We start from the raw sequence: 114,406 nt of genomic DNA on the forward strand, positions 1-114,406 counted from the left end.
CGCCCAAGGAGTACATCGGCGACATCATGACGCTGTGCCTGGGTCGGCGGGGCATCTACAAGAACCAGCAGTTCATCAGCGAGACGCGCGAGCTCTTGACCTTCGAGGTGCCGCTGGCCGAGATCATCTATGACTTCTACGACAAGCTCAAGAGCATGACCAGCGGCTACGCGACGATGGATTACGAGATCGACCGCTACCAGGAGGACAAGCTGGTGAAGGTCGACATCCTGATCAACGGCGAGCCCGTCGAGGCGCTCGCGCTCATCGCCCACAAGGAGCGCAGCGAGCAGCGGGGGCGCCAGCTTCTGGTCAAGCTGCGCAAGCAGATTCCAAGGCACCAGTTCGAGATCCCCCTCCAGGCGGCCATCGGCGGCAAGATCATCGCCCGCGAGACCATCAAGGGCTTCCGCAAGGACGTGACCGCCAAGTGCTACGGCGGCGACGTGTCGCGGAAGCGCAAGCTGCTGGAGGCCCAGAAGAAGGGCAAGGAGCGGATGAAGAGCGTGGGCAGCGTGAACATCCCGCAGAAGGCGTTCATGGCGGTGTTGGATACGAGTGAGGAGTAGGCGTCATGCCAGAGCCCATCACGCCTGCCGATTTGTGGGATTTCGCCAAGCAGATCGCTGCTGAAGATGGCTCGGACTGGGAATCCGTCCTCGATCCGATCGGACTCCTCTATGGCGGAGACTTCCCACGATATGACGCGACTCCGACCAACGGCGAGGTCTTCGCCACGACAGGCGGCGATGGAGTCCACTTCGTATTCCTCGATGTACCTGGCAATCCAGTCGTTATGGTTGTGCCGATGGCATTCGAGCGTGCCCACATCATCGTTGGCGGAAACCTGCGCGAGTTCCTGTGCCTTGGATGCATGTGCGGATACTTCGGGCTTGAACAACTTGCGTATGACTGGATTGACACGATCGAGTGGATCAAAGATCCCCGATCGTCGAAGCAGTATCCGGAAGAACTGAGGCTGCTCTTTGCATTGCGACAGCGCTTTGGGCTCGAACCTCTTGCCGATCCATACAAGCGACTCAAGGAACTGCGGGGCCAATATCGGGATTGCATCGTGGTGAGCAGCAAGAACGGTGAGTAGTGCCCACCCTCCTCGAGACCATCCTCTACACCCGCGACCCCATCGCCACCGCACGTTTCTATGCGGAGGTCGTTGGTTTGCGCTTGTTGGAAGAGCCCAGCGAGCGGATGGCGGTGTTGCGCGTGGGGGAAGGGTCGGTGCTGTTGTTGTTCGAGCCGGAGTGGTCGGGGCGGCCGGGGCGGGACGTGCCGAGCCATGGGGCGACCGGGCCGGGGCATGTGGCGTTTCGGGTCGATGACTTCGGCGCGTGGCCCGCGCGGTTGGCGCAGCATGGTGTTGAGATTGAGCGTGAGGTGGCGTGGCCGCCGGGGTTCTTCCGGGCGGGCCGGTCGATCTACTTCCGCGACCCCGCTGGCAACTCGGTTGAGGTGATGGACGCGGACATCTGGCCGGCATGAGCGTCCATGAAACAGGCCCGCATCCAACGGACGCGGGCCTGAAAGCTCCCCGATCGGAACCGTTTCAGAGCTCCACCAGGCCAACTCGGAGACTATTTGGACGCTCTCGGGCGTTTGAAAGGGCCGGGCCGAGCGTACACAAGGGATACCCGTGGCCGAGAGTTGGCACCATGTTGGCAGCTCAGTTGATCAGTTGCCCCACACGGACTAGCGACGCGAGGTTACCGTTAAGCTTTATGCGCGAGGGAGCCCAACCGACAGTAATGCCACCGGACTGCCAGCCAAGCCAAGGTCAAACGCAGCCCATGCGAAGAATCTTTTCCACTCTAAACTGCTGCCACTGCAAGAGTTAGGCCCTGACAACCACATGTCGCTTAGAAGAATAGCCCAGATGGGCTTGGCGCAGGTGAGGGCATTTGGTACAACATGGGAGATCTACGAAAGCGAGCAGCGTGTTCGGCACGATTTGAGAGCGGATGATGTGGGGGACAGCAATGCGTGTGAACGCTGTGAGTCGCTTGGTCGTGGCGGTGTTTTGCCTGGTGGCTGTCATAAACGCAGCCGGTCAAGTCGCCTGCGATAGCGCTGAGGAATTGCCGCTGACAACTCCGCCACCGGCGCCGTTCCCGCTCTCGAAGGTCGAGTACAGCGCGAGCTCAGGAGAGTACTCCTGGTTCAGTGGTTTCGAGTCAGTCGGATGGCAGCACTTGTTGTGGGACATCTGCAACGCCCCCTACAGCCAAGGTGTTGACCTGCCCGACGGAGTTTCGCGTGGATTCCGGCTCGGCATCAGCCTGCTTGCGAGTCCGTCACCTGGAAACTACCTTCCGCCCTCGCCGACGCTCGGTGGCGACTCGCTGCCACTCTTGCCGCCGGGTGCCGGGGATGCCCCCGCGGCATGGCGTGATATTGGCCGTCCCACCTGACAATGAAGCGTGTAATTGATGTCAGTTTCGGTGTCCATGACGCTCAATTGGATGAGTGTCTTCGCGAAATGGCACCGCTGCGACCGCAAAAGCGGTTTGGCCCTGTAAATAGCAGATGGATCATACATTTTATGGTGGATCGTTCCGATCTACAACGCATTGAATCCTTTGCGCGACGATACAGTGAATACTTTCATGACAACCCAGGTGAGCCCTTGTCGTATCGTGAAGAGTGTATTTTCACGAAAGAAGAACTCGATGCAGCAGAGATGCTGCAAGTATGGGTCAATCGCTCGCCATGTTGGGCCCTGGGAATGGTTGAGGGCGGTACGTCTTTTGACTGGACCATTCGGCCCACGGACGACAACCCCGCTCCGTGGTGTTGGCAGAAGAGCCCTTGGCAGATGAAAAATAGAGATGTTCCCAAGCCGCAGGTGGGCATGCACATTTCCATGAGGGCATATGTTGTTCATCGGAGACTACTCGACGTGGTGCCTGGTCTGTCGTACAAGCATGTCAAGTTATGTCCAGTCATCGCTTCAAGCAACCCCAGTGGCTGGTTCCAGTTGATGACGGACCGTGTGATGCCGCCATTTGACGATGCGACCACGGGGATTCAGACTTATGGAATGGAATACGCCCCGCCGGGCTCGCCTCGTACGATCGTCGGCAAAGCGGAGGAAGGAGAGTGGGCGGCCTATCGACGCGCTGATGTGCTCGAGCGATTCGGCTCGCTGCCACCAGTCGCGTTTACATGGGAGCTCGCGGGGTGGTGGGGACGCGGGATCGGAGTAAATCCCAGCCCCAACGATCTTTCCCAACAGAACGTACCTCCCCAACCAGTTCTAATCGTAGACCAGCAAACACGTCGTGATCTGATCGCCGCAAGTGTCAAGCGACTTAAATTTGTTCCTTTGCGATGGGTGGATTGAAGCTTATCAGGTGTTGCCCGCTCGCGTGGTTTCTTGCGACGCTATTGTCTGTCCTGAGCGCGAATCACCTGCACGCGATGGCGATGCCGCACCTCGGCCACAAGGGTCTGTTCGTTGATTGCCAAGATGTTGGGATCGTGACAGGGTACGGCCAGGCGGAGAGCCCTCGGCTGGTACCGTACGGCCACACGATCTACCACAATTGGAATCGCGTGTACGTCCCGGCGTTGGGCGGGTTCATGCAGCGCGATCCTATCGCGACGGCGGCGAGCCTGCTGAGCATGAGTTCGACCGGTCGCGGCTTCGCGGCGGTGTCGCTGGCGTCCAGCACGGAGGACCTGTGCGGCGACGGGATGAACCTGTACGAGTACCTCGGCTCGAATCCGTGGCAGCGGAGCGATCTGGTTGAACTGATGTGACGCCTATTGGGTCGAGCCAGCGGGAAGGGGAGTTCGGCTAGCGCTCTTGTTGCCTGTGAGCGTGATGAAAGTGCCAGCGGCCCAACTCCGCCACGCCTCGTCCTCGCCCTCAAGCCTGAGCGTGTCCAGCCGTGCGAGCGTCTGGTCATCGGCGCGTCCCGCCCGAACCTCAAGCCTCGTCAATGCCTGAACCGTTGGCCGATGCCCCGGGTGCACTTCAAGCGCCCGGCGGTACTGGGCGATGGCCTCGTCGACGCGGCCGGCCTTCTCGAGTGTGAGCGCCAGGTTCATGCGCGGGTCGGGGTGGCCGGGCATGAGGCGGCGGGCCCACTCGAACTCGTTGGCGGCCTCGTACAAGTCGCCGCGTTCGAGCAGGAGCACGCCCAGGTTGTTGTGCGAGGGGCCGTGGTAGAGATCGGCGGCCAGGGCGTCGCGCAGCAGCTTCTCGGCCCGCTGCGGGTCCTTCTCCATGAGGTCGACCGCCTCGGCGGCGAGCTTCTGGGCCCGGTCGGTGTCGCGACGGATGGGCGGCTGGTTGACGTAGGGGCTGGGCGAGGTCGAGCGGCAGCCGAGCGGCAGTGCCGCGGCGATGCACAATGCGAGCAAGAGGGCCGGCGAGGTTCGTGTCATGGCCGCGAGTCCCCCTGCGAGCGTTCGGACGCATCGTACGTCCGGCTCAGCATCAGTCCAGCGTCGTACCGGTTGCCGTCGCCGCGACGCGGGCGGGTGAGCTCAACACGCGCGACCAGCCATTCTGGATGATCGGCTTCGAGCCGCGCAAGGAATCGGCCGAGGTCGCCGGGCGTGATGCTGGTGAGGGCGAGTCGAAGCGTCTGCCGGCGCAGTCCCGCCTCGCCGACGTCCGCATCGCTCTGCTCGTCGAGCGATCGCATGGCGGAGTCGGGCAAGCCGGCGGCGGCGAGAGTGTCGGCGATCTCAGCGAGCGCATCGGCTCGGCTGCCGGTTGTCGCGATGCGTTGGGTGTGGAGGCTTGCCTGGAGGGATCGGATCTCGGCGATCTGCTGCTGAACGGCCACGAGCTCGGCGTTCGCTTGATCGAAGGTGTTCGCGGTGCTGCGCCATCGCGCGAACGAGATGGCCAGGATGGTCACCGAAGCGACGAGGGCCGCAAGGCCGATCAGCATGAGTGCGCGGCCGTTCATTGGCGGCCTCCGGTGTGGATGAGCGAGACTTCCAGCCGCGTGACGTCGCCATCACGCTGCGTTTCGGTCCGCACCTGTGGGAGGGCGGACTCGAACGTGCTCGCCTCGGCGAGACGGCCGGCCAGCGCGATGGCGGCCTCGCGTGACGGCGCGACGGTGCGGAGTGTCACCCGATCCGCGGCGGCCTCGATGGACTCGACTTGGAAGCCCTCGCCCGTGGGCCACGCCTCGAAGAGGGCCGCGAGCGCATCGCGGCTGTCGATCGGCTTGTCGTCGCGGTCCCCGCTCGCGAGCGTGCGCAGCCTGCGCAGTTCCCCCGTGAGGGCGAGCTGGGGCGAGGCGCCTTCGCGCCACTGCGGGAGGGCCTCGCGTGAGAGGTCCAGCGTTGCCGCGTCGGCCGATCGTGCGTGGTCCAGGATCGTGCCCGTCCGCTGGTCCAGCTCGTACGCCGCAACGAGGCTGCTAGCGGCAAGCATGATGGCGAGCGAAGCGACTCGATGGCGCCGATGGCGGCGGATCCTGGCTGGTAGATAGGACCGAGCTAGGAGCTCGATCGGGCCAGTTTCAATGCCGACTCCCGCTGGCAACGCCGCGACGCGCGAGCTCAGGACGCCCTCGGCGAGCCAGTGGTCTGCCAACTCGTGATCCACCGCGACCACGACCAGTTGGTCGCCGAAGACTCGCCAGGCGATGCACAGCTCGTCGATCGGCCGTGGCAGTTGGCCCTCGCCGGCGTAGGCCGCGACGCGAGCGTTCAGGCGGCCGGGCGGCCGGGGGGCGACCGCGACGTAGCACGTGTCCACAGGGACCTCGATCGTGTGCGTGCCCTTCGTCATGACGGTCCGCCTTGCAATGCCAGCTGGCGTGTTCGCCCGGCGAGTTCGAGCAGGACGGTCGATGCCGTTACCTCGCGCACACGGACTGATCCGACGGTGTCGCCTTCGCCCGCAAAGAAGATGCGTTGTTCGCCGGGGTCGTAGAGGGCCACTTGCCAGCCGCCCTCGGCTTCCACAATGGCGACCAGCGTCAGATTGATTGCCGCGGGCGGCGGTGGCGGAGGTGGTGAGGGCGTCGACAATCTCGCGCTGGCTACTCGTGTCGTCTCGGCCTGCTTGGGCTCGGGCCAGAGCACCACATCAAAAACGGAGGCATCCAGTCGTGTGTTGGCGCTGTCCGTGGCTGGCACGACTGGTTCGTCGATGCGTACAGCGATGGGAAAAGAGCCCGCTGGCCGCGTCGCCCAACAGACGGCCGCGCCGCATGCGATGATCGCGCATGCCATGCCTGCGGTCGTGATCGCACGCTCGCGGGTTAGCCGATTCATCGCGTGGCCTCCGGGTGGGGCTCCCACAGGATGGGCGTGCGGCGTTGGAGCATCCAGTCGCCGCTGACGCGTGTCCACACCGTCCACCACGATCGCCGCACGGAGCCGACGCGGATGTCGATGCGAACGCCCCAACTGCTGCTCGAAGCGGCAAGCACGATCCGTGGCGAGCCAGCTCGATCACCATCGGGTGCGGGCGGCGGCCCGCTTCGCTGTCCCATCGCCCGTCGTTCCATGATCTGCTCGTAGCCGCCCCGACCGGCGAGGCGCAGGGCCTGGGCGAGCAGCGGCGCGGGCGTGGTATTGACGTTCAGGCGGACGGTGGGCTGGGCGGATGGGCGCTCTGACGTGCTCACGAGGGCGCCCAGGGCGGGCTCGTGTGACGTCGGCGAGGGGAAGATTCGCCTGTGGCCGTCGCGCGCGGCGAACACGTCCAGACCATCGGGATCGGCCTCCAATGCGTCCACCCGCTGGCGCACGTCCTCGGGAAGCAACAGCCTCAGCGGCGTGCCCGCGCGAACGGCGTCCGCCGGTAGCATGCCGTGCAGGTCCCACGCCGTCACGCGGATCTCGATGGGGCGGCCCTCGATCTCGAAGCGATCGTCGAGCACGCGCACCATGGGCTGCTCGGCTTGCGGGGGCAAGGCCACGAGCGGCGCGTCGCGGCGAAGCCAGTCGACGACGGGCAGGGTCGTTGCCTGCATCAGGTCATCGGCGATGGCGCCCTCGGCCATCGATCGGTCGAGCTGCACGGCCGCGGAGGAACGCGAGGCCGCGAGCGCGACGATGGGCAGCACGCCGGCGACCAGGGCCAGCACGAGCAGGAGCGCGACGCCACGGCGGGTTGGAGCAAAGCGGGTCATGGCACGCGGTACTCCCGCTGGAGCGATTGGTCGCGGTCGCTGATGCGGACGACGAGCCGGCGATCGTTGTCCAGCAACTCGGACTCCAGCGTGTCGACGCCCAGCGAGTCCGCGTCATAGCGATTCATTACCCGCCGGCCGTCGGACCTCGTCTCGATCGTGAGCCAGCCGTCCCCGACGCTCACCCGCCGGCGCGGCATCGACTCATGCTCAATGAGCAGATCGTGGCCGATGCGGTTCAGGGCCCGCTGCGCCTTCGATCGTGACTCGATCTCGGCGGCGACGGCGGGCGCATCGCTGACCATGGGCACGAGCACCGCGACGGCGGCACCCGCGGCCAGCGCCGTCAGCGCGAGGGCGAGCAGCACCTCCAAGAGCGTGAAGCCCCGCCTCATCGCCGCTCCTCCGGCACGCGGACCCAGCGGGCGATCCGCTGGTCTCCTTGGGCGAACTCCAGCCATGCACCGCGTCCGCTCCGCGTCTTGAGCACGATCTGGATCGTCGCGTCATCAAGCATGAGCGTGCCCTGGCCGTGGGCGGTGATCGCGGCGGCATCGAGCTCGTATCGCGCGGGATCCCTCAGCACCTCCTCGATCGCGGCGGCGAGCTCATGAATGTCAGCGTGTGATCCTTCAACTGGTCGCGTGATCGAAGAGACCGCCGAGGCCACGCCTGTCGCGGCCAGAGCGAGCAGCGCGGTCGCGAGCACGACCTCGAGCAGCGTGAGGCCGCGGCGGGTCATGGCGCCAGCTCCATCCTGCGGCCATTGTGCATGAGCACGACGCTCGGTGCATCGCTTGCGCCCAAACGATCGATGCGGATGCCATCGGTCAGAGCTGTCGCCAGCACGTTGATTGGCCATTCCCGTTCGACAACGGCGCTGCCACGGCCGTCGCGGACGATCAGCCGGCCGCCCTCGAGTTGCATGCTGGCCGGGCCATCGCTCACGGCCACGAGCCTCGCCATCGCGCGAGCTTCCAAGTAGGTTTGCTCGGCCCGCGGCAGCGGATCGCCCGCCCCGGCGAGCAGCGCGGCACCGATCGCCATGGCCAGCGCGGCGATGGCGCAGGTCGCCAGCGTCTCGACGAGCGTGAAGCCGCGATGGAAGCACGGCGAGGTCATGCGCCGCCCTCGCGCAAGTCCAGCGAACTCAGATCTGCGTCCTCGCCGTCGCCGCCGACTCTGCCATCCGCGCCCAAGCTGATGATCTCGAACGCGTGGCCCTCCGGCCCGGGCACGATCAGCTGCATCATGTTGCCCCAGGGGTCGCGGGCGGCGTCCATGGGCAGGTGGTAGCTGGCCGAGGGCGGGGCGTCGACGAGGTCCTGCAGGCTCTGCGGCCAGCCGCCCTCGGCGACGTGGTACATCTCGACCTTGGCCTTGGCCCCGGCGATCGCGGTGCGTGCAAGTTCGCGCTTGCCCTGGCCGAAGGCGGCGGTGAGGCCAACGGTGAGTGTTGCGGCGAGGATGCCCAGCAGCACGACGACGGCCAGCACCTCGACGAGAGTCATGCCGTGCTGGGCTGAATAGAAGCGACGCATTAGAGCACCTCCCGAAGTTTCAAGAGGGGAAGCACGGCGGAGAGCACGACGACGCCGATCATGGCCGCAAGCATAATGATGGCGGCGGGCTCGATGAGGCCGGCCAGCCGATCGGTCAGGCGCTTGGCCCTGCGTTCCAGGCGATCGGCCAGGCGTTCGAGCAGGTCGGGAAGCTCGCCCGCGGTCTCGCCGGCCTCGATCAGCCGGCGCATGTCGTCGGCGAACCAGTGCGGGTCGTCGAGGGCTTGCGAGAGGCGCTCGCCCGCCTCGACGCGCGTGGCGGCGCGTTCGAGGTTTGAGCGAAGGCTCAGATTCACCGGCCCGTTGAAGGTCCGTGCCGCCGCGCGGAGGGCCTCGGTCAGTGGCACGCCCAGGCGCGTCATCGATTGCAGTTCGCCGGCGAGCCTGGCTAGCGCCATGCCGCGGAGGGCGTGGGGCACGAGTTGGCGCAATGGACTGGGCCAGCCGCGCTCGCTCGTCGAGATCATGCGCACCGCCCACGCCGCGAGAAGCAGCGCGGAAATGACGCCGGCAACGATCACCGCCCACCAGCGCGCGATCGCTTCGCCGAGCACAATCATGCCCGCGGTCAACGCCGGCGGCCGCACCCCCGCTTGATCCAGGATGCCCACCAGCCTTGGCAGCGGCCCGAGCGAGAGAAACACGACGACCGCCACGCCGGCGACGGCGACGATGGCCGGGTACGCCAGCGCCGAGGCCAGCTTGCCCGCCAGTTCGCCGGTGCGCGTGTGCCGATCGGCCAGGGATCGCAGCGCGTGCGCGAGCTCGCCCCGGGCTTGGCCGGCCCGCACGACCGCGACCTCCGCCGCATCAAACCAGCCCGGCTGGGACTCGAACGCATCGGCCAGCGGCGTGCCCGAGCGCACCGCGTCCTCGACCTGCAGCAGCATCCGCCGCATGCCCGACCGCTTCGAGCGCGAACCGGCGAGCGTGCCCAGACCGTCGGCCAGCGGCACGCCCGAGGCCAGCAGCGTGGCGAGCGCGTCGAGCACCTCGGCCTTGGCGTCGCGGCGTCGTCCGCGGAGCACGCCATGCGAGCTGGACGCGAGCGAGGCCGGTACACGCACCCGCTCGCTGGCAACCGGTCGCACGTCGAGGACCGTCAGTCCCACGCGACGCAGCGAGGCTCGGGCGCTCACGGCGGTGTCGGCGGTCAGCTCGCCCTTGCGCGAGAGCCCGCCGGCAGTCACGGCTCTGTAGCGCCAGAGCGTCATGGCACGGCCTCGACCGCATCGAAGGCCTCGTCACCAACGGACGCCACGCGCGCGACCTCGAGCGGCGTCGTCACCCCAGCCTCAACCAGCCGCCGCCCTTCGGCCTGCAGCGTCCGCATCCCTGCGGCCTTGGCCTCGCCCCGCAGAGCGCTCGCGGTGATGCCCGCCGCGATCCGCTCACGCATCGGTTCGCCCACCACCAGCAGCTCGAACAACCCCACTCGCCCCAGGAGCCCGCTGTTGTAGCACGCCTCGCAGCCCTTCCCATCGCATGCCCCGTGCACGCGCCGGACCAAGCGCTGCGCGAGCGCGGCGGACAGCGACGCCGACACGAGGTACGGCTCGACACCCAAATCGACCAGCCGCGTGACGGCCGTCGCCGCGTCGGAGGTATGCAGCGTCGAGAGCACCAGGTGCCCGGTCAGGCTGGCCTGGATGGCGACCTGCGCCGTCTCAAGGTCGCGGATCTCGCCGACCATGACGACGTCGGGATCCTGCCGCAGGATGTGCCGCAGGCCGCTTGCGAACGTGACGCCCTTCTTGGTATTGATCTGGGCCTGGCTGATCGCCACGTGAGGACCAGATAGATCGTACTCGATGGGGTCCTCGATGGTCATCACGTTCAGGTCGCGGGCCGAGCGGCGGGCGGTCCACCGAAGCGTCGCGTACAGGGTCGTGGTCTTGCCGCTTCCGGTCGGGCCGGTGGAGAGGACGATGCCGCTCGAACGCGAGCACGCCGCCAGCCATCTCCGCTGCACGTCCTCAGGCATGCCGAGGGCCGAGAAGTCGTCCAGGTCCAGCGTGCCCTCGGGCTCGAGCAGACGCACCACGACGCGCTCGCCGAACGCGGTGGGCAGGCTGCTGAGACGCAGGTCGATCGTGCGGGCCGTATCGCCGTTGCCGATGGTGACCGTCGCCCGCCCATCTTGCGGCACGCGGCGCTCGGCCACATCCATCCGGCCCATGACCTTTAGCCGGCTTGCGATCGGGCCACCGAGCGACGCGGGAAGGTCCCTGACGTCGCGCAGCGCGCCGTCGACACGCATCCTTATAAGAACGCGGTCCTCCAGCGGCTGCACGTGCACGTCGCTCGCGCCTCGCGTGGCCGCGGTGAACAGCATCCAATCGACAAGCCGCACGACCGGCGCCTTGCCCGAGGTGGCCAGCAGGTCTCGGTCGGCCTCGGCCAGGGCACGCTCCAGGTCGTCGTCGGGGGCCTCGATGGTCAGGCCCGGGGTCTCTTGTGAGGTGTCCCGCTCGATCTGGGTATACGCCGCGTCGATCCGCTCGGCGAGCACCTGCGCATCGGCGACCTCTTGATCGCCGTGCTCGCCCAGGCGCACGCCCACGTTGTGCAGCACGGTCAGCGGTGTCGCGTCGGCGTGCCGCAGCACCAACTGCTCGCCTACACGCTCGCCCAGCACGAGGTGCTCGCGTGCGAAGTCGCGGTTGATCAGACGCAGGAACGCCTCGCACGGCCGGGCCGCCACGCTCATCGGATCACCCGCGGCTTGACCACCGGGAAGCCATCGTCCACGCCCAAGTCCGCGGCCATGTCCTGGCTGACGTACTTAAGGTACTCGAAGCCGTCGCCGCGAGTGATGGTCGGGCGGATGAACACGTAGAACTTCGTGCGGCCAGCCGAGCGCGAGCGGTTTTTGAAGAGTTCGCCCAGCCATGGGATGTCGCCCAGTAGCGGCACCTGGCTCTCCGCCTCGCCCTCGTTCATGGTCTCGAGCCCGCCCAGCACGATCGCGTGCCCATCGGGGATCGTCGCGATCGACGTGATGCTGTTCTCCTGCCGAGGCGGCGGCACGGCACTGCTGGACGACTCGCCTACGAACTGGCTGAGGCTTACCGCGTACTCGAGCAACAGGTGGTCGCCCTCGGCAATGCGCGGCGTGACGGTGATCTGCGTGCCCGCCGACGCCGAGCCACCGAAGCTGGTGGTCGCCACGGTATCGCTCGCGTTCGTCGAGACGAAGGGCTCTTCGCGCACGGCGTCCAGCGTGGCGGTTGCGGCGTTGTCCACCAGCACGCGCGGCAGGCTGAGCGAGCGACCCTGGTTCACCGTCTCGAGTGCACGCACCACCACGGCGAAGTCGCCGGGGTCAAGCACGACGCCCGTGAAGCCCGCGCCGTCCCCCGCGTCGCGGCCATCGCCATCGCTGGTCGAAAGGCCGAAGAGCGATGCGAGCCGGATCCGGATGTCGCCCGCGATCTCGATCTTCTCGAGCTCCACGCCCAAGTCGAACGTCTCCCCCTCGGTCAGGCTGACCATCGTCACGTCGAGCATGACCTGGGGCTGGCGCACGTCCAGCTCGCGCACGAGCTCCTGCACCTTGTCCAGCACGCCGGGCGGCCCGATCGCCAGGATGCGGCTGGTCGCCTCGTCGGCCACGAGCGAAACGGTCATGCCGTCGATCTGGATCACGCCGTCGCTGGCTGCGCCGCCCCGACCGCGGTCGCGGGCACGCTCCGCGGCGGTGGGGGCCTCGGGTGGCAGGCGCGAATTCGTGGGCCCGCCGTCCGCGGGCTCATCGGGCTGGCCCGCAACGCCCGCCCCAAGCAGCCGGTTGACGAGCGACACGATTTCCTCGACGGGCCGGTGCCGCACCGTGATCGTGCGCGTCGAGAGCCGTGCCGCCGACGTTTCGGCGTCCAGTCGCGCGACCAGCGCCGCGATCGCCTCGTGCTGCGTCACGGTCGCTTCAACCAAGAGCGTCCCGGTGAGCTCGTCGGCCACGACGCGGACCTCTTAACCGATGAGCCGCTTGACGGCTTCGCCCACTTCTCCTGGAGAAAAGACCCGAGGCTCGTACGACCGCGTCACGGTCGTGCGAATGTCCAGGGCCTGCATGAGCGACACGACCCGGCCGACCCGGTCACGAAGATCGGCCACGATCACGCGATCGCTATCGCCCAGCCGGGTCACGGATCCACCCGCGCTCAGCAGCGGCTGAACGGCCGACATCAGTGTCTCTGGGTCGGCCTCCTTGATGTCATACACAATCGCGACATACCCGGCCCGGCCGGCCGTGCGTAGTCGCGGTCCTGAGTCGGTCTGCTCGATAGCCCATTGTTCGATCGGCGTCGCCAGCCGCCCGGCGCCGTTGAGCTGCACGATGGCCAGCCCGTCGCCGGTGGAGATCGTGGTCAGGTTCTTCTGAACGAGCAGCTCGTTCGTCAGGGCCCAGAGCCCCTCGTCGTCCACCCCATCGCCGCTGCGGACCATGAAGCTGCCGGCCAACTGCCGCGGTTCGTAGGCGATCCGCAGGCCGAGCCGCTCGGCCGAAAGATCGACCAGCCGGGCCAGGTCGACCTCGGCGGGCAGGTGGACCCGGTCCTGCGCAAGAGCGGCCAGGGGTGCGCACCAGATCAAAGCCAAACAGAGGGCGGCTCGCATCATGCCCAGCGTAGCCGATAACGCCCAATTTCACAAGGGCATTTTGCCGTCGGCGACAAACTTCACCGCTTCGCCTGTTCCCGGATCCGGGCCTTGGCCTCCGCGACCTGCTGCTCGACCACCGCGCGCAGGGCTTCCCAGGCCTGCTTATCCAATTGCAACTGCGACCCCGCCCTCTGGGCAATGGCTTGCGGCAGGTCGTTGAGGGCCTGGCACACGACGCCCAGCGCCTCGTTCCAGTTCGCCCGCACCTCGTCGACCTGCAGCAGTTCGCCCTGCATTTTCCGCAGCTCGATCACCTTCATGTTGGCGATAGCGGTTTCCTTGATCGCCCGGGCCTTGTTGTACTCTTGCTGGCTCATGCTGGGGGCTCCGGTGGGCTGCCGTGCGTGCCAGGACTTGGCAGGTGAACTTCCCGGCTTCCGGCCGGCGCCCTCTCGCCGTCCGCCGTGGCCGGTGTCGAGGACATGATCATCGAGCCAGGCGCGGCAGGTGGCCTCGTCCCACAGCCGCCCACCATGCGGGGTGTGGCCCGCGGGCGGCATGCCCTCCTGGGCGTACTTGCGCACCGTCGACGCGGCCAGCCCCAGGCGGTCGGCGAGCTGCGAGGTGGTGAGCAGGTCGGGCATGTCACGGGTTCATCCTGGCTAGTTGTCTGATTCACCGGCGATATCAAGATTCCGCGGCCCATCCGCACACGAAATGCGAACCACGGGCAACCTGCGTTTGTCAAAGGTGTTGACTAGTACCCAACCGGGGGGGTAGCCGGCCCGCGCGTCATCGCTTTCCCCTGCGGCGTGCGATTGATCGGCGATGGCCCTTGCCTCGCGCGAGATGTGAGGGCGTCATGTGTGCCAACGCGTGGCATGGGGCCACGCTGAGGACACGACCATGCCGACCAGTACGAAGACTGCGAAGAAGACCACGGCAAGCGCTCCGCAAAGCAGGCGAGCAAGAAGAAGACGCCCGCCAAGAACACGGCGAAAACCCGGGCAAAGAAGCCGGCCGCGAAGAAGCACGCGCCCAACGCCGTCACCGCCGCGACGAAGCAGCCCGCCAAGCCCACGCCACGCAAGGGCAAGCAGCCCAGCGGCCTCGACCTCGCGGCGAGGGTGCTGGCCAACGCCGGCGAGCCGCTGGCGGCCAAGACGATCGCCGAGCGCGTCATCGCCGCGGGCTGGCAGACCAGCGGCAAGACGCCGCACGCGACGCTCTACGCCGCGAGAGATCCAGACCAAGGGAAAGGACGCTCGCTTCCTGAAGGTCGAGCGCGGCCGTTTCACAGCCAAAGCGTGATGCCGGCCCCACCGGCCCGGTAACCGCACCGCACCCACCCGGTCTGCCCCCGGGCCGACGCTTCGGCTGAACCCCGGCTGGAAACACACCGTATATACGGTAGTATTCCCTGTCAAGGAGGCCACTATGGTCAAGAACCTGATCAAGCACGGCAACAGCTACGCCATGATCATCGACAAGCCGATTCTCGACCTGCTGCGTGCCAGCCCGGACACGCCCTTCGAGGTCATCTCCGATGGGCGCTCGCTCGTGCTCACGCCCGTTCGAGATCCCGAGATCGAGCGACGCTTCGAGCAAGCGGTCGATCGCGTCCATAAGCGCTTTGGCAAGGCCATGAAGCGGCTCGCCGAGTAAGTCATGGTCGATCCGGTCTTTCTCCACGTCGACCAGGTCTTGCGGCTGCACCGCAGCCTGATCAAAGCCTACGGCGGTGCGGACGGAACCCGCGACGTTGGCTTGTTGCTCTCGGCACTTGAACAGCCGCGTGCGACGTTCGCGGGCTCGTACCTGCACGCTGACCTTTTCGAGATGGCCGCCGCGTACCTGTTCCACGTCGTGAGCAACCATCCGTTCATCGATGGCAACAAGCGGACCGGCGCTGCGTCGGCCATCGTCTTCCTGGAAGTGAACGGCGTGGAGATCGAGGCCGATGAGGATGGGCTGTACGACATCACGGTGGCTGTCGCCTCGGGTAAGGCCGACAAAGCCGAGGTCGCCGTGTTCTTCCGTGAACGCGCTCACTGAGTTGCTCCCTCTCGCTCGGCCTTCTTGCCCGTGAACCGCTCCCACCGCTTCACGATCACATCGCAGTACAAGGGGGCCAGCTCCATCAGCAAGGCCCGGCGCTGAGTCTGCTCCGCGGCGATAAGCGTCGAGCCGCTGCCACCGAACAGGTCGAGCACTCATCCACGAGAACGTGCACGTCGACGCCCTGCGCGACGACGTTGACACGCTCTTGCTCGACGCCGATCTGCTTGAGGCCGTGCTCGGCACGAAGAACCCCGACGGCAAGGCCAAGGAAGTTACCATCAAGCTCACCGCCCGGCTGTGCAAGCACGCGAGCAACCCAAGTACAAGGAACTCGCCGAGCGCTCGAAGCGATCAAGGAGCGTCAGGAGCAGGGCCTGCTCGTGAGCATCGACTTCCTCAAGGCCCTGCTCGACTCGGCCAAGGACGTCGTCCGCATGGAGCGCGAGACGCTCGAGGAAGAAGAGATCGACCAGGGCCGCACGGCGCTCACCGAGCTCTTCGGAGAGGCCCGCAACGGCGAGACGCCCATCACGGTCAAGCGCGTGGTCGACGACATGGATGAGATCGTGCGGGCGGTGCGATTCGACGGCTGTCAGGACACGCACGCTGACGAACGCCAGATTCGGATCGAACTGCGCAAGACGCTGCTGAAGTACAAGCTGCACCACGACACCGAGCTGTTCGAGCGGGCGTACGGGTACGTTCGCGAGTATTACTGATTCTCGAAACTGCCGCCTCAGGCACCCAATCTTCTCCGCTCCGTTAACCGCCACCCAGAGAGCGCGAAAGTCTCGTCCCCGCCGGCCCTCCTCGCCTCGGGTTCCGCCCGCCACCCACAGTTCTCTCCCAAAAGCCGAGAGACCCCAACCCCCGCCCCGTCGCCCCAGTGGGGCCGCTTCTGGCCCCGAGCCAGTAAACAAACAGGCCCGCATCCAAAGGACGCGGGCCTTGCAAGCTCCCCGAGCGTAACCGTCTCAAAGGCGCAATGCAATGGATAGGGCGGCGTGTCTCTGCGATCGCCAGGAGTCGGCGGAGTGTATCGAGTGTGTTGACCCGCCGAACAACCTCTTCCCGCCGCGTCTTTCGGCCTGTTGAATCCAGAGCAATGGGTTTAAGGTGAGTCGTCTGCAACGGTACCCCGAGTCCCGAATTCGGGGCATTCGCGTATTGAGCGAGTTCTTAGAGTACCTCCGCTCTGCCGTGGTACTGATTATTCGGATTCGATACATGTAGCCATTCGGTTCGTGACGATTATCTGGGGAGTGCGGTATCTACTCTCGGCCGCCTCGCGTTGGGCAAGAGATCACCGGTTGTGCTCCGCGTTCGCCGAGACCTCTTGTCTCGTCGTTGAAAGTCGAAGGGTCTGTTCGAGCTGGATCTCGTCGGCCACTTTGTCTGGTACGTCCTTATGAGTCATGCCGAAGTCCGACAATTTCACGGCGTAACTGGTCTTGACGAACAGCAAGTCGCCCGGGGCGATGCTGGCGGTGCGATCGGATGCGTCCAGGAACGACAAGCGGGCGTCCGTTACGCGCAGTTTTCTGGTGACGCCTCGGATCGTCATATCGCCCACGAGCGTGGCGTTCCAGGTCGAGAAGCCTTTGCCGCGCTTGATCTCCTTGATGCCCTCGACGCTCGCGAGCTTGAACTCGATGGTCGGGTGTGACTCGCCGTCGAGCCATTCCTTGCCCGCCATGTGCGCGTCGCGCAGCGGGATACCGGTGGCCATCGACTCGACCGGCAGCACCCAGTGGGCGGCGACCAGCTTCGCGGGGTTGTCCGCCGGCCCCGCGACTGCGTAGCCCACCACCTTGTTGCTCTTGCCGACGATGTTCTCCAGCGGGGCCTTGGAAGTGAACAGCACCTGGGCCTCCTTGCCGCTGAGCGTGTAGTAGAGCGTGCCCTTCTCGGCCACTTCGGCTGGGGCCTGGGGCTCGTGGGGTTTGTGGGGGGTGGGCTGGATGGCCTCGGTTTCGACAGCTTGCTGTTGGACGGTTTGCGCGAGCACCGCGCACGCAATCGACACCACGGCGCTCGTCGCCACAATTGCACGAATCGGATTCATGGTTGTTTCTCCTTGAGTAGCACGCAATGACGCCCGCGACGCATCGCGATGGCGCCAACGCTGCACAGGCCGAGCCCGACGGTCGCCACGGACGCGACGGACACGAGGTATCTCGGTGTAAACCCACCGGGCAGCAGCCCGAGCGCGAAGCGGCTCTCGATGTCCGGCTGGGCCATCGCGTCCTCCTCGGTGGTCAGGCCGATGTCCTCGAAGAGGTCGAGGTCCTCTTCCGACGTTGCCGTGTCCGAGGCGGCGAGCTTCGCGTCGGGCCATCGCGTGTAGCCCTCGTGCCCCGTCGCCGCCCACACCAGCACCGGCGCGACGGCGAGCCCGAGCCCCGCCGCCAGCAGCAACCGTGGCCATTGCCGATGCCCGGTCACGCTCATCGCGATTCTCCCTCTGCCTGAACATCCAGTTTGAACGCCGTCTCGCCAAGGTCCATGGACTTGAGCCAGAGGAATCCCGTGTGGTCCTTGTGGCCGAGCACGCCGCTCAGGTGCAGCAGCGTCGAGTCGGGCTCGAGGGGGGGCTCATCGAACTTGATGTCGAGCGTGAGCTCCGCCTCGCCGCCCGCCGGTAGATCGACATCGCCGGTCCAATACCCGCTGGCGACTGGCAGGGCCATCTCGCCGTGCGAGAGCTCGTAGTCGACGCGGTTGATCGTCAGCCGCCGCCCGCCCGGGTTGCCCAGGGTGAGCGCGATCGATGCGGCGTCGTCGGTCATACTGGCACGACGAACGGCCACCGTCGGGTTCGAGCTGTTGGCCACGCAGCCAGTCAGCAAGCTGCCAGCCGTGAGCATCACGAGGCCGGCAACGGTTCGAGTCGAGATTCCCATGGTGTCCTCCATGCGCCCCAAACGCGCCGTGGCGCGGAGCTGGAATGCGAATGCACGATGCGATCGGGCCGAACGAGCACGAGCGCCCCGGGCCCGAAGCGATGCTGGAGCTTGCGCTCCCTGTCAATGAAGTCGCGTCCCTCGACGAGCAGCACGTCGCCCAGGCTGAGCGGCACGTGGTCAACCTCGCCCGGCCGGCCATCGCAACCAAGCTGCAGCCAGGTCATACGCGGGCCGAGCAGCGCGTCGAACGCGATGCCCTGCCCGTTCCTGACTTCCACGCGAGGCTGGGGCAGGTACCCCCCCGCGAGCGGGCCCGAGCCGACCAGCGTGCTGTTGTACACCGGCCGCAGATCGGGCCCACGCATCTCGAAGCGACTACGCATCGCCGAAGAGCGACCGACTAGCCCGATTGCTTTGTGGGCAAGCGTTCCGAGCACCGGGTTTGCTGGCGACATCAACCAGCCCAACCGGAGGGCGAGGTTGATCATCTTCCGCTGGTGGGGTCGGCGTTCGGCCTCGTAGGTTTCCAGCACCGATTGCGGCAGCCAGCCCTGCGTCGCGCCCGCGAGCTTGAACGCGAGGTTGGACGCGTCGCGGAGCCCCGTCGCCAGCCCCTGGCTCGCGAAGGGGGGCGTCACATGCGCCGCGTCGCCTGCCAGGAAGACACGGCCCTCGCGCCACCGCTCGGCCATGCCGGCCCGGAATCGCATGACGGCGAAGTCGATCAGCTCGGCGTTGGTTACCGCAGGCCAGACGCTATGGAGGTGCTCCATCACGGCCGATGCGTCCAGTCCCGCGGCCTGCTCGGGGGTGAGCATCATCTCGATGCGTCGGCGATTGCCCGGTAGCGGCACCGACACCGACGCGGCCCCAGACGCACAGCCGATGCGCACGCAGTGGTCATTGCTCGAGTCGGTGATGTTCGCCACGAGCCAGGGTTGGGGCAGGTTCTTCGTCGGCATAGCAATTCCGAGGTGCTGCCGCACAGCGCTGGTCGCGCCGTCGCACGCGACGACCCATCGCGCCGTGAAGGAACCTGTCGCTTCGCCCACCTTGGCAGAAACTTCTACGCCACACTCATGCTGCGAGAGATTCTCGAACGCCGTGCCTGGAACGAGGTCGATGCTCGGATGGTCGATGGCTTTCTGCCACAGGATGGCGCTCGCCATGTCCTGGTCGATGACGGCCGCGTGGGGGTGCCCCAGGTCGCTGTGCCGCTGACGCAGGCTCAGGAACTCACGACCAACGCCATCGGAGTACCGGCAGATCACGCTGCCTGCCTGGCCCGATGCCCAGGCGCCTGCCAGGTCCGGCCCAAGGCCGCAGGCCTGCCAGATACGCAGGCACTCGTCGTCCACTGACACCGCACCCAGCCGTGCGACTGGGGAGTGGCCCCGCTCGAGCAGCGTCACACGGAGGCCGTGCTTCGCCAACAGGTGGGCCAGCGTCAGGCCAACGGGCCCGGCGCCCACGATGAGAACATCACGCATCATGCTTGGCCGCCTTGTTGTCGGGAACGCGAGCCACGTGCTGGGCAACCGCTCCCATCCAGTACTCGTGAACCTTCACGTCTTCGTAGCCCAGCTCCTCAAACATGCCCGCGAGCGTTCGCTGATCGGGGAAGTACTTGTTCGACTCTGGCAGGTAGCGGAACGAGTTGTACTCGCCGCGGTGGAAGATGAGCTTTCCGAGGATGGGGGCCACCCGTTTGAATTGCACCTCGTAGATCGCCCGGAACAGCATGTTGCGCGGCTTGCCCTGGTCCATGTTGCACACGAACCCGCCGGGCTTGACCACGCGTTGCAACTCCTTCAGCCCGGCCTCGAGGCTCGAAAGGTTCCTCAGTCCGAAGCTGATGACCGCCCCGTCGAAGCTGTCGTCGGGAAAGTCGAGCGAAAGCGCGTCTCCCGGCCGGAAGTTGATCTGCCCAAGCAAACCAGCGGCCTTGCGTTGCGCGACCTCGAGCATCCGCGTCGAGGCGTCCACACCCGTCACCATCAAGTCCAGATGAGCGCGGGCCATCAGGATCGCGATGTCGCCGCTGCCCGTGCACACGTCCAGCACATGCGAGCCCGGGCGGATCGGCATTCGCGACACGGCCTTGCGATCGAACTTCCCCTTGGTACCCAGCGAGTGCAGCACGTTGGTCGCGTCGTACTTGTCGGCCAGATTGTCGAAAAACTGGCGGTTGTACCCCGCCCAGTCGTTGGCCTCGAAGTAGCGGTCGAACCCGGTGTCGTGGATCAACTTCAGCTTTGCCTGGTTGTCGTGAATCGCGTGTGTCATGACGATGCTCCCCGGCCAAGCCGGATCAGGAGTTGGTGCGCACTGAAACCCGGGCCGAAACTCATCATGAGCGTCGGCCCGGGCGAGGGGGTCGAGTTCAGCAGGGCGTCGAGGATGAACACCACCGTACTCGAGCTCATGTTGCCGTACTGCCGCATGACGCGGCGAGCCAGATCGACGTTGCCTCCGAACGTGGACAGAGTTTCTTCGATCCGGTCCAGGATCTTCACACCGCCAGGGTGGATCACGAAGTGCCCGATGTCGCTCAGAGCCAGGCCGTTGCGATCCAGCATCGGCGCTGTGGCACCCTGGAGGTTGCGCCCGATGACGTCGGGCAGGGTCGGATCGAGGTTCATCAACAGGCCGGTGTCGGTGAGGTGGTAGCCCAGCAGCCCGGTGGTTTCGAACACCTGGTGCATGTACCAGTCTTCGATGACGACCGGGCCAGGCGCCTCCTCACAGGCCACGATCGTGCAGGCGATGCCGTCGGAGAACAGCGCCGCTCCCACGATGTTGTCCATCGAGTAGTCGTTATGCTGCATCGTGTTCGATGGGAATTCAATGTTCAGTACCGCAGCCTTGCGCCCCGGCCGGCCAGTGAGCATCTCGGCTGCATAGATAAGCGCCGAAGCGCCCGCCGCGCAGCCCATCTCGGTCACCGGCAGCCGCACGAGGTCGGGTCGCATGCCCAGCGCATCGGCGATGTACGCGTCGACCGAGGGGATCATGTACCCCGTGCACGAAGTGGTGATCAGCACGTCGAGGTCTTCGGGCTTCACCCCGGCCTTCGCCAGCGCATCTGCCACGGCCCTGGTTCCCAGCTCGATCGCGTGCTCGCGATAGCGTGCCGAAGACTCCGTGAGCCCGCAGGGCGTAAAGATTTCCTCAAGTGACAGGAACGAGTGCCGCGCCTCGACGCCGGCGTTGCGCAGGATGCGCATGCCCTTGACCTGCGTGGCTCGGTCGCTGCCACTCAGCCACCGCTCGAACGCTTGCTCGACCGCGGGGCCGGAGTGCCGAAGCGGAGGCAGCGCGGTGTGGGTGGCCAGGATGTTGATGTGTCCGTTGCTCATGGACTTCACGCTCCTTGGCCGATCCTGGTTTCGACGGCCGGAGAGAGTGCGGCATTGCTGGAGCGCCCCACTCCCGACATCAACCACACAGCCAGGGCCGCACCCGCGAGCGCGCCGCCGCACGCGACCCAAGCGCTGGCGTGGAAGCCCCCTTCGAACGCACCGACAACCGGAACACGCGCCGCCACGCCCGCGGCCGTGCCGGCCACCTGCTCCACCCGTTCGAGCACAACCATCGCGCCGCCAAGAGAGTGACGCATCGCTTCCACCGCGTCGGCAGGCATGGGGGAGCCAACAAAGCCGTCGGTGATGTTCTGGCGGTACACGCCGTTGAAAACACTGCCCATCGCGGCCACACCCAGCGTGCCGCCGAGTTCCCGTGTTGTGTCATTGATAGAAGAGCCCACGCCCGCCTTGCTCGCGGGCAGCGCGTTCATGATAACTTCGGTTGCCGCCGCGTTCACCAGTCCGAGTCCGACACCAAGCAGTGACATCTGCCACACCAGGGTCTCGTACGGCGTGTGCTGCGTGTCTTGCGAGACCCACGCGAAGCCCACGCCCATCAGCACGAGGCCGGCGGCCGAGATCCAGCCCTGACGCCGGTGCGAACCCAACCGCGCCGCCACAGCCGCGCCACACAGGATGAAACCCGCGAACGGCAGCGTCCGCACACCGGCTTGCAATGCCGAGTATCCCTGCACGAATTGCAGGTACTGGGTCACCATGAACACAAAGCCAAAGAGGCCGAAGAACGCCGCCGAGATCGCCACGCAGGCGCCAGTGAATCGGTGCTGGCGGAAGACCCGCACATCCAGCATGGGCGCTGGCGTGCGGGTCTCCCACCACCCGAAGAAGGTCCAAAGAACCGCCGAGAGGAGCAGCGCTCCGGCGATGTGCCACGATCCCCAGCCGTACACGGGCCCCTCGATCAAGCCGAACACCAGTGTGAAGATCGCCAGAATCGAGAGCACATTGCCGGCGGGGTCGAAGCGGTGTGGCCGGGGATCGGCCGACGGACGCACGAACAAGGCCGAGCCCGCGAGCACCGCGGCGATCACCGGCAGATTGACCAGGAACACCGAGCCCCAGTGGAAGTGCTCGAGCAGCCAGCCGCCAGCAACGGGCCCGAGCGCTACACCCAGCCCGCTGCTGCCCGCCCACACGGCGATCGCCCGCCGGCGCTGCGCTGGGTCCGCGAACGTATCGGTGATGATCGCCAGGGTCGAGGGGAAGATCATCGCCGCGCCGAGGCCCATGGCGGCCCGCCAGGCGATGAGCTGGCCGGCGGTCTGCGAGGTCGCGCCGCCCAACGACATCAACCCGAACACGACCAGGCCCAGCACCATGACTCGCCGACGCCCAAACCGATCGGCCGCACTGCCAGCGGTGAGCAGGATGGCCGCGAACGCGAGGATGTACGCGTCGACGATCCACTGCAGCTGGCTGTTGCTCGAACCGTCGAGGGCACGTGCCAGCGTCGGCAGCGCCACGTTCACGATCGAACCGTCCATCACGATCACCGTCACCGCCAGGGTGACGGTCGCCAGCGTGCCCAGTGCTCGCCACCCGTTCGCGGGCGTTTCGTTGGCAGCCAGGTTCGGTGATCGACCGATCATGCCTATAGCTTCGGATGCAGGTTGGCCAAAGTCGCATCCGAGGCGGCTGCAATGTTTGCGGTGGCCTCCACGGGCCGGCTTGGGGAGGCCACAATCCGCTCTCACGAGGAGGTGTCGCCGGTGGGCATCCAGGTCAAGCTCTTCATCGTCATGGTCCTCATTCTGGTGCTGCCGCTCAGCGTGACCGGCATTACCTGGCATGGCCTCACGCGCATAGACGAGGAACTTCGGCAAGTCGCCGAGGAGTTCGGCGAGGCGCGTCGCCTCCAGCCTGTCGACGTTGATCTCTCCCTCGCCGCCGCCGAGCTCGCCCACGACGACGACCGCCTGCACTCGCGCTCCCTCGAGAGCCTGCGCCGAGCCGAGTCCAACCTCGTCCAGTACCTCGCCGAGCAGTACGACGACGTGTCCTCACAGGAACACCAGGCCGAGGAGGCAAGCCGAGCCGCGAGCGTGCTAGCCGATATCCGCGACCTCATCGGCGACGCATGGGGCACGATGCCCGCCGATGAACGCACCAATCGCATCCTGCAGATCCGCGCCGGCTTGCGGGCTCTTTACGAAGAAGCCGATACCGGCGTGCTGAGCGCCCCGGCGCAGGCGCAGGCCACCCGGCGGCAGACCTTGGCTCTCGTTCTCGGCGCGAGCCTTGTTTCGGCGACCGTGTGCATGGCGCTCTCGATCTGGTCGACGCGTGGCGTCATCGTTCGTCTCCGCGAGCTGCGCAATGCGATGGTCGCACGCGCCGAAGGGTCGCCATCGCCCGAACCACGTGACGTCGGCGGCGTGGTCAGCCAGCTCGAAGAGCTCAGCACACGCATGGCGCTCAAGATCGAGGAAAAGAACCGCGAGCTCCTCCGCCGCGAACGCATGGCCGGCGTTGGTCTGTTGGCCGCCGATGTCGCCCACGAGATCAACAACCCGCTCAACGCCATGCTGGGCCTGGCCGAGCTCTCGCTCCGTGCCACCATCTCGGGCCCGATCGACGATGCCGGCAGGCAGGAACTCCACGAGTCCCTCGGAGTGATACGCCGCGAAGCAATCCGTTGCCGCGCCATCGTCCAACGATTGATGTCGATGGTCCGCAGCCCACGGGCTCCCGAGACACTGGACGTCCAGCGGCTTCTCACCGAGACGGTCGATACCGCGCGTGCTGCACGCCCCGATCGTGCGGCCTGCTACGCGTTCACGTGCCCCGACAAGCCACTCTCGATCACCGCCCGGGGCGACGATGTTCGCCAGATCATGCTCACGCTACTCATCAATGCCGCCGACGCCGTCGGCCCCGACGGGCGAATCGACGTCGACGCCACCCGCGCAGGCGGCGAAGTGTGGCTCCGCGTTCGAGACAACGGCCGCGGGATGCCTGCAGAGGCCATCGAGAACCTGGGCGTCCCGTTCGCCACAACGCGTAGCGACAAGGGCGGCACCGGGTTGGGACTTTCCATCGCCACCACGATTGCCGCCGACATCGGTGCAACGATCCGCGCCGAAAGCCCAGGACCGGACCAGGGGACGCTGTTCATCCTCGCCATTCCGACCGACGAGCCCCTTGATCAGGACGGAGATCGTCAGTGACTGAAGAGCACGCCACGCCTTCTCGCCGCATCTTGGTCGTCGAAGACGAATCGGCCCAGCGTCTGATGTATGAGAAGGCGCTCACCCGCATGGGATTCGGCGTCACCCTCGCGGCGAGCATCTCCCAGGCGCGGCAAGCACTCACGGAGCACTCGTTTGCCGTCGTCCTTCTCGACCTCAACCTGGGCGGTGAGTCTGGCATGGACTACTTCGAGGAACTCCGCGAGGCCCACCCGGCCACCTCGGTCGTCATCGCCACCGGCTACGGCACACTCGACGCGGCCTCGCGCGCGATCCGAATGGACGTGGTCGACTTTCTGTCCAAGCCGGTCGCCTTGGATGACCTTGAGAAGGCCGTCGAGCGTGCCTGGTCCCGCTGCAAAAAGGTGCAGGCACCCGTTTCCAGCATCCAGCCCAGCGCCCTGGACGACGACGCCAAGGCAATCGCCAGTCGCCGCAGCCTCAACATCGAGCAGGCCGAGAGGGATCTCATCTTCGAAGCGCTGCGGCGCTGCCAGGATAACCGCAAGGCGGCGGCGAGCATGTTGGGGATCAGCGAACGCACACTCTACTATCGCCTGAGCCTGTATATGTAAGTGGCGACGGGTGTGACACAAAGCGTCTCTCGTCTGTGGTGTCCCGCTCAGCACCATGATTGGGATCATGCGCAGCTTCTCGGAAACTCTTAGCGCGGAAAGACTTCGACAGATGACGAGGCGGCCCGGTACTGCGCACCCGTGAGCGTAGGGCGGGCATCGCTTCACATGCGGCTATTGTCAGAGGACGGACGTCGGCCGCGCCAGCCTGGCTAGCCGATCGTCAATGTGAACAGCATCGCGGCATTGCAATCACAATTTGTTCGTCAGTGTGATCGGTGCCGTGGTTGTTGCTGGGGTGGCTTCCAGATCCTGAGAGTGGCCTCTCAGTGTCAGGAAACTCGCGGTTGAAAACGCCGCGAAGCTTGTCTCAATAATGGGCGCCATCCGCATTGCCGAGAGTTTCCAGCATGTGATTGCAAAGAGTTGAGAATCTACCGCCGTCCATCGAGGTATACTTGAAGTAGATGAGCGTTCGCCCACTGGCCATTTTGCTCACAGCGATCATCGCCTTTCACGCGCTGGCGGGCGGTGTCGAAGGCATGGCCGTGCTGTGCCTCGGCGGCGGCCACCAGCACCTATCGACCGAGTCCAATCATTGTGAGTCGGCTTGTAGCCACGACGGCACCTGGGCGCTCCCTGTCCCTGTGGACGAGCACGAGCACGACTGCGGCTGCACGGACATCGAGCTAGAGATCGCAGAACTGATTTCGTTGCCGCGCGGCGGCGACGTCGACGCCCCGAGTCCTGCCATCGTACCGATTCCGAGCCGAGGCGTCGCGCTCCAGGATGCCGGCCTCGGCCAGCGCGGGCCGCCCCAGCGGCCGCCCTGGTTCGATCCCGGTGGGGTCCACCGGCTCGCGATCGTGGGCAGTGTTCGCCTGACCATTTGATTCCTGCCTGTTCCTTCGCGCGTGCCGCGGCGGCTTGGACCGTTGTGGCGGGTATCGCTTTGGACTCAGACAGGGATTGCAAACTATGGACAATCTGAAACGCCCGCGTCGAATGCGGGCCATGCTGCCGGGTCTCGGTTCGGCGGTGGCCCTGATAGCTCTTGCGGGCTGCCAGTCGTACGAGCGGGTGCCACTGGAATTGGCCGACCACCGGGCCACGATCGATGCAAGGCTGGTTGTCGCTGAACCCATCTCAGACTTTGTTGAGCGGCTCGCCAAGGCCGGCAACCAGGTGCCGGAAAAGTTTGACCCGAACGATGGGCTCTCCCCTGAAGAGGGCGAGGTGCTCGCGCTGTTCTATAACCCGGACCTCCGTCTCGCTCGCCTCGATGGCGGTGTTGCGATGGCGAACTTTGAAACGGCAGGACTGTGGGAGGATCCTCAGTTCGGCTTCGATGGTGCGGAGATCCTCTCGCCCGCCGGGCCGTTCGAGTATGGGCTCACGCTGAGCCTGACGATCCCGATTTCGGGGCGGCTCGGCGTCGAGAAGGATCGGGCCGGGGCGGTGTACGAGGCTGAGTTGAGGCGAATCGCCGATGCCGAGTGGAGCACGCGGGCCGCGGTTCGCTCGGCCTGGGCGTCGTGGTCTGCGGCCTCCGAGCGGCTCCGCTTGTTGCGCGAGGTGATGGGTCAGGTCAAGCAGATCTCCGCCATCACCGACCGTCTGGAGACAGCGGGAGAACTTTCTCGGGTCGAGGCTCGGCTCCTACGCGCCGAGTTGGTCGAGACCCGAGCGGATGTCGCCGAGGCGGTGTTCGCAGAGGCCCGGGCCCGGGTCGAACTACTCGGTTTGATGGGGCTTTCGCCGGATGCTTCGGTGGAGTTGCTGCCGGCGATTCCGCCCCCATCGATCCCTGAGGCGGGCGATGCAATTGAACGGCTCATCGGGGCCAACACGACACTCGCGGTGCGCCGGGCCGAGTATCAAATCGCCGAAGAGACTCTCCGCCTGGAAGTCCGTAAGCAGTATCCGGACATTTCAATTGGCGCGGGCTATGGGAGCGAGGATAACGACGATCGTCTTCTGCTTGGCGTGTCGATCCCCATACCGAGTCTCAACGCCAACCGGGGGGGCATCGCCGACGCCAGGGCTCGCCGTGAGGTGGCTCGGGCCTCGGCCGAGACAACCTTCGAGCGTCTGACTCGCGAACTCACGATGGCCCGTGCTATGTACGACGCCGCGCGAACGCAGCGAGACGCGTTCGAGCGTGACCTGGTGCCGATGCTCGACGAGCAGGTATCCGAAGTCGAGCAACTGATCGACCTTGGCGAGGTCAACACGCTCCTTTTGCTTGAGACCGTCACGCGGCAGTTCGAGGCCAAGGGTCGGCTGCTCGATGTTCGTCTGGCCGAGACCGACGCGGCCATCGAGATCACTCGACTGCTCGGCCCGGAAGAGCTGGAGTCTTCGGCCCCTATCGAGTCCAAGACCGACGATGACACCAAAACCGCCACCACGCCACACACCGCGGCGCGAGGTGACACGCCCGCCGAGGAGGCATCCCCATGAACACTATGGAACGGGCAATCGCGATCGCCCTCGCGGCAGTTCTTCCGCTGACACTGGCCGCCTGCGATGGCGGTTCGCTATCCTCCGGCGAGACCGAGCATGGCGAGGGAAACGACCACGACCACGCCTCGGAAGCTGAGGCCGTGGCGACCGGGTCCGACCGTGTCGCCATCCCGGCCGCGGTTCGGTCAAACCTCGGCATCAGCTTTATCAAGGTCGAGCGGCGGCGGGTCGAGCAGACCCTCCGAGTGCCGGGCCGATTCGAGTACCTCCCGACGGCGCGCCGCGAGTACCGCACGGCCGTGCCCGGGCGGGTCGAGCTGCTCGTCGAGCAGTTCGAGCGGGTCGAAGCGGGCCAGGCGCTCTACCGCCTCGACTCGCCCGCGTGGCGGGAAATGCAGCAGCAACTCGCCGACGCCGAGGCGCAGATCGAGCGGCTCGAGACCCGGCTTGAGACCTTCGAGCCGCTGCTCGCGGCGCACCAGCAGCACGAGGACAGCCTTGACGATAGCGTCGAGGTCTGGAGCGAGCGGGTCGCGCAGCTGCAATTGGTCCGCGAGGCCGGCGGCGGCCGCATCGATGAACTCGCCCAGGCCCGCGCGTCGCTTGCGAGCACCCGCGCCGACCTTGCCAGCGTGATGGAGAAAAAGGCCCAACTCCAAGCGGACCGGCAGCAGGCCGTTGCCGACCTCAGGTCGGCCAGGTTGCGGCGAGACTACCTGCTGGATGCAGCCTCCTCGGTCGTTTCGCGCCCTCGCGACGAACTTGCCATGCAGGTCGACACGCCCCGCGGCAGCGAGCCGGGATGGGCCGCGATCACGATGATCGAGGTGGACGCATCGGAGGCTGGCGTCGTGGAGATGCTCGGCCTGACCAATGGCTCGTGGGCTGACGAGAAGACGCCTGTCATCACCGTCGTGCAGCCCGACCGGCTCCGTTTCCGGGCGTCCGGGCTGCAGAGCGATCTGGGCGTGCTGCGATCTGGTCTCACTGCCCGGATCGTGCCGCCAACGCCAACTGCCGCCGGACGCGCCGTGCCCCTGAGCGAGACCATGGATGGCACCATCTCGCTCGGGCTGGCCGGCGATCCGAACGACCGCACGCTCGAACTGTTCGTCGTCCCCGACGAAATCAGACCCTGGGCCCGGCCCGGCGTCTCGGCGCAGCTGGAGATCGTGACGGACGCGACGGCTGCGCCCGAACTCGCCATCCCGCTCGCCGCTGTGCAGCGTGACGGGCTCACCCCCGTCATCTTCCGGCGCAATCCCAGCAATCCGAACGAGGCCATCCGCATGGAGGCTGACCTTGGACTCGACGACGGGCGCTGGGTCGCCTTGCTCAGCGGTGTGCGCGACGGCGACGAGGTTGTTCTCGACGGTGCTTTCCAGCTCATGCTCGCAACGAGCGGTTCGATTCAGAAGGGTGGCCACTTCCACGCCGATGGCACGTTCCACGAAGAGGAGCACTGAGCCATGCTGAAGGCCGTCATCCAGTTCTCACTCCGTTACTCCACCCTCGTGCTCATCGCGGCGGTCATGATCGTCGGCTATGCCGGCTATCGCCTGCCAAAGATGAGCGTTGATGTGTTCCCCGAGCTCAACGCGCCGACCGTCACGATCATGGCCGAGTCTGGCGGGCTCGCCGCCGACGAGGTCGAGCAGTACGTTACCTTCCCCATTGAGACCGCCGTCAACGGCATGACGGGTGTCCGCCGAGTCCGAAGCGCGAGTGCCATCGGGCTGGGCATCGTCTGGGTGGATCTTGAGTGGGGCACTGATCTCTACGACGCACGCCAGCTCGTCTCTGAGCGGCTCGTGACCGCTCGGGAAAACCTTCCCGATGATGTCGAGCCGTTCATCACGCCCATCACGTCCATTGCCGGCGAGATCATGCTGATCTCACTGTCGTCGCCCGATGGGTCGGTCAGCCCCATGCAGCTTCGCGCCTACGGCGAGTTCGAGCTGCGCAACAAGATCCTCGCCGTGCCAGGCGTTGCGCAGGCCGTCGCCATCGGCGGCGAACTGCCCGAGTACCAAGTCAACGTCGATCAGGAACGGCTGAGGCTCTACGATCTGACCATCACGGATGTCGTGGAGGCCGCGGGCGGCGCGCATAGCACCGCCAGCGGTGGTTACCTGGTAAACGTCGACAACTTCGAGATCCCGATCCGTCAGCAGAGCCGGGTGACGCGCCCCGAGGATATCGCCAACACCGTCATCAAGTACCACGAGGGCGTGCCCGTGACGATCGGCCAAGTCGCCGAGGTCATCCTCGGGCCGGCGATCAAGCGAGGCACCGCTTCTGAGGGGGGCGAGCCCGCTGTCGTGCTGTCCATCCAGAAGTCACCGGGCACCAACACGCTCGCCCTGACGGACAGTCTTGATGCGCTGTTCGATCAGATCGAGCCGACGCTTCCCGGAGGTGTCGTGCTCAACCGAGATGTTGTCCGCCAGTCGCACTTCATCGACCGAGCGGTCCACAACGTCACCAAGGTGCTTGGTGAGGCAGTCATTATCGTGCTCATCGTGCTCGTCCTGTTCCTGATGAATCTGCGGACGACGCTCATAACGCTCACCGCGATCCCTATCTCACTGGCCGTCGGGCTCCTGATGATGGACGCGATGAACCTCGGGCTCAACGTCATGACGCTCGGCGGTCTCACGGTTGCGATCGGCGTGCTTGTCGATGACGCGATCATCGATGTGGAGAATGTCTTCCGACGCCTGAAACAGAACCGGGCCATGCCCGAGGCCGACAGGCGTCACTTTACGGAGGTCATTTTCGACGCTAGCAACGAGATCCGACCGGCGATGGTCTTCGCGACGGTCATCATCGTCATGGTGTTCGTGCCGCTGCTGTTTCTTCAGGGGCTTGAAGGACGCTTCTTCCAGCCCTTAGCACTCACCTATATGATCTCGATTCTCGCTTCATTGGTCGTCGCCCTGACGGTCGTGCCGGCGATGTGCCGGTTCCTGCTCAAGGGCAAACTCGGCGGTAAGCACGAGGACCGCGATGGATTCCTTGTTCGCCTCTTGAAACGGGCTTACGAGCCCTCGCTCCGGGCGGCAATCCGGTACCGGGCGTGCGTGCTCGGCGCTGCCGGAGTGGTCACCGCGGGCGCACTCCTGCTTGCGAGCACGTTTGGGAGTTCGTTCCTCCCATCGTTCAACGAGGGCACATTCACCGTCTTCCTGCTCGCCCCGCCCGGGACATCGATCGTCGAGAGCGACCGGCTCGCGACAGAGGTTGAGAAGCAACTCGTTCAGGTCGAGGGTGTCCGATCCGTATCACGGCGCACCGGCCGAGCCGAGCGTGACGAGCACGCCGAGCCGGTCAGCAACTCCGAGATCGAGGTCACCGTTGATGCGGGGAGCAACCGCCTCGAGGTGCGCGAGCGGATCGACCGCATCCTCGGGGCCGTCCCGGGGATCACGACGATGGTCGGCCAGCCCATCGAGCACCGCCTCAGTCATGTGCTGTCCGGTACGCCCGCGGCGATCGCCATCAATGTCTTCGGCGAGGACCTCACCGAGCTTCGCGACGTCGCCAAGGCGATCGAGGCAGAACTCCAGGGATTGCCGGGCGCTCGCGATGTGAATGCCAACCGCGAGGTCCTGATCACGTCCCTTCCTATCCGCTACCGGCACGCCGAGCTCGCGGCGGTCGGCCTCAGCCCCGCCGACGCCGCAGAGCAGGTCCGCGAGGCCCTCTACGGCGAGGTCGTGGACACCGTGAACCAGGGGGTGCGTCGGTACGACCTCGTCGTCCGGCTCGCACCCGAAGGGCGTGAATCCATCCTGCAGGTCCGCGACCTGCTGCTCCGTGGTCGAGGCGGAGCAACCGTTCGCCTGAGCGACGTCGCTGACATTGGCCCCGAGCGATCGAGCAACCTCATCACCCGAGAGAACGCCCAGCGGAAGGCGGTGGTGTCTCTCAACGTGGCCGAAGGATCCAACCTGGGCGACCTGGTAACGCAGGTGCAGGAGCGTGTGAATCCCATCGTCCAACGAGCCGGCATGACCGTGTCCTACGGCGGACAGTTCGAGGCGCAACAGTCGGCGTCACGCACGATTCTCGTCGCGGGCGTGGCGGTCGTGCTCATCATGCTCATGCTGCTCCAGATTTCCACCGGCTCGATGCGGGCCGCTGTGCTCGTCATGCTCAACATGCCCTTGGCGCTCATCGGGGGTATCGCCGCGATCTACATCACCGAGGGCGGCGGGCCGATCGCCAACACACTCGCGCTCGCCGGTGTCGGCGGACCGTACATCCCACCGGTCATCTCAATCGCGAGCATGGTTGGGTTTATCACCCTCTTCGGGATCGCCGTACGAAACGGCATCCTGCTCATCAACCATTACAATCATCTCATGGAGGCGGAGGGCGTCTCACTTGGTGAGGCCATCGTGCAGGGATCGTTGGAACGGCTCGCGCCGATCCTGATGACCGCGATCTCGGCGGCGCTCGGGCTTGTCCCGCTGGCGATGGCCGCGGGTGAGCCGGGCAGCGAACTGCTCGCGCCCCTCGCCATCGTCACCCTTGGGGGTCTGCTGACCTCGACGTTCTTGAATCTCATCGTTGTCCCGGCGGGGTACTCGCTCGTCTTCGGGCTCAAGCCCGAGCGTCGTCCCGCGAACCGCCCATCCGTGTTGTCCCGTCTTGCCGGCGTGTTTCGCCGCCCCAGAACCATTGCCAAGAAGGAGTCCTGACCATGAACGACCTCATCAAGTTCCTCTCCGCCGCGGGCGTGGCTATTGCCCTGTCGCTCTCCTTGCCGGGCTGCGGGGAGTCTTCGCAGCCGCCTGCCGAGACCCACTCTGCGTACGACGGTCACGAACACGACGGCGATGATCACGAGGGGCACGACCATGACGGTGGTGAATACGTCGAGCACGAAGATCATGACCACGGCGAGATGCGTTCGCTCGGTAGCGTGACGATCGCCGGTACGACGCTGTCGGTCTTGGCGTCCGGTGACATCGCGTCATCGTCCGAGGTGTACCTCGACCTCGACATCGAGTCCGGACCGGTCCCCACCGCCGTGCGGTTCTGGGTTGGGGATGAGGCCGGGACGGGCGCGCTGAAGTCGAAAGCAGACGCCCACGACGGTCACTTCCACGGCCAGACTGAGGCCCCGGAGAACATCGACGGGGCAAGCCTGTGGATCGAGATCGAAACCGCCAGCGGCGAACGACAGGCCGCCGCAGTACCGCTTCAGTAAGCATTCGTGAGCAACCTCGACCAACATCACGGATCCGATCTCGGAACCCGCCGGCTCGCCTGGGCCGTCGCCATCAACCTCTTGCTGACGGCGGCCCAGGTCGTCGGGGGCGTGCTGTCGGGCAGCCTGTCTCTGGTCGCCGATGCCCTGCACAACTTCAGCGACGCGGCGGGCCTCCTGCTCGCGCTCGTCGCGCGCAAGATCTCGAAGCGTCCCGCCGATGCGCAGCGCACTTTCGGCTACGGTCGCGCCGAAATTGTGGGCGGACTGATCAACCTCACGTCCATCATGGTCATTGCGGGCTACCTGCTCATCGAGGCGATCACTCGTACGTTCGATCGGCCCGAGATCGACGGCTGGATGGTGGTGATTGTCGCGGGAATCGCATTGGTCGTTGATGTCACAACCGCTGTGCTCACCTACTCGATGTCGAAGGACAGTGTGAACATTAAGGCCGCGTTGCTTCACAACGTCGCCGACGCGCTCGCCTCGGTGGCGGTCATTATCACCGGCACCCTGATCATCCTGTTCGATTGGTTCTGGACAGATATCGTCGCGACCATCGGGATCTCGCTCTACATCGCGTGGATGTCGTGGTCGCCGATGAAGCGGTGCATTCGAATCCTTATGCAGAGCGTGCCCGAGGGGCTGTCGATCGAGGAGATAGCACGGACGATCGCGGACGTCCGCGGCGTGCAGGGGATGGGCCACCTGCACGTCTGGCCGATCGACGAGCAGCACGTCTCGCTGGAGGTCCGCGTAGAGATGCGGACCGACGCGTCCCTGCAGGACGTCCAGGCCGTCCGTGAACGCGCCCGGGCGGCCATCGCCGAGCGGTTCGGCATCGAGCACGCGACCATCGAGGTGCGACCCGCCGGAGCCGTGAACGAAAGCCTGCTGCCCGAGCACTGACGCATGGAGCCGGCGGTCCGTTGTCACTGCTTAATCTCCCGCGTGGGTGAAGGCACGCCTGGCGGCCAGAGAGTCATACTGTCATGTTTGATTAGGATCCGGAGCAAAAGTCCCGGGCAGGCTTGGTCGCCTCGACCAGCAGCGTGCCAGTCAGTTCGTCGGTGACGACGTGGGCCTCCTCGCCGATGAATGCAACGGTACGCACTGCGTCCAGCATATCTGATAACGCTCAGCGTCACAAGAACACTTTCGGGGTGAACGCATAGATTCATCGGCGGGCCAGCTCCCGAATCCGTGCCCTCGCCACGCCCACCTGCTCCTCAACCATACTCCGTACCGCATCCCAACCCATCTTGTCGAGCCCCAGCTCCATCACGACTTGTTGGGAGATGGCCTGCGGCAGGTCATCGAGTGCCTGGCAGACGATCCCGAGCGCTTCGTTCCAACTTGACTTGACCTCGTCGACGGGCAGCAGCTCCCCCTGCATCTTCCGCAGCTCGATCACCTTCATGTTGGCGATGGCGGTCTCCTTGATCGCCCGGGCCTTGTTGTACTCCTGCTGGGTCATGCTGGAGGCTCCGGTCGGTTGCCGCGCGTGCCAGGGCTTGGACGGTGAACTCCCGGGCTTGCGGCCGGCGCCCTCGCGGCGGCCGCCGTGGCCGGTGTCGAGGACGTGATCATCGAGCCACGCGCGGCAGGTGGCCTCGTCCCACAGCCGGCCGCCGTCGGGCGTGTGACCCGAGGGCGGCATGCCGTCCTGGGCGTACTTGCGCACCGTCGACGCGGCCAGCCCCAAGCGGTCGGCGAGCTGCGATGTGGTGAGCAGGTCGGGCATGTCACGGGTTCATCCTGGCTAGTTGTCTGATTCACCGGCGATATCAAGATTCCGCGGCCCACTCGCACGCGAATTGCGAACCGCGGGCAACCTGCGTTTGTCAATGGTTTTGACTAGTACCCAACCGGGGGGGTGGGGGTAGGCGGCCCGCGCGTCATCGCTTTCCCCTGCGGCGTGCGATTGATCGGCGATGGGCCTTGCCTCGCGCGAGATGCGAGGGCGTCATGTGTGCCAACGCGTGGCATGGGGCCACGCCGGAGGACACGACCATGCCGACCAGTACGAAGACCGCGAAGAAGACCACGACCAAGTGCCCCGCCAGGAAGGCGAGCACGAAGAAGCCGCCCGCGAAGACCACGGCGAAAACCCAGGCCAGGAAGCCGGCCACGAAGAAGCCCGCGCCCAACGCCGTCACCGCCGCGACGAAGAAGCCCGCCAAGCCCACGCCCCGCAGGGGCAAGCAGCCCAGCGGCCTCGACCTCGCGGCGAAGGTGCTGGCCAACGCCGGCGAGCCGCTGGCGGCCAAGACCATCGCCGAGCGCGTCATCGCCGCGGGCTGGCAGACCAGCGGCAAGACGCCGCACGCGACGCTGTACGCCGCGATGACGCGGGAGATCCAGACCAAGGGCAAGGACGCCCGGTTCGTCAAGGTCGAGCGAGGGCGGTTCAAGGTCAAGGCGTAGCGATAGCACGACGCACCCCCTCACGCCCCGGCCATCACCGGGGCGTTCTCTCGTTCGGCCTTCGCGCCGGTAAACTGCTCCCACCGCTTCACGATTACGTCGCAGTAGAGCGGGTCCAGCTCCATCAGCAGCGCTCGCCGCTGGGTCTGCTCGGCGGCGATGAGCGTCGAGCCCGAGCCGCCGAACAGGTCGAGTACGCGCTCGCCCGGACGCGACGAGTACTGCATCGCGCGGACCGCGAGTTCGACGGGCTTCTCGGTCAGGTGCACCATGCTGGTGGGGTTGACCTTCTTGACCTGCCAGACGTCGGGGACGTTGTTCGGGCCCAGGAAGACGTGCGCCGCCCCCTCCCGCCAGCCGTAGAAGCACCACTCGTGGTCGCCCATGAAGTCCTTGCGGCTGATCACCGGGTGCATCTTGTGCCAGATGATCTGCTGGGCGAACTTCAGCCCCGCGGCCTCGAGCGCGGCGGGGTAGTTGGCGATGTTCGCATAGCCGCCCCAGATGTAGAAGGCGCGGCCCGGCTCGAGCGCATCCGATGCGTTCTGGAACCACGCCATGAGCAGCCGGTCGAACTCCTCCTCGCTCACGAAGTCGTTGGCCAGCGGGCGGTCCTTGGCCCGCAGCTTGGCCGTGGTGCCCTTGGCAGGCCCGGCCTTGCGGTCGCCGTCGAGGTTCCGGCTGCGCTTGGTCTTGCCCTGCTTCTGTGGCGCGAAGTTCGTCTGCCCGGTGACGAAGGCGTTCTTGCTGCGCGGCTGGACGGCCACGTTGTACGGCGGGTCGGAGTTGACCAGCTGCACGGGCTCGCCGGCCAGCAGACGCTGAACGTCGTCGGCGTTCGACGAGTCGCCGCACAGCAGCCGGTGCTCGCCGAGGATCCACAGGTCGCCCGGCTGGGTGATCGCCTCGTCGGGAGGTTCCGGAACGCTGTCGGCTTCGCTCTCGCCCTCCGAGACGCCGGGATCGAGCAGCTTCTGCAGCTCGCGTTCGGCGAAGCCCAGGAGGTTCCAGTCCAAGCCCAGGTCCTGCAGGCCGGCCAGCTCGAGCGGGAGCAGCTCGAGGTCCCACTCGCTCAGCTCGGAAGTGCGGTTGTCGGCGATGCGGTAGGCACGCGCTTGCTCGGGCGTGAGATCCGCCGCGACGTGCACGGGCGCCTCCTCGAGCCCCAGCGACTGCGCCGCCTTCCACCGCGTGTGCCCGCACACGATCACGCCCTCGCCATCCACCACGATCGGCTGGCGGAAGCCGAACCGCGTGATGCTCTCGGCCACCGCCGCGACGGCCTGGTCGTTCACGCGCGGGTTGCGCTCGTACGGCACGATGTCCGCCAGCTTCCGCATCTCGATCGCCAGCCCCGCCTTCGAGTCCATCGCCACCTTCGTCATCGTCCACGCTCCTTGGCGCCTCGCGCCGTGTGTTCGGTCCGTTGCCCGCTTGCCCGCCCGTTGGCCCGTCGTTCGCCCGTGTCGCGTTGCTCGCCCCAGGGCGGGGTATCGCCGCCTTGGGGCGCCCTCGGCCGCACGCGGGCACGACGGGCGGGAGCGGGACTTCTTTCCCTTCTTTCCCCTCTTTCACCCGGGGTCTCGCGCACGCACGCGGGGGAGGGGGAATGGGGGGTGAAAGAGAGAAAGAAGTAGTTCTGTGTGTCTAGAGCCCGCATTTTGACCCCCCTTCTTTCACCCTTCCTTCACCTTCTTTCCCGTCGATCCCAACCGGCAGCCGGTAACTGATCGCGTCGCGGCCCGCCGTCTTGCAGCTCTCGACCGCCAGATCGCCCCGCTCGATGAGCGTCTCGATGACCTGACGGAAGGTCTTGGTGTCCACCTTCATCCGCTTGAGCAGCACGCTGTGGGGGACTGACCGTGCCGGAGCCTCGCGCAGCCTGCGCATCAGCCGCAGCGCCAGCTCGTCGAACTCACCCTCGGCCGCGTAGCCCGCCGCCATGTGCAGCATGCGGCGAGACTGGTGCAGCACGAGGGCCGACGCCCACCGCACCGCGTCCTCGCCGATCTCGGCCTCGAGGTGGTCCTCGCTGATGGCGTACAGCAGCGCCAGCTTGCGGGCGTTCTCGCTCACGCGGCCCCACACCGTCGTCGCCACCGCGTCCGAGGCGCTCTCCGCCTTCGCGTACGCGTCCTCCGCCTCGCATCGAAGATGCACCAGCAGCGCCCGAGCACCATCCGTCTGCGGCACCGTCCTCGGCTGGGGATGCGAGTCGGTCAGGTTCCCCGGCGCGGGCCGGAAGCTCGCCCACCAGGCTGCCGTCTCGATCACCCGCTGCGGCGGATCGGCGATGCCCGGCTCCTGTCCCGCCTGCCTGGGGCCGCTCTCGAGCACGAGCGTGCGCGCAAACAGCCCATTGGTGAGCATCCGCTCGGATAGGGCGCTGTAGTAGTGGTTCGGGATGGCGGTGCCGAAGAGCACCAGGCACGGCTGGTCGATCACGCCGGGGTCGGGCTGCCCGGCCCGGCGCCGCATCGGGTACACCGAGTTGGACGCCGAGTACATCGTCAGCAGCGTGGCCATGATCGACTCATACCGCGCATCGCGGGCCCGCTTCATCGACTGCAGCAGCGCATCGATCTCGTCGGTCTGGAAGAGCATGGCCGGCGCCGCGTGCAGTGCATCCTGGATGCCTTCGCCCGAGGCCAATTGCTCGCCCAGGCGGTTCGCCAGCCCGACCGCCTGGAGCGTCTTGGCGTTGATCTTGCGCGGCCAGTCCTTGCCCGCCGAGGAGTGCGCCAGCCCGAGCAGGTAAATGTTGGTCCGGTTGTCGGCGGGGTCGCGGACCTTGCGGCCAGCCAGAAATGCCAGCAGCGCGAGCGCCCCGCAGAAGGCCAGCGTCGGGTTGGGGTACGGCGCGGTCGCGAGGCAGTGGTCCATCACCTCGCCGACGAAGCCGGGCACGCGCAGCGCTTCGGGCGGCAGTATTCCTGGGTCGGTGGGTGCCGGGTCGGGCACGACATCGCGCGGGGTTGTCAGCCCCGACAAATCGACACCCGCGTGCTCATGCTCGCGCTTCGATTCGAGCAGCCACCCCCTCGGCCTCTCGTGCGCCTTGCTCGCCGCGTCGTCGACCTTGTGCTTCAGCTCGCGCTCGCTCCACGGCGGCTCGCACCGCGGGTTGTAGCGGGTGGCCAACAGGTCCATCGCGACCTCGGGCACCAGCGCGAAGCCGTGGACGAGGGCGGTGGCGGCGGCGTAGGTCTGGTTATGCCCACCGCTTCCGGCGATGGCGGGCGGCATGGCGTCGAGGTACGCGGCCGCGCGACGCTCGGCGTCGTCGTGGGGCGTGCTGATGGCGGGCGCGCTGCGCGCCGGCTCGACGGTGTGGCGCTGCGCACGCACCGCGTCGGCGAGCGCCTGCACGCACGCGGCCAGCATCGCCGCCGGCACCCGCGCCGGCTCGCCCTCGAGCACGTCGTATCGCTCGCCGCTGGGATGCACACTCGGGCCGACCACCGTCTGGCAGCCGGTCGACCGCAGCTCGACGATCATCGCGCCATCGGCGTCCTGGTGCTTCGCGGTCGCCGCGCCCTCGGCGATGTACCACCGGTGCGAGCCCGGCCGGCCCTCGCGACCCGTTACCGCGCCCGTCGCTGGCAGGTACTGGTCCGCCAACTCGATGGCCTCGTCGCAGTCCAGGTCGACGTCCACCAGCCAACCGCTGGGCTCGCCGAGGATCAGGCCGAGGTTGGTCTCGCCGTGGAAGTGCGACGCGAGCTCGGGCTCTTCGAGTCGCAGCACGGGCCAGCCCTTGAGCGTCGGGGCCTTGGCGCCCGTGGCGATCGGCACCACGCGCCAGCCGCGACGCGTGTACGCGATGGCGGTGTCGAGCGAGCTGGGGAGTACGGCGGCCATTAGAAGGGGATCTCGTCGTCTGGGATCGCAAGCGCCAGCTCGCGGACAGCATCCGGGTCGTCCAACCGGGCTGGCCTGGGGCCGAGCTCGCACGCGGTGATGCGGTCGAACTTCTCGCCGGCCACGCGGCGCACGGTGATGCGGCTCGGCTCGGCGAGCGCGCCGGCCTGCGCCAGCTCGACCGCCTCCTCGGCGTCGCCCGGCGCGGGCTCGCGCGATCGCGCTCGCCACCAGTCGACCGCCTTCGACCGCGCGTACCCATCGTGGCCGATGGCCACCCACTCGCTCACCGTCTCGGCGAGCGAGACCTGATAGTCGACACGCATCGTCGGCGGGGCCTCGGGCTTTCGTCGGCTGTGGTGCACGCGGTAGCTCACCGCCTGAACCTCGTGCTCGGCCTCGCTGACCTGCCCCGTGAGGATGCCCGCGTCGCTGGCCACCACGCCGTGCTGCGTGCGCTCGGTCTCGGGAAACGCGTGGCCGCACTCGGGGCACGCGCGGCAGCCGGCGGCGACCAGCTCGTTGCAGTCGGGGCACTCCTTCGCCGGAGGCGGGCCGCCGCTGGCGCTCGGACGCTTGGCCGACAGCGCGTCGACCGGCCCGTGCCGCAGCACATTGCCCGCAAAGTCGAGCACCAGGCAGTCGGCCTTGCCCGGCGAGAGCCGGAAGCCACGCCCGACCATCTGGTAGTACAGCCCGCAGCTCATCGTCGGCCGCAGCAGCGCCACGCAATCGACGTGCGGGGAGTCGAAGCCGGTGGTCAGCATGTTCACGTTTGCGAGGTACTTGAGGTCGCCGGCGCGGAACCGCCCGATTAGCTCGTCGCGCTCGGCCGGCGGCGTCTTCGAGCAAGGAACTCGCCGAGCGGCTCGAAGCGCTCAAGGAGCGCCATGAGCAGGGACTGCTCGTGAGCATCGACTTCCTCAAGGCCCTGCTCGACCTGGCCAAGGACGTCGTCCGCATGGAGCGCGAGACGCCCGAGGAAGAGGAGATCGATCAAGGCCGCACGGCGCTCACCGAACTGTTCGAAGAGGCCCGCAACGGCGAGACGCCCATCATGGTCAAACGCGTGGTCGACGACATCGACGAGATCGTGCGGGCCATTCGATTCGACGGCTGGCAGGACACGCACGCCGGCGAACGCGAGGTCAAGATCGCGCTCCGCAAGACGCTGCTCAAGTACAAGCTGCACCAGGACAACGAACTGTTCGAGCGGGCGTACGGGTACATACGCGAGTATTACTAACTCTCGAGACTGCAGCCTCAAGCACCCATTCCTCTCCCCTCCGTTAACCGGCACCCAGAGAGCGCGAGAGTCTCGCCCCCGCCGGCCCTCCCAGCCCCGGGTTCCGCCCGCCACCCACAACTCTCCCTCAAAGCCGAGAGAGCCCGACCCCCGCCCCTGGCGCCTCACGGGGCCCGCTCGGGCACCCAACCAGTAAGCAAACAGGCCCGCATCCAACGGACGCGGGCCTGGGAAGCTCCCCGAGCAGGACTCGAACCTGCAACCTAGCGGTTAACAGCCGCTCGCTCTACCATTGAGCTATCGGGGATCGGCGAGATGTCGAGCCGAAAGCGTAACCGTCGTTTTCCCAGCGTCAAGAGACGGTGGGCCCGTGTGGGCCAAAGATTGGCCGGTTTCAAGCGTCAGCCAGTATGGGGGGCTCCCAGTGCCGAATATTGTCCGTACCTATCGTCGACGTCCGCTTGCCGCCCGGCGGGGCAATCTGCTCGTGGGGTGCCTGGCCGTCATCGGAGTCATCGCGGCCCTCATCGTCATCGGCGGAGTCATCCTCTGGATGAACTGGAAGAGTTGGACTGCCGGCGCCATGAACGCGGGCATGAAGGCCGCGGTGCAGGAGTCGAAGCTCCCTGCGGGCCAGCAGAGCCGCATCAACACGCAGATCGACCAATTGACCGCCGCCTTCGAGGCTGGCGACGTCACCTTCGAGGATCTTGCCCTGGTCATTGAGGCGCTCGAGGATCACCCGATCCTGCCCATCGGCCTGCTCGAATTCATCGAGGTCAACAGCCTGAAGGTCGAAGGTTTGACTGATGAAGAGCGAGCGGCCGGGGAACTTGCCACGCAGCGCCTCCAGCGTGGCCTGGCCGAAGGCGTCCTGGTCATGGCCGATCTCGATCCGGTGCTCGAGCCCATCTCGCAGCGCGATGGCAACGGCGACCTGCAACCCCTGCAGAATCCGACGGCGCCCCAGGTGCGGCTGTACATTGATGCGGCTCGGAGCAAGGCCGACGAACTCGGCATTCCCGATGAACCCTACGACGTGGACGTCGCCGAGCAGATCGAGCGTTTGATCAACGACACGCTCGGCCGTGAGGTCGTCAGCGCTCCGGCACCCGCCGCCGAGGCATCAGGCCCTGCTGCCGATCAGGTCGACGAGCCCGCGAGCGAACCGGTCGAGGAGCCTGAGGCAGCCGAAGAGCCCGGCGAGCCGACTGGCGGCGGCTGAACCCGGCGCGAGACCCAACGCAGGCCCAGGCCAACTGCGACCAGAAGGGCGGTAATCGCCAGCACCACGGGGTCGATGAAGATCGCCAGCGACACGCAGCCGGCCAGACCCAGCGTGTGCACCCACCGGGCAATGAACCGGCCCTCCGCGACGCGCATCGCGGCGATGTTGGTGATGGCGTAGTACACCAGCACCGCCCCCGCCGCGAGGGACCACGCCGCCGGTACGCTGCCAATGACGATCACCAGCGCAATGCCCGCGAGCACCGCGACCGTCGCCACGGCCGGGACGCCTTGGCGATCGATCCGCGCGAGCGGCGTGGGCAGGTCGCGCTCGCGACCGGCGGCCAGGGCGACGCGCGCCAGGCCCATGATCAGGTTCAACTGCACCGCCAGCAGCGCCGCGGCGGCGCCCACGCCCAGCATGAACGCAAGCGTGGGCGCCTCAACGGCCCGGGCGACGGCCAGCAGTGGGGCGGCGTCCCGCGCGGCGCGTTCGCCGAAATCGGCGGGCCCCAGCACGCCCAGCCCCGTGAACGCGACGAGCGCATACAGCACCACGGCGACGCCAAGCGTGATGACGACCGCACGCGGGATGGTCCGCGGGGGATCGCGCACTTCCTCGCCCATCGTGGCGATGCGCGCGTAGCCGGCGAACGCAACGAACGCCAGCGCCGCCGCTTGCAGCACGCCGGGGGCCGAGATGGGGCGATCGGCGATGGCCGCCCACGAGAGGCCCTGCCAGCCTCGCACCGCCTGGGGCCCGGCGGCGATGACCATGGTCAGCAGGGCGGCGACGGTCACGAACACAAGCCCGTAGTTGAACCGCACCGACCGGCTCACGCCCGCCAGCGCCATGGCCGCCACCACCAGCAGCGAGCCCAGGGCCGCCAGCGTCAAGGTCGCCCCGTCGCCCGGCTTGCCCATGACCCACGCGACCAGGCCGCCGAACCCGAGCGCGGCCGTGGCGCACGAGGCGGTCTTGGCGATCAGGAACACCCAGCCGGCGGTAAAGCCCGCCAGCGGATGGATGAACCGGTACCCGTAGGCGTACGTCCCGCCGCTGACGGGGTGGACCGCGGCGAGCTGCGCACTACTCAGGCCGTTGCACATCGCCAGCCCGCCGGCGATCACGATCGCGACGAGCAGCCAGGGTCCGGCCAGCCCCGCCCCGAGCCCCAGCGTGACGAACGCGCCGGTGCCGATGATCGAGCCGAGCCCCACGCCAACAGCCCCGGGCAGGGTGATGACGCGGCGGAGCTCGTTCGTGGGCGGGGCCATCGCCTATCCGATTCTTTCTTGTCCGTTCATGTACGGCCGGAGCACCTCGGGAATCGTGATGCTCCGGTCGGCGTTCTGGTGCATCTCGATCAGGGGGATCAGGAACCTGGGGCTCGCCAAGACGGTGTTGTTCAGCGAGTGGCAGAAGGTCGTGGCGCCCTTGCCGTTCGCGCCGCCGGCACGATACCTGAGATTCAGGCGGCGGCACTGGAAGTCGTAGAGCCGGCTGGCGCTGTGGGTCTCGCCCCAGTCGCCGCTGGGCACGCCGTCGCTATCCACCTCGCCGCGGCTGGGCATCCAGCACTCCACGTCGATCATGTCGGCGTTCTTCTGCCCCAGGTCGCCCGCGCAGCATTGCAAGAGCCGATATGGCAGGTTCAGGCTCTGCAGCAGGCTCTCCACGTAGGTGATCATCTTGCGGTGCCACTGGCGGCTCTCGCCCTCGTCGGCCCTGCAGATGACCACCTGCTCGACCTTCTCGAAGTAGTGCACGCGGTACAGGCCCGCCGTGTCCTTGCCCGCGGCCCCGGCCTCGCGGCGGTAGCAGGGCGAGAGCGTGCACAGCTTGATGGGCAGGTCGGCTTCGTCGACGATCTCGTCCATGTGGAAGCCCATCAGGCCTACTTCACCAGTTCCCGTGAGGTAGCCGTCCGCTTCCCATTCCGTCCCGCCCGCGTCGGTCTTCTCGTGGATCCCCACCTCGTACGTCTGCTCCCGCCCTGCGGGGAAGAAGCCCGTGCCCACCATCGCCTTCTCGCGCACAATACTGGGGGCGCTCACGGGCGTGAAGCCCTGGGCGACGATCTGGTCGAAGGCGTACCGCAGAACCGCCTGGTGCAACCGGAAGCCATCGCCCGTGAGCACGTAGCTGCGCGAGCCGCTCAGCTTCACGCCCCGCTCGAAGTCGATCAGCCCGTGCACCTCCGCCAGCTCGGTGTGGCTCTTCGCCGCGTATCCCTTCTGCTCGGCGAAGGGCCTGGCGGGGTCGAACCCGCTCGGCGACCAGCGCCGGATCTCGACGTTGCCCTCGCTCCCCGGGCCATCGGGCACGTCGGGGTCGGGCGGCTGGGGGATCATCAGGAGCAGCTTTTCCAGCTCCGGCTCGATGCCCTCCAGCTCGGTCTCCAGCCCCTCGATCTCGGATTTCAGCCTGGCAGGCCCGGCCTTCAGCTCGTCCAGCTCGCCCTGCAGCCGGGCCTTCTCGGCGCCCACGGCCTTCTTCAGCCGGCCGGCGAGCTGGCCCATCTGCGGCCCCATCTTCTTGCCCAGGGCGTTCTGCTCGGCCTTGAGAGACTCGCGCCTGGTCATCAGCTCCCGCTTGCGGGCGTCCAAGGCCACGACGCGGTCGATGTCCACCGCCGCGTGCTTGCGGGCGGCGCCTTGCTTGTAGTGCTCGGGGTCTTCGCGCAGGTGCTTGAGGTCGATCATGGGCCGGGATGGTACCCGCTCCGCGGGGGGGTGCATCCGCTGCGCGGGCCGGATGTGGGGCCTCGACCAGCGCTACGGGCGGGCCCAGTCGGGCAGCTCATCGTCCGTGATGAACTCCATCTGATAGCCGTTGGTCCATCCGTATCGCCCGCGTTCCCCCGGCTGCCGGTCGTTCGACGAAAAGGGCACCTCGTTGAAGACGTCGTGGGTCATGAGCAATATCACTCTCGGCTCCAGGATCGTCGGGTCTCGTGTCCACGCCTCGGAATTGGGATTGTACAGGATCTTCGAGCCCCACTTCGTGCGTTCGACGTCCCATCCCTCCGCCCGAGCGACCGCCAGGGCGTCTTCGAAGCTGGCTCCATCGAGCATCGCGGCCCGGATCGTCGCGCCCATGTTGTTCAAGTGCATCGACGTGTCGCCGGGCATCATCATCTGACGATCTCGAGCGCGGACGCTGAGCAGCATCCACGCCACGGCGGCCATGATCACAACCGCAATGACCGCCAGCGCGATCCATACATGCCGGCGGCCGCGTGCGCCGATCGGGCCGGGCGTCACGGGCGGGGCGGATGGCGCTGGTGTGCTCGGGTCGGCCATGACGCCACTTTACGCGTATGCCAAGGGTTCCGCGCACGCGAACGCCGCGGCCCGAACGGGCGCCGCGGCGTCGCGTCTCGTGGGGGTTTGATTTGGAGCGCCTCCACCCCGCCACGGAGTGGCTTCACCCCCCCGCGGAGCGGGTTACCCCGCGTCCTTGCCCGAAGCCTCCACGGGCGCAATCGCGCCGGCGACCTGCTGCTGGTTGCCCGAGGCGCCCAGCGGCAGGCTGGCGGGGGTGGAGAAGAAGCTCTGCCCGCCAACCCGCTCGGCGCGCACGCGGTAGCCAACGCTCAGCACGCCGCTTGGCGTGGCCTGGTCGACGAACGTGCGCTCCGGCACGGTCACCAGCGTGGTCCACGGGCTGGTCTGCCCGCCCACGGCGGTCGTGCGCCGCTGCACGGTGAACACCGTTCCGCCCTGGCGGCTGCCGCCCCAGCGCACGATGGCCTGGCCGTCGGTGCTCAGCTCCACGCTCAGGCCGGTGGGCGTGTCGGGCTTGCCCAGGGGCTCGCGGTCCTTGGGCGGGGCGATCGATGCGAGCGCATAGACCGCGTCGGGGTTGGCGCTGTTCTTGGCGAAGGCGTCGATCGAGCGGATGCACCCGCGTCCATCGCCCACGGCCGCCTGGATGGCGTTGAGCCAATCCACCCGGGCGTCCCGCGCATCCTGACGCTTCTGCAGATAGTCGTCGTAGGCGTCGCGGGCGGCCTGGGTCTTGGTCTTGGTCGACGTGGCGAGTTCGAGGGCCACGCCGATGGCGGCCTGGTTCTCCTCCCACCCCTCCACGCGGGTCTCCAAGTACTCGAGCTGCTGAATCTTTCGTTGAGGCAAACGCATTGGCGTCTCCAGGTCTGTGGCCGGCGGGGCCTTCTTCCGTTCATGGCCCACCGGCCGGGTTCGTGCGGCCCCGCCCCACACGAGCGGCCGCCGCGAACCTTGCATCGACGGGGCCGGGAGGCGGCTTCACTCGAAAACCGAAAAATCGACAAAATCGTCACGAGCCGCATCGCCGGGACGGACCGGCTTCCCCGCGGACACGGGCGGACCTTGGCGTTTCTCGGACGAAACGGCGAAAAACCGGCGAGCAATGGGCGTTTTTCGGGCCGCGAGGGCGGCGATGGCGGGGCGTGTAACTTCGTCACGAAAATGTACGTCGTCGTACCGAAAAGATTCGTCGTCGTACAGAAAGGGTATGACGACGTACAGAAAAGGTACGACGACGCACCAAAAGGATACGACGACGTATAGAAGAGGTACGACGTCGTACCAAAAAGATACGTCGGCGTACACAACAGGGATGGCGACGCCCCGAAGCGGTACGGCGACGCGCCGCGGCGGCACGGCCCACCCTCGGCCCGCCACGGCCGCCCCCGCGCCGGCCCCCTGGCCCTCGCCCGGCTTCCCGGGCCGGTCCGCGCTCAGGACGCCCCGATCCCCAAAGGCAGCTCGATGTCGTAGCGCATGCCGCTGGCCTCGAGCGTGCGCTCGAGGCTGCCGCCCAGCTCGTGCTCGACGATCTGGGCGATGAGCGTGCTGCCGTAGCCCGGCTGGCCGTCGGGCCCGACCGGGCTGGGGCAGCGCTCCTGCCAGCGCAGGCGCACGCGCTCGCGGCCGTCGCGCTCGGCCAGCGACCAGCGCACGTCGATGCGGCCCTCGGCCGTGCGCAGCGCGCCGTACTTGGCGGCGTTGGTGGACATCTCGTGGACCACCATGTGCAGCGACAGGCAGCGCCTGGGCTCGAGCACGACTTGGGGGCCTTCCAGCGAGAGCTGCCCGGGGGCGCCCAGGCGCGGGGCGAGCTCGGTGCGGATGATCTCCTCGAGCGGGCAGCCCTCCATCTGGCGCTTGGCGAGCAGGTCGTGGGCCTTGGCGATGGCGCTCAGGCGCGCGTTGAAGTCCTTGGCGAAGGCCCGGGGGTCGGGCGAGCGCCGCTGGGTCTGCGTGGCGATGGAGCCAACGACGGCCAGGGTGTTCTTGACGCGGTGGTTGAGCTCGTCGAGGATGGTCTGGACGTAGCGCTCCTGGGCCTTGCGCTCGGTGATGTCCAGGTTGACGCCGATCATCCGCACGGGACGGTCGTGCCCGTCGCGCTCGATCCACGCGCGGGCCTCCAGCCAGCGCACCTCGCCGCCGGGCAGCACGATGCGCCACTCGCCCTCGAAGTCGCCGTCGGCCCCGTCCTCGAAGGCTCGCTGGGCGCCGGCCGCCGCCCGCTCGCGGTCGTCGGGGTGCACCAGCTCGAGCCAGGCGTCGTAGGTGCCCGCGAAGGCGCCCGGCGACAGGCCGTAGAGGGCCTCCAGCTCGGGCGACCAGTGGTTGACGCCCGTGGCGATGTCGAACTCGAAGGTGCCCACGCCGCCGATGTGCTGGGCCAGGCTGGAACGCCGCTCGGCGTCGCGCACGGCCCGCTCGGCCTCGAACAGCTCGGTGGTGTCCACCGCGGCCACGCGGACGCCGGTGACGGCGCCCGCGGGGTCGTGCACCGGCTCGGCGTAGAGGTCGAAGCGGCGGGGCGTACCGTCGATCACGGGCTCGAATTGCCGGTACGCGGGCTGGCCGTCGTCCAGTACCAGTCGTTTGAAGCCGGCAAGCTCCTGGGCCTGCCCGGCGGGCAGCAGGTCCTCGTCGCGCTGGCCGATGATGTCGGCCGAATCGAAGCCCTCCATGGGGTTCACGATCCAGGTGTAGCGAAGCTCTCGGTCGCACTCGTAGAGCGAGATGGGCGAGTTCTCGACCGCCAGACGGAGCCGCTCGGCCATCTCGCGCGCGGCCGCCTGCGCCTGCACGCCGTCGTGGATATCAGTGGCGGTGCCGAACCAGCGGGCGCGTCCGTCATCCTCCTCGACGCGGTAGGCCCGGCTGAGGTGCCAGCGCCACTGGCCGTCGGCCATGCGCACGCGGTGCTGGCACTCGTAGGTCTGGCCCGATCCGATGGCCGCATTCCATCGGCGCACGGTCTCGTCCAGCTCGTCGGGGTGGACCACCGGCTGCCAGTCCCACGAGCCGTCGGGCTTGCGGCGGATGCCGTCGTAGCGGCTGGCCTGGGCGTTGTAGTACTCCACCGAGGCCTCGCCGCTGGCCACCCAGACGAGCTGGGGCACGGCGTCGGCCAGGGCGTGGAAGCGCCGCTCGCTCTCGCGCAGGGCCCGCTCGATGTCCTCCCGTGGGGTGTCGAGTTCGATCTTGCGCCACACGGCAAGGAACCCGTCGCCGTGCTTTTGCACGTCGATGTCGAAGGCGTGCGTGGCGAGCCGGTCGCCATAGACGTCGGTGTACTCGAACGAGCGGCGTTGCAGCGGCTGGCCGGTGTCGACGACCTTGCAGTAGGCGGCGAACAGGCCGCTCTCGCGGTGGCCGGGCAGGAGGTCATTGAGGCGCTTGCCGACCTGCTGCTCGCTCGTGAGCTTGTTGTTCACGCAGGCCGCGTGGTTGACGTAGAGGACCTCGAAGTCGATGATGCGGCCGCGATCATCGCGCAGGGCGGCATAGAGGCCCACGCACTGGGGCAGGCGGTCGAAGAGCTCTCGCCATTGGCTAGTCGTGGACGGCTCGCCCGAGCCCGGGCGGTGCTCGTCACGTGCCTCATCCGGCATCGAATCTTCCCCCCTCGCTTCCCGCCAAAAAGTCCGGCGAGCCCCCCGTTATTGTACCCGGTGGCGTGACCGACCCGCAATTGCATGCGCTCCGCACTCTGGGCACGCCGCGTGGGGATCAAGACCCTCCCGCTCATAGCCGCACCGAACACACCGCCCACGCCGCCGACGCAGCGCGCGGCGCAGCACGCCCGGCAACCGCCACGCGCCGAACAGCAGCAGGGCGTAGAACAGCGTGTTTATAAGAAAGCCGGGCCAGAGGGGGAGCAGGGGGAGGGCGAAGCGGTGGAGGGGGCGGTAGGGGATGGGCCGGGCGGTCCCCGTGGCAATCCGCGGGTACGGCTCGTGCCACAGCTCGATGCCGCCACGCAGCGACACCGCTGGCGGGGCCGCGAGTTGCTCCACCCGCGCAAACAGCGGCGGCGGCGAACGTCCTGGGGGCGTGGGCGGATGGTTCTCGATGACCTGCGCGTAGTGCGCGCCCGCCGACACCGCGTGCAGCGGCCACCCGGCGTGCAAGACGAAGAGCCGCTCGTCGACGAGGCCGCGCGGGGGCTCGACCACCTCGTTCAGCAGGGAGGTCTCGCTCCCCAGGATGCGCCAGCCGAGCTTCCGGGGATAAGGCTCGAACATCCGATACGGGAACGGGTACCCCGGCAACGGACCAAGCCGGGGCTCTGCGCTCCGGTAGCGGCGCCAGGCGGCATCGGCGTTGACGTCCATGGCCGTCGCGATGCCGTGGTTCTTGTTGAGCTCTTCCTCCGGTGCGAACTGATAGAACCCCTGCGAGGTGTCAATACCGATGCCGCCGGGCGCGATCGTCGTGTCGATCATCATGCCTTCCGCAATCGCCGTGTCGACGGGCCAGTAGATCGGGATGGCGGTGATGTGCGGGAGCATCCCGCTCGCGCGCCACCGCAGGAACTGCACCGCATGGATCGCCCACGACGACAGCACCGTCGCGACCGCCCCCAGCAGAAGGAACACGAGCAGCGTGCGGATGGCCCGGCGGCGACGCATGGCCAGAGCCTACGTCGCGGCGGCGGGCCAGGTTGCCATGCGAGCGCTCGCCTGCGTTCCGCACTCGGGGCACGCCGCGTCGGGGTCGAGGCCGCTGCGGTCGTAGCCGCAGCGGATGCAGCGCCCGCGCCGCCGGCGCAAGGCGCGGCGCACCGCGCGCGGAATGCGTGCGGGGACGAACAGGAGGAGAGCGTAAAGAAGAGTGTTGAGAAGGAAGCCGGGCCAGATCGGCAACACGGCCAGCGTGGTGCGCTCGAAGCAGTCGTACCTGGGGTAGAGTTGCAACGGGCGGTTGATCGGGCCCGCCCGCCAGGGCATCACCAGCAGCCCGCCGCGCAGCGAGACTGGCCCGGTGCGCGTCTCGACGCGATTCGTGGGGCCGTCGTAGAAGTAGCCGGTGTACGAGCCGTGCGCCATCGCGAGGCGGGGCCACCCCGACTCGAACCACGCCATCCGCTCCTGGCTCCGCCCGGTAGCGCCATTGCCCGGCCCGGGCACCGTGATACCCTCGACGTGCGCGCGCCAGCCCGGGGCCGACCAGTCCGAGCGGTATTGGAATTGGGCGTGCGGGGCGCGGGCCCACGCGAAGCCGTCCGGGGTGCGGCGCAGGCCCGCCCAGGTCGGGGCGGTGAGATCCACCCGCGGACCGGCGGCCCTTGGGTACTCACGATGGGCGGGGATGTGCCAGGCCGCGTGGGACTGGGACTGGTTGGTGCGCCAGCGCTGCACCGCGTGGATCGCCCACGACGAGAGCACCGTCGTAACCGCCCCCAGCAGGACGAATACGAGCAGCGTGCGGATGGCGCGGCCCCAACGCATCGCAAGAGCCTACGTCGCGGCGGCGGGCCCGGTCGCCGCGCGAGCGCCCACCCCCGCCCCGCACTCCGGGCACGCCGCGTCGGGGTCGAGCCCATCGCGGCTATACCCGCACCGCTCGCACCGCCCACGCCGCCGCCGCACCGCGCGACGCAGCACGCCCGGCAATCGCCACGCGATGAACAGCAGCAGGGCATAGAAGACAGTGTTGATGGCGAAGCCGGGCCAGAGGGGGAGCAGGGGGAGGGCGAAGCGGTCGAAGCTGATGTGAGCACTGGTGGAGTGGACTCCTTTCTTCGGGGCTGGCGCGACGACCTGCCACAACCGGAGCCCGCTGGCGAAGCTCACGGCGGGAGTTGGCCTGTGCACCGCTACGCCTCTTGGCCCACCGAAAGCTGTTCGCCCTTCCAGCAGGCGGTCGGGGATCCGATGTCGGGCGGCCTGGTGGGAACCGATCTCGAGTGATGCATACGGCCAGCCTGCGTGGACGACTTGGATCGATTCTCGCGTGTACTCTGCACCCCGGTCGAGCGCGCCGTCGATGACCATCGCCTCGCTCATCAGGATGCGCCAGCCCCGAGAAGAAGCAGGATGCTCGAAGAGCGCGTAGGGAAAGGGGTAATCCGGCGTCCGCGGCGAGATGTCGTCGACCGAACGGTGTCGGCGCCATACCGCGTCGGCGTTGAGGTCGAACGCGGCGGGGAGCGACGCGTCCGCGAAGAACTCGTTGTCCAGAAGGAGCTGCCAGTACGCTGCCTCGCGGTCGAGCGCGATCTCGCCGGAGCGTGCGTCGGGATCAATATGAAACTCACGCGCGACGGCGAAATCGAGAGGCCAGATGATGCTCGGCAGGTATCCCCACGAAGGAGCCTGCGACTGTCGAAGTTGCCGGAACTGCACCGCATGGATCGCCCACGACGACAGCACCGTTGCGACCGCCCCCAGCAGGAGGAACACGAGCAGCGTGCGGATGGCCCGGCGGGAGCGCATGGCGGGAGTGTACCGCGCGGGCGGTGACGGGATTCAGCGAAGGCCCTGGAGGATCGGCCCGATGGCCCGCCCCTCGCCCACCGCTTCCATCAGCGCCGAGCCCACGATCACGCCGTCGCACGATTCCCGCAGGGTGTCGACGTGCTGCTTCGAGCGGATGCCGAAGCCGGCGCACACGGGGATGGTCGCGGCGGATGTGACTTTGTGAAGATACTCGACGATGCTGGATTGATCGGAGCGGTGCTGGCCCGTGACGCCCACGCTCGTGACGGCGTACACGAAGCCGGTCGCGCGCTCGACGATGCGCGCGAGGCGGGCGTCGCTCGTCACCGGGCTGACCATGCCAATGGTTGCCAGGCCGGCGTCGGTCAGGGGCTCGGCCATGCCGAGCGCTTCGAGGGGCAGGTCGGGCACGATCACGCCGTGCACGCCGGCGGCCTGGGCATCGTCGGCGAGCCGATCGAGCCCGTACGCCAAGAGCGGGTTGAGGTAGCCCATCAGCAGCAGCGGGGCGGCTAGCGTGCCGTCGAGCTCGCGCAGCGTGTGCATGATCTTGTTCATGGTGGCACCCGCCTTGAGCGCCGCGCGGGCGGTCTCCTGGAGTGAGCCACCATCGGCGATGGGGTTGCTGAAGGGGATGCCCACTTCGACGACGTCGGCGTGCGCGCACGCATCGGCGAGGATGGCGGGGAAGGCGTCCATGCTCGGATAGCCGGCCGTGACGTACGCGACCAGGGCGATGCCGTGCGTATCGCGGCCGTCGGTGATGGCTTGCGAGATGACCTCGTGCGCGCGCATGGCTTACGTGTTCCCCTCTTCGGCCAGCCGCGTCAGGATCGGCATGTCCTTGTCCCCGCGCCCGCAGACGTTGACCAGCACGGTGGGGTCATCGCGCCCCTCGCACAGACGCCTGGCCAGCGCCAGCGCGTGCGCGGGCTCGACGGCGGGCAATATGCCCTCGAGCCGGCACAGCTCGTCCAGCGCCGCGATGGCGTCGTGGTCCCGGACGGCGTGGTAGTGAACACGCCCGACGTGCGCGAGCAGCGCGTGCTCGGGGCCGATGGCGGGGTAATCCAGCCCGGCCGAGACGCTTTGCGTGTCGCTCACCTGGCCGTCGCCATCTTGCAGCAGCATGGAGCGCGAGCCGTGCAATACACCCGGCGTGCCGCCCGACATGGTCGCCGCGTGCTGGCCAACCGCGGGGCCAATCCCGCCCGCCTCCGCGCCGTGCAGCTCGACTTCGGCGTCGCCCAGGAATCCGTGATAGAAGCCGATGGCGTTGCTGCCCCCGCCCACGCACGCGACGGCGATGTCCGGCAGCTTCCATGCCTGCTCGAGCATCTGTCTCCGCGATTCCACGCCGATGACCTTCTGGAACTCGCGCACGATCCAGGGGAACGGGTGGGGCCCCACGGCGCTGCCCAAGATGTAGTGCGTGCCCTGCGGGTCGCCAACCCAGTGACGGATCGCCTCGTCGACGGCCGCCCGCAGCGTCGCGTCGCCCGTCGAAACGGGCCGCACCTCCGCGCCCATGCGCCGCATGCGCACGACGTTGGGGGCTTGGCGTTCGACGTCCTTCGCGCCCATATAGACAATGCACGGCAGGCCCACCCGCGCGCACGCCGCGGCCGTCGCCACGCCGTGCTGGCCCGCGCCCGTCTCGGCGACGACGCGCTGGGCCCCGATTCTCTTAGCGATCAGCGCCTGGCCGAGCGCGTTGTTGATCTTGTGGGCCCCGGTGTGGGCCAGGTCCTCGCGCTTCAGCCACACCTGGGCCTTCCACGCTTCGCTGAGGCGCGGGGCGTACATCAACGGCGTCGGGCGGCCAACCCAGGTCTCCTGGTGCTGGCGCAGTTCGGTCTTGAAGGCCCCGTCCTTGAGCGCCTCGCGGGCGCCGCGCTCGAAGCGCTCGAGCGCGGGCACCAGCGTCTCGGGCACGAAGCGGCCGCCGAAGGGGCCGAAGAAGCCGCGCTCGTCGGGCAGTTCGCCGTCGATGAGCTGCTGGAGCAGGTTGCTGGTGTCGGTGGTCATCCCCGCTCCCCTTCTCTCACCGCCGCGATGAACTCGCGCACCATGCCGGCGTCCTTGATTCCCGGCTCGCGCTCCACGCCCGAGGATACGTCCACCGCGAACGGCCGGAGCGTGCGCACGACCTCGCCCACGTTCTCGATGCTCAGCCCGCCGGCCAACACGACGCGGCAGCGGGGGATCCACGGCCCCGCTTCGTGCCACGGTGCTGCCTCGCCCGATCCCGAGTCCTGACCCTCGATCAGCACCATGCGCCGCTCGTGGCGGGCGATGTCACGCTCGAACGAAGCGCCCAGGCGCACGACCGGCACGCGGCGATCGAGCGCAACCGCGGCGAGCGTGCCGTCGAAGTCGCTCGCGTCGGACTGGTGGAGGATCCATGGGGGCAGTGCCTCGAGCGCCCGCGAGACCAACGACGCATCGGGGTGCCGGTACACCGCCACGCCCGTGACGTAGCCGGGAAGTTCGCGGATCAGTTCCGCAGCCCGCTCGGGCGTCACCCGTCGCCTGGACGGGCTCAAGACCACGCCCACGGCATCGACGCCCGCATCCACGCACGTCGAGACCATGTCGGGCGTGGTCAGCCCGCAGACCTTAATTCGCACGCGATCAGGCACGGGCCTTCCTTCCCGCTTCGAGCATCCCGGCCGCCAGCGCGGCGGGGTTGTCCGAGCGCATCAGGGCCGTGCCGACGAGCGCACCGTCGTAGCCAAGCCGAGCCACGGCCGCGGCGTCCTGCGGCGTGGCGATGCCGGACTCGGCGATCTTGATGGACCCAGCGGGGAAGCACGCGGACAGCGACTCGAAGCGTGAGACGTCTTCCTCCAGCGTCGCGAGGTTCCGGCAGTTCAGCCCAAGGAGCACGTTGGTCCGGTTGGTGATCGCGCGGGCCGAGCGGTCGACATCCGCTCGGTCAAACGCCTCGAGCAGGGCGATGAGCCCCATCGCCTCGCACGCGTCGAGCATCACCGAAAGCCGATCATCGTCCAGAATGCGCGCGATCAGGAGAACCGCTGACGCCCCCCATGCCCGCGCCTCGAACACCTGGTAAGGCTCCACCAGAAAGTCCTTCCGCATCGCTGGCGTGTCGATGCGGCTTGCAATCTGCCGAAGGTCCTCGCTGCTTCCGCCGAATCGGTCCGGTTCGGTCAGCACCGAGATCAATGCAGCGCCGGCGTTGGCGTACGCACGAGCTTGTGCGACGACGTCGAGTTGTTCCCCAGCCAATCGACCCTGGCTCGGGCTTGTGCGCTTCACTTCGGCGATGAGGTCGAAGGCGGACCATGTCGGCGCAACCGGCGGCGGCGTGTCGAGCGCCATGCCACGCATCGTGTCCAGCGGCGTCTGCGCTTCTGCCGCGGTTGCACGTCGGGCTGATGCGTCGGCCATCTGCTGGAGAAAATCACCCGGCATCACGATGGCCCGCCTGCGAGACGGTGCAGGAGGCGGCCTGCTCGCCCGTCGGTGATCGCCGCGGCTGCCATGGTGATGCCCTGGGCCAGACTGGCTGCCTTGCCCGAGACCTCGAGCGCGAGCCCCGCCGTCAGCACCAACGCATCTCGGTGAGGGCCTGTGTCCTCGCCATGCAATACCCGAGCGAGTGCAGCGGCGTTCTCCCCGGGCGTGCCCCCCTTCAGTTGCTCGGGGTTGCAACGCTCGAGGCCCACCTCTGCCGGATCACGCTCGGTGCGCTCGACCCGATCCCTGCGAACGTCGAACAACAGAAACGGTCCGCACGGCGTCGCCTCATCCCACCCCGGTTCGCCGTGGACGACGAATGCTCGCTCGATTCCCATCCCCGCCAGAGCGTTCGACATGAGTTCGGCCGCCGCCGGCGAGTACGCCCCGATGACCGCGAATGGCGGGCGGCCCGGGTTGGTTAAGGGCCCCAGAATGTTGAATACCGTGCGCACCCCCATGGCCTTGCGGATGGGCGCGATCTGCGCCATCGCGGGGTGATAGGCTGGCGCATGCAGGTAGACGAAGCCAGTCTCTCGGAGGCAGTTACTCGCATCGGGCATCGGTATGCCAATACCGAGCGCCGAGAGCAGGTCGGCCGCGCCGGAGCGTGAACTGATGGATCGATTGCCGTGCTTGATGATCGTGGCGCCGGCTGCGGTTGCGAGCAGTGCCGCGCCGGTAGAGATGTTGTAGCTGTTGCTTCCATCGCCCCCGGTGCCCACCAGGTCGCAGGCATCGCTGGGCGTCTCAAACTCGGGTGTCCGGGCGAGCTCGCGCAGACCTCGAGCCAGGCCGCGGACTTCCTCGGCCGATTCGCCCTTGGCCCGCAAGGCCGCCAGCAGTGCGCCGGCCATGGCGGGCTCGACAGCACCTTCGGCCAGGGCGTGTGCCAGCAGCATCGCCTCGTCTTCTTGCAGCGAGGTGCCGGCTAACAGGGAGTCGAGTGCGTGCGAGGCATCGAGTGTCATGGCCGCACCTCCGCGGTGGGCGCATAGACCCGCGTCGGGTACGGCGGCCGGACTTCGCGATCATGTACGCCGAGGAAGTTCGCCACCATCCGGCCTCCCCACGGTGTGAGCACCGACTCGGGATGAAACTGGACGGCCTCGATCGGCAGCGACCGGTGCCGCAAGCCCATCAGTTCACCACCGTCGACATCACGAGACGTCGGGATCAAGTCTGCGTGAAGGTCCTGCTCATGCACCCCGAGCGAGTGGTATCGCCCGACGGGCGTCCCCTGGGGCACGCCCGCGTACACGCCGTGTCCGTCGTGCTCGATGTCCGATGGCTTGCCATGCATCAAGCACGCGGCATGCCGGATTGGCGCTCCCCACACGGCGGCAATGGCCTGGAAGCCCAGGCACACGCCAAGGATCGGAACTGTCTCGGCGAACGCCTCGATCATGGACATGGTGACGCCTGCGCCTTCGGGCCGCCCAGGACCGGGGGAGATCATCAGGTGCGTCGGCTGCAGCGCACGCGCCTCGTCTACCGTCAAGGCGTCGTTGCGGTGCGTCAGCACGTCGGCGCCCAGTTCGCGCATGTACTGCACGAGGTTAAACGTGAACGAGTCGTAGTTGTCGATCATGAGCACCCGCGGCATCTCACCAGCCCCCCTCGGCCAACTCGAGGGCCTTTTCGAGCACCGCCACCTTCGAGCGCACTTCCTGGTACTCGGCTTCGGGCGAGGAATCGGCCACGATGCCCGCACCGGCCTGGTATGCATACTGCCCATCCTGGAACACGAGCGTGCGGATGCAGATCGCCTTGTCGGCGCTGGCCGGCCCGTCGTCCACCGGCTTGGCGAAGTAGCCCACCGCCCCGGCATAGAACCCCCGCCCGACCGGCTCGTACCCATCGATCAGTTGCATGGCCCGAACCTTCGGCGTGCCCACCAGCGTGCCGGCGGGGAATGAGGCGGCCATCAGGTCCATGGCGTCAACGCCCGCATCAAGTTCGCCACGTACGCCGCTTACAAGATGCATGACGTGGGAGTATCGCTCGATGACGCGGAACGGATCGACGCGGATCGAGCCAGGCCGAGCCACCCGACCGAGGTCGTTGCGAGCCAGGTCGACAAGCATGACGTGCTCGGCGGCCTCCTTCGGGTCGGCGGCGAGTTCGGCTTCGAGCGCCCGATCCTCGTCCTCGCTCTGGCCTCGTTTGCGGGTGCCCGCGATTGGTCGGAGCATGGCCTGGCCTCCCTGGCATCGGAACAAGGCCTCGGGTGAAGCGCCCACCACACGTGTCCCCTCGATGTCGAGGAAATACATGTACGCAGACGGATTGAGCATTCGAAGGGCTCGATAGACCTGGAAGGGCTCGGTGTGTACCTCGCCGCAGCTGCGAATGCTGAGCACGAGTTGGAAGACCTCGCCGTTGTAGATGTCCTGCTTGGCCGAGGCGACCCGTTCGAGGAACTCGGGCTGGCACAGGCTGTGCTGCGCTGGCGCGTGGCCGCTCCGTACTGGCTCGGCCGGGTGCGCGCCGCGCATGGCATGCAGCATCTCCCGCTTCAGCGAAGCGCGTTCCCACTCCTCGCCAGCGTGAAGCAGGGCCATGCGTCGTGTAAGGTGATCAAATACGAGCAGGCTTCGGGGCGCACAGTACAATGCGATCGGGGCCACATCCGCTCGGCCCGCCGGTGCGGGCAAGGGCTCGAAGAACCGCACGGCGTCGTATCCGCTTACACCCACGATACCGCCTGCGAACGGCACCCCAGCGGGCACGGGCGCAAGCGATGGCGCGCGGTCCCGCAGCAATCTGAGCATTTGGAGGAAACCCTCGGTATCCGTCGGTGCCGGGCCTTCTTCGAGGCCTTGAGAAGAGCGGATCTGCAACGGCGAGCCGTCACTCGGCAGGCGGGCAGTAAACGCCGGATCCAGGCCGATGAACGAGTATCGCGCCAGCCGGGTGCCGCTCTCGGCCGATTCCAACAGGAAGCAGGGCGAGAACTCGGCCAACTTGCGATAGACCGACACCGGCGTGTCGAGGTCGGCAGGAATGTCGAAGGGAGCTTGCATGGCCGAACCAGTGTCCTCGGGGCGGCTGTCGATGTCTTATCGACTCGTCCAAGGGGTTCAGCCAAACACCCCCGGGCGAGAAACGCGTGGGGGCGGCGGCAGATGCGGGTCTAAATGACCCGCAGGAGACCGACAGGACCTCGCCCCATGTGCCAACGCCACCACCAGCCGCAACTGCGGATGGCTTTGGAGGCAGATTTGGGGTTCGGACCGCTCATGACTGCGATTATGCCAAGATTCGCGTACCCGGTCAAGGCCATTTCTGCATTCCTCACTTGGATTCTCGATATCGGCCGTCCAATGAGGAGATCCGCTATCTCCGTCGAGAGCGGGGAATCATCGCGGTGATCACGGGGATCATTGGGGGTATGACCACCCTCGATACCAGCGTCGCGACACTCCTCTCGCCCCTCCAAGCCGGCCAGATCGACGCGAGGACCCGCGTCTGGATGGCTCCGCTCACTCGGAGCCGGAGCAAGCAGCCCGGTGACGTTCCATGGGAGCTCAATGCCGAGTACTACGGGCAGCGGGCCGATCCGCTCAAGGGTGCCGCCGTCATCATCTCCGAGGCCACCCAGGTCAGCCCGCAGGGCAAGGGCTACGCCTTCACGCCGGGCATCTACAGCGAAGAGCAAGTGAAGGGTTGGAAGCTCGTTACCGATGCCGTGCACGATAAGGGGGGGCTCATCCTCGCCCAGCTCTGGCACGTCGGGCGCATCAGCCACGTCGACCTGCAACCGAACGGCCAGATGCCAGTCGCTCCCTCGGCCATCCGCGCCGACAGCAAGACCTACACCAGCAAAGAGAGTGGCATGGTGCCCACCAGCCAGCCGCGGGCTCTCGACACTGACGAGATCCCCGGCGTGGTTGATCAGTTCCGCCAGGCTGCTCGCAACGCCAAGGCCGCGGGCTTCGACGGCGTCGAAATTCATGGCGCCAATGGCTACCTGCTCCAGCAGTTTCTCCGCCGATCGACCAATCATCGCGATGATGCATATGGCGGATCGCTCGAGAACCGCGCGAGATTCTGTCTGGAAGTGACGCGAGCGGTGCTGGAGTCCTGGGAAACCGGCCGCGTGGGCTATCGGATCAGCCCGATGGCCGAGGGCGACGAGGATCCTCAGGACCAGCCGACGGACACCTATGCCTACCTCGCCGGCGAGCTTGGTCGGATGGGTTTGTCGTACATCCACGTCGTCGAGGCCTTCCGCGCATCCGAGCGGGACGAGAAGAGCGAGCGCGTCTTTGCCGCCATCCGTCAGGCGTTCCGCGATGCTGGCGGCTCGGCCTACGTTGGCAACGGCGAATACACCGCCGAGGCTGCCGCTCGACGTATCGACCAGGACAAGGCCGACGCCGTGGCATTCGGCAAGCCCTTCATCAGCAATCCCGATCTCGCCGAACGATTCCGTCGGAAAGCCCCGCTGAATGACTGGGACCAGTCGACGTTCTATGGGGGAGGCCCGGAAGGCTACACGGATTACCCGGCCCTGGAGAGCTGACGGGTACCGTCGAATACAGCGTCTCTTTCCACAGTTAAGTCCGTAAGGCTTCACCCAGACATGCGACTATCCTCTGGAGGAACGATGATGAGGCAAGGATCCATGGCCGTCCGGATGCTCTCCATCGCAACGATCGCGCTGGTGGCCGCCACCGTGGCGTTCGCCAGCGTACTGCGGCCGATGCCGCGTACCACCAGCAATGCTTCAACGGAAGGCTTCGCAATGACGACGATGCAGTCGACCACGAGCAACACAACGCCCCTGAAGGTCTTCGACGTGAATGGCAACCTCGTTGGACCGTTTTCGTTGCCTCGCGTCGAACTCACAGAGTCGCAATGGAAGGATCGGCTGAGCCCCGAGGCCTTCAAGATCCTCCGCAATGCTGGTACGGAGGCGCCCTTCTGCGGCACGCTCTTGGACAACAAGAAGGATGGCGTGTATGCCTGTGCCGGCTGCCAACTGCCGCTGTTCGCCAGCGACGCCAAGTTCACCAGCGGCACGGGATGGCCCAGCTTCTTCAAGCCGGTTGCGACCGAGAACATCAACATCAAGGAAGACACCAGCCACGGCATGATTCGTACCGAGATCCTGTGTGCCCGCTGCGATGGCCACCTGGGCCACGTGTTCAACGATGGGCCGGCGCCCACGGGCATGCGGTTCTGCGTGAACAGCGAGAGCTTGGAGTTTACCGAAGCCGATGATCTCCAGAGTCTTGGGGAAGTCGGTGTTGCCTACTTCGCCGGCGGATGTTTCTGGTGCGTGGAGGGCGTGTTCGAGCAGCTTCAGGGTGTCTACGACGTAACCAGCGGATACACGGGTGGCCATGAGAACCCCGAGGTCCTGCCGGTCACATATAAGCAGGTTACCACCGGCGCCACGGGCCATGCCGAGTCGGTCCGCATCGTGTACGACCCCGAGGTCATCTCGTACGAGGCCCTGCTCGAAGTCCACTTCGCCACACACGACCCGACCACCCTCAACCGCCAGGGGGGCGACGTCGGCACGCACTACCGCAGCGCAATCTTCTTTGCAAACGAGCAGGAGAAGAAAATCGCGCAGGCCTTCATCGACAATCTCGGGAAGAAGGGCGAGTTCAAGGATCCGATCGTCACCACGCTCGAGCCTCTGAACGGATTCCAGGTGGCCGAAGACTACCACCAGAACTACGCCGAGTTGAATCCTGATCAGCCCTATATCTGCAACGTGGCCCTGCCCAAGATCGAGAAGGTCAAGAGGAAGTTTCCCCAGAAGGTCCGCTAGCGGAAGGTCCGCGAGCCAGCGGCGTCCTGTCCGCGTTCTAAGAAGGCGAGGCCCGGCGCTCTTTTTGGCGCGCGACAGGCAGCCCGCTGCCGGCTACCCCGCGGCTGGTTCCCGGACGATCGATGGCCCGACGGGCCGTGTGTGGCCGGCCCGCGCACCAGTGTTGCCGTCGCCCGCACCAGTGTGGCCGCCACGCGCCCTAGTGCTGGCGGTCCGCGTACCTGTGCTGGCCGCTCGCGCACCGGGGCTGGCGTCGCGCGCACTGGTGCGGCTGGCTCCCGCATTGGTGTTGGTCGCTCCTGCACTGGTGCGCGTGGTTCGCGCACTGGTGTTGGCGGCTCCCGCACCGGTGCGCGCGCCACCCGCAGGCCTGCGATTCTCAACAACACCCCTGCGATTCTCAACCGCACCGCCTGCGATACGGACGATGTTTGGGCTCTTCCCCGCGTCCCGGTTCGCGAGCGATGCTAACCCGAGAAGTGACCGAACGGGATATGCGGACGCCGGTGCTCGGCGTCCTTCGGAGGCCGCGGCTACGTTGTTCTCGGGCGTCGATCGGCCTCCGGGCCGGCAGGGATCAGTGCCCGGCCCCTCGCATTACCGACCTCTGACGAACCCCGTGGTGACGCGGGGGGCCCCTGTCCCGGCGACGAGACGCCGGTAGCTGCTCGGCTTGAAGGAGCCGCTGGCGTGGGCCAGCGGACTGGGCGTCCCCGTGGCCTGTACGTCGACCCGGCCGTGATACTTGCCCCCTCGCTCCGCGATCCGGAGGTGGGGGGCACGCTGGCCGGGCACCTGGCGGGCTGGGCGGGACGGCGGCTGCGGGTGCCCGAGCGGTTCGAGCCGGATGGGGAGGCGGTGCGGTGGCATCGGGGGAGGGCTTTAGGGTGGCCAGCCTCATCGGCGAGAACTGCCCGAGCCCCCACTGAGGATTGATCAGGGATGCATGCTCGTAGACAGAAGCGATCATCGCACGCGTAGGGACCCTCCTTGGGCCGCGAGGTGGAGCGGTGCGAAGCGAGGTGCGCGTCCGCGCGGCCCGGGCGCAGATCCGTGCGCTCGGGGTCCACGTGACGCCCTCCCAGTCCCTTCTCCTTGTGGCACGCGGATTGCCAACACGGATCTGGGAACAACGGAGACGCCACCATGCACGACCTTGATCGCATCCAGGCAGAATTCGAAGACGACTCGCCATTCGATGGCGGCAACGCGTTTGACGATGGGTTCGAGGATGAATTCGAATCGGATGACTTCGACGACGAGCCACTCGCTGAAGAACGCGACGACGACTCGGACCTATATGACGAGGACCACGACCTCGAAATGTCGGATGAATTCGATCGTGGGTATGAAATGAATGGATTCGACACCGCTTCGGCGGACGACGACGACCTGCCGCTGGACGAAGACATGGAGATGGAGCTGGCCTCCGAGCTTCTCGCCGCCACGGATGACGATCAGCTCGAACGCACTATGCAACGGATCGTCCACGCGCGCACCCGTCGTCGTCGTCCGCCGCAGCCTTCCTTCGAAGAGGTTGACGACGAGTTCGATGACTTGGACCTGGACGACGGCGAAGACGACGAGCGTCGTCGCCGACGGCGCCGTCGTCGCCGTCGGCGAAATCGGCGCCGGGGCCTGCTTGGCAAGGCGCTCAAGGGCATCGCCAAGAAGGCCCTCCCCATCGTCGGAGGGGCGATCGGCTCGGCGGTCCCGATCATCGGCACGGCCGCGGGCGCGGGTATCGCAAGCCGAGCCGGAAAGGCCTTCGGGCTCGAACTGGAGGGCCTAAGCCCCGAGGACCAAGAGTTCGAACTGGCGAGGCGCATCGTTCGCCTGGGAGCCGAAGCCGCCGCGGAGGCCGATGCCATCGATGACGCGGTCGACGACGAAACCGCAGCCAAGGTCGGCATGATCCGTGCCGCGGGCAAGCACGCCCCGGGCGTTATGCCCAGGCCCGACGCAGCGGGCCGTCGTCCCGAGATGCGTCAACGCCCTCGACGTTCTCCCGGCGCGAGCGGGGGCGGTGGCGATGGACAGACCGGTCGCTGGGTGCGTCGCAACGGGCGCATCGTCCTTCTGGACCTCTAAGGAAGGGGCCGACGCGTGCCACTGTCTCCACCAGTCCGGGCCCATCTGCTGCAAGAGGCCGCGACGCTCCGCGAGCGCGTCCGCACCCTGATGCCCTTTGACTTGCACATGACTACGCTACCGGCCGCGAGCATCTCCGTGACGGCTCGCCATCTCATCGATGCGTTCATCGAGCGTGGCCGCCGCGATGTGCTCGAGCAGCTCGCCGCATTCACGGCCACCCTTCGACAGAACATGCTCGATGACGCCGAAGCGCAGCGTCGATTGACGATGATCCGCCTGCGAACGGGGACGATGCTCTCGCGATTCGATCTGTACGCGGACGTGTTGACCCAGCGAAGCGAGCACCGCGTGGGCATCTGGCTGGCCGGGCTCGAAGCGGCGGCCGAGGACGGCCTGGTCATTGAAGGTGTGTCCTCGCCACCGGTCGTGTGCTACCTCGATCGCGGCGGCGGCGCCGCGATCCGTCGGGCTCGCACGCGTCTGCCCGGGGGGGAAGTCAATCCGGTCGCCCTCGTGCGCATCCCCCGGGAACGCATGATCGGCAGCGGCGTCGCCTCCTCGCTCATCCACGAGGCCGGCCACCAGGGCATGGAACTCCTCGATCTCGTGCCGTCAATCCGGCCGGTGCTTGAGGGGTTCGAAGCGCACCGCCCACAGGTCTGGTCGCTGTGGAAGACCTGGATCAGCGAGATCCTGGCCGACTTCTGGTCCGTGGCTCGCCTCGGGCCGGCCGCCGTGCTCGGCGTCATGTCGGTCGTCAGTTTACCACGAGCCTTCGTCTTTCGGATCGGCGTCGACGACCCGCATCCGTTCCCCTACATCCGCGTCCGGCTCGGGTGCGCGATGGCGCGGGAGTTGTACCCGCACCAGCAATGGGACCAGCTCGACGCGATCTGGCGGCGCTTATACCCACTGGAAGGGCTCGATGCTCCGAGCCAGCGCATCATCGCCGGCCTCTCCGAGACCTTGCCCGCGCTTGCCAGGCTGATCTCCGAGCACCGCCCGCCCAGGCTCGGTGGACGCAGCCTCCGCCAGGTCCTGGCCTGCCCGTGCAAGGGCCCCGAACGGCTGCGAAGAACGGTGGTCGGGATGCGGAGCGGCAGCACGAAGCTCGACGACCAGTCGCCCTGCCGCGCGCTCGCGGTCCTCGGCCAGGCGAAGCTCGACAAGCGGCTCGCCGCCGCGAAGGAGACCCGCATCCTCGAGCGGCTGCTGACACACTGGGCGCTGACACGCACCCGCAACGAAGTGAACACCTGCGCCGCCCCCGCGGCGTAGATGGAAGGAGTCCGACCATGACGCAAGTGTTGCCCGACAAGACCAATGACCAGGCCCTTTGGGTTGCCATCCGCAATCGGAGCGAAGCGATCCAGTTCGACCGCTACGCGGCGTTCATCAAGGCCGTCTTTTGCGGTAACGAAGAGCAGACCGATCGTAGCGAACGGCCGACCAGTCCATGCGCAACCATCCAGGGACTAAACAAGGAGAAGGACGAACTCGAGAACATCGGGTACGGCACGAAGGCCTATCAGACGCTCAAGGCGGCCACCGAGGCCTTCCTGCTGTTCAACACCGGTGTCTACATCCACAAGGGAGACAAAGACAGCACATACCTCCCCCCTCCGCGCGACGATCAATTCACGAGGACCGAACTTTCCGAGGCAGACGAACCTTACATACCGAAGACGCCTTGCCCGAAGGAGGGCAAGTGCCAGGATGCGGGCAACATCGGTGGGGAAGCCGCGCTGTACAACCAGGAGCTCGAGGCAGGCCGCATGGCCAACCGCTCTGACACCAGCCTGGACGAACTGCGTGAGAAGTTAGACACCTACCTCACGAGCTCCCAGCTTCTCCTGCCATACCTCGATCGCATCACAAGGGCGCTTGACCTCTCCGTTGAGCCCGCGGGCAACGCCCTGTGCGCTGATCTGCTCACCAAAAGGGTAGAGTGCCCCCTCATGATCGAGCTGATCTGGAACTACTGGCACGAAGCCGGCGGCCAGATCCAGACCATGAAGGCCATCACGCGCCGCTTCCAGAACCGACGCGCCTGCGATGCGCGCGACCCGCTGGCCGACCTGGACATCGATCCCCTGCGGCCGCTCGGCAACATTCTCTGGGGCTACGTCCAGGACGAGAGCAACCAGCTCAGCGTGCTGCGACGCGTCTACGAGTACGACCACCACTACGGCATGTCGCTCCGTGGCAAGGCCATCCCCCGGATGTGCACGGCCGACAGCCGCTCGAAGTTCATCGCCGGCTTCCACAACCTGCTCCGCATGGCCCTGGCCTACTACAAGGCCGCCGAGGACACGCAGGTCATCCCCGACACCTTCCCGATGCTCAACAGCCTCAAGGAGGTCCACCTGCTGCTGGCCGAGGGCGCCGGCAACCAGTTTGGCGACCTGCCGCACCAGTCGCGCATCGAAATGCTCGTCGAACAGTGGATCCTCGGCCGAGAAGAGATGCGCGAGTTCCTGCGCGGCCGCGTGATGGTGCCCTACCCGGCGGCGTTCATGGGCCGCGTCGACACCATGCGCAAGCTCCAGGGCTGGGGCGACACGTCGTTCCGCTACTTCTACGAGCTGGCCACGTTCGGCGAGCGTCTGCTGCTCTCGATCCGATTCGGCGACTGGAGCGTCGTGTCCAACGCCGCGAGCGCCGCCAACTGGGCCAACTACTGGCGAGAGGAGATCCAGGCCTACGTCCACGCCTACCGCGTCGTCACGGGCGTGGACCTTTCGGACACCAAAGCGGACCCGGCGACGCTGCGGCGGATTGTGACGCCGCCGCAGGAGTTGATGGCAATGAATGGCGAAGGCGTACGAACGAGCGCGGCGGCACGGACATAACTGTACGGCATCACATAAAGGGAGGCTCACAATGACCTGTACTTGCCCCAGTCGGCAAAGCACCCCGGTTGACGATCCGGAGATGGCCATCGATTGGGATGGCGACACGATGGAGAAGTTTTTCTCATTCGTGAAGAAGCGAACCTCGCTTGATATCGAAGTTGACTCTATAAACACCGTCAACGAGGCCCTTGCTCTTTGCAGCGATGCTCGCAAGAGACGAGACTTGTTTCGGCGTTTGCCAAAGAGCAGCCTGTTGAGTCCAGGAGCATTCGCTCGTCGATTCCTGAAGCATATCGCTGTTGGTACGTACAAGACCCTGTCATACGACCAGAAGCTTGGATACCTGATTGGTGCAAGCTATGGAGCTATCGCCAAGGCAACATCTGCGTCAACTGATGCTTCGAACTATCCTCAGTCAACGAAGGGGTCTAGCGCTGCGCAACAGAGCTGGCGTACTGGCTTCCGTGACGCCTACAGGCAAGGGTCACGACTCCAACGTCGAATTGAACTTGGTTCTATGTCGCCGGAAACGGCCCTTCGGATCACGTTTGCCTTGCTGGCCGTAGATGAATTCTGCACCGATGGTGGCGTGGCGTGGATGTCCGCGGAACACCTCGCACGCGACCTTCGTTGGCCGTACTCAGCAACGAGCAATGAGGCGGCCGACGTGACCAGGATCCCATGGGATCTCCCGCAGGTCAACTCTGAGCGCGATGATCCAGCATCAGACTTTGTTCGAACCGGAAAGGAGGAGGCTGTTGTAGCGGCGGAGATTCGCAAAGGAAACCGCAACGAGAACACCCTAACAAACAGGATTTTTTTTGCACGCCATCCTGGCCGTCGAGGCAAGCTGCTCTCGCGTTCTGAACCACAGTACGCGGCTTTGAGTGCCGAGTGGCTCTCGATTCGCAATGACATTGTTCGCCCGGCCTTGATGAAGCAGAACCGCACGACGCGAGCGGGAATCCCCGACGACATCGTGACAGTCGAAGGCATACAGGTGCATCGGTCAATTGCGAGCAATGTGCAGCGAATGGTTCGAGACGCTCGACGGGACGGCGTTGAGCTTAGGGGGGGAGGCTATCGGTCGCCCGACTCCCAGATTGCGCTACGACGCAAGAATTGCGCGACCCGCCCAGGAGCGCCGACGGACTACGACATCTTTAAGAAGCCATCGTCGCAATGTACACCGCCAACTGCTCGTCCAGGGAGTTCCAATCACGAAAAGGGACTCGCCATCGACTTCGACTTCGGAAGCAATAGGAGTAGCTCCGGTTTTCGTTGGTTATCCAAGCACGCGAGCAAATATGGTCTCAAGAACTTTTCCAAGGAGCCATGGCACTGGTCTGTCGATGGCCGCTGATCATCTGGACCTCCGCATCTGCACCGCCCGCTCACTCACTCCCAGCACCTCGGCCGCTCGCCGAGAGTTCCCATCGGCGTCCTCGAGCGCGACGCGGAGGGCCAGCGCCTCCGCGTCGCGTCCGATCGCCTTCATGCCGTGTCCTTGCGCCAGGCCGCGACGGACCGTATCTTCGAACTGCTCGTCGGGCCAGTCCGCCCGGCGTGCATCCGACCGGTCCTCGGGCGGGATGTCACCGAGCGTGATCGGCCCGCCCCCCACGTGTCGGGTCATGACGCGGACCATGAGCTGGCGGAGCTCGCGAAGGTTGCCCGGGTACGCCCGCTGCACGAGCTGCCGCTCGACGGCCGGACAGAGCTCCACGGGCTCGGACCTGCCAGCGGCCATGGCGGCGAAGTGGCGTGCGAGGAGGGGGATGTCCTCGCTTCGCTCCCGCAGGCTCGGGAGGTGGACGTGCCACCCGATGGCCCGGTGGTAGAGGTCGAGCCTGAAGCGGCCCTCGCCCACGTCGTCGTCGAGGTTGCGATTGGTGGCGCACACCAGGCGGAAGTTGGCCCGCTTCCACTGGATGGCGCCCACGGGCTTGTAGGCCCCGTCCTCGAGGGCCCGGAGCATCTGGGCCTGGATCGACATCGGCAATTCACCGAACTCGTCGAGGAACAGCGTGCCGCCATCCGCGAGGGCAACCGCGCCCTCGCGCTCGGCGATGGCGCCGGTGTAGGCCCCGCGCACGTGCCCAAACAGCTCGCTCCCGGCCAACTCCGGCGACACGGTGCCGCAGTCGAGCACGACGAAGGGCCCGCGCTTGGGACGGCCGTCGAGCGCATGGATGAGTCTGGCGGCCAGTTCCTTGCCCGTGCCGCTCTCGCCGGTAATCAATACGTTGGCGTCGCTGAAGCGCGCGATCTCAACGATGCGTCGAAGGCACGATTTCCAGACCCGGCTAACGCCAAGGACCGATTCGCGGACGTGCCGCGACGCCATGAGGCTCGCGATCTCATGGATCCTCTTGGCACGCGCCGCAACGACGAAGGCGGCCTCGTCGAAACTCATTCCGTCGATGACATCGCTGGCGCCCGCGGCGAGCCAAGCCGAAACGCGTAGGGGAGAGAGCGATCGCTCGCAAACCACGACGCAGGGACCCGGTATGGCTTCAAAGGGCGTGCCGTTGGCACCAGGCGAATCGGCGATCAATACTCGGAGGCAGTCCGCATCACCGCCTGGAGGCGTAATCGCAATACCCCCAGCCTCGAGCAAATGCTCGAACCGTTCGACGAGTATCGGCGGCCCCTCGCACCGCACCCACACGCAGTCCATCGCGAGCCCCCTGGTGCAGCCTCCACCCGGCGGCCACAGTCCTCGCGATGAATTCTATGCGGCGAACCATGGGTCTGGTGCAGGCCGGCGCGCACATTGCGCGAAGCGACCTTTCATGTCGCAGCGTTTGGCAGGCAAAAGCTAGTGATCAGGCCGGGAATTGAGAAGTAGCGACAGAGTCTACAAGAGCTTGGCCGGTTCTGCAAGGCAAGGCCCGGCCCAAGCAGCGCACCCTCAGCCCCGCGGCGAACCGTCGTCCATCGGAAGCCTCGCCCGCAGCTCGGAGATCTGCCTGGACATCTCCTGCAGCCCCCGCTCCATCGAGGCGAGCTGCGCGTCCAGGCCGTCGCCCTCGCCCTGCGCGCGGAGCATTGCCCTGGCGTTCTCGGCCTGGGCCTCGGTCATCGAGTTGATCACCACGCCGATGAACAGGTTGAGCACGATCATCGTGCCGATGATCACGAAGCTGGCAAAGTACACCGTCGCGATGATGGGCATGGCCCTGGGCTCCGGCCCGGGCCCGGGGGCCCCCTCGATGCCGTAGCGGTCGCTGCCCATCGCCTGGATGTAGTACAGGTCGGTCCAGTCCTCGAGCGTCACCGTGCGCAGCAGGCTGAACATGCTGCGGTGCAGCGTGCCGAAGTGCATCGGGTCGTTGCCGGCGAACAGCACCGTGCCCATGACGGCGTACACATAGAACAGGATGAACAGCAGGATGGCCACATAGCTGATGCTGGGGATCGCGTGCAGCAGTGCCATCACCAGCACCCGCAGCCGGGGGACGGCGGTGAGCAGGCGCAGCACACGCAGCACGCGGGCGAGCCGGAGCACCGCCGCGTACGGCCCGCCCATCGGCAGCAGGCACACGGCAACGATCACAAAGTCGAAGACGTTCCAGCCGCTGAGAAAGAACCGCCAGGGCCGGGGCCAGTGGGCCCCGATGCGGATGGCCAGCTCGACCACGAAGATGCCGATGATGATCTTGTCCAGCCCCAGCAGCAGCGGGCCGATTCGCTCCATGATCAGCGGATAGGTCTCCAGCCCAACGTTGATCGCCGCGACCAGGATGACGCCGACGACGAACGCGTGGAACCACCCAGCGCCCGCGATCTGCCTCAGACGGTGCACTAGCGAGCCCGGCCGGGCTTCGCCCACGTACTGGTCGGTCGCTTCCATCGAGCTATGCGATCCTCGGATCGACCCAGCGATAGAGTACGTCGACCGCCAGATTGAACAAGACCAGCATCGTCGCGAACACCAGCACAACGCCGATGATCAGGAACAGGTCCTTGTTCTGCACGCCGTTGACGAAGTGCTGGCCCATTCCCGGCACGTTGAACACACGCTCGACGATAAACGAGCCGGTCATGGCCAGCGCAGCCGCTGGTCCCAGGTAGCTCAGTACGGGCAAAAACGCGTTCTTCAGCGCATGCCGCAGCAGGACGAGGTTCTCGCTGACGCCCTTCGCTCGGGCCGTACGGACATAATCGGTGCTCAGGGCGTCGATCATCCCCATCCGCGTCAGCCGGGCGATGTACGCCGCGAATGGCAGGCTGAGTGTTATGGCCGGCAGCAGCATGTCCAGCGGTCCGGCACTGGAGCCCACCTCGCCGATGCCAAGCCACACGGGGAAGATCAAGAGCAGTACCGTGCCAATGACGAAGCTCGGCAGGCTGATGCCGATGAGCGCCACGACCAGGGTGCCCAGATCAACCAGCGAGTTTGGCTTCACCGCCCCGGCGATGCCCGCGACCACGCCTACGCCCAGCGCGATCAGGATCGCGATCGCGCCCAGCGTGATCGATACGGGTAGGGAGTCGCGAACGATCTCGTTAACCGTCCAGTCCTCGTACTGCAGGCTCGGCCCGAAGTCGAACACGTACCGCCTGGGGGGGGCCTGCCCTTCGGCCGTCGCTCGCTCGCGTTCCCGCTCCAACTCGCCGCTGAGCGCATCACTGGCATACGCCACGCCCGTCGCGTTGGCCAGGTACGACCAGTAGAAGTTCGGGAAGCTGTCCAGGTTGTACTGCCGCTTCATCGCCTCGATGACTTCGGGCTTGGGCTGGCGGCCCTCTGGGTTCTCGAGCGGATTGCCCGGAATAGCCCACGCCAGCGCGAGCGTCAGCGTGTAGATCACCAGCACGATGATCGGAAGCTGCACGAGCCGTCGGATGATCAGTCCAAGCATGCGTTCAGTTCTCGTCCGAGGGCTTGGTCCGCAGCGCGAACAGGTCGTCCCGATCCAGGATGGCCGTCTCGACTCCACGTGGGTCGAGTGCGGTGGTCGGCGAAGCCGGTGGCAGCAGCGGCATCGTGCGCACCTCGTCGGTCCCCTTGCCGTCGCCCAGCACGTCGAACAGGTACACGTTCTGCTCGGTCCTGGGGTGAGGATTCAGCCCGCTGAGTTCATCCGGGTCGAAGAGGTACACGGTCATGTAGTGGAACAGTGGGACCATCGGCAGGTCCTCGTCCATCGTGATCCGTTCGGCCTCGCTCAGCATGGCCATCCGCTTCTCTGGATCGAGTTCCACGGCTGCCTCGTCCAGGAGCTGCTCGTACCGCGGGTTGTGGTACTTGCGATCGTTGTTGCCGTCGTCGAAGCGGTTGATGTCCAGGAACGTGGTCGGGTCGCCGTAATCGCCGTACCAGCCCGCCCGGCTGACCATGTACCGCTGCTTTTTGAGGTCATCGCGGAAGACCTTGATCTCCTTCTGGGCCAGCCGAACGCTCACGCCCAGGTGCTCCTGCCAGTTCTTCATCACCACCTGGGCGATGAGGTCGTGCCCGCCGTCCTTATTGAACAGGATCTCGATGGTGGGCAGGTCTCCGGGCGTGGCGTACCCCGCGTCACGCAAGAGCTGCCGGGCCTCTTCGATGATCGCCCGCTTCCGTTCTTCCGTCTGGGCATCGCTGATGCAGTCCAGTCCCGCCGGGCTCTCGTATCCGCCGATGGAGCCCTTGGGGATGATCGTCCGCGCGACCGGGTTGCCCAGTCGCTGCACGTCGTCCACGATGCTCTGCTTGTCGATGGTCATCGCGAACGCCCGCCGCACGCGGGCGTCGGAGAACGGGTTCTTCCGTCCGTCGGGCAGCGTGGGCAGGCAGTTGAAGTTGTACCAGTACGTGCCGAAGGCGGGCACGGCATGGATGTCCTTCCGCGGATCATCGGGCAACCGGCGATCGATCTCGAACATGTCGTAGCCCTGGGCCTTCAGCCGCTCGTATTCCTCGAAGTTCTCCCGGTAGAACGCCATCTTGTCGGCCAGCATGTCGGCCCGGTACGCTGGCGTCACGTCGCTGACCCAGTCGACCACGCCCGAGGTGTACGCCAGCACCGCTGCGTTGGGGTCGTTGATCGAGGGCGTACTGATCGTCTCCAGGTTCAGCGCGTCGCGATTCCAGTAGTGGGGGTTCTGCTCAAAGCGCATATCGCGCTTGAATCGCCAGCTCGTGAGCATGAAGGGCCCGTTACTGACCAGCTCGGGCGGCTTGGTCCAACCCGTCTTGGCCTGGATCAGCCCGGTCTGCATGTCCACGCTCTCGTACTGGCGCACCAGCGGCGGATACACCGGGTAGAACACCGCGAAGGCCAACAAATCGAGGAAGTACGGCGTGGGCAGCTTCAGCTTCACCCACAGCGTTCGGTCGTCCACGGCCCGCAGCGCCACCATCTCGTCGAACTTCGCCTGCGCCTCGGTCCACGCCGCATCGGCAGCCAGGCGACGCTCCTCGCCGGTTAGCGGGCTCTCGGCGAACGCGTCGAGTTGGTCCTGCCGCCAGTCGGCAAACGCCGTTGCCCCGTCGATGAGCTGGAACAGCTTGGTGTAGTCTGCCGCCGTGTCGGGCAGGATCGCCCGCCGCCAGCTATACACGAAGTCGCTCGCCTTGACCGGCTCGCCATTGCTCCAGCGCGCGTCCTCGCGGATGTGGAAGGTGTACTCGAGTCCGTCGTCGCTCAGTTCCCACCGATCGGCCGCCGCCGGGATGATGGCGTAGTCGTGCGTGAACACGTCGTTGGCGACGAGGCCTTCGAACAGGATCCTCGCCACGCGAAGGTCCTGCATCCAGCTCATCTTCTGAAGGTCCAGCGTGTTCACGTCGCCCCGGTTCACGAACGCGAAGTCGGCGCGAGGCATCGGGCGGTCGGTCACCAGCGTGGCGGCGACCACCAGCACCAGCAGGATCACGGGCGCGAGGATCTTCAGCATCGCAGACTGTACGACGCCAGAGCCGGCTCCGTTGGGCCGGATCCCTCGATCAGTTGTCGAGGTTGAAGCGGTCGCGGCTCAGGCCGAAGTCTCCGTCCAAGAGCCTGATCAGGTCGTTGGTGGCCCGCTGGTAGCCGCTTCCGCCATCCTGCGCGGCCCTGGCGAAGTTGGATGCAAGATCCAGGGCACGCAGGCGATCCTGCACGCCACGATCAAGCGCCAGCAGCGTCGGCATGGTTCCCGAGACCCGCAAGGCGGTTTCGACGGTCGTACGGACGCTCTCGGCCTGTGCCCCGCCGAGCGCACCGGATCGCTCGGCTCGGACATACCGGAAACCTAATGCTCCGGCCTGCCCCAGCATCTGCATGAGCGCGTTCCGCCAACTCTGGGAAACATTGCCACGACGTTGCGTGACCTGCGTACGGATGTCGCCCATGCCCCGGATCAAGGGACGAAGGCGATCACCCAGGTGCTCATCGATGGGGAGGCTGTTTAAACGTACACCCACGGCCGACGTGAGCGTTTCCGCGGACCGGGCGCCGAAGCCCGAAATGGCCTGGTCGGGAACCGACATGGCCTCGATCAACGACTTGACCGACGCGTCCAGCAGGCTTTGGTTATCCGCCGATTCCAGCACGTCCGCGAGTGCATCGACCGCGGCATTCCCAACCTGCGCCTGGAATGCCACCGGACCGATGCCCGCGACGCGGAAGGCATATCCCAGGCCCGAAACCGATGCAAAGCGGATGGCGACCTTCTCGCTCTCCAATTCCTGTGTCAGCGCACGAACGGAGCGATCGGTGCCGATCCAACCCGAAAGCAGGGCGGCGTTCACGCCTCGGAAGACGTCGTCGCCGTTCATAGCGGCCTGCAGTTGGTCGGCCAGGGCACGATCCATTGCCAGGCGGAAGCCCGCGGACGTCTCGGCCGAAAGCAATGGCGCCACCAGGCGGCGGCGGGCTTCCCGAGATTCCACGGGTGCATCGGCCGAAATCATCGACCAGTTGCCCGTGGCCCAATCGGCGATCGATTGCTCCTCTGATGGGCTGAGGCTCGACTTGGTGGTGAGGCCATCGGGCAGATCGCCCTGACCAAACGCCGCCACGCCGGGCATGACCGCCAGCACGACCGCCAAGATCCGCGGCAGGGTTCCTCGCAAGGGCTGGCTCCTTTACGCCAAACGCAATCCAGAAAGCGGGGCCAGCACGGCCCGGGCACAGATCGGCTCGAACAGCTGGCAGAGGCTGTCCGGTACGCCAACCCCGGGCCTCACGGTTCCAGGGGGCCCCAAACCTAGTCGAACTGGGGCGCGCCGTCAATACGATGGCAACCGAGCCGATCGCTTCGCACCCAATCAAAAACCTTCCGAACTTACCTAATACACCTCAAGGAACATCCGCCTGGTGGGCTTCACCTGACGGTGCACCATCTTTCGTGTCCATGAGTCAACATCGTCCGCGACCTCGGGGGCGATCGTCAGGTACCGATCCACCCATTCGGGCGGCAGAGACTTGGCGATGCCTTGAACGATGCCCAGATCCATGCCAAGAAGCCCGCAGACATAGACCAGCCCTCGCTCGCTGCACAGCAATTCACTCAGCGTACCGCGATCTCGCTCCAGGCGATCCTGGACGTAGCAGCCCGGCGAAGCGTCTCGATGGGCGTGCCGGCTCACGGTTGGCAGATACGTAAATCGCTCGTGCTTCTTCGCCAACTCCGCGAACATCTCGTCATACAGCAGGTCAGTCTCATACGGTGCGCCCATGACCAGGGCAATCCGGCTTTGCGGTGCAGACTTGATCAGGTCCAACACCATGCCCCTGAACGGCGCAATACCCGTTCCCGTGGCGAAGAACACGTAGTCGTGCTCATCGGGCCTGGCGGGCAAGACGAATCGCTTGCCGTTCGGGCCACTCAGCCGAAGTTCATCACCCGGCCTGAGGTCGCAAAGGTAGTTGCTGGTGACGCCGACATGAAGCCCGGGCCCCTCCGCATTCTCGTCGATCAATCGCTTCACGGTCGTGGCGATGACGCCTCCGGCACCATCCTCACCTTGGCTGGGCGATGCGATCGAATACAGCCTCAGCGCATGCGGGCGGCCCCGATCATCGGTGCCGGGCGCGTGCACGCCGAAACTCTGCCCCGGCACGAAGGAGCCGGCCAGGGCAGTCTGAGATACATCGACTTCGATGTGGCGGACGAAACCGGCCGCTCGTCGCCCGGCCGTGCAACGCTCGTTGCGCGTCACGATACCAACGGCCGGCTCCCGGGGGCCAGCCACGTGCATCTTCACCGGAGCGAGTTCTGGGCCTGGGTCGGCGTCGGTCACGTTTGCTGCTGTTTCAACGGTTGCCATGGACCACAATCATAGGGTGAATGGCGTCGTTCGCACGGCTTTTGGCCCATGGAGCCACCGAATTAGACGGGTCGCTCAGCCTTGGTCATCCGTGCCGGATTGCTCATCTTCGGCTGCACCGCCGTCTTGGTCCACCGGTTCGGCTTCGCCGCTTCCGCCGCCAAGCCGGGCGATCGCAGCCTCGATGTCGTCGGCGGCCTTCTGGAGGGCGTCACGCGTCGAACCCTGGGCCCGTACGCGGCGCAACCCACTCACCGCCGACTCGTACGCGGAGATCGCGTCGTCCCGCAGCGTGTCGGCTCGCTGGGACAACTCGCCCGCCAGGCCGCTCAGACGCCGTGCCTGTTCGCCGTCGCCCCGCTGGGCCAGCCCCGAGAACACGCTGGCGGTCTGTTCCAAGCTGGCAGCCCGACGGGCCAGCAGATCACCCAACGAACGGGAGGCGCCCGCGGCAACCAGGGTGCCATCGACGACCTCGGCACTGGCTCGACGGCCGGAAGAGGCGGCCTTCTCGAGGGCCTGACGCGCGCTCTCCAGAGCGGACTGGGCCTCGTCCTGATGGAGGGCCGAGACCTCGCTGGCCAGAGCAACGAGTTCGGCTGCGAATTCCTGGGCCATCTCGCGAGCTTCGCGAGCCTCCATCGTGGACCGCTGGGCCTGTGCCGTCACGGCCTCACGGGCCTCGCTCAGGATCGCCAGGCGGGCGTTGATCGCATCGATCCGCACGTTGAGGGCTTCGATCTGCGGTCCGAGCACCGATCGCCGAGCATCGAGGTTGCTTGCCTGAACCTCCAAGCCGTCGGCCCGTCGGCCAACCTCTCGGGCTTCGATCGAGGTCTGAGCGGCTGCGATCGGCTCTTCACGCATCGCCCGATCGCGCAAGGCGCTCTCCTGGCCGCGGATCGTCGAGACCTGGCTCTCCAAGTCTGAGATCTGCGCATCCAGCGAGCGGACCTGCTCGGTCAGGCGCTGCTCCTCGGCCTGGGCATCGGCCAACTGCTGCTGCAACTGGGAGGCTTGCTGATCAATGGCGGTTCGCTCTGCGGAGGGGTCGTACGAGCCCAGGGCCTCAGCGGTCTGCTGGGCCGAAACGCGCGCGGTCTCCAGCGAGGTCATCCGCGTGAGCTTCATCCCAATCTGGTGCTCGAGTTCCGCCAGACGGGTCATTTCGGGGCGGGCGTTGCCGACCGCGATCTCTGCAGTCAGGATTGCGGCGATCGCCTTCTGGGCGTCGCTGCCGTCCCGGCTCGCGAGGTCCAACTTGCCAGAGGCAGTGCGGTACTTCGCCGTGGCAAATTCGTCGTTCGTCGGAGGAACCGAGCCCGGCGAGATCGTGCGGATCTGGATGGCGGCATCGGAGAGCGCGGTGGCGCTGGGGTCCTCCTGCTCGCAGCCACTCAGCAGCGTTGTGCCGGCGAGGCCTGCCAGGGCCAGAAAAGCTGCAATTCGGCTTCCGCCGGAACGATCTGCCACGCGACCTGCCATTCAAACGCCTCCAATTCCTGCTCGTGGGATTCCCACAATGTACGAGCGACATGCCCGGTGAGCCCGTCCGCCGTCTGTTCGCCCGGCAGACCCGGACGGTTCTGGGCGGGCAGTCTAGGGCGGGCCCTCATTCGTCGCCGCCGCAGGAGGCCCACCCGTGGGCTCGGGGTTCCCTGCGGCCTCGGCCGGCGCGGGAGGATATTCAATGGGATATTCGGGACGGGGCTGGTACAGCGATCGGATCCAGGCAGTCGTCGCTCGCCACCGTGCATCTTCGGGCCGCGAGAACACCTCACGCCATGCGTCGCCGTTGCCCTCATCGATGGGGACCTCGGGGTGCGGGTACCGGGAGCCCTCTCGCCGCAACCCGAGATGCAGCAGCGGGCTGTCGTCGGGTTCCTCCAGGTTTAACAACGGCGTTCCATCGGCCAGCGTGGACCGGGTCAGGATGAGGAAGTTGGTGTAGGCCTGCGCCTCGCCGCGTGCATTGCGATACGCCAGTCGCAACGACCCGGCTTCGACCCCGCCGTGGCACTGCGATGTCGCACATCCTGCCACCAGCCAGGCGGTCACGTCCCGCCTGAAGCGTTTCACCGTGTCCGGGTCATCCAGCACCCGGACCTTGTCGTAGTACTCCCGGGCCTTGAGCTCGAACATCAATCGCAGCACGTCGATCGGATCGCCGGCGATCATCGCCTGGCGGCCTTCGGGCGTCTGGGGCACCCTCGGGTCGTCGCGATAGGCCAGGAGGAAGTCCTGGATGTCGCGCGGCGAGATGCGCACCCGCGGCGGGTCGAGCAGATCCAGTTCGTAGACCCGGATGAGGTTCACCTGGTCGCGCGAAAGCAGCGGTAGGGGCTTGTCGCTCTCGCGTGGTTCACGAGGCACCCCCTGGCCTCGCTGGTCGAACAACTCGGCCATGCCGCGCATCCGGCGCAAGAGTGCGTCGACCCTGGGGTCGCGCGGACGATTGACCGCGAGCTTTGCCGCCTCGTAGTGCGCCACGTGGTACAACTCTTCGCCAGCCAGCCACTGGATGAGCTGCTCGATGTGACCAACGTCGCTATCTTCGATCTCGCTGCGCCACTCCTGGTACCGGGTTGCCAGATCTGGCAGCCGCACCAGTCGCTCGATGCGAGCCTGCCCGAACGTGGTGCTGATGCCGGCGATCTTCAGTGTGACGTCTTCGGCGGTCTCGGAAACGAGTTCGCCATCGACGAACTCGCCAGTACGAAAGATCAGCCTGACCGGAGAGCGCAGTCCCTCGGCGCCCGCCAGTTGCTCCCTGGCCTTCTGTCGCAGCGATTCAAGATCTGTCCCCTCCTGCAAACCCGCTGGCGACAGCGATTGCCGCAATACGCCGGGCAAGGGCATGCCGACGAAGGCCGGATATCCGGCGGCCAGCACGAGGGTCAGGCTCAGCGCCAGGCTCCGCTTAGTGCGACATGAGCGAGCGGGCTTGTGGGTGGGTGCGTAGGTCAAGAGTCCTCACCGAAGCTTGATCGATGCCAGCGCCAGTACCAGCAGCAACACCCCAATGATCCACAGTCGGACAACCACCTTGGGCTCGGCCAGCCCGCTCAGGTGCAGGTGGTGGTGGAAGGGCGCACACAGGAAGATCCGTTTGCCCTGACCCGAGCGCTTCGTCCACTTGAAATACCCGACTTGCAGCACGACGGATGCAATCTCGAGCAGAAACACCCCGCACATCAGCAGAACGACCGCTTCCTGCCGGGTGACAATCGCGACATACCCGAACAGGCCGCCAATCGCAAGAGAACCGGTGTCACCCATGAACACCTGTGCTGGATATCCATTCCACCATAGGAACCCAAGGCACGCTCCGAGCAAAGCCCCGGCGAGCACGCCCAGTTCCTGCGCCCCCGGCACGTAGGGCACGAGCAACTCCTGGGCCGTCGCTTGCCATCCCGCGATCATCGCCAGCACCACGATGCCAGCGGCTGCAATGGCGCTCAGCCCACCGGCCAGCCCATCCATGCCGTCGGTCATGTTCGTGGCATTGCTCAGGCCGGCAATCATCAATGTGCCCAGCACCACGAACACGCCCATGGGCAGGAAGAGCACGCCGGGGTTCACCTGTCCGCTGCCAGGAAGGGTCGTTCGCTGGAACGGCAGATTGAGCACGTGGGCAAAGTCCTGCCCCGACCCGTGCCGGTAGACGAAGTACGTGATGAGCGCACCCACGCCGAGCTGGAACAGCAGCTTCTCCCAGCTGTGCAGTCCCTGCCGTCCGCCCTCGCGACGCGACGCGAGCATTTTCAGAACGTCGTCGGCGGCGCCCACGGCCGTCAGACTCACCATCAGGAGTAAGCCCGCGTTGACGTAGAAGTTGCTGAGGTCTCCCAGGAGGATCGTGGACAGAACCACAGCCGCGCTCGTCAGCACACCGCCCATCGTGGGCGTGTTCTTCTTGGAGGCCGCCCCCCGTCGCAGCGCTTCAGCGTCGGTCAGGCCCGAGTCTCCGATCTTGAACTTCACGAGCTGGGCGATCGTGGGCTTGCCGAAGATCAGCACGAGCGCGAAAGAAAGCACCGCGGCTGCAAGGGCCCGAAACTGCTCCTGATAGAAGATTCGGAGCACCGCCATCATCCACTCGGGCAGGGCGCCGTCCAGCAGATTGGTCAACCAGTACAGCACGCCCTAGGCCACCGCTGCCTGTTGCATCGCTTCGAGCAGCGACTCGAGCTTCATGCCCCGAGAAGCCTTCAGCAGCAGGACGGACCCGGGCCGTGCTAGCTGCCCGGCAGCACATGCAGCCTCTGCAACAGTCGCGAACCAGGCCCCCGTGCCTGCGGCTTCGAACGCAGCCCGTGCCGATGGACCCACGAAGATGCACGTGTCGGCGCACGCGGCAGCCAACGCACCGATCTCGCGATGCCAGGCGAGCGAATCCGTGCCGAGTTCGAGCATGTCTCCGATGATCGCGACCTTGTGGCTGTCCTTGCCTACTCCTGCGAGCGTGTGCAGTGCCGCGGCCATGGAATCCGGGTTTGCGTTGTAACAGTCGACCAGCACGGACGCTCCGCCGATCTCGCGAACAGCCAGCCGCATCTCGGCGGGCTCGAACGCATCCAGCCCTGCGGCAATGGATGCGTCCGGGACCCCCAGGCCCCGTGCCACCGCAATGACTGCCGACGCATTGGATGCGTTGTGGAGCCCGACCACCGGCACCGACCACGTGCTTCCGTCAGCGAGTTCCAGGTGCGTTCGGCCTTCAGTGTGCCAGGCGCGCGTGATCCCGAAGGTTGTTCGACAGGGTGCGTGGAGCCAGGAAAGCTCATCGGGTACGAAGGCCTCGGCGTGCGACGCCATCGCGGCAAGTGCATCGGAGAATTCGCGCTGTACCGCCTCCATGCCACCCAGTTCGCCGACGTGCGCCCGTCCCACGCTGGTCACCACTGCCATGTCGGGCTTGGCCAGCCCCGTGTATCGGGCCAACGCACCGGGCTCGCCTTCTCCTAACTCACACACCAGGGCTTCGGCCTCCGACGAGCAATTCAGCAGCGTCAGGGGCAGACCCAGCGCATTGTTGAACGATCGGGCCGACGCGTGTGCGTGCATGGATTGGTTCAGGACGGAAGCCATCATCCGAACGGTGGTGGTCTTGCCATTGCTGCCCATGACGGCGATCACGCGGGCCGTCAGCCTTGCACGATACCACTCGGCCAGATTCCATAGTGCAGTCCTGGTGCTGCTGACCAGCAGCACCGCCAAGCCTTCGGGCGGGGTGACCTCCCGCTCGACGATCGCTACGCCCGCACCCGCGTCGGTAGCCCGATCCAGGAATGCATGACCGTCGACGCGGGCGCCCGACATCGCGAAGAACGCCTGACCAGCAGCCAACGTGCGTGTGTCGATGCTCGCTCCGCGCAACGTACCAACGCCTGACGATAGCCAGCGGCCACCCAGCACTTCGGGGAGCACCTCGGTCGGGATCATCGGGCGCCTCCGATGGCGCCGGACCGTGCAAGCAATGCCGCCCGGGCCACCAGACGATCATCGAAGTCTCGCTTGTGGGTCTCTCCGGAAGCGGCTCGGACGATCTGGTAGTCTTCGTGGCCCTTGCCGGCGATGACGATCACGTCTTCTGGGTCGGCCTGGGCGATGACGGCGTGAATCGCTGATTCTCGATCGGGGTCGCTGGCGTGCCAGACGCCGGTCGTGATGCCAGCAACCACTTCTCGAACGATGGCCGCCGGTTCCTCGGTTCGCGGGTTGTCGCTCGTCACGAACACACGATCGGCCAGGCGTGCAGCCACCGCGCCCATCCGTGGTCGCTTGGTGCGGTCTCGATCACCGCCGCAGCCAAACACGACCCATAGCTTGCCATCGCCCTTTCGACCGGCCACCGCCAGTAGGGCCTTCTCCAACGCGTCGTCGGTGTGGGCATAGTCAACCAGCACCCGCGGCCCGGACACGCCGTCGATCGTCACCGGTTCGAGCCGCCCCGGTGGTGGACGGAGCGCTGGCAAGGCGCGCTCGATCGCCTCGGGGGACAGGCCAAGAGCGTGGGCCGCCGCAACGGCCTGGAGCGCGTTCATCGCGTTGTGGTCGCCCACGAGCGAGAGGGAGGCGGTCATCTCGCCCCAAGGACCGATCAACTCAACGCGGCTCTCAAGTCCTTCGGCCGAGACTCGAACCGTCGCATCTGCCTCGCTGCCGAGCGAGCAACGCAGGACTCGAGCCCCACAGTCGCGCACCATGCGTTCGCTGGCATCGTCGTCGGCGTTCACGATGGCAAGGCCTTCGTGCGGTAGTCCCGCAAACAGCAGGGCCTTCGCATCCGCATAAGCGTCCATCGAGCCGTGATAGTCCAGATGGTCACCGCTCAAATTCGTGAATATGCCCACGCGGAAGGCAAGGCCCGCCACGCGGTGCTGGTGGAGCGCGTGGCTGGACGCTTCCATGACCGCGAAATCGCATCCGTGGCCGATCATCCGAGCGAGTGATCCGCTGAGATCCTCGGCGGCAGGCGTGGTGAGGCTCGCAGGCTTGGACCCGGCCCCTTCATCGATCTCGATCGTGCCGATGAGCCCGCACTTGCGGCCCCCAAGGACAAGCAACTGACGCAGCAGCCACGCCACGGTGGTCTTGCCGTTCGTGCCCGTTACCCCGACAAGCCCCAGACGCCGCGATGGCGTGCCGTGCCATCGCTCTGCAAGGATGGCTCCCACCCGTGCCGGCTGCTGGCAAACCAGCGAGACCGGCGCCCCGACGCGATCGCCAGCGAGGACTGCGGCGGCGCCACGCTCGATGGCCTGCGTGATGAAGGCCTGCCCGTCGTGCTTCTTGCCCGGCCGGGCCGCGAACAACCAGCCCCCTTCGATCCGCCGACTGTCCTCCGAGACGCCACGAATCCGAACATCGGCCGAGCCATGAACGGTGACGGGGAGATCGTGGATGAGATCGCTCAGCAGCATGGAATTCTCGACGGTACGGCTGCTAGTGCATCGGTAAAGACCGGCCAAGACGCGGAGATTTCACGCGGGCGGATCACGGCAGCACCAGCATGGCGTCGCCGTACGAGTAGAACCGGTACCGGGCTGCGATGGCCGCGGCATACACCGCTTGCAACTGCTCCAGTCCGCCCGGCAGCAGGGCGGCCACCATGGCCATGAGCGTGGAACGGGGCAGGTGGAAGTTGGTGATCAAGCCGTTGACCAATTGCCATTCGAATCCCGGCGTAATGAGCAGATCGGTCTCGATCCACTCGCCCGCGATCGCGGCACTTGCTTCGAGGGTTCGAGCCGCCGTTGTCCCTACGGCAATCACGCGGCTTCCCTTTTGACGAGCCGCCCGGAGATCGCTGATCACGTCGGCTGAGGCGAAGCATAACTCGCGATGCATTGGATGGTCTTCGACGATCTCGGTTTCGACCTCCCGGAACGTTCCCGCACCTACATGCAGGGTTACGTCCCGGCGGACCACACCGAGCTTGGATAGGGCTTGCAGCACTGAGGGCGTGAAGTGCAGCCCAGCGGTGGGGGCTGCGACCGAACCGGACGAGGCGGGGTCGGCGTAGACGGTCTGGTAGCGGTCGACGTCCTCTCCCCATTCATCGGCCTGGCCGCCCTCACGTCGTGCGCTGCGTATGTATGGCGGCAGCGGAACGTGCCCAACATCGGCCAGCACGGCCATGCTTGCTGCCTTGAATTGATCGGGGTCGTCCCGGTCGCTCCCCGCGAGCGCGACGACCCACGCCCCGGGGATCTCGCCAGAGCGTTCGATCAGTTCGATGGCGTGGGGCGATGGGCTGCCATCGCGTCCATGCAGCGTGATCCGCGCCCCGGCCCTGAAACGCCTTGCCTTGACCATGCACAGCCACTGCCCGATCTCCGGTCCGAACGCCAGGAACAGGCCCTCGACCTTGCCGCCCGTGTCGTCCCGCCGACCGACGAGCCTGGCGGGTATGACCCGGCTCGTGTTCACCACCACTCGGTCTCCCCGATCGAGAAACGCAGGCAGGTCCCGGAACGTCGCGTGTTCCGGCTCGGCCTGACCACGCACCACGAGCAGCCGGGCGCTGTCCCGCGGCTCGGCCGGCGTGGTCGCGATCAGTTCGCGTGGCAGGTGGTATTCGAGGTCTCGAGTTCGCAGCATGTCGCCCTCACGCAACGCCGTGATGTTGCGAGGCGGCATCATTGCATCGGCTTCGCGCCCTGACGCCCCGGCCTGACAGCATTGCAATGGCGACAGGGACGATATTATCGGGCCTTTAGCCAGTAGTGGGCTGGCATGCCGGTTTCAAGGTGTTCAGCGTGTCAGGCGTGGTCCATAGCACGAGCGGCTTCGATGCGGCGGCTTCTCAGCCGCTCCGATTCGGCGAGTTTCTTGCCCGAATCAACCGCGCTGAACAGATCGAGCGGGCGGCCGGGCGACGCAGCGTCGTGGCCACCGAAGGGGAGGGTTGCCGCCACGGATGCAGCGCCCCGGCCGCCTCGCAGGCCGATAGGCCGACGCTCGGCGAGGTCCGTCCGATCCCCGCGGCCTACGACCTTCCTATCCGCGCGACGCCACAGATCACGATCCAGCAGTTGCTGCCGATCGGCTCGATCATCGACGTGACGATCTGACTCGTCAGAGAACTGAAGCCTTTCAGGCTTGCCCGGCTAAACTGGGCCGGTGGTTGTCTTCCCGCCCGAAATTCGCCCATTGCCAACCTCGAAACGGGGGTCAGGTTGCGCCAGGCCCGCGGTCTTCTTCGACCGCGACGACACGCTTATCGAAAACCGGACGCTGCCCGCCGAAGCCATGGCCGGCAAGGCCGGCGACCTGGCCGATCCAGCGTGGGTTCGCCCGCTGCCCGGCGCCAGAGAGGCGTGCCAATGCGCTGTGCGGTTGGGCTACGCCGTGATCATTGTCACGAATCAGGGCGTCGCTGCCCGCGGCGGAGCCACGCTCGAGCAGGTGGAAGCGACGTGCCGACGCACCATCGAATTGCTCGGACCGGGCATCGAGGCGTGCCTGGCCTGCCCGTTCCATCCGCAGGGAATCGGGCCAATGAGTTTGCGGCGGGAGCATGCCTGGCGGAAGCCCCAGCCGGGAATGCTGTTGGCTGCTGCGGACCTGTTTGGCCTTGATCTGAAGCGCTCGTGGATGGTGGGCGATGCACCCCGAGACGTGCAGGCGGGCGTTGCGGCGGGGCTGCCTCCGGAGCGTTGCCTCAAAGTAGGGGTGAAGTTCGGACTTGGTCAGGCGATGGAAGTGATTTCGCAACGCACGGCGGGAGCACATGGATAACCAATTGTTCCACGGGGACCGGCGACTGTTGATCGTTCTGCCGTCCTGGGTGGGTGACGCCGTGATGGCGACCCCTGCGCTGCGGTTGATCCGTCAGACGCTTCCGGGGTGGTACATCGGTGCCATATGCCGCCCGGGCGTCGATCAGGTGCTGGCCGGACTGGAAACGCTCGACGAAGTGCACGTCGCACCCATGACCGGTGTCCTGGGACCCAAGCGCGTTGCAGCGCAGCTCAGGCCCAGACGCTATCGCGCAGCGCTGTTGCTCACGAACTCGTTCTCCACGGCACTCGCCACTCGCATTGCCGGCGTACCGCTCCGCCTGGGCTATGAGCGCGACGGTCGGGGCGTGCTGCTGACGCATCGCCTCGCCGTACCCCGACGTCCCGGTGGGGGGTGGGCCGTGGTTCCCGCCGCGGCGTACTACTACCACGCCGCGCAGGCCCTGCTCGATGTCCTGGCTGATCGAACCGTCGATGCAAGGGCGCCCATCGATCCATTGCCCGCAGGGTGCCGCCTCGAACTCTCCGTCACCACCGATGACGAGCAGAGGGCAGCGCAGGTCCTGGAAAGCGCGGGCGTGCGATCCGAGGCGCCCCTCGCGGTGCTGAACCCCGGGGGCAACAACCCCGCGAAGCGGTGGCCCGCCGATCGGTTTGGCCAATTGGCCGACTGGCTGCTTGAGGCCCACGGCCTGCACAGCGTCGTGAACGCCTCGCCCGCCGAAGCCGAGATCGCGGCGGCGGTCAGGTCCAGCGCCGCGTGCGGGCCCCCGAGCCTGGCCGAGCACGGCGGTTCGCTCGGCTCGCTGAAGGGTGTCCTCGCCCGGGCGCAACTGATGGTGACCAACGACACCGGACCCCGACACATGGCTGCGGCGCTGGGCGTGCCCGTTGTGAGCCTGTTCGGGCCGACCGATCACCGCTGGACCACGATCCCCGCACCGGCGGGCGAGCGTCTGGTTCTGGCGGATCCGGACCTTCCCGAGGGCCAGACGGCCAACGACGATCCCCAGCGGAGCAACGTTGAGCGGATTACCCTCGACCGCGTCCAGCGGGCCGTCGATGCGGTCCTCAACCGGGATCGCGCGCAAGCCGATGATGGTGGACTGGCCACGGGGCACTGAGGCTGTTACTATCGTGGCCCTGCACGGGCGGCCCTAGCCGGTCCGGGCGACAATCAGGCAACTGTCGGGGGCGTAGCTCAGTTTTGGTAGAGCGCTTCCATGGCATGGAAGAGGTCGTCGGTTCGAGTCCGGTCGCCTCCACTCGACAGCCGGGTCCGTTTGGGCCCGGTTTTGTCTTGGGCCGATGGAATGGCGTTAACGTCGCCGCTGGGCGTCCCAACGCGCCTGGGTCTGGGCCAGCCGTTCCTCGAAGAGCGCATCGATGCGCTCCATGTACTCGTCCATCACGGCCATCTTGCACTCGACGTCGTCGCCGCAGGCCTCGGTCTGGGCGACTCGCCACTGGTCGAGTTCGTCGAGCCTGGCGTCCCACTGGGCGTCGGTCATCACCTCGGGTAGCGGCTCGGCCGTTTGGCAGCCCGAGACGCTCATCGCTCCCACCACTAGCAGCATCGCGACGGTTCGCATGAGCGAGCCTACGCCATCGCCAGCAGCACGCCTACGTACACCACCCACAGGCACACGAGCACCGCCCCCTCGCCCCGGCTGATCCGCTTGCCGGTGGAGGCGAAGACGGCCAGCGCCAGGACCAGGCCCAGCATCAGCGGCGTATCGAGCCAGAGCGTCTGGGGGGCAATTCCCTGTGGCGTGATGATCGTTGCGACGCCCAGGATGCCCAGCAGGTTGAAGATGTTCGAACCCAGCACGTTGCCAAGGGCCAGCTCGGCGTGACCCTTGAGGGCCGCCACCACGCTGGTGACCAGCTCGGGCAGAGAGGTGCCCACCGCCACGATCGTCAGGCCGATGACCAGCTCGCTCAGCCCCGCGGCCCGGGCGATCTCGACCGACGCGTCGACCAGCATCTTCGCGCCGCCCACCAGAAGCACCAGGCCGGCGATGCTGCCGATGATTCCCAAGACCAGGCTCCGGCCCGGCTCGACTTCCTCGGCCATGGCCTCGCCCAGCTTGGTCTCGGCGTCGTCCACCTTGCCGTGCCGGAACGATCGCACGACGAAGGCCGCCAGACCCAGCAACATGAGCCCGCCCATCCACCGCGGCAACTCACCGCCGGCGAGCATCGAGAGCCAGGGGATCACGCTGACCGCGATGGCGACGGCCAGGTCGAAGCGGATGGCCCTGGGGTCGGTCTTGATCGGCCGGATCACCGCCGCCACGCCCAGCACCACGGCGACGTTGAAGATGTTCGAGCCCACGACGTTGCCCACGGCGATGTCGCTGGCCCCGCGCAGGGCGGCGACGGTCGAGGCGCTCAGCTCGGGCGTGCTGGTGCCGAAGCCCACGATGATGGCGCCGATGACGAAGGGCGAGATGCCGATGCGCCGGGCCAGGCCGGCCGACGAGCGCACCAGCATCTCGGCGCCCATGGTCAGCAGGCCCAGTGAGAGGACGATCGGGAAGATGGTCGACATCGGCGGGCCCTACTTGCCCCAGTCGATCTTCGCCACGCGGTCGAACGCCTCGGCGATTCTTTCGGCCTCCACGGTCATGGCGATGCGGAACCAGAATTTTCCGTCCTCACCGAAGCCCGCCCCGGGCACCAGGCTCACGCCGGCCTCGTCGATGCAGCGCATGGCGAAGTCCCAGCTCTCCATGGGCGCGCCGCCCTTGCCCGCCGGGCACTGGGCCCACACGAACAGCCCCGCCCTGGGCCGCTCGGCCCTGGCACCGATCTTCTTCACGCCCTCCATGGTCGCGTCGAGGCGCTGCACGTACATGGCCCGCAGGGCGTCCATGTCGTCGTGGTCGTAGTTCTCCAGCGCCACGATGCCGGCTTCCTGCACGGCCGTGAACGCGCCGCTGTCGATGGGGCCCTTGGCCTTGGCCAGCGCATCGATCACCGCCTGGTTCCCGACGGCGAAGCCGATGCGCCAGCCGGTCATGTTGAAGCCCTTGCTCAGGCTGTGGAACTCGATGAAGGGGTCGCGCTCGATGTCCGTCCCGTCCGCCTTCCACAGGCTGTCGGGCGTGTCCTTTTCGTAGTAGAGCTCGCTGTACGCCTGGTCGCTGGCCAGGATGATGCCGTTGTCGCGGGCGAACGTCGCCGCCTGCGAATAGAAGTCCAGCGGCACCGATGCGCCGGTGGGGTTGTTCGGATAGTTCACCCACATCAGCGCCGCGTTCTCGACGTCGGCGGGCGCGACCTCCTCCCACAGGGGCGTCCACCCGCTGGCGGCCCGCATGGGCATGCTCACCGGCTTGGCATCGGCCAGGATCGCCCCGGCGTGGTACACCGGGTAGCCCAGGCTCGGGCACAGGACCGCCCGCCCGGGGTCGACGACCGCCAGGGGCAGGTGGGCGATGCCCTCCTTGGAGCCGATGCACGCCAGCACGTGCCGGTCGGCGTCGACCTGCACGCCGAAGCGCCGCTCCATGAACCGGGCGGCCGCCTCGCGGAACTTCTCGCTGCCCTTGCTGGCGGGGTAGCGGTGGGTCGTGGGGTCCTTCACGGCCTGGCGCAGGGCGCTGACGATGAAGTCCGGGGTTGGCCGGTCGGGGTCGCCCACGCCCAGGTCGATCAGGGGCTCGCCCGGTCCGCGGGCGCGGTAGTCGGCCTTGGCCTTGTCCAGGCGGTGGAAGAGGTACGTGGGCAGCGCGGCGAGGCGCTGAGACTGGATGCTGGCAAGCGTGGGGGTGGTGGGGGAGGCGGCGGGGTCGGTGGCTGTCATGGCGCGGGCATCGTAGGGTGGGAGATTCGCCGTGCCCCGCGTACCGCTTCCTAAGGAGAGCCCCTGCATGTCCGAAGCCCCCAAGACCATCCGCGCCGAGAAGCTCCTCGCCGAGCTCAACCGCCTGCGCCAGGACCTGGACAAGGACCCCGCCGACCTCGAGTGGGTCACCCTGCACCACGCCTTCTGCTTCATCAGCTACAAGACCGGCGAGTTCCAGAAGTACCTGGACGAGGAGGCGAAGAAGGGGGCGTTCGACGAGCTGGAGTAGTAGCTATGGGCAGCCGGCGTCGAATCGATTCTGGAACACCAGAAAGTCGAAGATCGTCAGCTCGCCGTCGCCGTCCAGGTCGGCCCGTGCGTCGCCCGCGTCGAACTGGTTCTGGTACTCGAGGAAGTCGAAGATGGTCAATTCGCCATCGCCGTCGCGGTCGGCGGCGCAGATGACGATCAGGACCGAGTCGCCCGTGTACACGACGTGCGCGGGGCCGATTGCGCCCACCGGCTCGATGCTCGTGCTGGCGAACGTGCCGCCGACGGCCGCCGCGCGGATGATCTCGAAGCGGTCGCGGCCATCGGGCGCGTAGTCGTGGGCGAAGCCGACCTCGAGGCTGCCGTCGAGCTCGATGACGGCGGTGACGGGATCGGGGAAGACCTCGGCGCCCTCGAGGCGGTCGAACTGGTCCTCGCCGGTTCCCGCCAGGTCGATCTGGAGGCGCGAGCGCGGCGTGAGCGTGAGCGCGGGCCCGGTGAATTCGACAAGGCCAACGGGGCTGGTCGCGTCGCCCGGGGAGATCGTTGCCCCGGTGGTCCACGAGCCGCTGAGCTTGCCGTTGGCGCCCGTGATGATCGCGTCGGGCCCGAGCGCGTGGGTGTCGCCGAGCCCGATGATCTCGCTGCCCTCGGTGCCCGCCAGGCGGATCGGGAAGTTGAGCGTCACGCCGTTCACGACGTAGAGCTGGGTCGCGGCGGCGACGCCGGGCGCGTTGATCGTCAGGCTGTCCTGTACCTGCACGCCGAAGTCGAACGTGAGGCGCTGGCCGCTCACGAGGGTGTAATCGCCCACGATGGTGGTGTCCGACACGGTGGTGTCGCGCGTCGTGCGGAAGCTGCCGCCCGGCCCGGCCTCGATGGTGGCGTTGATGATCGTGGCGCCGGCGATGTCCAGCCGCCCGCCGTTGCTGGCGTGCAGCGTGCCGCCGACGATGTTGAGGCCCGAGAGGCCGAAGCCGCCCGGCCCATCCTTGATGATCGTCGCCTCGCTGGTCCACGGCCCGACGATCGCCCCGCGCTCGCCGGTGATGACCGCATCGGGCCCCAGGAAATGCTCGTCGCCCAGCCCGATGATCTGCCCGCCCGTGGTTGCGCCTTCCAGCCGGATGGGGCCGCTCAGCGTCACGCGATCCTCGACGAAGAGCCGGGCATTGCCGCTGCCGCCGGGGTCGTTGATGATCAGGCCGTCTGTCAGGAAGACGCCGCCGCCGAATGTGATGTCCTGCCCGCCGCGGATCGTGAACTCGCCCTCGAAGGTCGAGGCCGAGACGACCGTGCCCTGGTTGGTCACGAACCGGGAATCGGGCTCGACCTCGAAGGTCGCGCCGGTTACGGTCGCGTTGCCGAGGATCAGCAGCCCGCCGTCGGTGCTGCGCAGCGTACCGCCGATGATGTCCAGCCCGCTGGCGTTCAGCGTGCCGGGCCCATCCTTGATGATCGTCGCCTGGCTGGTCCACGGCCCGACGATGGAGCCGCTCTCCCCGCTCGCGGCGGTGATCACCGCGTTGCGGCCGAGGGTGTGCGACGAGCCGAGCCCGCGGATCCGGGCCCGGTCCGTCCTCGTTCCGCCAAGGCGGATGCTTATGTCGATGGTCGCGCTGTCCTCAACCAGCAATTCGGCGCTGCTGGTGCTCGTGCCGTCGCTGATGCGCAGCTCCCCTGCGCCCCTCAGCCCGCCAACGGTGAGCGATGCGCCGGGCCGGATCAGCAGTGACGCTTCGCGATTCTCCAGCAGAATTTCGCCAACCGGCGTCGGCGCACTGACGGTCACCGAGTACGGTCCGAAGCCGGCAAGCACAGCAGTGTCCATCGACCCCGGCACGGCCATTGGCAGCCAATTGCTGGCGACGGCGAAATCGCCATCGACGGGGTTGGCCCACTGGAAAGTGCTCTGTGCGAAAGAGGACGGGGCGGCGGCGAAGGCCCCCATGCCAGCGACGGCCATCAGAGCGAGCGGCGTGCGCGCACGGATCGCTGGTGCGGTTGGGAATTGCGGCATGTCTCTCTCCCCTTCTATGGCTGTACGAACGGATCCAGGGACCGGGCGTGAAGCCATCGAGCGTTGTCGGTCGAGCACCGACGCACATCGTTAGAATGCATACTCGACATACCGACGGTTCGTCCCGCTGCAGACGGCGGATCCACAGGAGTCCGATAGGGAAGTTGGTAGAGCTATGAGGGCGTCTCTGGATGTGGACGGGATTTCGGGCGGGATCGCGGACCCATGGCGTGGTTCGCCCCTTTCTCTTGCCGATTGCCCAGTACCGGATGCCGTCGGGAACCCGCGTCACCGACTCAGCGTACAAGCACATGCTTCCGCGAAGCGCACGCCGCGGGGCACGGGACCAAGGCCCGTGCCTTCCGGCGAGAGCGGCCGCGGCGACTGGCCGGTGTACGTCGGTCAGGCGGTGTGCCCGGGGTGTCGATCCCGGGGGAAGAGTCCGGCGGTGGTGTTGCTTCAACCCTGAAGGGCAAGCACCATGGCGGCCGGGCGGGTCGGCCCGAAGGGGCCCGTGCACAAAGGAGGTGGTCCAGTGATGAATCTCAGTCAGGACTTCGTGATGGAGTCCAACGACGGATTACTGCGCTGACGACGGACCCGACGGGGTCCGGACCGCGCGGTAGTCGCGCGGGAACGGCTCCTGCGGAAGCACAGGACGCGTATCCCAACGGCCGGCGCTCCTCGGAGCGCCGGCCTTTTTCGTGCGCGCCAGCGTATCCTCGGGCATGCCCGTGACCCATGAGGGATCGAAGCCGGACATGTCCCTGGCCGATGCCGTCACCTTCGAAGACGTGCGCGCGGCGGCCGAGCGCATCGCCGGCCGCGTGCGGCGGACGCCGGTGCTCGACCGCACGCCGCTGGACGACGTGCTGGCCCGCCAACTGAAGGGCGCGCCGGCCCGGGTCTTCCTCAAGTGCGAGGGCCTGCAGCACACCGGGGCCTTCAAGCTGCGCGGGGCGACGAATGCCTTGCTGCAACTGGAGCCGGGTACGCGCGGGGTGCTGACGTACAGCAGCGGCAACCACGCCCAGGCGATTGCTCGCGCTGGGGCGGACCTTGGCGTCCCGACCGTGATCGTCATGCCGAGCAACGCGCCGAGGATCAAGCTGGAGGCAACCCAGCGGGAGGTCCGGCGGGGACACGGGCAGTCGAGGATCGTCCAGTACGACCCGGCGACGCAGGTCCGCGAGGAGGTCGGCGGCGCGATCGCACAGGCCGAGGGGCTGACGATCATCCCGCCCTACGACCACCCGCACGTCATCGCCGGCCAGGGGACGGCGGCGCTCGAACTGTTCGAGGAGGTTGGCGAGCTGGACCTGCTGCTGACCCCCTGCGGCGGCGGGGGCTTGCTCAGCGGCTCGGCGATCGCGGCCAGGGCCGTGAACCCCGGCTGCCAGGTGATCGGCGTCGAGCCCGCGGCCGCCGACGACGCGGCGCGGAGCTTCCGAAGCGGCGTGCTGCACGCGGTGCGCAACCCCGACACCATCGCCGACGGGACGCGCACGCCATCGCTGGGTCGCTACACCTTCCCGCTGGTGCTCGCCAGCGTCGACCGCTTCGTGACGGTCGAGGAAGACGAGATCCTCGCGGCGATGCGGCTGTGCCTGGAGCGGTTCAAGCTGGTCGTCGAGCCCTCGGGCGCCCTAGGCGTCGCTGGCCTGCTCCGGCTCGCGCACGATGAGCCGGGCGCGGTCGCCGGGCGTCGCATCGGCGTCATCCTGAGCGGGGGCAACGTTGACCTGGGCTCGCTGGATCTCTGAGAGGCGGGGGGCGCGGCGCCTGAGCGTGGATTCACAACGCGTTCATGGGGGGATCACCGTCGCCAGATAGCGTGGTGGGATTACCAACTGATTGGAGTTCCACCATGGCGACCGCGACGATGAGCGCCCACGGGGCGAGCGAGCACAAGAACAGCCTCGAGATGGCCGCCCGGCTGGGGTACGCGGCACACGGTCTGGTGTACGCCCTGATCGCGGTCTTCGCGATCGACGCGGCCCTCGGCGGCGGAGGCGAGCAAGCCCAGGGGGCCAAGGGCTCGATCTCGGCGATCGCCGGCACCGCCTGGGGCACGGCGCTGCTGGTGATCCTGGCGATCGGGCTGGCGGCGTACGCGGCGATGAGGTTGTGGCAGGGGCTGGCCGACCCGGCGAACCACGGCACCGATGCGAAGGGCCTGGGGAAGCGTGCCGGCCGGGTGGGCAGCGGGCTGATGGAACTCGGCCTGGCGTTCTACGCGCTGAGCATCGCCTTCGGCTGGTTCGGTGGCGGTGGCAGCGGGGGTGCCCAGGGGCTCTCGGCCAAGGTCATGTCCTGGCCCGGCGGCACGTGGCTTGTCGGGCTCATCGGCGTTGGCATCGCCATCGGCGGTTTCGTGCAACTCAAGAAGGCCATCACCGCGGACTTCATGGACGAGCTGTCTCCAAAGGCCAAGGACAAGTCGTGGGTCGAGCCCACCGGGCGCGCGGGCTTTGCCGCACGCTTCGTGGTGTTCCTGATCGTGGGCGTCTTCCTGGTCATAGCCGCCGTGCAGAGCAATCCCGACCAAGCCCGCGGCCTGGGCGGCGCGCTGCAGACGCTCCGCGAGCAGCCGTTCGGTCCATGGCTTCTGGGCCTGGTCGCACTCGGGTTGCTGGCCTTTGCGGTGACCCGCGGCATCTTCGCGTGGTACAAGCAACTGCCGATCGAAGACAACTGACGGCGCTGCAGTGTTCAAGGGTCTCAAGAGCCGGCTGGAATCGATGATGGAGTCAGAGCACGCCGGCAAGGGCGTGTTTCTGGCTTCGCTGGCCGAGTCGACGTTCGTGCCGATCCCGCTCGAGGTCGTGCTGCTTCCGGTCATGATCAGCCAGCGGCAGAAGGCGTGGAAATATGCTGCCCTCGCTCTGGCCGGCTGCCTGCTGGGCGCCTCACTCGGCTACTTCGTCGGTTTGCTGGCGTACGAAACCGTGGGTGAGTGGTTCGTTGGCGCCATGGGCCTGCAAGACCGGATGGACGATGTGCAGGCCCGCATCGAGGATCGCGGCTTCTGGTACGTACTCTTCGTCGCCGTCTCGCCGGTGCCATTCCAACTGGGATATCTCGGAGCCGGCCTCACCGGCTATTCGTTCGGCATGTTCCTGCTTGCCTCCGCGATCGGGCGCGGGGTGCGATACTTCGGCCTGGTCGTGCTCGTGCTCGCCTTTGGTAAGGCGGCGGGCCCGTTGCTCAAGGAGCACCAGACCGAGATCGCCGTCGGTGTGACGGTGGCGTTCATCGCGATCTATGTCGCGGTGTCGCTGTTCGTGTAGCCCTACCGCTTTCTTGTCGCGGTTCTTGTTCCGGTCTTCTTCGACGCCGGCTTCCGTACGGTCTTTATCGATACCTGCTGTGCGGTCTTCTTCGCGGCTGGCTTCTTCACGCCGACGCCCTGCGGGCCATCGGGCCGCACGCTGTCGTACTGGGCGATGAATGGCTTGGCCTTCATCTTCTTGATCGCCTTGCTCAGCACGTCTAGCGGTACGTCCTCAAGCTTCTTGACACGGATGCAACTCTTGCCCATGTCGAGCTTCTTGCCCGTGGCCTTCCAGGCGTCAACGAACCAGTCCCGCAGTTCGGAATCCTGGTAGATGCAGAACAGGTAGATGCCCACGTGGTTCTTCTGGCTCGCCACGCTTGCAAACGGCAATGGCTGCTTCGGATCACAGTGGTAGCCTGCCGGATAGATCGCATGCGGCACGTACCAGGCGGGCATGTTGTACTGCATGCCCTCTTCAAACAACGGATCGAGGTTCGCATTGACCGCATCGCGGATGGCCTGAACCATCTCGCGGCGCTCGGGTGAAAGAGACTTCATGTATGCGGCGATGTTTGTCGGCGCTGCGGTCTTGGTTGGCATGAATGGTCCCTCTTGCTGCCGAGCAGCCGATCGTGCCCGGCCCACGCTGCGAAACGCTACGCTTGAGCAAGCACCCTGGCCATGATCGACCCCGTCGCGATGCTCGAAAGGACCGCTATGCACGACGCCAGTTCGAAATCACAAGCCGAGAGCCCGCCGGCGCCCGATGCACGCCTGCGCAAGCTCAGGCACGACATGCTGAACGTCATCGGCGTCGTGCAACTGGAAATGCACATGCTCAAGCGTCATGCCGGCGATCAGGGTGCGCAGGTCGCGCAATCGATCCAGGAACAGGTCGACATGCTCCAGCCCATGCTCGACGAACTGTGCGATGAAGCCCGCGAGATGGCAAGGCGGGCTTCCACGGGTGACTAATCGGCCTCGGTCTTGGGGTCGTCGCCGGAGTCTTGGGACAGCCGCGCGACGTCGATGCGTTGGCGCGGCAACCAGCGACCATCTTCGACCTTCTGCAGCCATTCGATCATCTGCTCACGGATCCGACAGTGCAGATCCCAAGCCGTGCCGGGGTTCTTGGCGGCGCACGTCAGGCGAACGATCAGTGACTCTTCCTTGGCCTCGTAGGCGAGCACCGTTGGTTCGTCGCGATCGCTCGCCCACGCCTCGTCGGCTTCCACGAGTTCGATGAACTTCTGCCGAATGGCGTCGATGCTGGCGCTGTAGTCAACGTGCAGGTAGATGGGCTTGGCGAGGAAGGCGTCCCGCAGGCTCCAATTCTCGAACCAATTGGCGATGAAGTACCGGATGGGAATGACCATGCGGCGGTAGTCCCACGTACGAACGATGACATAGGTGTACGTGATATCTTCGATCGTGCCGTAGTTGTCCTCGATATAGACCGAGTCGCCGAGCGTAAAGGGTTGGGTCAGGGCAATCTGGAGCCCGGCGATCAGGTTGCCAAGTACGGCGTGCCCCGCGATGCCCACGATGAGCGCGACGGCCCCGGCGGAGGAAAGCAGCGCGATGCCGATCGAACGAAAGCCGCTCAGTTGCGAGAGCACGATGCCCAGTGCGGCGGCCGCGATCACGAGGATCAGCACGTGTCGGACGATGGTGATCGTGGTCAGGACGCTCTGCTGAGCGGCCTCGTCGTCGTGGGAGTGCCGTACGGCGCGCTTGGCGACGTTCTCGACCACGAAATTCATGGCGCGCATGGCGATCCACGCGCCCGTTGCGGCGATCAGGAGCAGCACCAGCGGGTCAACGATGGTCGCAATATTCCCCGGGAGCGACAGGCCCACGCTGAAGGCCAGCGAGATGAGGATCGCCGCGATGAAGCACGTGACCGGCCAGTGCAGCGCGTCGTAGATCCCAATTGATGGCACGGGGCTTCGCTTGAGAACCCACTTGAGGCACCAGGTGCCGGCCCATGCCATTGCCGGTGCGAGCAGGAACGCCAGGATCATGGCGATCAGTTGCCAGACCATCACGCCGCCCCAGCCGCGCACGCGGGCCCACTCGGGCATGCGATCGTCCAGCCAGCCCGGGCCGTGGGCTTCGTACATCGCTTCGATGTGCTGGACGGTGAATGGCGAGATCAGCCAGCGTGGGGTCTCGCCCTGGGCGTCGGTGGTGACGCGTTGCAGGCGCAGCGTTACTTCCCGACTGCCGAGATCGATCGAGCCGATCGGGATGCTCTTGCGGGCCCGGCCGATCATTGGCCCTGAACCGTTCAGCGGGGCGCTGTCGTCCATGCCGTCGGGTCGATCGGGAAGCGATTCCCAGTCGATCCAGAGTTCCTGGTTGATGACGAAGAAGAGTTGCTCGGCAAGCCGGGCGGCCTCGTCGGGCGAGACCTGCGGATTCAGCCGGAAGTTGAGGGCGTGCGCGGCGCGACCGAAGTCGTCGTCTTCGCATGCCAACATGAAGAACTCGAAGGCCGACTGCGGCGTCTCGAGCACCGGCGGCGGATCGAGCCGACCGAGCATCGGGTTGATCTGATCCTGAACGTAGACCGGCTCGGACGAATCGGACGACTGGGCGTGCGCCATGCTCGCCAGCGCGAGAAGCACGGCCAGGAACCAGGCCGCCGGACGCGATGGCAGCGTCTCAGGCGAGAACACGCCTGATCTCGGCCTCGTCGGTCATGCCCTTGGCCGCCTTCATCTTCGCGTCCTCGATCATGGGCTTGAAGCCGGCGCGCTTGGCGGCTTCCATGAGCAGCACGCCGTCGGCACGCTGGGCAGTCAGGGTGCGCAGCTCATCGTTCATGCGCATGAGTTCGTAGACGCCCATTCGTCCCTTGTAGGTCTGGCCGGTCTCCTCACGTTCCTCGGGCGTCGCCAGGCGACGCACCAGCCGCTGGGCCATCACGCCCAGGAGCGAACTGGTCACCAGGAATGGCTCGATGCCGATGTCCAGCAATCGAGGGATGGCGCTCGGTGCATCGTTGGTGTGCAATGTCGCCAGCACGAGGTGGCCGGTCAGGCTGGCCTGGACGGCGAGCTGAGCCGTTTCGTGGTCGCGCACCTCGCCCACGAGGATCACGTCGGGGTCCTGCCGCAGCAGGCTGCGCAGGCCGGCGGCGAAGGTGACGCCGCGCTTGACGTTGACCTGCATCTGACTGATGCCTTCGAGCCGGTATTCGACCGGGTCCTCGATGGTCATGACATTTCGCGAGTTGCGGTCGACCATGCCCAGGGCCGAGTAGAGCGTGGTGGTCTTGCCCGAGCCGGTGGGGCCGGTGACCAGCAGCATGCCGTTGGGCCGGTCGACCGTGTCCTTGAGCTCCTGCTGCATCTCCTGGGTCATCCCCAGAGTGTCCAGGCTCAGCTTGTTCTGGCCCTGGTCGAGCAAGCGCATCACGAGGCGTTCGCCGTGCACGGTCGGGATGACGCTCAGACGGATATCGACCTTGTGGCTGCCCACGCGGACGGTGGTCTGGCCGTCCTGCGGGCTGTGGCGGTTGGCGATGTCCAGCTCGGTCATGACCTTCAGGCGGCTGCTGATCGCCGGGGCCAGACTGAGCGGCGGGCTGAAGGCATCCACCAGCATGCCATCGACGCGCAGGCGGATGTTGAGCCGCGTCTCCTCGGGGTGCACATGGACGTCGCTCGCTCGCCGGCGCAGCGCCTCGAAGAGGATCATATTCACCAGCCGGATGACCGGTCCCTGGCGCGCGAGCGCGAGCAGGTCATTGCCGCTGCCGATCGAGCCGGCCGCGCTGGCGATAGCCCCCTCGTCGAGGGGCATTTCCTCGATGATCTCGGTGACAAGGTCCTGCCGCTTCTCGTAGCCGCGGTTGACCAGGCTCTGCACGACGGCCCGGGGCGTGAGCACCAGCCGCAGCGGCATGCCCAGGTGCTCTTCGAGCTGGGCGAAGAACGCCGGCTGCATGGGCTGGGCGGTGGCGACCGTCATCGTGCGCCCGTCGCTCTCGACCCCGCCCACGTGCCGCTCACGCGCCACGTTCGGGGGGACCAACTCGTAGAAACGCAGGGCGCTCTCGTTCAGCCTGGGCTCGGCGACGAACGGAAGGCCGGTGCGCTCGGCCAACAGCTTGAGCGAGCTCTGCTCGTCGGTGGCCATCGCGCTGATGAGCATGTCCCAGGGCTCGGTGTCCGAGCCAGGCATCTCGCGGAACGCGCGCAAGGCGTCGGCGGTCAGGCGCGGAACGCGGAGGGCCCGAGCCACGCCGGGCAGCGCATCGCCCGACGCACGTGCATTGATTGCATCGGCGGTGGCGCCGTCCTTCTTCGAGCCGCTCTTGTTGCCCCGCAGGGTCAGCTTGCTCATGGCTTACAGGCCCTGGCTCTCGGGCTCGATGATCTCGATGCCGTACTCGTCCGCCGGCGTGCGCTCGCTCGTGCCCTCGGCGAACTCCTTGGGCACCATGACGCGAAGCATGAAGGTCTCGAGCTCCGGCACGTCGTCGTCGAGTTCGGCGACGCGACGCGGGCCCTCGGTCAGCAGTTCATAGTCGGTAATGGTGGGTTCGTAGAGCACCTTGGGCGTGATGAATACGTACAGGGTCGTCTTGGCGTCGTTCCAGTTCGTGTCGGCGAACAGGTAGCCAAGGATGGGGATGCTCCCCAGGAGCGGCACGCGGACCTGCGTCTTGCCATCGTTCTCGATCGTGATGCCACCGACGATGATCGTCGAATCGCTGGGGATCGTGACCGACTCGCTCGTGACGGTCCGCTCCTGGCGGGGCGGGGGAATGCCGTCGCTGCCCGAGCCCACGAAGTTCGAGAGCGTCAGGTCGTACTCGAGGGTCACGAACCCGCCCGGGTTGATGCGTGGGCGAACGGTGAGCTGCGGACCGGCGTCCTCGAAGCCGCCAAAGCCCGTCTGCGTGCTGGTGCCGTCCTGGCTGGTGGTCTGGAAGGGCTGGCTCTCGACGCTGGCGATGGTCGACTCGGTGTTGTTGTCCACCAGCAGCTGCGGGCTGGCCAGGATGCGACCGTTCACGTTGCGCTGGAAGGCGTTGATCACGATCGGCACGTAGTTGCTGCGGATGACCGCCGAGGTAAAGCCAAGCAGGCCGTCATCGACGATGTTGGGGTCCGTCGCGTCGCCGCTGGGCTCGGTCAGCCCGAAGTTGGTCTGGAAGAGCCCATCGCTGCCGCCGGAGTTGATGATCTGGCTCTCGAAGGCCAGCCGCATGTCGTCGGTCCAGGTGACCGCTAGGATCTTGGCCTCGATGAACACCTGCGGGCGGCGCTTGTCGATGGTCTCGATGATGCGGCGGAATTCCGCCTGCATGTTCAAGGGCGCTCGGACCATGACCTGGTTGGTGGCCTCGTCGAAGGTCACGAACGCCTCGGGGCTCTGGATGTCGCCAAAGGCGTCATCGGGCGTCGCGAACTGGTCCGGCGTGCGCGGCTGCCGGGCCGTGGCCTGGCGGCCCGTCTGGCCCGACCCGGGAAGCAGGTCTCCCGTCGCCGCGGCCGACGCGCCCTCGATCAATTCGGTCAGCAGGGTCGAGACCTCTTCGGCCTTTGCCCAGTCGAGCTCGTAGCTGCGGATGACCACCTGTTCGTCGCCCGGGTCGTACTCGTTCACCAGCGCGGCAAACTGCTCGTGCTGCTGGGGCGTGCCGTAGAAGACGATGCTCTGGCCCACCTCGTCGACCACGATCGCCGACCCGCCCTGCACCTGCGGCTGCTGCTGCAAGCCACCTGCCTGGCCGGGGAACTGGGTTCCCTGCCGGCCGCCGAAGCTGCCGAGCCCGCCCTGGTCGTTCATGCTCGAGAACTGGATGACGCTGCCCAGGCCCCGCTGCTCGGCCAGCGCCGCCACGTTGGCCGTCGCCGAGCCCGTGCGATAGCGCGTGGGCTGGAGGTCGTCCTTGACGTCGACGATGCTGATGAGCTCCGCGACGCGGTCGGCCTCGTCCTCGGTGCCGCGGAAGAGCAGCCGGTTGCCCGAGGGCGCCACGATGAGTCGCTGGCCCAGGTTGCTGAGCGCCGTCGCGACGAACGATCCGCCGCCCTCGGGCTGGCCGCCGCGGGCCCTGGGGTCGGGGACGCCGGGGGTGGCCGAATCCTCGAGCACGCCGGCAAGGCGGAGCACCTGGTCGCGGCCTGCGCCCGCGGCGATATGCGTCAACTCGAAGGGAATCAGCTTCTGCTCGTCGCGCTCGGCCAGGATGCGGTTGACCAAGTCGCGGATCTCCATCGCGGTGCCGGGCGAGGCGGTGACGATGAGCACGCCCAGTTCGTCCAGCGCGGCGATGCGGGAGCCGTCAGTCGACGTCTGGCTGACGATGGCCTGCTGGAGCACGCTGGGCTTGGTGTTGGGCGTGCGGATCACCAGCGTGGTGGCCAGGTCGCCGCCCGGCTTGGCGGGCACGCTGGCCTTGGGTACGACCTGGTAGAACCCGTCGATGGCCCCGGGCACCATCGCGAAGCCGTTCTGCTCCAGGAAGGAGTTGAGCAGCCGTAGGTATTGCTCGGGCGGAATGCGCAGCTCCTGGGTGATCATCACGCTGCCGGTCAGGCTCGTATCGACCGCCAACTGCACGCCCAGGCGCGCCACGGCGATATCCAGCAGCGTGCGCAGCTGCACGGGCTCGGCGAAGGGCCCGATGATGATCGGCTCGTCGGACTGGGTCGCGCCGCCCTGCTGGCCGTCCTGTCCGCCGCCTTCGGCCCCCGGCTCGGGCACGAGCGCGGGCGAGCGTTCGCCGGCGGGGCTGCCCTGGGGTTGGTTCTGGGCCATGGCGGCGGCGGTGGCGAGCGAGATCGCCAGTCCGGCGGCCATGCCCAGCAGCAGGCCTGGGCGGGTGTCGTGTGTGCTCGGTTTCCGCTGGGGCATTGGTCCAATCTCCTGCCGGCCGCTCGTGCCGCTGTAGGCCCTCGGGGGAGGGGCTAGGGTTGTATGAGCTTCGCGCCGCCGAAGCCACCGTTCGCGTGGGCCCGCGGCCCCGCGCAGAGCCCTTCCAGCCGCCGACCGGCACGGCCATCGGGGGGCTCATCGGCCCGATGGGGCTCGATCGTGCAGCCGGACTCCATCGAGAGGGCCTCGACCGCCATGCGAATCGTCAGCCTGCTGCCCTCGGCCACCGAGATCCTCTGCCTGGTGGGCGGGGGCGACCTGCTGGTCGGCCGCAGCCACGAGTGCGACTATCCCGAGGGCCTGGACCACCTGCCCGTGCTGACCGCCGCCCGGACCGCCTACGCCGGTGGTCCAGGTTCCGTTGGGGCGGCGGCCGACGTCGATCGGCAGGTCCGCGAAACGCTGTCTGATTCGTCCTCGCTGTACGAGTTGGACACGGAGATGCTCGAGTCGCTGCGGCCCGACATCATCCTCACGCAAAACCTCTGCGACGTGTGCTCGATCGCCTTACCGGAAGTGCAGGCGGCGGCCCGGCGCATCGGCGAGAAGACGGGAACCGAGCCCACCGTCATCAGCCTCGACCCCCACACGCTCGAGCAGGTCTACGACGACTGCCTGACGATCGGTGCGGCCATCGGCAAGGAAGACGGAGCCACGCACGCCGTGGCCACGCTCCGTGAGCGCTTCTATGCAGCCGCGGAGATCGTGCCGAGCTTCGCGTATGCGCCTGTTGTTGGCTTCCTGGAGTGGACCGACCCGCTCTTCATCGCCGGCCACTGGACGGTGCAGCTCATCGAACGCGCCGGCGGGCGGCACCCCCTGAACGAGACCATCGCCAAGGACGACGCCGGCGCCGCGGCCGGCGCCATGCACAGCGAGCGCGTGGCGGGCAAGTCCATCGCCGTCCCGCCCGAGGTCTTCGTCGCCACCGCCCCCGAGGCGCTCGTGATCGCTCCGTGCGGACTCAACCTCGAGCAGACCCGCCACGCGACCGCCGAGATCGCCGGGCAGGACTGGTTCCGCTCGCTCCCCGCCGTCCAGAACGGCAAGGTCGCGCTCGTCGACGGCAACCAGTACTTCAACCGGCCGGGGCCGAGGCTGGTCGACGCGTTCGAGTGGCTGGTGGCGTGGTTGCATGGGCGGGAGGATCGGATGCCGGATGGGTTCGCCTGGGAGCGATGGAAAGAGTCTTGATCGCATCCGGCGGCACTACCATTTGGAGCGATGACGCGATGCCCGAAGTGCCGTTACGACGCCGCCATCCCGGACGCCACGTCCCGGGTTGTGTGCCCGGAGTGTGGCTTCGAGTACCTGCCCGCGGAGTCGTCGGATGCCATATCAAGCACGAATCGATCCGCGTTGGCCGCGATGCTGTTCACGGTCGTGTTGGCCGCGACGGCTGGCCTTGGCGCCTTGGCGTGGCTCCTGAACGACGACGTGTTCGCGCGTGACAGGATGCCGTGGTGGTACGCCGCCGTTCCGGCAAGCATCGTCGCGGCTTATGCGCTGATCGTCCGCGTGTTTTCTGACCTGTTCAACAAGTGCTGGCCGAGACCAAACCCCGGGCTCATCGTGTACTTGTTGTTTGCCACTGGTTCCTACGCCGTGATCGCGATCGGGTTGCTCTGGCTCCGCGGCGTCGCGGCGCAGTCGTAGCAGCAAGTGAAACACGAGCCGGCGTCAGGCGCACGTGCAGCGCGCGACCGAGCTGGGCGCGAGCGTGCTGGTGCCCGCGCAGGACTTGCCCGAGGGCGAGCGGATGGCCGTGCTGCGAGACCCCGAGGGTGTGCCCTTCGTCGTCATGCAGCCGGCGCCCCGGGGCTGAGGGGCGGCGGGGGGTCTTCGGCGAGCAGCGCTGCGGCCGGGCAACGGGGGCCTCCCGTCCCGTCTGCCATCACGCCGCCCATCCCGGCTGCATTGCCAGCGGCCCGCCCCGGCCCAGGAGCCGCTCTCGGAACGCCCGCCGCGACCGAGGGCGTGGACGACGGCCCGGAGGACGCGTCCGGGCATGCCGCGAACGCGTCCTGGAGCCCCGCAAACGCGTTCTGGGGGCGCCGGAACGCTGTCCCGGCACTCGGGACAGCGTTCCGAGGGGCTCGGACCGCGTTCTGGGGGCGTGCGAACACGGGCCGGGCGTGGCCGGACGCGTCCGGGGGCGACCAGGACGCCCGCCGGGCGGTCCATCGCGGACTGTGAATCGTTGCTCAGCGGCCCTCGAGGGCGGCCCGGGTCTCCACGGCCAGGGCCGAGGCACGCTCGATGCAGTCGCGGGCCTCCTCGTCCACCGCGTCGGCGGCGGCCGACCAGGCCCGGTTGACTTGGCGTTCCATGGCGGCGAAGCGGTCCATGATGGCCGCGTAGCCCGAGAGCCCGTGGGCCGAGACGATCCGCTCACGGGTGTCCACGAAGGCCGGCACGTGCACGGCCTGCACCTCGCCCAGCCGCTCGATGATGGCGGCCTCGCGGTCGTGCTCGGTGGTCATGTGCGGCAGGTCGCGCCGCAGGCCCTCGATCGCGTCGATGATCGCCGCCAGCGAGGCCTCGGGCGAGTTCGTGCCGGGTGTCAGGCCCTCGCCCTCTCGTGATGCGGCCAGGCGCTGGCGCATGTCCATCCGCACGAGCGCCGCGCCCGCCAGCAGGCCGACCACCGCCAGCAGGAACCACCACCGGCCCGTCCAGCGCCCGAAGGCGAACTCCTTGACGCGGACGCGCTCGACGCCGGCGGCGCGGAGCTCGGCCAGCAGTTCGGCGGTCAGCTCGGTGTTCGCCGTCGCGATGGGCTCGCCCGGGGCCGCGGGATCGGCCGGCGGTTCGGCGGGCGTGGTCTCGCCCGCGGGCGCATTGAGCGTCAGGCCGACGAGCTGCTCGTCGGGCAGGTCCAGCGGCGGCACGTACGCGGTTGGCGCGAAGGACACGCCCAACACGAGGGCGGCGGTGATGATGAGGAAGCCGAGGATCTTCATGGCTGTGCTCCTCACGAGCGTGTGGTGGGGGTTAGCCGATCGCCAGGACGGTGAGGTTGATCATCAGCGCGAGGATGGCCTCGCCCACGACCAGGCCGGCGGCGAACGGCACGCCCCAGTCCTCGCTCCACCGCTTGCCCTTGAGCTTAACGACGAACATGTTGATCAGGCAGCCAAGGCCGTACGTGCTGATGTAGATGAACGGCAGGTACATGCTCAGGCCGACCAGCACGCCCAGGCCGGGGAACGCGCCCAGGCCCAGCAGTGCGCCCAGCAGGGCCCCGAAGCCGTAGAGGGCGTAGGGCATCTCGCCGCCCTGCACGCCGGTGATGACCGCCTGGAGCGCCTGGGCCTGGGGCGCGACGGTGGGGGTGCCCGGGCCAATGGGGATGCCCGTGGACTTCACGTTCACCGCGACGATCGTGGCCAGCACCAGCATGCACACGATCGGGCCAAGGCCGGTGGAGACCAGCTCGACGATCTGCTGGCGCTTGGGCTGGCTGCCCACGAGGTAGCCGGTCTTCAAGTCGCCCATCATGTCGGCGGCGCAGGTGATGGCCACGCACAGGGCCGCGCCGAGGAGCACCGCCCCGACGACCGCGCCCGAGCCCGACAGCAGCAGCACGAGCACGACCGTCAGCAACGCCATGCCGCTGATGGGCGACCAGTCGGTCATGCCCGTGCACTGGGCGATGATGATGCCGGCGAACCAGATCCACGCCGCGCCAACAAGCGCGATGACCAGGGCCCGAAGGTGGGGGTTCATCCAGGCCAGCCAGCCGGGCTTGAGGTCGTTGGCGGCCATGTACTGGTCGCGCTGCTCGGGCGTCCAGGCGTTCCACGCATCGAGCGTGTCCTGCCCGGCGAACGCGAGCGTGTAGCCCTTGTAGCTGGTGGTCGGCTGGTCGGCGGGCGCATCCGCGCCGGCAAGCTCGACCTCGCTGATGGGGTCGGCCAGGTTCACGGGTTTGTTGCCCACGAAGTCGGCGGCAAGGAACAGCAGCAGCAACGCCGCGAGCACGCTGACGACCAGGACCTTCAGGCCCAGCTCGTCCGAACCGCCCTTCTTGCCGCCGAAGCTGGCGCTGGCGATGCTCTTCATGGCCTCCTTGATGGCCGGCAGGGCGAAGACCACGCCCATGAGCGCCCCGCCCAGCAGCAGGCCGATGCCCAGCGGCCGGTTGAACGCCCCGAACGCGTACCCGGGGGCCTCGTGGGCCCGGACGGTCTCGGGAACCCAGCCCATCGAGTAGACCAGCGGATTGATGATGAAGTACGCCAGGATGCCCCCGGCCAGCACCATCAGCCCCGCCCGGCCCGTGATAAACCCCGCCCCGATGGCGAAGGGCGCGATGGCGAAGACGAGCTGGAACTGGTCGGGCAGGCCCAGCAGGCGGCCCAGGTCGAATGCCGTGTTGGTGAGGATCGCGTCGGGCTCGCCGTTGCGGTCGCGGTCGACGCGCAGGGTCAGGTCGCTGGGCGGCGTGTCGCCTTCGGGCGCGCCCGCGGCGGCGAGCGCCTCGGGCGGCAATGTCTCGGCCGGAAGCGTCCACCCGATGCTGCCGTAGCCGGGCCCGCCAAGGTCGGGCATGCCCACGGGCAGGTAGATCAGCGCCCCCAGCAGGATGCCCGCGACGAGCACGATGGACTTCTTCGCTCCCGCGCCGGGGCTCTTGAGAATGACCGCGACGCCCGTGGGGCTTGGGAATCGCAGGCGGTCGATGTCGATCATCTGCTTGCGCAGCGGGATGATGAACGCGCAGCCGAGAACGGCGCCCGCGACGCAGGCCAGGGTGATCAGCCAGAAGTCCAGGCCCTTGACCGAGAGGTCGTAGCCCAGCAGGAAGAGCACCGGCACGGTGAAGATGACGCCCGAGTTGGGCGTGTTCACCGCGCTGGCGATGGTCTGGCCGATGTTGGTCTCCAGGATCGTGCCCTTGCGGAGGATGCCGCGCAAGACGCCGAAGCCCAGCACCGCCGCGATGGCGCTGCCGACGATCGTGAAGCCGATCTTCAGGCCCGCGTACGTGATGGCCGCGTTCATGATCGCGCCGACGATCAGGCCGAAGATGATCGAGGCGACCGTGACCTCGCGATACCGAGGGTCGAACAGGCCGCCCGAGTGCTCGGGCGGATCGGCCGGAGGATGGTCCGCGGGCGGCGAGGCGCCCGGGCCGGGCGGATCGGCCATGGCGTCGGGGTTGACGCCGGCGGTCGTCTGGCCGGATTGGCCGGGCGAACCTGGTTGCCTCGGGTCACGGCTGTCGGGCGTATCGCTCATCAGCGGCCTCCACGGGAATCTCCAAACGTACGCCGCCCGGAACGCCAAGAAAAACTTGATGCGGCGCAAACCGAACGGCCCCGGGCCCGGTCTAATCCATCAGGACGCCCGCATGACCATCGACCGATCGCCAATCGAGGCCGCAGAGAACGCCCACGCCCACGCCGACGTGGGAGTGAGCGACGAACGTTTGCTCGCCCGATTCGCCCGCGATCGTGGCGACTCGAGCGCGGCCCTGCAGGAACTCGCCCGCCGCCACGAGCGCCGGCTGCTGGGCCTGTCGCTGGGCTTGTGCAACGGACGCGAGGACCTGACACGCGAGGCCGTGCAGGAGACCTGGGTGCGCGTCATCCGGCACGCCGGCACGTTCAAGGGCAAGAGCAGCTTCGCGACGTGGGTGTACCGCATCGCGGTGCATCGGTGCCGCGACGTGATGGCCAGGGAGCGGGCGCTGGCTCGCCGTGGGGGCCGCGCGAGCGAGCCGCCCACGGTCCGAGCGTCCGACGCAGACCTCGCGTGGACACGGAGCGTGGTCGGCGGCCTGCCGCAGCATGAACGGGAAGTCGTGCTGCTGTGCCACATGCGCGGCATGACCCACGAGCAGGCGGCGGCCGTGCTGGGCATCCCGCCGGGCACGCTCAAGACGCGGATGACTCGGGCGATGGGGCGGCTGCGCGACGTGATGGGCGAAGATCGGGGAGGCGACGCGTGAACGAGCGACCAAACGAACTGGAAGACCGCCTCGCCTCGCTGACCGAGTGGCGCGCCGAGCACGAGCCGGCGCTCTGGGAGAGCGCGCTCCGGCAGTCCAAGGAGCCCCCGGCCGACGAGCCGCGGACGCTGCGCATCGCACCGAAGCACGTGGCGGGCATCGCGGCCGCGCTCACGATCGCGGCGGTGGGGCTGTGGGCGTCGATGGGGGTGCTCGGTCAGTCCAGATCGGCGGCGCCCGGCTTGGCGCCTGCCTTGTCGCGAGCACCGAGTGCGATGGATCTCGCCGAGTCGCGTGCATTTCCCGCCGGCGAGCGCGCCTTTGCGATGGGCCAGGACATGCACGCGTTCGACCTCGAACCACGCGCCATCCAACGCTCGGCCGCGATGGAACTCACAACCGACGCCGTCCGCCCGCTGTTCGATCGCGTCACCGCGCTCATCGATCCCGGCCTGGGCGAGTTCGTCGAGAATGCCTCGGCGGGCGAGGGCCGTGCCGACGCGACGCTGCGGGTCTCGGCCCAGCGTTTGGAAGCCGTCATGCGATCCATTCGCGACATGGACGGCGTGGCCGAGGTGGTGCGCGAGGAGCTGTCGGCGGTCGACGCGACGGATCGGCGGGCCGACCTCACAGCGCGGCTGGCAAACGAGCGTCGCATCGAGGTCGAGCTGCTCGAGCTCATCGACACGCGGCCCGACGCCCCGCTGGCCGACGTGCTGCGTGTGCGCGATGCACTGCGCGAGGTCCGGCTGAACATCGAACGCCTCGACGCCCAGCGCGCGACGCTCAACGAGCGGGTGGAGCTGGCGACGCTGCGCGTGAGCATCGTGCAGCTCGACGAGGAAGACCAGCCCGAGCCCGACGCCAGCGGCTTCCTGGACGACCTGGGCGACGCGTTCGTCCGCGGCGGCCGCACGCTGGCCGGCTCGGCGGCGTGGATCGTCGAAGCGTTGATCGGCGGCTTGATCGCGTGGGTGATCCTGGCCGCCGCTGGCGTGTGGGCCTACCGAACGCTGCGCTGGCGGGCGACGTGGGCGTAGGCCTTGGGGCCGGGTTCATACACCACTCAACCGTCCGGTGATTCGCCCGAGGGCCGCAAGTACGACTCGTCGAGCACGTAGAAACCCGGCTCGAGCATCTCCAGCGGGCGTGCCGAGGGCAACATGCCACGCCGCGGGGATTCGCTTGTCGTGTCTTCCCTGGCGCTATCGTTGCCAGCGGGCTTCAGCCCATCGCGGATCACCATGATCATGTCCGACAACGCCGCGGGGTGCTCGAAGAGGTAGGCGTGCGTGCTCACGCCGCCCACGCGGCACTCGACGATCTCGATGCCCGGCAGGTCGTTGATGAGCGACCGGCTGATCGGGTCGAAGTCGTCCAGCTGCGCATCGCCCAGGCGGCCGCGGCTGGCGAAGAACAGGCGGGCGAGCCCCAGGGCGCCGTCCTCCTTCGACGTGTACACGACGACCCGCCGCGCGATGCGCATGACCCGTTCGGATAGGAACCGCTGGGTGAAGATGTCCAGGTCCAGGTCGGGCGCCACGAGCACGAGCGTCTCGAGCTTGAGCACGTCCGAGGGCCGCAACCCTTCGGCGAACGATGGCTCGACGAACTCGACCCGCTCGCCCAGGGTCTGGTGCGTGCGCTGGCTGAAGAACGTCCGGCCCTGGGCCGCCTCGATCTCGGCGGCGATCTCGCGCAGCGCCGTCGTCGTCACGTCGGTGCCGCGGCTGTGGGCGACCAAGTGGATGCGGTCGATGTCCTCGTTGGCGGCCAGGGCCATCAGCAGCGTCTTGAGCTGCAGCACGCTGAACTCGCCCGACTCGCGGTCGTGGTTGTACGCCACGGGCTTGAAGAACGCGTCGAAGCCGGCCGGCCACGTGAACGCGATCGGGACGCCCTGCCGCCCCGCCGCGTGCCAGGTCTGGCCCAGGCGCAGGATGGCGTCATCGAAGGTGTTGTTGAACCCGTGCACGAAGACGATCGCCGCGTTGCCCTCTGGCCCATCGGTCAGGAAGGGCGCCAGCGTCGCGCGAAAGTCGGCCAGGTCCTGGGCGAAGGCGGCCGACGCCCCGGCGGGGTAGACCACCTCGCCGCCCTCGACGCGCAGCCGCCCCTCAAGCGACGCGATGGTGCCGGTCCGCTCGACCGACTCGACGCGCAGGGTGTAGTCACGGGGCCGGTCCGCGCTCGTGCTGTCGTCGACCAGTTGCTCCCAGGTCGGCTCGGGCAGCAGGCCAACCCGCGCCACGCCGAAGTTGATGTCCTGGCTGCGCTGGCTGCCGTAGTCGGGCATCGCGAAGGGGTCGTCGCTGTCGAGCGTGCGATCGCGGCGATCGGTGAAGTAGACGACCGGGATGTCGGGCGTCCGCAGGTGCTCGGGCACGGCCGAGTACACCTGCCCGCCGCGCTCGCCGACCATCACGCGCGGCGTATCGACCAGGCGCGTCTCGTGCCGGCAGCCGACGCCGGCGACGACGAGCGTGCACGCGAGCATCCAGAAGATGGCGGGGTAGTTGGCGGGAACGGCGAGGCGGCGCGGTCGTCTCGTCATGGGCAAGCCTAGCGATGGCTACGCGCCCGCGCGGATAAACCACGTGGCCATGAATACCAGCGCGAAGGCCGTCCAGAACGCGATCCCCGCCCAGCTCAGCACGATGAGCCACCGGGCCGGCTTGTGCTCGGCGGGCACGGCGGTGCTCGTCATCGCGCGGTGGTTGAAGTACGCGATCGCCGGCGTGCCAAGGAAGCTCAGGGTCGTCGCGAGATCGACCATGTCCGACAGCGATCGCAGGAACACCGCGAGGATCACGATTGCCCCGGCCGCGAGCACGGCCAGCCAGACCCAGTAGCCGCGGTTGCCCTTTGGCTCAACGCCGCGGAACTCGCCAAACAGCGCCGACATGGTGCGCGGGATGGCGTCGAGCACGGTAATGGTCGTGCTGAACATGACGGCGATGGCGCAGGTGGCGATGAGCGGGCGGGACCATTGGCCCAGCGAATCGGTATACAGCCCGATGAGCTGGTTGGCAAAGCCGCCCGCGCCCGCCGCCGGCTCGACGCCCGTGCCGTAGAGCAGGGCCGCCCCGAGCACGACGAAGGCCAGCGCCAGCACGACGCACAGCGCAAAGCCGATATAAAAATCCAGCTCGCACTCGCGCTTGCTGGCGGCGTGGCCGGTCTGCCTGTTCCTGGCCAGGCTCCAGAGCGAATGCCACACGGTGATGTCCAGCGGCGCGGGCATCCAGCCCACCAGGGCGACCGCGAACACGAGCAAGGCCAGGTTCCACTGCGTCGGCCACACGGGCGTCGCGCCCAGGTCCAGGTTGGGCACTTGCATCGCCGCGGCGAAGACGGTGCTGACCGCCATCACGAGCATGAGCGCCTTCACCACGCGGTCGAGCCATTTGAAACCGCCGCAAGCCAGCAGCCCGATGCACACAAGCAAGATGCCCGCGGCGACGACCCAGAGCGGCGCCCCGGACTCGGCAATGCCAGCTCGCGCCAGCAGCGGATCGACGACCAGGGGCTTGACGAGCGCCGCCGTCACGGCCGTGACCGCCGCCTGGATGGTGAACATCGTGCCCACCTGGATGGCCGCGAATGCCCCCAGCGTCGCCGGCCCCTGGGCCCGGTAGGCGTGCAGCAGCGAACGTCCCGTCGCCGCGGCGTACCTGGGCCCGAACAGCATCGCCGGGAGTTTCATGAGGTGGGCCAGAACAACCAGCAGCACCAGCGACAGCCCATAGACCGCGCCCGCCCGCGTCGACTGCACGAGATGGCTGACGCCGATGGCCGCCCCGGCGAAGAGGATGCCCGGGCCGAGGGCCTTGAGGAAATTCGGCGTCGCCGGGGTAGGAGGGGGCATGACCGTCAGGGTAGCGGGGCGTTCGGTGCCGCCGGGCGGCCCTCCTTGATCCAGAGCTTCTGCCTACAGAGTCTCTTGATCCCGCCCTTCTCGGTCCAGAGCTTCTCGGTCCACGAGAACCACGGCCCGGCCAGATTCTCCACCAGTATCGCCGGTTTCAGCCCCAACGCGGACGTGCGGCGGGGTTCGGGCGGCGGCGTTTTTCTGATCAGGTCTGGAGCATCTCCCGCTTCCTGAGGAGCATCTCCGATCAGGTCTGGAGCATTTCCTGCTTCCGGCGGAGCATCTCCGATCGGGTTTAGAGCATTTCCTGCTTCCGGCAGAGCATCTCCGATCGGGTTTGGAACATTTCCTGCTTCCGGCAGAGCATCTCTGATGGGGTTTGGAGCATCTCCTGCTTCCCGCGGGCGTCCGGGAACGCGCCGGGGGCTTCTCGGACTGTGCCTAAGACAGGCTCGCCATGTCGATCACGAAGCGGTACTTCACGTCGCTCTTGAGCATCCGTTCGTACGCCTCGTTGATCTGGTCCATGCGGATCATCTCGATCTCGCACTGGATGTTCTCTTTGCCGCAGAAGTCGAGCATCTCCTGGGTCTCGGCGATGCCGCCGATGAGCGAGCCGGCGAGCGTGCGGCGCGGGGCGACCAGGCCGAAGACCGCGACCGGCTGGGGGTTGGGCGGGATACCGACGAGGACCAGCGTGCCGTCGAGCTTGAGCTGGTTGAGGTACATGTTCAGGTCATGGTCGGCGCTGACGGTGTCGAGGATCAGGTCGAAGCTGCCGGCGTGGGCCTGCATTTCTTCTTCGTTCCTGGAGATCACCACCTCGTCAGCGCCCAGCTTCTTGCCGTCGGCGACCTTGCCCGGGCTGGTAGTGAACAGCACGGTGTGCGCGCCCATGGCGTGGGCGAACTTGACGCCCATGTGGCCCAGGCCACCGAGACCAACCACGCCCACCTTCTTGCCCTTGCCGGCGCCCCAGCGCTTCAGCGGCGAGTACGTCGTGATGCCCGCGCACAGCAGCGGGGCGGCGGCGGCGGGGTCGAGGTTCTTTGGGACCTGGAGCGTGAACTTCTCGTCGCACACCACGCGCTGCGAGTAGCCGCCGTAGGTCATGCCGCCGAGGTGCTTGTCGGGTCCGTTGTAGGTAAAGATCGCGCCCTGCTCGCAGTACTGCTCCTCGTCCTGCTTGCAGTTGGCGCACGTGCCGCACGAGTCGACCATGCAGCCCACCGCCGCCAGGTCGCCCTCCTTGAAGCGCGTGACCTTCGAGCCCACGCGCGTGACGCGGCCGAGGATCTCGTGGCCCGGCACCACGGGGTAGGTCGTGCCGCCCCATTCGTTGCGGGCGAAGTGCAGGTCGCTGTGGCACACCCCGCAGTAGAGGATCTCGATCTCGACGTCCGTCGGCGTCGGCTCGCGACGCTGGATGTCGAAGGGGCCTAGCGGGCTGGTGGCGGACTGGGCGGCGTAGGCCTTCGTGGGGGTGGTGGGGGTGGTCATGGCGTCAGGATAGAACCCTGACAGCGGGCGAGTCCGACCACCCCCCGGACCTGAATTGCGAATCAGCACATCGTCAGCCCGCCGTCCACGCAGATGACCTGCCCGGTCAGGAACCCCGCCTCGTCGCTGCTGGCATAGCTGACGGCCGCGGCGATGTCCTCGGGGGCGCCCAGGCGGGGAACGCTCATGGCCTTCAGAACCGTCTGGCCGACCTCCTCGGGCAGGCCGCTGGTCATGTCGGTCTCGATGAAGCCCGGGGCGATCACGTTGGCGGTCACGCCCTTGGAGCCAAGCTCCCTCGCGAGGGTGCGCGTGAGGCCGATCAGGCCGGCCTTGGCCGCCGCGTAGTTGGCCTGGCCGGCGTTGCCGACGACGCCCGACGTGCTGGCGATGTTCACGATGCGGCCGAAGCGGTTCTTCATCATCGGCCGGGCGGCGGCGCGGCAGGCGGCGAAAGCACTGGTGAGGTTCACATTGATCACCTCGTCCCACTGCTCGTCGGTCATGCGCATCAGCAGGCCGTCACGCGTGATGCCGGCGTTGTTAACCAGGACGTCCAGCCGGCCCAGGTCCTTGATCACGCCCTCGATGGCGCTGGCGAAGGAAGCGCGGTCGCCCACGTCGACGGCCAGCGTCGTGGCCTGGCCACCCTTGCCTTCGATCTCGCTCTTGAGCTCGTCTAACGGGCCCTGCGAGCGGGCGGCGAGCACCACGTGGCGGCCGTCGGCGGCCAGGCGGGTGGCGATGGCGCGGCCGATGCCGCGGCTGGCGCCGGTGACGAGGGCAACTCGAGGAGGCGTGTCGGACATGGGAGCGTTCTCCAGAGCAGGAAAGAAAGCGGGGCGCTCGCCGCGCCCCGTGGGAGTGTCTTAGTTTAGCGAATCGAGAGCCAACTCGCCTTAGCCGCCACCGGGAATCGTGATCGGCCCGCGGGGCGTGCGACGCACGGTGTCCTTGGGCTCCTCTTCCTCTTCTCCCTCGGGCTCGGGCTCGTCCATCGCCACCGGCAGCGTGCTGCGATCGATCGCGTCCGACCGGCCCAGTGCCGAGAAGTCGATGGTAAAGTTGTTCGGCCCGATCTGCCCATCGAGTTCCGAGGCGCGAGCGACGGTCGGCGCACTCGTGGGAGCGCCACCGAAGACGTACGACCCACCCGCCGGAATGATCGACCAGCCAAGCACGTAGGCCTCGCCGGGCGTTTGGATGGCGATCGCCAGGGCTCCCGGCGTGTCGTCGCCCGAGGCAAACGTGGATCGCGGCGCGCTCGCGGCACCTGCGCCCCCGGTTTCCTGCATGGCCGTGAACATCTTCTGGGCGCCCGAGGCCATCTGCTTGATCGCATCGGGGGCCTCGTCCGACGCCTGGATCGCCTCGAACAGGCGGTTCATGACCGCAAGGGTCTGCTCATCCATGTCCTGGTTCTGGCCGCCGTCCATGGCCTCAAGCTGCTGAAGCACCGTAGCCGGGTCGATCTCCCCCTCCAGCCCCATCGCGCGGCCCAGGTCGGTCGCCAGCTGCGGGTCGTCCTCGAGCACGGCGGTGATCGCGCCGGTGAACTCCGCGTCCAGTCGCGATTGGTCGCCGCCGTAGGCCTGCATGGCGCCCATCATCTCGGCGAAGCCTTCCATGACGCCCGGAGGCATGGCGTCCATCATCTGCTGGCCCATGCCCTGAGCGAGCGCGTCCATCGAGCCGGCGTCGAAGGAACCGGCGGCGCTCATGGCCCCCATGGCCCCCAGCGACGCGGCCGACGCGACCTCGATGCCCTCACCCGGTGCGTCGGCGGTCATGTAGACGATGCGCACCTGTTCGATGTTCTCGACCGCGTCGTACCACTGTCCCCCGAAGCGCAGGTCGTCGAGGATGGTCCGTGCGTCGGCGCTGAGCATGCCTTCCAGTTCAAGGTCATCGCCCTTGGCGATCGCGTCGGCGAACTGGATCGCGGCCCGCACCATGGGCTCATCCTCTTCCAGCACGCTGAGGTTGTTCGCGGTCTGCACGCGGGCATCCACGCCTTCCATCGAGGCCAGAACCTGCTGCACGTCGACCCTCGCCGGCGGCGGGGGTGGTGGTGGCGGCGGGGGTGGTGGCGGCGGGGGTGGCGGTTCCTTGCAGGCGGTCAGCACTACCGGGATGGCCAGCAGCGACAGCTTCACTGCCTTTCGCGCGAACGTGCGACTCTTCATGCGTAGCTCCGTCTGAGTGGAATCCCGGGCACCTGCGAGCGGGTTTCGAGCCCGCAGAGTGATTCGTACGCCCGATCCGGATGGTTCGGTGGCTCTTATCTCAGGCTAGGGCGTTGGTTGTGCCCACGTTACCCGGCTCGGCAGGGCATATCAGGGCGCGTCGTGCATCGAGACGCCCACCGAGCGATCGATCCGCTTCATCATGCCCGTCAGGCTCTTACCCGGCGCCAATTCGTGCCAGGTAGCGTCCTCGCCCAGGCCGTCCGCGACCATGTTCTGGCAGCCCTGGGCCCAGCGCACCGGGTGGGTTAACTGCTCGGCAAGTCGCGCGCGGA

General features: G+C 67.1%; 105 protein-coding genes, 2 tRNA genes and 2 pseudogenes (2 of these 109 only partly in view). 39 read left to right on the plus strand and 70 right to left on the minus strand.

Annotated features, from left to right (window positions below):
* The 5 genes from lepA to RIE32_12485 form a co-directional block, all read left to right on the plus strand.
* A protein-coding gene (lepA, locus tag RIE32_12465) for a translation elongation factor 4 (protein MEQ9097065.1) crosses the window boundary here: on the plus strand, positions 1-569 show its end. It extends 1,252 nt beyond the left edge of the window; the window shows 569 of its 1,821 coding nt (coding positions 1,253-1,821); its start codon lies off the left edge, out of view; it ends in the stop codon at positions 567-569.
* A 5-nt stretch (positions 570-574) separates the two neighbouring features.
* Positions 575-1,102: a hypothetical protein gene (locus RIE32_12470; protein MEQ9097066.1), complete on the plus strand. Its 528-nt coding sequence runs from the start codon at positions 575-577 to the stop codon at positions 1,100-1,102.
* Positions 1,102-1,500 carry a VOC family protein gene (locus tag RIE32_12475; GenBank protein ID MEQ9097067.1) on the plus strand — a complete coding sequence of 133 codons (399 nt, stop codon included), beginning with the start codon at positions 1,102-1,104 and terminating at the stop codon, positions 1,498-1,500. The genes RIE32_12470 and RIE32_12475 overlap by 1 nt, the downstream gene beginning before the upstream one ends.
* Positions 1,501-2,560: 1,060 nt before the next feature.
* A complete protein-coding gene (locus RIE32_12480) occupies positions 2,561-3,358 on the plus strand; it encodes a hypothetical protein (GenBank protein MEQ9097068.1) in 798 nt (265 codons plus the stop codon).
* A 137-nt stretch (positions 3,359-3,495) separates the two neighbouring features.
* Positions 3,496-3,777, plus strand: a complete 282-nt coding sequence (locus RIE32_12485) for a hypothetical protein (protein MEQ9097069.1) — start codon at positions 3,496-3,498, stop codon at positions 3,775-3,777.
* 3 nt (positions 3,778-3,780) lie between these two features.
* Here the strand turns inward: RIE32_12485 and RIE32_12490 are convergent, their stop codons facing one another.
* From RIE32_12490 to RIE32_12555, 14 genes are all read right to left on the minus strand, one after another.
* The gene (locus RIE32_12490) at positions 3,781-4,407 is read right to left on the minus strand and encodes a tetratricopeptide repeat protein (GenBank protein ID MEQ9097070.1); all 627 of its coding nucleotides are present in this window, start codon (positions 4,405-4,407) and stop codon (positions 3,781-3,783) included.
* Complete coding sequence (locus tag RIE32_12495) at positions 4,404-4,940, minus strand: hypothetical protein (protein MEQ9097071.1); 537 nt, start codon at positions 4,938-4,940, stop codon at positions 4,404-4,406. The genes RIE32_12490 and RIE32_12495 overlap by 4 nt, the downstream gene beginning before the upstream one ends.
* Positions 4,937-5,776, minus strand: a complete 840-nt coding sequence (locus RIE32_12500; protein MEQ9097072.1) for a hypothetical protein — start codon at positions 5,774-5,776, stop codon at positions 4,937-4,939. Before RIE32_12500 ends, RIE32_12495 begins: the two co-directional genes overlap by 4 nt.
* Positions 5,773-6,222, minus strand: coding sequence for a hypothetical protein (locus RIE32_12505; protein ID MEQ9097073.1), 450 nt, complete (start codon positions 6,220-6,222; stop codon positions 5,773-5,775). Before RIE32_12505 ends, RIE32_12500 begins: the two co-directional genes overlap by 4 nt.
* A 38-nt stretch (positions 6,223-6,260) precedes the next feature.
* On the minus strand, positions 6,261-7,127 hold the full coding sequence (locus RIE32_12510; protein ID MEQ9097074.1) for a hypothetical protein: 867 nt from the start codon (positions 7,125-7,127) through the stop codon (positions 6,261-6,263).
* Positions 7,124-7,522 carry a prepilin-type N-terminal cleavage/methylation domain-containing protein gene (locus tag RIE32_12515; GenBank protein MEQ9097075.1) on the minus strand — a complete coding sequence of 133 codons (399 nt, stop codon included), beginning with the start codon at positions 7,520-7,522 and terminating at the stop codon, positions 7,124-7,126. Before RIE32_12515 ends, RIE32_12510 begins: the two co-directional genes overlap by 4 nt.
* A complete protein-coding gene (locus RIE32_12520) occupies positions 7,519-7,869 on the minus strand; it encodes a prepilin-type N-terminal cleavage/methylation domain-containing protein (GenBank protein ID MEQ9097076.1) in 351 nt (116 codons plus the stop codon). Before RIE32_12520 ends, RIE32_12515 begins: the two co-directional genes overlap by 4 nt.
* The gene (locus tag RIE32_12525) at positions 7,866-8,249 is read right to left on the minus strand and encodes a hypothetical protein (protein MEQ9097077.1); all 384 of its coding nucleotides are present in this window, start codon (positions 8,247-8,249) and stop codon (positions 7,866-7,868) included. The genes RIE32_12520 and RIE32_12525 overlap by 4 nt, the downstream gene beginning before the upstream one ends.
* On the minus strand, positions 8,246-8,668 hold the full coding sequence (locus RIE32_12530; protein ID MEQ9097078.1) for a type II secretion system protein GspG: 423 nt from the start codon (positions 8,666-8,668) through the stop codon (positions 8,246-8,248). Before RIE32_12530 ends, RIE32_12525 begins: the two co-directional genes overlap by 4 nt.
* A complete protein-coding gene (locus tag RIE32_12535; protein MEQ9097079.1) occupies positions 8,668-9,903 on the minus strand; it encodes a type II secretion system F family protein in 1,236 nt (411 codons plus the stop codon). The genes RIE32_12530 and RIE32_12535 overlap by 1 nt, the downstream gene beginning before the upstream one ends.
* Complete coding sequence (locus RIE32_12540; protein ID MEQ9097080.1) at positions 9,900-11,399, minus strand: GspE/PulE family protein; 1,500 nt, start codon at positions 11,397-11,399, stop codon at positions 9,900-9,902. Before RIE32_12540 ends, RIE32_12535 begins: the two co-directional genes overlap by 4 nt.
* Entirely contained in the window at positions 11,396-12,649 is a 1,254-nt protein-coding gene (locus RIE32_12545; GenBank protein MEQ9097081.1) for a secretin N-terminal domain-containing protein, read from the minus strand. Before RIE32_12545 ends, RIE32_12540 begins: the two co-directional genes overlap by 4 nt.
* 12 nt (positions 12,650-12,661) lie before the next feature.
* The gene (locus RIE32_12550; GenBank protein MEQ9097082.1) at positions 12,662-13,309 is read right to left on the minus strand and encodes a hypothetical protein; all 648 of its coding nucleotides are present in this window, start codon (positions 13,307-13,309) and stop codon (positions 12,662-12,664) included.
* Between the two features lie 62 nt (positions 13,310-13,371).
* Positions 13,372-13,938 (minus strand): hypothetical protein, encoded by a 567-nt coding sequence (locus RIE32_12555; protein ID MEQ9097083.1) that lies wholly within the window; start codon positions 13,936-13,938, stop codon positions 13,372-13,374.
* Between the two features lie 793 nt (positions 13,939-14,731).
* Between RIE32_12555 and RIE32_12560 the strand changes: the two genes are divergently transcribed.
* Both RIE32_12560 and RIE32_12565 read left to right on the plus strand, forming a co-directional pair.
* Positions 14,732-14,959 carry a hypothetical protein gene (locus RIE32_12560; protein ID MEQ9097084.1) on the plus strand — a complete coding sequence of 76 codons (228 nt, stop codon included), beginning with the start codon at positions 14,732-14,734 and terminating at the stop codon, positions 14,957-14,959.
* A gap of 3 nt (positions 14,960-14,962) precedes the next feature.
* A complete protein-coding gene (locus tag RIE32_12565; protein ID MEQ9097085.1) occupies positions 14,963-15,349 on the plus strand; it encodes a type II toxin-antitoxin system death-on-curing family toxin in 387 nt (128 codons plus the stop codon).
* On the opposite strand, the gene RIE32_12570 is transcribed toward RIE32_12565, so the two are convergent.
* Positions 15,343-15,507 (minus strand): hypothetical protein, encoded by a 165-nt coding sequence (locus RIE32_12570; protein MEQ9097086.1) that lies wholly within the window; start codon positions 15,505-15,507, stop codon positions 15,343-15,345. The two genes, RIE32_12565 and RIE32_12570, sit on opposite strands and share 7 nt — an antisense overlap.
* 228 nt (positions 15,508-15,735) lie before the next feature.
* Between RIE32_12570 and RIE32_12575 the strand changes: the two genes are divergently transcribed.
* Positions 15,736-16,074: a hypothetical protein gene (locus RIE32_12575; GenBank protein MEQ9097087.1), complete on the plus strand. Its 339-nt coding sequence runs from the start codon at positions 15,736-15,738 to the stop codon at positions 16,072-16,074.
* Positions 16,075-16,658: 584 nt separating this feature from the next.
* Here the strand turns inward: RIE32_12575 and RIE32_12580 are convergent.
* Genes RIE32_12580 through RIE32_12610 form a run of 7 tightly spaced genes read right to left on the minus strand, consistent with a single transcriptional unit; the run spans position 16,659 to position 23,569 of the window.
* Complete coding sequence (locus RIE32_12580) at positions 16,659-17,420, minus strand: YceI family protein (GenBank protein MEQ9097088.1); 762 nt, start codon at positions 17,418-17,420, stop codon at positions 16,659-16,661.
* A complete protein-coding gene (locus RIE32_12585; GenBank protein MEQ9097089.1) occupies positions 17,417-17,806 on the minus strand; it encodes a hypothetical protein in 390 nt (129 codons plus the stop codon). The genes RIE32_12580 and RIE32_12585 overlap by 4 nt, the downstream gene beginning before the upstream one ends.
* On the minus strand, positions 17,803-18,258 hold the full coding sequence (locus RIE32_12590; GenBank protein MEQ9097090.1) for an LEA type 2 family protein: 456 nt from the start codon (positions 18,256-18,258) through the stop codon (positions 17,803-17,805). The genes RIE32_12585 and RIE32_12590 overlap by 4 nt, the downstream gene beginning before the upstream one ends.
* Positions 18,222-19,754, minus strand: coding sequence for an FAD-dependent oxidoreductase (locus RIE32_12595; protein ID MEQ9097091.1), 1,533 nt, complete (start codon positions 19,752-19,754; stop codon positions 18,222-18,224). The genes RIE32_12590 and RIE32_12595 overlap by 37 nt, the downstream gene beginning before the upstream one ends.
* Complete coding sequence (locus RIE32_12600) at positions 19,744-20,547, minus strand: ubiquinone/menaquinone biosynthesis methyltransferase (GenBank protein MEQ9097092.1); 804 nt, start codon at positions 20,545-20,547, stop codon at positions 19,744-19,746. The genes RIE32_12595 and RIE32_12600 overlap by 11 nt, the downstream gene beginning before the upstream one ends.
* Positions 20,544-21,620: a 3-oxoacyl-[acyl-carrier-protein] synthase III C-terminal domain-containing protein gene (locus tag RIE32_12605; protein MEQ9097093.1), complete on the minus strand. Its 1,077-nt coding sequence runs from the start codon at positions 21,618-21,620 to the stop codon at positions 20,544-20,546. Before RIE32_12605 ends, RIE32_12600 begins: the two co-directional genes overlap by 4 nt.
* A gap of 5 nt (positions 21,621-21,625) precedes the next feature.
* Positions 21,626-23,569 carry an MFS transporter gene (locus RIE32_12610; GenBank protein ID MEQ9097094.1) on the minus strand — a complete coding sequence of 648 codons (1,944 nt, stop codon included), beginning with the start codon at positions 23,567-23,569 and terminating at the stop codon, positions 21,626-21,628.
* Positions 23,570-23,641: 72 nt separating this feature from the next.
* Between RIE32_12610 and RIE32_12615 the strand changes: the two genes are divergently transcribed.
* From RIE32_12615 to RIE32_12650, 8 genes are all read left to right on the plus strand, one after another.
* A complete protein-coding gene (locus RIE32_12615; protein ID MEQ9097095.1) occupies positions 23,642-24,814 on the plus strand; it encodes a HAMP domain-containing sensor histidine kinase in 1,173 nt (390 codons plus the stop codon).
* Positions 24,811-25,410: a response regulator gene (locus tag RIE32_12620; protein MEQ9097096.1), complete on the plus strand. Its 600-nt coding sequence runs from the start codon at positions 24,811-24,813 to the stop codon at positions 25,408-25,410. The genes RIE32_12615 and RIE32_12620 overlap by 4 nt, the downstream gene beginning before the upstream one ends.
* A 467-nt stretch (positions 25,411-25,877) precedes the next feature.
* Positions 25,878-26,303 carry a hypothetical protein gene (locus tag RIE32_12625; GenBank protein MEQ9097097.1) on the plus strand — a complete coding sequence of 142 codons (426 nt, stop codon included), beginning with the start codon at positions 25,878-25,880 and terminating at the stop codon, positions 26,301-26,303.
* An 85-nt stretch (positions 26,304-26,388) separates the two neighbouring features.
* The gene (locus RIE32_12630; GenBank protein MEQ9097098.1) at positions 26,389-27,873 is read left to right on the plus strand and encodes a TolC family protein; all 1,485 of its coding nucleotides are present in this window, start codon (positions 26,389-26,391) and stop codon (positions 27,871-27,873) included.
* Entirely contained in the window at positions 27,870-29,342 is a 1,473-nt protein-coding gene (locus tag RIE32_12635) for a hypothetical protein (protein MEQ9097099.1), read from the plus strand. Before RIE32_12630 ends, RIE32_12635 begins: the two co-directional genes overlap by 4 nt.
* Positions 29,343-29,345: 3 nt before the next feature.
* Positions 29,346-32,582 carry an efflux RND transporter permease subunit gene (locus RIE32_12640; GenBank protein ID MEQ9097100.1) on the plus strand — a complete coding sequence of 1,079 codons (3,237 nt, stop codon included), beginning with the start codon at positions 29,346-29,348 and terminating at the stop codon, positions 32,580-32,582.
* A 2-nt stretch (positions 32,583-32,584) separates the two neighbouring features.
* Positions 32,585-33,094 (plus strand): hypothetical protein, encoded by a 510-nt coding sequence (locus RIE32_12645; GenBank protein MEQ9097101.1) that lies wholly within the window; start codon positions 32,585-32,587, stop codon positions 33,092-33,094.
* A gap of 6 nt (positions 33,095-33,100) precedes the next feature.
* A complete protein-coding gene (locus tag RIE32_12650) occupies positions 33,101-34,006 on the plus strand; it encodes a cation diffusion facilitator family transporter (protein MEQ9097102.1) in 906 nt (301 codons plus the stop codon).
* Positions 34,007-34,274: 268 nt separating this feature from the next.
* Here RIE32_12650 and RIE32_12655 read toward each other — a convergent pair whose 3' ends face one another.
* On the minus strand, positions 34,275-34,841 hold the full coding sequence (locus tag RIE32_12655) for a hypothetical protein (protein MEQ9097103.1): 567 nt from the start codon (positions 34,839-34,841) through the stop codon (positions 34,275-34,277).
* A gap of 269 nt (positions 34,842-35,110) precedes the next feature.
* Here RIE32_12655 and RIE32_12660 point away from each other — a divergent pair, with 269 nt between their 5' ends.
* A complete protein-coding gene (locus RIE32_12660) occupies positions 35,111-35,524 on the plus strand; it encodes an HTH domain-containing protein (GenBank protein ID MEQ9097104.1) in 414 nt (137 codons plus the stop codon).
* Between the two features lie 20 nt (positions 35,525-35,544).
* On the opposite strand, the gene RIE32_12665 is transcribed toward RIE32_12660, so the two are convergent.
* From RIE32_12665 to RIE32_12675, 3 genes and pseudogenes are all read right to left on the minus strand, one after another.
* Positions 35,545-36,909: a DNA modification methylase gene (locus RIE32_12665; protein ID MEQ9097105.1), complete on the minus strand. Its 1,365-nt coding sequence runs from the start codon at positions 36,907-36,909 to the stop codon at positions 35,545-35,547.
* 262 nt (positions 36,910-37,171) lie between these two features.
* Positions 37,172-39,385: a bifunctional DNA primase/polymerase gene (locus RIE32_12670; protein MEQ9097106.1), complete on the minus strand. Its 2,214-nt coding sequence runs from the start codon at positions 39,383-39,385 to the stop codon at positions 37,172-37,174.
* Positions 39,385-40,221, minus strand: a pseudogene (locus RIE32_12675) (helicase-related protein). Before RIE32_12675 ends, RIE32_12670 begins: the two are co-directional and overlap by 1 nt.
* Positions 40,222-40,292: 71 nt before the next feature.
* On the opposite strand from RIE32_12675, the gene RIE32_12680 reads away from it, so the two are divergent.
* Positions 40,293-40,631 carry a hypothetical protein gene (locus tag RIE32_12680; GenBank protein MEQ9097107.1) on the plus strand — a complete coding sequence of 113 codons (339 nt, stop codon included), beginning with the start codon at positions 40,293-40,295 and terminating at the stop codon, positions 40,629-40,631.
* Between the two features lie 235 nt (positions 40,632-40,866).
* Here RIE32_12680 and RIE32_12685 read toward each other — a convergent pair.
* Positions 40,867-40,938 (minus strand) — tRNA-Asn (locus tag RIE32_12685).
* 117 nt (positions 40,939-41,055) lie between these two features.
* Here RIE32_12685 and RIE32_12690 point away from each other — a divergent pair.
* A complete protein-coding gene (locus RIE32_12690; protein MEQ9097108.1) occupies positions 41,056-41,856 on the plus strand; it encodes a hypothetical protein in 801 nt (266 codons plus the stop codon).
* On the opposite strand, the gene RIE32_12695 is transcribed toward RIE32_12690, so the two are convergent.
* From RIE32_12695 to RIE32_12765, 15 genes are all read right to left on the minus strand, one after another.
* Complete coding sequence (locus tag RIE32_12695; protein MEQ9097109.1) at positions 41,775-43,136, minus strand: APC family permease; 1,362 nt, start codon at positions 43,134-43,136, stop codon at positions 41,775-41,777. The two genes, RIE32_12690 and RIE32_12695, sit on opposite strands and share 82 nt — an antisense overlap.
* Positions 43,137-43,139: 3 nt before the next feature.
* Positions 43,140-44,564 (minus strand): serine--tRNA ligase, encoded by a 1,425-nt coding sequence (gene serS, locus RIE32_12700; GenBank protein MEQ9097110.1) that lies wholly within the window; start codon positions 44,562-44,564, stop codon positions 43,140-43,142.
* A 72-nt stretch (positions 44,565-44,636) separates the two neighbouring features.
* Entirely contained in the window at positions 44,637-45,164 is a 528-nt protein-coding gene (locus RIE32_12705; GenBank protein MEQ9097111.1) for a hypothetical protein, read from the minus strand.
* 144 nt (positions 45,165-45,308) lie between these two features.
* Entirely contained in the window at positions 45,309-46,004 is a 696-nt protein-coding gene (locus RIE32_12710; GenBank protein ID MEQ9097112.1) for a hypothetical protein, read from the minus strand.
* A gap of 581 nt (positions 46,005-46,585) precedes the next feature.
* Positions 46,586-48,760, minus strand: coding sequence for a PAS domain-containing protein (locus RIE32_12715; GenBank protein ID MEQ9097113.1), 2,175 nt, complete (start codon positions 48,758-48,760; stop codon positions 46,586-46,588).
* 48 nt (positions 48,761-48,808) lie between these two features.
* On the minus strand, positions 48,809-49,780 hold the full coding sequence (locus tag RIE32_12720; GenBank protein ID MEQ9097114.1) for a hypothetical protein: 972 nt from the start codon (positions 49,778-49,780) through the stop codon (positions 48,809-48,811).
* 9 nt (positions 49,781-49,789) lie between these two features.
* On the minus strand, positions 49,790-50,599 hold the full coding sequence (locus RIE32_12725) for a hypothetical protein (GenBank protein MEQ9097115.1): 810 nt from the start codon (positions 50,597-50,599) through the stop codon (positions 49,790-49,792).
* Between the two features lie 9 nt (positions 50,600-50,608).
* Complete coding sequence (locus RIE32_12730; protein MEQ9097116.1) at positions 50,609-51,586, minus strand: hypothetical protein; 978 nt, start codon at positions 51,584-51,586, stop codon at positions 50,609-50,611.
* A 33-nt stretch (positions 51,587-51,619) separates the two neighbouring features.
* A complete protein-coding gene (gene trpA / locus RIE32_12735) occupies positions 51,620-52,384 on the minus strand; it encodes a tryptophan synthase subunit alpha (GenBank protein MEQ9097117.1) in 765 nt (254 codons plus the stop codon).
* 3 nt (positions 52,385-52,387) lie between these two features.
* The gene (trpB, locus tag RIE32_12740; GenBank protein ID MEQ9097118.1) at positions 52,388-53,617 is read right to left on the minus strand and encodes a tryptophan synthase subunit beta; all 1,230 of its coding nucleotides are present in this window, start codon (positions 53,615-53,617) and stop codon (positions 52,388-52,390) included.
* Positions 53,614-54,231: a phosphoribosylanthranilate isomerase gene (locus tag RIE32_12745; GenBank protein ID MEQ9097119.1), complete on the minus strand. Its 618-nt coding sequence runs from the start codon at positions 54,229-54,231 to the stop codon at positions 53,614-53,616. The genes trpB and RIE32_12745 overlap by 4 nt, the downstream gene beginning before the upstream one ends.
* On the minus strand, positions 54,224-55,003 hold the full coding sequence (locus tag RIE32_12750; protein ID MEQ9097120.1) for an indole-3-glycerol-phosphate synthase: 780 nt from the start codon (positions 55,001-55,003) through the stop codon (positions 54,224-54,226). Before RIE32_12750 ends, RIE32_12745 begins: the two co-directional genes overlap by 8 nt.
* A 23-nt stretch (positions 55,004-55,026) precedes the next feature.
* Entirely contained in the window at positions 55,027-56,043 is a 1,017-nt protein-coding gene (gene trpD, locus RIE32_12755) for an anthranilate phosphoribosyltransferase (protein ID MEQ9097121.1), read from the minus strand.
* On the minus strand, positions 56,040-56,678 hold the full coding sequence (locus RIE32_12760) for an aminodeoxychorismate/anthranilate synthase component II (protein MEQ9097122.1): 639 nt from the start codon (positions 56,676-56,678) through the stop codon (positions 56,040-56,042). Before RIE32_12760 ends, trpD begins: the two co-directional genes overlap by 4 nt.
* 1 nt (position 56,679) lies before the next feature.
* Positions 56,680-58,098: an anthranilate synthase component I family protein gene (locus RIE32_12765; GenBank protein MEQ9097123.1), complete on the minus strand. Its 1,419-nt coding sequence runs from the start codon at positions 58,096-58,098 to the stop codon at positions 56,680-56,682.
* 368 nt (positions 58,099-58,466) lie between these two features.
* On the opposite strand from RIE32_12765, the gene RIE32_12770 reads away from it, so the two are divergent.
* The 6 genes from RIE32_12770 to RIE32_12795 all read left to right on the plus strand — a co-directional run bounded on the left by RIE32_12770 (position 58,467) and on the right by RIE32_12795 (position 67,172).
* A complete protein-coding gene (locus tag RIE32_12770; protein MEQ9097124.1) occupies positions 58,467-59,600 on the plus strand; it encodes an alkene reductase in 1,134 nt (377 codons plus the stop codon).
* 87 nt (positions 59,601-59,687) lie between these two features.
* Positions 59,688-60,860: a bifunctional methionine sulfoxide reductase B/A protein gene (locus RIE32_12775; GenBank protein ID MEQ9097125.1), complete on the plus strand. Its 1,173-nt coding sequence runs from the start codon at positions 59,688-59,690 to the stop codon at positions 60,858-60,860.
* Positions 60,861-62,006: 1,146 nt separating this feature from the next.
* A complete protein-coding gene (locus tag RIE32_12780) occupies positions 62,007-62,951 on the plus strand; it encodes a hypothetical protein (protein ID MEQ9097126.1) in 945 nt (314 codons plus the stop codon).
* A 108-nt stretch (positions 62,952-63,059) separates the two neighbouring features.
* On the plus strand, positions 63,060-64,232 hold the full coding sequence (locus tag RIE32_12785; GenBank protein ID MEQ9097127.1) for a hypothetical protein: 1,173 nt from the start codon (positions 63,060-63,062) through the stop codon (positions 64,230-64,232).
* Positions 64,233-64,249: 17 nt separating this feature from the next.
* On the plus strand, positions 64,250-65,806 hold the full coding sequence (locus RIE32_12790) for a hypothetical protein (protein ID MEQ9097128.1): 1,557 nt from the start codon (positions 64,250-64,252) through the stop codon (positions 65,804-65,806).
* An 82-nt stretch (positions 65,807-65,888) separates the two neighbouring features.
* On the plus strand, positions 65,889-67,172 hold the full coding sequence (locus RIE32_12795; protein MEQ9097129.1) for a M15 family metallopeptidase: 1,284 nt from the start codon (positions 65,889-65,891) through the stop codon (positions 67,170-67,172).
* Here the strand turns inward: RIE32_12795 and RIE32_12800 are convergent, their stop codons facing one another.
* The 12 genes from RIE32_12800 to queA all read right to left on the minus strand — a co-directional run bounded on the left by RIE32_12800 (position 67,173) and on the right by queA (position 83,201).
* Positions 67,173-68,225: a sigma 54-interacting transcriptional regulator gene (locus RIE32_12800; protein ID MEQ9097130.1), complete on the minus strand. Its 1,053-nt coding sequence runs from the start codon at positions 68,223-68,225 to the stop codon at positions 67,173-67,175.
* Between the two features lie 498 nt (positions 68,226-68,723).
* Positions 68,724-69,665: an ion transporter gene (locus RIE32_12805; protein MEQ9097131.1), complete on the minus strand. Its 942-nt coding sequence runs from the start codon at positions 69,663-69,665 to the stop codon at positions 68,724-68,726.
* A 4-nt stretch (positions 69,666-69,669) separates the two neighbouring features.
* Positions 69,670-70,677 (minus strand): ABC transporter permease, encoded by a 1,008-nt coding sequence (locus tag RIE32_12810; protein ID MEQ9097132.1) that lies wholly within the window; start codon positions 70,675-70,677, stop codon positions 69,670-69,672.
* A gap of 4 nt (positions 70,678-70,681) precedes the next feature.
* A complete protein-coding gene (locus RIE32_12815; protein ID MEQ9097133.1) occupies positions 70,682-72,697 on the minus strand; it encodes a peptide ABC transporter substrate-binding protein in 2,016 nt (671 codons plus the stop codon).
* A 49-nt stretch (positions 72,698-72,746) separates the two neighbouring features.
* Positions 72,747-73,856, minus strand: a complete 1,110-nt coding sequence (locus tag RIE32_12820) for a hypothetical protein (GenBank protein MEQ9097134.1) — start codon at positions 73,854-73,856, stop codon at positions 72,747-72,749.
* Positions 73,857-74,072: 216 nt separating this feature from the next.
* The gene (locus tag RIE32_12825) at positions 74,073-75,053 is read right to left on the minus strand and encodes a hypothetical protein (protein ID MEQ9097135.1); all 981 of its coding nucleotides are present in this window, start codon (positions 75,051-75,053) and stop codon (positions 74,073-74,075) included.
* Positions 75,054-75,128: 75 nt separating this feature from the next.
* Positions 75,129-76,538, minus strand: coding sequence for a hypothetical protein (locus RIE32_12830; GenBank protein ID MEQ9097136.1), 1,410 nt, complete (start codon positions 76,536-76,538; stop codon positions 75,129-75,131).
* Between the two features lie 114 nt (positions 76,539-76,652).
* Positions 76,653-78,020, minus strand: a complete 1,368-nt coding sequence (locus tag RIE32_12835; GenBank protein MEQ9097137.1) for a hypothetical protein — start codon at positions 78,018-78,020, stop codon at positions 76,653-76,655.
* Between the two features lie 6 nt (positions 78,021-78,026).
* Entirely contained in the window at positions 78,027-79,196 is a 1,170-nt protein-coding gene (mraY, locus tag RIE32_12840) for a phospho-N-acetylmuramoyl-pentapeptide-transferase (protein MEQ9097138.1), read from the minus strand.
* 3 nt (positions 79,197-79,199) lie between these two features.
* Positions 79,200-80,498 carry a UDP-N-acetylmuramoyl-tripeptide--D-alanyl-D-alanine ligase gene (gene murF, locus RIE32_12845; GenBank protein MEQ9097139.1) on the minus strand — a complete coding sequence of 433 codons (1,299 nt, stop codon included), beginning with the start codon at positions 80,496-80,498 and terminating at the stop codon, positions 79,200-79,202.
* Complete coding sequence (locus RIE32_12850) at positions 80,495-81,979, minus strand: UDP-N-acetylmuramoyl-L-alanyl-D-glutamate--2,6-diaminopimelate ligase (protein MEQ9097140.1); 1,485 nt, start codon at positions 81,977-81,979, stop codon at positions 80,495-80,497. Before RIE32_12850 ends, murF begins: the two co-directional genes overlap by 4 nt.
* 73 nt (positions 81,980-82,052) lie before the next feature.
* Positions 82,053-83,201 (minus strand): tRNA preQ1(34) S-adenosylmethionine ribosyltransferase-isomerase QueA, encoded by a 1,149-nt coding sequence (queA, locus tag RIE32_12855; protein ID MEQ9097141.1) that lies wholly within the window; start codon positions 83,199-83,201, stop codon positions 82,053-82,055.
* 125 nt (positions 83,202-83,326) lie between these two features.
* Here queA and RIE32_12860 point away from each other — a divergent pair, with 125 nt between their 5' ends.
* From RIE32_12860 to RIE32_12875, 4 genes are all read left to right on the plus strand, one after another.
* Positions 83,327-83,632 (plus strand): hypothetical protein, encoded by a 306-nt coding sequence (locus RIE32_12860; GenBank protein ID MEQ9097142.1) that lies wholly within the window; start codon positions 83,327-83,329, stop codon positions 83,630-83,632.
* A 79-nt stretch (positions 83,633-83,711) separates the two neighbouring features.
* Positions 83,712-84,299, plus strand: coding sequence for an HAD-IIIA family hydrolase (locus tag RIE32_12865; protein MEQ9097143.1), 588 nt, complete (start codon positions 83,712-83,714; stop codon positions 84,297-84,299).
* A gap of 64 nt (positions 84,300-84,363) precedes the next feature.
* Positions 84,364-85,425: a glycosyltransferase family 9 protein gene (locus tag RIE32_12870; GenBank protein ID MEQ9097144.1), complete on the plus strand. Its 1,062-nt coding sequence runs from the start codon at positions 84,364-84,366 to the stop codon at positions 85,423-85,425.
* Between the two features lie 66 nt (positions 85,426-85,491).
* Positions 85,492-85,566: transfer RNA gene (locus tag RIE32_12875), tRNA-Ala, on the plus strand.
* 54 nt (positions 85,567-85,620) lie between these two features.
* Here the strand turns inward: RIE32_12875 and RIE32_12880 are convergent.
* From RIE32_12880 to RIE32_12890, 3 genes are read right to left on the minus strand one after another with little or no spacing between them, the layout of a single operon-like run.
* Positions 85,621-85,893: a hypothetical protein gene (locus RIE32_12880; GenBank protein MEQ9097145.1), complete on the minus strand. Its 273-nt coding sequence runs from the start codon at positions 85,891-85,893 to the stop codon at positions 85,621-85,623.
* Positions 85,894-85,901: 8 nt separating this feature from the next.
* Positions 85,902-86,855, minus strand: coding sequence for a calcium/sodium antiporter (locus RIE32_12885; GenBank protein ID MEQ9097146.1), 954 nt, complete (start codon positions 86,853-86,855; stop codon positions 85,902-85,904).
* A 9-nt stretch (positions 86,856-86,864) separates the two neighbouring features.
* Positions 86,865-88,112, minus strand: coding sequence for an aminotransferase class I/II-fold pyridoxal phosphate-dependent enzyme (locus RIE32_12890; GenBank protein MEQ9097147.1), 1,248 nt, complete (start codon positions 88,110-88,112; stop codon positions 86,865-86,867).
* 67 nt (positions 88,113-88,179) lie between these two features.
* Here RIE32_12890 and RIE32_12895 point away from each other — a divergent pair, with 67 nt between their 5' ends.
* Positions 88,180-88,383, plus strand: a complete 204-nt coding sequence (locus tag RIE32_12895) for a hypothetical protein (protein ID MEQ9097148.1) — start codon at positions 88,180-88,182, stop codon at positions 88,381-88,383.
* A gap of 3 nt (positions 88,384-88,386) precedes the next feature.
* Here the strand turns inward: RIE32_12895 and RIE32_12900 are convergent, their stop codons facing one another.
* Positions 88,387-90,384, minus strand: coding sequence for a GC-type dockerin domain-anchored protein (locus tag RIE32_12900; GenBank protein ID MEQ9097149.1), 1,998 nt, complete (start codon positions 90,382-90,384; stop codon positions 88,387-88,389).
* A gap of 728 nt (positions 90,385-91,112) precedes the next feature.
* Here RIE32_12900 and RIE32_12905 point away from each other — a divergent pair.
* The 3 genes from RIE32_12905 to RIE32_12915 all read left to right on the plus strand — a co-directional run bounded on the left by RIE32_12905 (position 91,113) and on the right by RIE32_12915 (position 93,674).
* Positions 91,113-92,147: a pyridoxal-phosphate dependent enzyme gene (locus RIE32_12905; GenBank protein MEQ9097150.1), complete on the plus strand. Its 1,035-nt coding sequence runs from the start codon at positions 91,113-91,115 to the stop codon at positions 92,145-92,147.
* A gap of 104 nt (positions 92,148-92,251) precedes the next feature.
* Positions 92,252-93,082: a DUF1206 domain-containing protein gene (locus RIE32_12910; GenBank protein ID MEQ9097151.1), complete on the plus strand. Its 831-nt coding sequence runs from the start codon at positions 92,252-92,254 to the stop codon at positions 93,080-93,082.
* A gap of 46 nt (positions 93,083-93,128) precedes the next feature.
* Positions 93,129-93,674 carry a VTT domain-containing protein gene (locus RIE32_12915; protein ID MEQ9097152.1) on the plus strand — a complete coding sequence of 182 codons (546 nt, stop codon included), beginning with the start codon at positions 93,129-93,131 and terminating at the stop codon, positions 93,672-93,674.
* A 2-nt stretch (positions 93,675-93,676) separates the two neighbouring features.
* Here RIE32_12915 and RIE32_12920 read toward each other — a convergent pair whose 3' ends face one another.
* Positions 93,677-94,261, minus strand: a complete 585-nt coding sequence (locus RIE32_12920) for a DUF1801 domain-containing protein (protein MEQ9097153.1) — start codon at positions 94,259-94,261, stop codon at positions 93,677-93,679.
* Between the two features lie 81 nt (positions 94,262-94,342).
* Here RIE32_12920 and RIE32_12925 point away from each other — a divergent pair, with 81 nt between their 5' ends.
* Entirely contained in the window at positions 94,343-94,636 is a 294-nt protein-coding gene (locus tag RIE32_12925; protein ID MEQ9097154.1) for a hypothetical protein, read from the plus strand.
* Here RIE32_12925 and RIE32_12930 read toward each other — a convergent pair.
* Genes RIE32_12930 through RIE32_12940 form a run of 3 tightly spaced genes read right to left on the minus strand, consistent with a single transcriptional unit; the run spans position 94,633 to position 100,537 of the window.
* A complete protein-coding gene (locus RIE32_12930) occupies positions 94,633-96,342 on the minus strand; it encodes a mechanosensitive ion channel (GenBank protein MEQ9097155.1) in 1,710 nt (569 codons plus the stop codon). The genes RIE32_12925 and RIE32_12930 overlap by 4 nt on opposite strands.
* Positions 96,329-98,014, minus strand: a complete 1,686-nt coding sequence (locus RIE32_12935; GenBank protein MEQ9097156.1) for an ATPase, T2SS/T4P/T4SS family — start codon at positions 98,012-98,014, stop codon at positions 96,329-96,331. The genes RIE32_12930 and RIE32_12935 overlap by 14 nt, the downstream gene beginning before the upstream one ends.
* Positions 98,015-98,017: 3 nt before the next feature.
* Positions 98,018-100,537 carry a secretin N-terminal domain-containing protein gene (locus RIE32_12940; GenBank protein MEQ9097157.1) on the minus strand — a complete coding sequence of 840 codons (2,520 nt, stop codon included), beginning with the start codon at positions 100,535-100,537 and terminating at the stop codon, positions 98,018-98,020.
* Positions 100,538-100,753: 216 nt separating this feature from the next.
* Here RIE32_12940 and RIE32_12945 point away from each other — a divergent pair, with 216 nt between their 5' ends.
* From RIE32_12945 to RIE32_12955, 3 genes and pseudogenes are all read left to right on the plus strand, one after another.
* On the plus strand, positions 100,754-101,752 hold the full coding sequence (locus tag RIE32_12945; protein ID MEQ9097158.1) for an ABC transporter substrate-binding protein: 999 nt from the start codon (positions 100,754-100,756) through the stop codon (positions 101,750-101,752).
* Between the two features lie 30 nt (positions 101,753-101,782).
* A complete protein-coding gene (locus tag RIE32_12950; GenBank protein ID MEQ9097159.1) occupies positions 101,783-102,214 on the plus strand; it encodes a hypothetical protein in 432 nt (143 codons plus the stop codon).
* 28 nt (positions 102,215-102,242) lie between these two features.
* Positions 102,243-102,383, plus strand: a pseudogene (locus RIE32_12955) (VOC family protein).
* Between the two features lie 379 nt (positions 102,384-102,762).
* Here the strand turns inward: RIE32_12955 and RIE32_12960 are convergent.
* Together RIE32_12960 and RIE32_12965 are read right to left on the minus strand one after the other, a co-directional pair.
* Positions 102,763-103,521: a hypothetical protein gene (locus RIE32_12960; protein MEQ9097160.1), complete on the minus strand. Its 759-nt coding sequence runs from the start codon at positions 103,519-103,521 to the stop codon at positions 102,763-102,765.
* Between the two features lie 31 nt (positions 103,522-103,552).
* A complete protein-coding gene (locus tag RIE32_12965; GenBank protein MEQ9097161.1) occupies positions 103,553-105,802 on the minus strand; it encodes an OPT/YSL family transporter in 2,250 nt (749 codons plus the stop codon).
* A gap of 112 nt (positions 105,803-105,914) precedes the next feature.
* On the opposite strand from RIE32_12965, the gene RIE32_12970 reads away from it, so the two are divergent.
* Complete coding sequence (locus tag RIE32_12970) at positions 105,915-106,514, plus strand: RNA polymerase sigma factor (GenBank protein MEQ9097162.1); 600 nt, start codon at positions 105,915-105,917, stop codon at positions 106,512-106,514.
* Positions 106,511-107,554, plus strand: a complete 1,044-nt coding sequence (locus tag RIE32_12975; protein ID MEQ9097163.1) for a DUF4349 domain-containing protein — start codon at positions 106,511-106,513, stop codon at positions 107,552-107,554. Before RIE32_12970 ends, RIE32_12975 begins: the two co-directional genes overlap by 4 nt.
* A 26-nt stretch (positions 107,555-107,580) precedes the next feature.
* Here RIE32_12975 and RIE32_12980 read toward each other — a convergent pair whose 3' ends face one another.
* From RIE32_12980 to fabD, 6 genes are all read right to left on the minus strand, one after another.
* Positions 107,581-109,068, minus strand: a complete 1,488-nt coding sequence (locus RIE32_12980; GenBank protein MEQ9097164.1) for an alpha/beta hydrolase — start codon at positions 109,066-109,068, stop codon at positions 107,581-107,583.
* 18 nt (positions 109,069-109,086) lie between these two features.
* Entirely contained in the window at positions 109,087-110,382 is a 1,296-nt protein-coding gene (locus RIE32_12985; protein ID MEQ9097165.1) for a divalent metal cation transporter, read from the minus strand.
* A 444-nt stretch (positions 110,383-110,826) separates the two neighbouring features.
* Entirely contained in the window at positions 110,827-111,885 is a 1,059-nt protein-coding gene (locus RIE32_12990; protein ID MEQ9097166.1) for an NAD(P)-dependent alcohol dehydrogenase, read from the minus strand.
* A gap of 62 nt (positions 111,886-111,947) precedes the next feature.
* The gene (gene fabG / locus RIE32_12995; protein MEQ9097167.1) at positions 111,948-112,694 is read right to left on the minus strand and encodes a 3-oxoacyl-[acyl-carrier-protein] reductase; all 747 of its coding nucleotides are present in this window, start codon (positions 112,692-112,694) and stop codon (positions 111,948-111,950) included.
* A 90-nt stretch (positions 112,695-112,784) separates the two neighbouring features.
* The gene (locus RIE32_13000; protein ID MEQ9097168.1) at positions 112,785-114,071 is read right to left on the minus strand and encodes a hypothetical protein; all 1,287 of its coding nucleotides are present in this window, start codon (positions 114,069-114,071) and stop codon (positions 112,785-112,787) included.
* A 150-nt stretch (positions 114,072-114,221) separates the two neighbouring features.
* A protein-coding gene (gene fabD, locus RIE32_13005) for an ACP S-malonyltransferase (GenBank protein MEQ9097169.1) crosses the window boundary here: on the minus strand, positions 114,222-114,406 show its end. The gene runs 757 nt beyond the window's last position; only the last 185 of its 942 coding nucleotides appear in the window; the start codon falls outside the window, past its right edge; the stop codon is at positions 114,222-114,224.

Source organism: Phycisphaerales bacterium (assembly GCA_040221175.1).
Lineage (GTDB): Bacteria > Planctomycetota > Phycisphaerae > Phycisphaerales > UBA1924 > JAHCJI01.

Bases quoted from the DNA above. Each gene is read 5' to 3' on its own strand.
- trpA (MEQ9097117.1), bottom strand. From the start codon at position 52,384: ATGCGCGCGCACGAGGTCATCTCGCAAGCCATCACCGACGGCCGCGAT.
- RIE32_12980 (MEQ9097164.1), bottom strand. From the start codon at position 109,068: ATGACGAGACGACCGCGCCGCCTCGCCGTTCCCGCCAACTACCCCGCC.
- RIE32_12580 (MEQ9097088.1), bottom strand. From the start codon at position 17,420: ATGAATCCGATTCGTGCAATTGTGGCGACGAGCGCCGTGGTGTCGATT.
- RIE32_12775 (MEQ9097125.1), top strand. From the start codon at position 59,688: ATGAGGCAAGGATCCATGGCCGTCCGGATGCTCTCCATCGCAACGATC.
- RIE32_12880 (MEQ9097145.1), bottom strand. From the start codon at position 85,893: ATGCGAACCGTCGCGATGCTGCTAGTGGTGGGAGCGATGAGCGTCTCG.
- RIE32_12905 (MEQ9097150.1), top strand. From the start codon at position 91,113: ATGCCCGTGACCCATGAGGGATCGAAGCCGGACATGTCCCTGGCCGAT.
- RIE32_12935 (MEQ9097156.1), bottom strand. From the start codon at position 98,014: ATGAGCAAGCTGACCCTGCGGGGCAACAAGAGCGGCTCGAAGAAGGAC.
- RIE32_12870 (MEQ9097144.1), top strand. From the start codon at position 84,364: ATGGCGACCCCTGCGCTGCGGTTGATCCGTCAGACGCTTCCGGGGTGG.
- RIE32_12725 (MEQ9097115.1), bottom strand. From the start codon at position 50,599: ATGCGTTGGGGCCGCGCCATCCGCACGCTGCTCGTATTCGTCCTGCTG.
- RIE32_12760 (MEQ9097122.1), bottom strand. From the start codon at position 56,678: ATGCCGCGGGTGCTCATGATCGACAACTACGACTCGTTCACGTTTAAC.
- RIE32_12985 (MEQ9097165.1), bottom strand. From the start codon at position 110,382: ATGCCCCCTCCTACCCCGGCGACGCCGAATTTCCTCAAGGCCCTCGGC.
- RIE32_12500 (MEQ9097072.1), bottom strand. From the start codon at position 5,776: ATGACGAAGGGCACGCACACGATCGAGGTCCCTGTGGACACGTGCTAC.
- fabG (MEQ9097167.1), bottom strand. From the start codon at position 112,694: ATGTCCGACACGCCTCCTCGAGTTGCCCTCGTCACCGGCGCCAGCCGC.
- RIE32_12885 (MEQ9097146.1), bottom strand. From the start codon at position 86,855: ATGTCGACCATCTTCCCGATCGTCCTCTCACTGGGCCTGCTGACCATG.
- trpB (MEQ9097118.1), bottom strand. From the start codon at position 53,617: ATGACCACCGACACCAGCAACCTGCTCCAGCAGCTCATCGACGGCGAA.
- RIE32_12705 (MEQ9097111.1), bottom strand. From the start codon at position 45,164: ATGGCCGACCCGAGCACACCAGCGCCATCCGCCCCGCCCGTGACGCCC.
- RIE32_12770 (MEQ9097124.1), top strand. From the start codon at position 58,467: ATGACCACCCTCGATACCAGCGTCGCGACACTCCTCTCGCCCCTCCAA.
- RIE32_12800 (MEQ9097130.1), bottom strand. From the start codon at position 68,225: ATGAGTTTCGACGAGGCCGCCTTCGTCGTTGCGGCGCGTGCCAAGAGG.
- RIE32_12630 (MEQ9097098.1), top strand. From the start codon at position 26,389: ATGGACAATCTGAAACGCCCGCGTCGAATGCGGGCCATGCTGCCGGGT.
- RIE32_12535 (MEQ9097079.1), bottom strand. From the start codon at position 9,903: ATGACGCTCTGGCGCTACAGAGCCGTGACTGCCGGCGGGCTCTCGCGC.
- RIE32_12605 (MEQ9097093.1), bottom strand. From the start codon at position 21,620: ATGAGCAACGGACACATCAACATCCTGGCCACCCACACCGCGCTGCCT.
- RIE32_12550 (MEQ9097082.1), bottom strand. From the start codon at position 13,309: ATGCGAGCCGCCCTCTGTTTGGCTTTGATCTGGTGCGCACCCCTGGCC.
- RIE32_12940 (MEQ9097157.1), bottom strand. From the start codon at position 100,537: ATGCCCCAGCGGAAACCGAGCACACACGACACCCGCCCAGGCCTGCTG.
- RIE32_12750 (MEQ9097120.1), bottom strand. From the start codon at position 55,003: ATGGCCGACGCATCAGCCCGACGTGCAACCGCGGCAGAAGCGCAGACG.
- RIE32_12625 (MEQ9097097.1), top strand. From the start codon at position 25,878: ATGAGCGTTCGCCCACTGGCCATTTTGCTCACAGCGATCATCGCCTTT.
- trpD (MEQ9097121.1), bottom strand. From the start codon at position 56,043: ATGACACTCGATGCCTCGCACGCACTCGACTCCCTGTTAGCCGGCACC.
- RIE32_12525 (MEQ9097077.1), bottom strand. From the start codon at position 8,249: ATGACCTCGCCGTGCTTCCATCGCGGCTTCACGCTCGTCGAGACGCTG.
- RIE32_12950 (MEQ9097159.1), top strand. From the start codon at position 101,783: ATGACGCGATGCCCGAAGTGCCGTTACGACGCCGCCATCCCGGACGCC.
- RIE32_12635 (MEQ9097099.1), top strand. From the start codon at position 27,870: ATGAACACTATGGAACGGGCAATCGCGATCGCCCTCGCGGCAGTTCTT.
- RIE32_12815 (MEQ9097133.1), bottom strand. From the start codon at position 72,697: ATGCTGAAGATCCTCGCGCCCGTGATCCTGCTGGTGCTGGTGGTCGCC.
- RIE32_12970 (MEQ9097162.1), top strand. From the start codon at position 105,915: ATGACCATCGACCGATCGCCAATCGAGGCCGCAGAGAACGCCCACGCC.
- RIE32_12655 (MEQ9097103.1), bottom strand. From the start codon at position 34,841: ATGCCCGACCTGCTCACCACATCGCAGCTCGCCGACCGCTTGGGGCTG.
- RIE32_12890 (MEQ9097147.1), bottom strand. From the start codon at position 88,112: ATGACAGCCACCGACCCCGCCGCCTCCCCCACCACCCCCACGCTTGCC.
- RIE32_12665 (MEQ9097105.1), bottom strand. From the start codon at position 36,909: ATGACGAAGGTGGCGATGGACTCGAAGGCGGGGCTGGCGATCGAGATG.
- RIE32_12600 (MEQ9097092.1), bottom strand. From the start codon at position 20,547: ATGACACACGCGATTCACGACAACCAGGCAAAGCTGAAGTTGATCCAC.
- RIE32_12565 (MEQ9097085.1), top strand. From the start codon at position 14,963: ATGGTCGATCCGGTCTTTCTCCACGTCGACCAGGTCTTGCGGCTGCAC.
- RIE32_12515 (MEQ9097075.1), bottom strand. From the start codon at position 7,522: ATGAGGCGGGGCTTCACGCTCTTGGAGGTGCTGCTCGCCCTCGCGCTG.
- RIE32_12710 (MEQ9097112.1), bottom strand. From the start codon at position 46,004: ATGCGTTTGCCTCAACGAAAGATTCAGCAGCTCGAGTACTTGGAGACC.
- RIE32_12795 (MEQ9097129.1), top strand. From the start codon at position 65,889: ATGGCCATCGATTGGGATGGCGACACGATGGAGAAGTTTTTCTCATTC.
- RIE32_12900 (MEQ9097149.1), bottom strand. From the start codon at position 90,384: ATGCCGCAATTCCCAACCGCACCAGCGATCCGTGCGCGCACGCCGCTC.
- RIE32_12555 (MEQ9097083.1), bottom strand. From the start codon at position 13,938: ATGCCCGACCTGCTCACCACCTCGCAGCTCGCCGACCGCCTGGGGCTG.
- RIE32_12645 (MEQ9097101.1), top strand. From the start codon at position 32,585: ATGAACGACCTCATCAAGTTCCTCTCCGCCGCGGGCGTGGCTATTGCC.
- RIE32_12830 (MEQ9097136.1), bottom strand. From the start codon at position 76,538: ATGGCAGGTCGCGTGGCAGATCGTTCCGGCGGAAGCCGAATTGCAGCT.
- RIE32_12910 (MEQ9097151.1), top strand. From the start codon at position 92,252: ATGGCGACCGCGACGATGAGCGCCCACGGGGCGAGCGAGCACAAGAAC.
- RIE32_12670 (MEQ9097106.1), bottom strand. From the start codon at position 39,385: ATGGCCGCCGTACTCCCCAGCTCGCTCGACACCGCCATCGCGTACACG.
- RIE32_12990 (MEQ9097166.1), bottom strand. From the start codon at position 111,885: ATGACCACCCCCACCACCCCCACGAAGGCCTACGCCGCCCAGTCCGCC.
- RIE32_12660 (MEQ9097104.1), top strand. From the start codon at position 35,111: ATGCCGACCAGTACGAAGACCGCGAAGAAGACCACGACCAAGTGCCCC.
- RIE32_12850 (MEQ9097140.1), bottom strand. From the start codon at position 81,979: ATGCTGCTGAGCGATCTCATCCACGATCTCCCCGTCACCGTTCATGGC.
- RIE32_12720 (MEQ9097114.1), bottom strand. From the start codon at position 49,780: ATGCGTCGCCGCCGGGCCATCCGCACGCTGCTCGTGTTCCTTCTGCTG.
- RIE32_12490 (MEQ9097070.1), bottom strand. From the start codon at position 4,407: ATGACACGAACCTCGCCGGCCCTCTTGCTCGCATTGTGCATCGCCGCG.
- RIE32_12805 (MEQ9097131.1), bottom strand. From the start codon at position 69,665: ATGGAAGCGACCGACCAGTACGTGGGCGAAGCCCGGCCGGGCTCGCTA.
- RIE32_12965 (MEQ9097161.1), bottom strand. From the start codon at position 105,802: ATGAGCGATACGCCCGACAGCCGTGACCCGAGGCAACCAGGTTCGCCC.
- murF (MEQ9097139.1), bottom strand. From the start codon at position 80,498: ATGATCCCGACCGAGGTGCTCCCCGAAGTGCTGGGTGGCCGCTGGCTA.
- RIE32_12715 (MEQ9097113.1), bottom strand. From the start codon at position 48,760: ATGCCGGATGAGGCACGTGACGAGCACCGCCCGGGCTCGGGCGAGCCG.
- RIE32_12810 (MEQ9097132.1), bottom strand. From the start codon at position 70,677: ATGCTTGGACTGATCATCCGACGGCTCGTGCAGCTTCCGATCATCGTG.
- RIE32_12595 (MEQ9097091.1), bottom strand. From the start codon at position 19,754: ATGATGCGTGATGTTCTCATCGTGGGCGCCGGGCCCGTTGGCCTGACG.
- RIE32_12765 (MEQ9097123.1), bottom strand. From the start codon at position 58,098: ATGCAAGCTCCCTTCGACATTCCTGCCGACCTCGACACGCCGGTGTCG.
- RIE32_12895 (MEQ9097148.1), top strand. From the start codon at position 88,180: ATGTCCGAAGCCCCCAAGACCATCCGCGCCGAGAAGCTCCTCGCCGAG.
- RIE32_12785 (MEQ9097127.1), top strand. From the start codon at position 63,060: ATGACTACGCTACCGGCCGCGAGCATCTCCGTGACGGCTCGCCATCTC.
- RIE32_12510 (MEQ9097074.1), bottom strand. From the start codon at position 7,127: ATGACCCGCTTTGCTCCAACCCGCCGTGGCGTCGCGCTCCTGCTCGTG.
- queA (MEQ9097141.1), bottom strand. From the start codon at position 83,201: ATGATGCCGCCTCGCAACATCACGGCGTTGCGTGAGGGCGACATGCTG.
- RIE32_12960 (MEQ9097160.1), bottom strand. From the start codon at position 103,521: ATGAAGATCCTCGGCTTCCTCATCATCACCGCCGCCCTCGTGTTGGGC.
- RIE32_12790 (MEQ9097128.1), top strand. From the start codon at position 64,250: ATGACGCAAGTGTTGCCCGACAAGACCAATGACCAGGCCCTTTGGGTT.
- RIE32_12540 (MEQ9097080.1), bottom strand. From the start codon at position 11,399: ATGAGCGTGGCGGCCCGGCCGTGCGAGGCGTTCCTGCGTCTGATCAAC.
- RIE32_12470 (MEQ9097066.1), top strand. From the start codon at position 575: ATGCCAGAGCCCATCACGCCTGCCGATTTGTGGGATTTCGCCAAGCAG.
- RIE32_12915 (MEQ9097152.1), top strand. From the start codon at position 93,129: ATGGAGTCAGAGCACGCCGGCAAGGGCGTGTTTCTGGCTTCGCTGGCC.
- RIE32_12530 (MEQ9097078.1), bottom strand. From the start codon at position 8,668: ATGCGTCGCTTCTATTCAGCCCAGCACGGCATGACTCTCGTCGAGGTG.
- RIE32_12505 (MEQ9097073.1), bottom strand. From the start codon at position 6,222: ATGGCATGCGCGATCATCGCATGCGGCGCGGCCGTCTGTTGGGCGACG.
- RIE32_12560 (MEQ9097084.1), top strand. From the start codon at position 14,732: ATGGTCAAGAACCTGATCAAGCACGGCAACAGCTACGCCATGATCATC.
- RIE32_12585 (MEQ9097089.1), bottom strand. From the start codon at position 17,806: ATGAGCGTGACCGGGCATCGGCAATGGCCACGGTTGCTGCTGGCGGCG.
- RIE32_13000 (MEQ9097168.1), bottom strand. From the start codon at position 114,071: ATGAAGAGTCGCACGTTCGCGCGAAAGGCAGTGAAGCTGTCGCTGCTG.
- RIE32_12520 (MEQ9097076.1), bottom strand. From the start codon at position 7,869: ATGACCCGCCGCGGCCTCACGCTGCTCGAGGTCGTGCTCGCGACCGCG.
- RIE32_12640 (MEQ9097100.1), top strand. From the start codon at position 29,346: ATGCTGAAGGCCGTCATCCAGTTCTCACTCCGTTACTCCACCCTCGTG.
- RIE32_12925 (MEQ9097154.1), top strand. From the start codon at position 94,343: ATGATCGACCCCGTCGCGATGCTCGAAAGGACCGCTATGCACGACGCC.
- RIE32_12825 (MEQ9097135.1), bottom strand. From the start codon at position 75,053: ATGGCAACCGTTGAAACAGCAGCAAACGTGACCGACGCCGACCCAGGC.
- serS (MEQ9097110.1), bottom strand. From the start codon at position 44,564: ATGATCGACCTCAAGCACCTGCGCGAAGACCCCGAGCACTACAAGCAA.
- RIE32_12495 (MEQ9097071.1), bottom strand. From the start codon at position 4,940: ATGAACGGCCGCGCACTCATGCTGATCGGCCTTGCGGCCCTCGTCGCT.
- RIE32_12695 (MEQ9097109.1), bottom strand. From the start codon at position 43,136: ATGGCCCCGCCCACGAACGAGCTCCGCCGCGTCATCACCCTGCCCGGG.
- RIE32_12945 (MEQ9097158.1), top strand. From the start codon at position 100,754: ATGCGAATCGTCAGCCTGCTGCCCTCGGCCACCGAGATCCTCTGCCTG.
- RIE32_12590 (MEQ9097090.1), bottom strand. From the start codon at position 18,258: ATGGGAATCTCGACTCGAACCGTTGCCGGCCTCGTGATGCTCACGGCT.
- RIE32_12730 (MEQ9097116.1), bottom strand. From the start codon at position 51,586: ATGCGCTCCCGCCGGGCCATCCGCACGCTGCTCGTGTTCCTCCTGCTG.
- RIE32_12780 (MEQ9097126.1), top strand. From the start codon at position 62,007: ATGCACGACCTTGATCGCATCCAGGCAGAATTCGAAGACGACTCGCCA.
- RIE32_12920 (MEQ9097153.1), bottom strand. From the start codon at position 94,261: ATGCCAACCAAGACCGCAGCGCCGACAAACATCGCCGCATACATGAAG.